The sequence below is a fragment of the Streptomyces sp. NPDC005863 genome, assembly GCF_042871345.1.
Lineage (GTDB): Bacteria > Actinomycetota > Actinomycetes > Streptomycetales > Streptomycetaceae > Streptomyces.
The window spans coordinates 616,328-731,670 of sequence record NZ_JBIAII010000001.1; the positions used below are offsets into that span (position 1 = coordinate 616,328).

General features: G+C 71.6%; 96 protein-coding genes, 2 tRNA genes and 1 riboswitch (2 of these 99 running past the window's edge). Of the genes, 45 read left to right on the top strand and 53 right to left on the bottom strand.

Annotated elements, in window-relative coordinates; genetic code table 11:
* The 3 genes from ACFYO9_RS02555 to ACFYO9_RS02565 all read right to left on the bottom strand — a co-directional run.
* Positions 1–298 carry the beginning of a GNAT family N-acetyltransferase gene (locus tag ACFYO9_RS02555; RefSeq protein WP_358778403.1) on the bottom strand. The gene continues 344 nt to the left of window position 1, outside the view, so 298 of the gene's 642 nt are visible here — the first part of the coding sequence; its start codon is at positions 296–298; its stop codon lies off the left edge, out of view.
* A gap of 412 nt (positions 299–710) precedes the next feature.
* Entirely contained in the window at positions 711–1,847 is a 1,137-nt protein-coding gene (locus tag ACFYO9_RS02560; protein WP_358778402.1) for a family 2 encapsulin nanocompartment cargo protein polyprenyl transferase, read from the bottom strand.
* Positions 1,848–1,949: 102 nt separating this feature from the next.
* A complete protein-coding gene (locus tag ACFYO9_RS02565; protein ID WP_358778401.1) occupies positions 1,950–3,356 on the bottom strand; it encodes a family 2B encapsulin nanocompartment shell protein in 1,407 nt (468 codons plus the stop codon).
* Positions 3,357–3,539: 183 nt separating this feature from the next.
* Here ACFYO9_RS02565 and ACFYO9_RS02570 point away from each other — a divergent pair, with 183 nt between their 5' ends.
* The 4 genes from ACFYO9_RS02570 to ACFYO9_RS02585 all read left to right on the top strand — a co-directional run bounded on the left by ACFYO9_RS02570 (position 3,540) and on the right by ACFYO9_RS02585 (position 8,284).
* Positions 3,540–6,146, top strand: coding sequence for a DUF2156 domain-containing protein (locus tag ACFYO9_RS02570; protein WP_358778400.1), 2,607 nt, complete (start codon positions 3,540–3,542; stop codon positions 6,144–6,146).
* A 146-nt stretch (positions 6,147–6,292) separates the two neighbouring features.
* Complete coding sequence (locus ACFYO9_RS02575; protein ID WP_358711628.1) at positions 6,293–6,529, top strand: hypothetical protein; 237 nt, start codon at positions 6,293–6,295, stop codon at positions 6,527–6,529.
* A 139-nt stretch (positions 6,530–6,668) separates the two neighbouring features.
* A complete protein-coding gene (locus tag ACFYO9_RS02580; RefSeq protein ID WP_355802938.1) occupies positions 6,669–7,259 on the top strand; it encodes an N-acetylmuramoyl-L-alanine amidase in 591 nt (196 codons plus the stop codon).
* A 74-nt stretch (positions 7,260–7,333) separates the two neighbouring features.
* Positions 7,334–8,284: a pyridoxal-phosphate dependent enzyme gene (locus tag ACFYO9_RS02585; protein ID WP_358778399.1), complete on the top strand. Its 951-nt coding sequence runs from the start codon at positions 7,334–7,336 to the stop codon at positions 8,282–8,284.
* A 24-nt stretch (positions 8,285–8,308) separates the two neighbouring features.
* On the opposite strand, the gene ACFYO9_RS02590 is transcribed toward ACFYO9_RS02585, so the two are convergent.
* Entirely contained in the window at positions 8,309–9,907 is a 1,599-nt protein-coding gene (locus tag ACFYO9_RS02590) for a Na+/H+ antiporter (protein WP_358778398.1), read from the bottom strand.
* Positions 9,908–9,953: 46 nt separating this feature from the next.
* Here ACFYO9_RS02590 and ACFYO9_RS02595 point away from each other — a divergent pair, with 46 nt between their 5' ends.
* The 3 genes from ACFYO9_RS02595 to ACFYO9_RS02605 all read left to right on the top strand — a co-directional run bounded on the left by ACFYO9_RS02595 (position 9,954) and on the right by ACFYO9_RS02605 (position 11,902).
* Positions 9,954–10,214: a UBP-type zinc finger domain-containing protein gene (locus tag ACFYO9_RS02595; protein ID WP_355802944.1), complete on the top strand. Its 261-nt coding sequence runs from the start codon at positions 9,954–9,956 to the stop codon at positions 10,212–10,214.
* A 246-nt stretch (positions 10,215–10,460) separates the two neighbouring features.
* The gene (locus ACFYO9_RS02600; protein ID WP_030780840.1) at positions 10,461–10,874 is read left to right on the top strand and encodes an anti-sigma regulatory factor; all 414 of its coding nucleotides are present in this window, start codon (positions 10,461–10,463) and stop codon (positions 10,872–10,874) included.
* Positions 10,763–11,902: an RNA polymerase sigma factor SigF gene (locus ACFYO9_RS02605; RefSeq protein WP_388666000.1), complete on the top strand. Its 1,140-nt coding sequence runs from the start codon at positions 10,763–10,765 to the stop codon at positions 11,900–11,902. The genes ACFYO9_RS02600 and ACFYO9_RS02605 overlap by 112 nt, the downstream gene beginning before the upstream one ends.
* Positions 11,903–11,955: 53 nt before the next feature.
* On the opposite strand, the gene ACFYO9_RS02610 is transcribed toward ACFYO9_RS02605, so the two are convergent.
* On the bottom strand, positions 11,956–12,414 hold the full coding sequence (locus ACFYO9_RS02610) for a hypothetical protein (protein WP_358778397.1): 459 nt from the start codon (positions 12,412–12,414) through the stop codon (positions 11,956–11,958).
* 80 nt (positions 12,415–12,494) lie between these two features.
* Here ACFYO9_RS02610 and ACFYO9_RS02615 point away from each other — a divergent pair, with 80 nt between their 5' ends.
* Together ACFYO9_RS02615 and ACFYO9_RS02620 are read left to right on the top strand one after the other, a co-directional pair.
* Complete coding sequence (locus ACFYO9_RS02615; protein ID WP_358711618.1) at positions 12,495–13,463, top strand: diacylglycerol kinase family protein; 969 nt, start codon at positions 12,495–12,497, stop codon at positions 13,461–13,463.
* Between the two features lie 317 nt (positions 13,464–13,780).
* A complete protein-coding gene (locus ACFYO9_RS02620) occupies positions 13,781–14,038 on the top strand; it encodes a WhiB family transcriptional regulator (RefSeq protein ID WP_016639615.1) in 258 nt (85 codons plus the stop codon).
* Positions 14,039–14,264: 226 nt separating this feature from the next.
* Here the strand turns inward: ACFYO9_RS02620 and ACFYO9_RS02625 are convergent, their stop codons facing one another.
* Positions 14,265–15,731: a PAS domain-containing sensor histidine kinase gene (locus ACFYO9_RS02625; RefSeq protein WP_355804146.1), complete on the bottom strand. Its 1,467-nt coding sequence runs from the start codon at positions 15,729–15,731 to the stop codon at positions 14,265–14,267.
* 376 nt (positions 15,732–16,107) lie between these two features.
* The gene (locus tag ACFYO9_RS02630) at positions 16,108–16,743 is read right to left on the bottom strand and encodes a TetR/AcrR family transcriptional regulator (protein WP_358778396.1); all 636 of its coding nucleotides are present in this window, start codon (positions 16,741–16,743) and stop codon (positions 16,108–16,110) included.
* A gap of 92 nt (positions 16,744–16,835) precedes the next feature.
* Here ACFYO9_RS02630 and ACFYO9_RS02635 point away from each other — a divergent pair, with 92 nt between their 5' ends.
* Both ACFYO9_RS02635 and nagB read left to right on the top strand, forming a co-directional pair.
* Positions 16,836–17,594: an SDR family oxidoreductase gene (locus ACFYO9_RS02635; RefSeq protein WP_358778395.1), complete on the top strand. Its 759-nt coding sequence runs from the start codon at positions 16,836–16,838 to the stop codon at positions 17,592–17,594.
* A gap of 430 nt (positions 17,595–18,024) precedes the next feature.
* Positions 18,025–18,810: a glucosamine-6-phosphate deaminase gene (gene nagB / locus ACFYO9_RS02640; protein WP_358711614.1), complete on the top strand. Its 786-nt coding sequence runs from the start codon at positions 18,025–18,027 to the stop codon at positions 18,808–18,810.
* A gap of 154 nt (positions 18,811–18,964) precedes the next feature.
* Here the strand turns inward: nagB and ACFYO9_RS02645 are convergent, their stop codons facing one another.
* The 4 genes from ACFYO9_RS02645 to ACFYO9_RS02660 form a co-directional block, all read right to left on the bottom strand.
* On the bottom strand, positions 18,965–20,488 hold the full coding sequence (locus ACFYO9_RS02645; protein ID WP_355802958.1) for a glycoside hydrolase family 3 protein: 1,524 nt from the start codon (positions 20,486–20,488) through the stop codon (positions 18,965–18,967).
* 8 nt (positions 20,489–20,496) lie between these two features.
* On the bottom strand, positions 20,497–21,327 hold the full coding sequence (locus ACFYO9_RS02650) for a carbohydrate ABC transporter permease (protein WP_355802960.1): 831 nt from the start codon (positions 21,325–21,327) through the stop codon (positions 20,497–20,499).
* Positions 21,324–22,313, bottom strand: coding sequence for a sugar ABC transporter permease (locus tag ACFYO9_RS02655; RefSeq protein ID WP_355802962.1), 990 nt, complete (start codon positions 22,311–22,313; stop codon positions 21,324–21,326). Before ACFYO9_RS02655 ends, ACFYO9_RS02650 begins: the two co-directional genes overlap by 4 nt.
* Positions 22,314–22,472: 159 nt before the next feature.
* Entirely contained in the window at positions 22,473–23,747 is a 1,275-nt protein-coding gene (locus tag ACFYO9_RS02660; RefSeq protein ID WP_355802964.1) for an extracellular solute-binding protein, read from the bottom strand.
* Between the two features lie 325 nt (positions 23,748–24,072).
* On the opposite strand from ACFYO9_RS02660, the gene ACFYO9_RS02665 reads away from it, so the two are divergent.
* The 8 genes from ACFYO9_RS02665 to ACFYO9_RS02700 all read left to right on the top strand — a co-directional run bounded on the left by ACFYO9_RS02665 (position 24,073) and on the right by ACFYO9_RS02700 (position 33,688).
* Entirely contained in the window at positions 24,073–24,855 is a 783-nt protein-coding gene (locus ACFYO9_RS02665) for a GntR family transcriptional regulator (protein WP_355804148.1), read from the top strand.
* A gap of 111 nt (positions 24,856–24,966) precedes the next feature.
* Entirely contained in the window at positions 24,967–27,108 is a 2,142-nt protein-coding gene (locus ACFYO9_RS02670; RefSeq protein WP_355802966.1) for a carbon starvation CstA family protein, read from the top strand.
* Positions 27,105–27,302, top strand: a complete 198-nt coding sequence (locus tag ACFYO9_RS02675) for a YbdD/YjiX family protein (protein ID WP_355802968.1) — start codon at positions 27,105–27,107, stop codon at positions 27,300–27,302. The genes ACFYO9_RS02670 and ACFYO9_RS02675 overlap by 4 nt, the downstream gene beginning before the upstream one ends.
* Before the next feature lie 121 nt (positions 27,303–27,423).
* The gene (locus tag ACFYO9_RS02680; protein WP_358778394.1) at positions 27,424–27,693 is read left to right on the top strand and encodes a DUF3311 domain-containing protein; all 270 of its coding nucleotides are present in this window, start codon (positions 27,424–27,426) and stop codon (positions 27,691–27,693) included.
* Positions 27,694–27,767: 74 nt separating this feature from the next.
* Positions 27,768–29,327 carry a monocarboxylate uptake permease MctP gene (gene mctP, locus ACFYO9_RS02685; RefSeq protein ID WP_358778413.1) on the top strand — a complete coding sequence of 520 codons (1,560 nt, stop codon included), beginning with the start codon at positions 27,768–27,770 and terminating at the stop codon, positions 29,325–29,327.
* A gap of 101 nt (positions 29,328–29,428) precedes the next feature.
* Positions 29,429–29,926, top strand: coding sequence for a GNAT family N-acetyltransferase (locus tag ACFYO9_RS02690; protein ID WP_358778393.1), 498 nt, complete (start codon positions 29,429–29,431; stop codon positions 29,924–29,926).
* A gap of 49 nt (positions 29,927–29,975) precedes the next feature.
* Positions 29,976–30,112: riboswitch (cobalamin riboswitch) on the top strand.
* A 130-nt stretch (positions 30,113–30,242) separates the two neighbouring features.
* Positions 30,243–32,669: a ribonucleoside-diphosphate reductase subunit alpha gene (locus ACFYO9_RS02695; RefSeq protein ID WP_358778392.1), complete on the top strand. Its 2,427-nt coding sequence runs from the start codon at positions 30,243–30,245 to the stop codon at positions 32,667–32,669.
* Positions 32,669–33,688 carry a ribonucleotide-diphosphate reductase subunit beta gene (locus ACFYO9_RS02700; protein WP_355802976.1) on the top strand — a complete coding sequence of 340 codons (1,020 nt, stop codon included), beginning with the start codon at positions 32,669–32,671 and terminating at the stop codon, positions 33,686–33,688. Before ACFYO9_RS02695 ends, ACFYO9_RS02700 begins: the two co-directional genes overlap by 1 nt.
* 67 nt (positions 33,689–33,755) lie before the next feature.
* On the opposite strand, the gene ACFYO9_RS02705 is transcribed toward ACFYO9_RS02700, so the two are convergent.
* The 10 genes from ACFYO9_RS02705 to ACFYO9_RS02750 form a co-directional block, all read right to left on the bottom strand.
* Positions 33,756–35,132 (bottom strand): cytochrome P450, encoded by a 1,377-nt coding sequence (locus ACFYO9_RS02705; protein ID WP_358711604.1) that lies wholly within the window; start codon positions 35,130–35,132, stop codon positions 33,756–33,758.
* Entirely contained in the window at positions 35,129–36,253 is a 1,125-nt protein-coding gene (gene cyc1, locus ACFYO9_RS02710; protein WP_388665922.1) for an epi-isozizaene synthase, read from the bottom strand. The genes ACFYO9_RS02705 and cyc1 overlap by 4 nt, the downstream gene beginning before the upstream one ends.
* A gap of 302 nt (positions 36,254–36,555) precedes the next feature.
* Positions 36,556–37,212: a peptide deformylase gene (def, locus tag ACFYO9_RS02715; RefSeq protein ID WP_355802981.1), complete on the bottom strand. Its 657-nt coding sequence runs from the start codon at positions 37,210–37,212 to the stop codon at positions 36,556–36,558.
* 62 nt (positions 37,213–37,274) lie between these two features.
* Positions 37,275–38,255 carry a hypothetical protein gene (locus ACFYO9_RS02720; RefSeq protein WP_358711599.1) on the bottom strand — a complete coding sequence of 327 codons (981 nt, stop codon included), beginning with the start codon at positions 38,253–38,255 and terminating at the stop codon, positions 37,275–37,277.
* 195 nt (positions 38,256–38,450) lie between these two features.
* Entirely contained in the window at positions 38,451–39,701 is a 1,251-nt protein-coding gene (locus ACFYO9_RS02725; RefSeq protein ID WP_358711597.1) for an HD domain-containing protein, read from the bottom strand.
* Positions 39,698–41,131 (bottom strand): HD-GYP domain-containing protein, encoded by a 1,434-nt coding sequence (locus tag ACFYO9_RS02730; protein ID WP_358778391.1) that lies wholly within the window; start codon positions 41,129–41,131, stop codon positions 39,698–39,700. The genes ACFYO9_RS02725 and ACFYO9_RS02730 overlap by 4 nt, the downstream gene beginning before the upstream one ends.
* A gap of 163 nt (positions 41,132–41,294) precedes the next feature.
* The gene (rsrA, locus tag ACFYO9_RS02735) at positions 41,295–41,603 is read right to left on the bottom strand and encodes a mycothiol system anti-sigma-R factor (RefSeq protein ID WP_355802989.1); all 309 of its coding nucleotides are present in this window, start codon (positions 41,601–41,603) and stop codon (positions 41,295–41,297) included.
* Positions 41,600–42,274, bottom strand: a complete 675-nt coding sequence (gene sigR / locus ACFYO9_RS02740; protein WP_355802991.1) for an RNA polymerase sigma factor SigR — start codon at positions 42,272–42,274, stop codon at positions 41,600–41,602. The genes rsrA and sigR overlap by 4 nt, the downstream gene beginning before the upstream one ends.
* Positions 42,275–42,505: 231 nt before the next feature.
* Positions 42,506–43,165, bottom strand: a complete 660-nt coding sequence (locus ACFYO9_RS02745) for an alpha/beta family hydrolase (protein ID WP_358778390.1) — start codon at positions 43,163–43,165, stop codon at positions 42,506–42,508.
* A gap of 1 nt (position 43,166) precedes the next feature.
* Entirely contained in the window at positions 43,167–43,994 is an 828-nt protein-coding gene (locus ACFYO9_RS02750; protein WP_355802995.1) for an SOS response-associated peptidase, read from the bottom strand.
* Positions 43,995–44,043: 49 nt separating this feature from the next.
* Between ACFYO9_RS02750 and ACFYO9_RS02755 the strand changes: the two genes are divergently transcribed.
* The 4 genes from ACFYO9_RS02755 (at position 44,044) to ACFYO9_RS02770 (ending at position 47,608) form a co-directional block, all read left to right on the top strand.
* The gene (locus ACFYO9_RS02755; protein WP_358778389.1) at positions 44,044–44,766 is read left to right on the top strand and encodes a M50 family metallopeptidase; all 723 of its coding nucleotides are present in this window, start codon (positions 44,044–44,046) and stop codon (positions 44,764–44,766) included.
* Positions 44,767–44,798: 32 nt separating this feature from the next.
* Positions 44,799–46,145: a 3-phosphoshikimate 1-carboxyvinyltransferase gene (gene aroA / locus ACFYO9_RS02760; protein WP_358778388.1), complete on the top strand. Its 1,347-nt coding sequence runs from the start codon at positions 44,799–44,801 to the stop codon at positions 46,143–46,145.
* Positions 46,146–46,162: 17 nt separating this feature from the next.
* The gene (rsgA, locus tag ACFYO9_RS02765) at positions 46,163–47,173 is read left to right on the top strand and encodes a ribosome small subunit-dependent GTPase A (RefSeq protein WP_358778387.1); all 1,011 of its coding nucleotides are present in this window, start codon (positions 46,163–46,165) and stop codon (positions 47,171–47,173) included.
* A 111-nt stretch (positions 47,174–47,284) separates the two neighbouring features.
* The gene (locus tag ACFYO9_RS02770; protein WP_355803005.1) at positions 47,285–47,608 is read left to right on the top strand and encodes a multidrug efflux SMR transporter; all 324 of its coding nucleotides are present in this window, start codon (positions 47,285–47,287) and stop codon (positions 47,606–47,608) included.
* Between the two features lie 21 nt (positions 47,609–47,629).
* Here ACFYO9_RS02770 and ACFYO9_RS02775 read toward each other — a convergent pair whose 3' ends face one another.
* Positions 47,630–48,235 carry a TetR/AcrR family transcriptional regulator gene (locus ACFYO9_RS02775; protein WP_358778386.1) on the bottom strand — a complete coding sequence of 202 codons (606 nt, stop codon included), beginning with the start codon at positions 48,233–48,235 and terminating at the stop codon, positions 47,630–47,632.
* A gap of 142 nt (positions 48,236–48,377) precedes the next feature.
* Here ACFYO9_RS02775 and hisN point away from each other — a divergent pair, with 142 nt between their 5' ends.
* Complete coding sequence (hisN, locus tag ACFYO9_RS02780) at positions 48,378–49,178, top strand: histidinol-phosphatase (protein ID WP_355803009.1); 801 nt, start codon at positions 48,378–48,380, stop codon at positions 49,176–49,178.
* Between the two features lie 238 nt (positions 49,179–49,416).
* Positions 49,417–49,815, top strand: a complete 399-nt coding sequence (locus ACFYO9_RS02785; protein WP_358778385.1) for a CBS domain-containing protein — start codon at positions 49,417–49,419, stop codon at positions 49,813–49,815.
* A 74-nt stretch (positions 49,816–49,889) separates the two neighbouring features.
* Here ACFYO9_RS02785 and ACFYO9_RS02790 read toward each other — a convergent pair whose 3' ends face one another.
* Positions 49,890–51,341, bottom strand: a complete 1,452-nt coding sequence (locus ACFYO9_RS02790; protein ID WP_358778384.1) for a catalase — start codon at positions 51,339–51,341, stop codon at positions 49,890–49,892.
* A gap of 143 nt (positions 51,342–51,484) precedes the next feature.
* On the opposite strand from ACFYO9_RS02790, the gene ACFYO9_RS02795 reads away from it, so the two are divergent.
* The 4 genes from ACFYO9_RS02795 to ACFYO9_RS02810 all read left to right on the top strand — a co-directional run bounded on the left by ACFYO9_RS02795 (position 51,485) and on the right by ACFYO9_RS02810 (position 54,932).
* Entirely contained in the window at positions 51,485–51,901 is a 417-nt protein-coding gene (locus ACFYO9_RS02795) for a Fur family transcriptional regulator (RefSeq protein WP_355803015.1), read from the top strand.
* A gap of 171 nt (positions 51,902–52,072) precedes the next feature.
* Positions 52,073–52,858, top strand: a complete 786-nt coding sequence (locus tag ACFYO9_RS02800; protein WP_358778383.1) for an ABC transporter ATP-binding protein — start codon at positions 52,073–52,075, stop codon at positions 52,856–52,858.
* Complete coding sequence (locus ACFYO9_RS02805; RefSeq protein ID WP_358778382.1) at positions 52,855–53,751, top strand: ABC transporter permease; 897 nt, start codon at positions 52,855–52,857, stop codon at positions 53,749–53,751. Before ACFYO9_RS02800 ends, ACFYO9_RS02805 begins: the two co-directional genes overlap by 4 nt.
* A 38-nt stretch (positions 53,752–53,789) precedes the next feature.
* On the top strand, positions 53,790–54,932 hold the full coding sequence (locus ACFYO9_RS02810; RefSeq protein ID WP_358778381.1) for an ABC transporter substrate-binding protein: 1,143 nt from the start codon (positions 53,790–53,792) through the stop codon (positions 54,930–54,932).
* Between the two features lie 62 nt (positions 54,933–54,994).
* Here the strand turns inward: ACFYO9_RS02810 and ACFYO9_RS02815 are convergent.
* The 4 genes from ACFYO9_RS02815 to ACFYO9_RS02830 all read right to left on the bottom strand — a co-directional run bounded on the left by ACFYO9_RS02815 (position 54,995) and on the right by ACFYO9_RS02830 (position 60,357).
* Positions 54,995–55,068: transfer RNA gene (locus ACFYO9_RS02815), tRNA-Met, on the bottom strand.
* A 122-nt stretch (positions 55,069–55,190) separates the two neighbouring features.
* The gene (locus tag ACFYO9_RS02820; protein WP_358778380.1) at positions 55,191–57,011 is read right to left on the bottom strand and encodes a sel1 repeat family protein; all 1,821 of its coding nucleotides are present in this window, start codon (positions 57,009–57,011) and stop codon (positions 55,191–55,193) included.
* Between the two features lie 243 nt (positions 57,012–57,254).
* Positions 57,255–57,328, bottom strand: a tRNA-Met gene (locus ACFYO9_RS02825).
* A gap of 50 nt (positions 57,329–57,378) precedes the next feature.
* Positions 57,379–60,357, bottom strand: a complete 2,979-nt coding sequence (locus tag ACFYO9_RS02830; protein WP_358778412.1) for a UPF0182 family protein — start codon at positions 60,355–60,357, stop codon at positions 57,379–57,381.
* A gap of 147 nt (positions 60,358–60,504) precedes the next feature.
* Between ACFYO9_RS02830 and ACFYO9_RS02835 the strand changes: the two genes are divergently transcribed.
* Positions 60,505–61,044, top strand: a complete 540-nt coding sequence (locus ACFYO9_RS02835) for a PPA1309 family protein (protein WP_355803024.1) — start codon at positions 60,505–60,507, stop codon at positions 61,042–61,044.
* A gap of 148 nt (positions 61,045–61,192) precedes the next feature.
* Here ACFYO9_RS02835 and ACFYO9_RS02840 read toward each other — a convergent pair whose 3' ends face one another.
* The 4 genes from ACFYO9_RS02840 to ACFYO9_RS02855 all read right to left on the bottom strand — a co-directional run bounded on the left by ACFYO9_RS02840 (position 61,193) and on the right by ACFYO9_RS02855 (position 64,690).
* A complete protein-coding gene (locus ACFYO9_RS02840) occupies positions 61,193–62,284 on the bottom strand; it encodes a PDZ domain-containing protein (protein ID WP_355803026.1) in 1,092 nt (363 codons plus the stop codon).
* 137 nt (positions 62,285–62,421) lie between these two features.
* Positions 62,422–62,769, bottom strand: coding sequence for a hypothetical protein (locus tag ACFYO9_RS02845; protein WP_358778414.1), 348 nt, complete (start codon positions 62,767–62,769; stop codon positions 62,422–62,424).
* 173 nt (positions 62,770–62,942) lie between these two features.
* Positions 62,943–63,407 (bottom strand): molybdenum cofactor biosynthesis protein MoaE, encoded by a 465-nt coding sequence (locus ACFYO9_RS02850; protein ID WP_358711571.1) that lies wholly within the window; start codon positions 63,405–63,407, stop codon positions 62,943–62,945.
* Positions 63,408–63,577: 170 nt separating this feature from the next.
* Positions 63,578–64,690 carry an SDR family oxidoreductase gene (locus ACFYO9_RS02855; RefSeq protein WP_355803030.1) on the bottom strand — a complete coding sequence of 371 codons (1,113 nt, stop codon included), beginning with the start codon at positions 64,688–64,690 and terminating at the stop codon, positions 63,578–63,580.
* A gap of 191 nt (positions 64,691–64,881) precedes the next feature.
* Here ACFYO9_RS02855 and ACFYO9_RS02860 point away from each other — a divergent pair, with 191 nt between their 5' ends.
* Both ACFYO9_RS02860 and ACFYO9_RS02865 read left to right on the top strand, forming a co-directional pair.
* Positions 64,882–66,357, top strand: a complete 1,476-nt coding sequence (locus ACFYO9_RS02860) for a zinc-dependent metalloprotease (RefSeq protein WP_358778379.1) — start codon at positions 64,882–64,884, stop codon at positions 66,355–66,357.
* Entirely contained in the window at positions 66,354–66,878 is a 525-nt protein-coding gene (locus ACFYO9_RS02865; RefSeq protein ID WP_358778378.1) for an NUDIX hydrolase, read from the top strand. The genes ACFYO9_RS02860 and ACFYO9_RS02865 overlap by 4 nt, the downstream gene beginning before the upstream one ends.
* Positions 66,879–66,979: 101 nt before the next feature.
* Here the strand turns inward: ACFYO9_RS02865 and ACFYO9_RS02870 are convergent, their stop codons facing one another.
* From ACFYO9_RS02870 to ACFYO9_RS02885, 4 genes are all read right to left on the bottom strand, one after another.
* A complete protein-coding gene (locus tag ACFYO9_RS02870; RefSeq protein ID WP_358778377.1) occupies positions 66,980–67,735 on the bottom strand; it encodes an AIM24 family protein in 756 nt (251 codons plus the stop codon).
* A gap of 16 nt (positions 67,736–67,751) precedes the next feature.
* Positions 67,752–68,432, bottom strand: a complete 681-nt coding sequence (locus ACFYO9_RS02875) for an AIM24 family protein (protein ID WP_355803038.1) — start codon at positions 68,430–68,432, stop codon at positions 67,752–67,754.
* A gap of 11 nt (positions 68,433–68,443) precedes the next feature.
* Positions 68,444–70,120, bottom strand: coding sequence for a TerD family protein (locus ACFYO9_RS02880; RefSeq protein WP_358778376.1), 1,677 nt, complete (start codon positions 70,118–70,120; stop codon positions 68,444–68,446).
* Positions 70,121–70,235: 115 nt separating this feature from the next.
* On the bottom strand, positions 70,236–70,859 hold the full coding sequence (locus tag ACFYO9_RS02885; protein WP_358778375.1) for a M48 family metallopeptidase: 624 nt from the start codon (positions 70,857–70,859) through the stop codon (positions 70,236–70,238).
* 211 nt (positions 70,860–71,070) lie between these two features.
* Here ACFYO9_RS02885 and ACFYO9_RS02890 point away from each other — a divergent pair, with 211 nt between their 5' ends.
* Both ACFYO9_RS02890 and ACFYO9_RS02895 read left to right on the top strand, forming a co-directional pair.
* Positions 71,071–72,204 carry a ThiF family adenylyltransferase gene (locus ACFYO9_RS02890; protein WP_358778374.1) on the top strand — a complete coding sequence of 378 codons (1,134 nt, stop codon included), beginning with the start codon at positions 71,071–71,073 and terminating at the stop codon, positions 72,202–72,204.
* Between the two features lie 41 nt (positions 72,205–72,245).
* The gene (locus ACFYO9_RS02895) at positions 72,246–73,673 is read left to right on the top strand and encodes an AarF/ABC1/UbiB kinase family protein (protein WP_358778373.1); all 1,428 of its coding nucleotides are present in this window, start codon (positions 72,246–72,248) and stop codon (positions 73,671–73,673) included.
* A 15-nt stretch (positions 73,674–73,688) separates the two neighbouring features.
* Here ACFYO9_RS02895 and ACFYO9_RS02900 read toward each other — a convergent pair whose 3' ends face one another.
* The 5 genes from ACFYO9_RS02900 to ACFYO9_RS02920 form a co-directional block, all read right to left on the bottom strand.
* Positions 73,689–73,880, bottom strand: coding sequence for a hypothetical protein (locus ACFYO9_RS02900; RefSeq protein WP_355803048.1), 192 nt, complete (start codon positions 73,878–73,880; stop codon positions 73,689–73,691).
* Positions 73,881–74,046: 166 nt separating this feature from the next.
* Complete coding sequence (locus ACFYO9_RS02905; RefSeq protein ID WP_358779020.1) at positions 74,047–74,370, bottom strand: hypothetical protein; 324 nt, start codon at positions 74,368–74,370, stop codon at positions 74,047–74,049.
* A complete protein-coding gene (locus ACFYO9_RS02910; protein WP_055565619.1) occupies positions 74,367–74,735 on the bottom strand; it encodes a WhiB family transcriptional regulator in 369 nt (122 codons plus the stop codon). The genes ACFYO9_RS02905 and ACFYO9_RS02910 overlap by 4 nt, the downstream gene beginning before the upstream one ends.
* 171 nt (positions 74,736–74,906) lie before the next feature.
* The gene (locus ACFYO9_RS02915; protein WP_355803052.1) at positions 74,907–75,248 is read right to left on the bottom strand and encodes a hypothetical protein; all 342 of its coding nucleotides are present in this window, start codon (positions 75,246–75,248) and stop codon (positions 74,907–74,909) included.
* Between the two features lie 163 nt (positions 75,249–75,411).
* Positions 75,412–77,703, bottom strand: a complete 2,292-nt coding sequence (locus ACFYO9_RS02920) for an ATP-dependent DNA helicase UvrD2 (RefSeq protein WP_388666003.1) — start codon at positions 77,701–77,703, stop codon at positions 75,412–75,414.
* Between the two features lie 69 nt (positions 77,704–77,772).
* On the opposite strand from ACFYO9_RS02920, the gene ACFYO9_RS02925 reads away from it, so the two are divergent.
* Complete coding sequence (locus ACFYO9_RS02925) at positions 77,773–78,015, top strand: mycoredoxin (protein ID WP_358779022.1); 243 nt, start codon at positions 77,773–77,775, stop codon at positions 78,013–78,015.
* A 33-nt stretch (positions 78,016–78,048) separates the two neighbouring features.
* On the opposite strand, the gene nudC is transcribed toward ACFYO9_RS02925, so the two are convergent.
* The 6 genes from nudC to ACFYO9_RS02955 form a co-directional block, all read right to left on the bottom strand.
* On the bottom strand, positions 78,049–78,996 hold the full coding sequence (nudC, locus tag ACFYO9_RS02930) for an NAD(+) diphosphatase (protein WP_358779023.1): 948 nt from the start codon (positions 78,994–78,996) through the stop codon (positions 78,049–78,051).
* An 87-nt stretch (positions 78,997–79,083) separates the two neighbouring features.
* On the bottom strand, positions 79,084–80,487 hold the full coding sequence (locus tag ACFYO9_RS02935) for a dipeptidase (RefSeq protein ID WP_358779024.1): 1,404 nt from the start codon (positions 80,485–80,487) through the stop codon (positions 79,084–79,086).
* Between the two features lie 10 nt (positions 80,488–80,497).
* Complete coding sequence (locus ACFYO9_RS02940) at positions 80,498–84,271, bottom strand: UvrD-helicase domain-containing protein (RefSeq protein WP_358779025.1); 3,774 nt, start codon at positions 84,269–84,271, stop codon at positions 80,498–80,500.
* Positions 84,272–84,354: 83 nt separating this feature from the next.
* Positions 84,355–85,056 (bottom strand): hypothetical protein, encoded by a 702-nt coding sequence (locus ACFYO9_RS02945; RefSeq protein WP_358779026.1) that lies wholly within the window; start codon positions 85,054–85,056, stop codon positions 84,355–84,357.
* Positions 85,057–85,192: 136 nt separating this feature from the next.
* Positions 85,193–88,699 carry an ATP-dependent DNA helicase gene (locus ACFYO9_RS02950; protein WP_358779027.1) on the bottom strand — a complete coding sequence of 1,169 codons (3,507 nt, stop codon included), beginning with the start codon at positions 88,697–88,699 and terminating at the stop codon, positions 85,193–85,195.
* 188 nt (positions 88,700–88,887) lie between these two features.
* The gene (locus ACFYO9_RS02955) at positions 88,888–89,310 is read right to left on the bottom strand and encodes an MGMT family protein (RefSeq protein WP_358779038.1); all 423 of its coding nucleotides are present in this window, start codon (positions 89,308–89,310) and stop codon (positions 88,888–88,890) included.
* Positions 89,311–89,474: 164 nt separating this feature from the next.
* Here ACFYO9_RS02955 and ACFYO9_RS02960 point away from each other — a divergent pair, with 164 nt between their 5' ends.
* Positions 89,475–92,261: a lysylphosphatidylglycerol synthase domain-containing protein gene (locus ACFYO9_RS02960; protein WP_358779028.1), complete on the top strand. Its 2,787-nt coding sequence runs from the start codon at positions 89,475–89,477 to the stop codon at positions 92,259–92,261.
* Between the two features lie 37 nt (positions 92,262–92,298).
* Here the strand turns inward: ACFYO9_RS02960 and ACFYO9_RS02965 are convergent, their stop codons facing one another.
* A complete protein-coding gene (locus tag ACFYO9_RS02965; protein ID WP_358779029.1) occupies positions 92,299–93,066 on the bottom strand; it encodes a YwiC-like family protein in 768 nt (255 codons plus the stop codon).
* Positions 93,067–93,257: 191 nt separating this feature from the next.
* On the opposite strand from ACFYO9_RS02965, the gene ACFYO9_RS02970 reads away from it, so the two are divergent.
* The 9 genes from ACFYO9_RS02970 (at position 93,258) to ACFYO9_RS03010 (ending at position 107,131) form a co-directional block, all read left to right on the top strand.
* Complete coding sequence (locus ACFYO9_RS02970) at positions 93,258–96,959, top strand: nitrate reductase subunit alpha (protein WP_388665925.1); 3,702 nt, start codon at positions 93,258–93,260, stop codon at positions 96,957–96,959.
* A 2-nt stretch (positions 96,960–96,961) separates the two neighbouring features.
* Complete coding sequence (gene narH, locus ACFYO9_RS02975; RefSeq protein WP_358779031.1) at positions 96,962–98,494, top strand: nitrate reductase subunit beta; 1,533 nt, start codon at positions 96,962–96,964, stop codon at positions 98,492–98,494.
* Complete coding sequence (gene narJ, locus ACFYO9_RS02980; RefSeq protein ID WP_358779032.1) at positions 98,491–99,144, top strand: nitrate reductase molybdenum cofactor assembly chaperone; 654 nt, start codon at positions 98,491–98,493, stop codon at positions 99,142–99,144. Before narH ends, narJ begins: the two co-directional genes overlap by 4 nt.
* On the top strand, positions 99,144–99,866 hold the full coding sequence (gene narI, locus ACFYO9_RS02985; protein ID WP_358779039.1) for a respiratory nitrate reductase subunit gamma: 723 nt from the start codon (positions 99,144–99,146) through the stop codon (positions 99,864–99,866). Before narJ ends, narI begins: the two co-directional genes overlap by 1 nt.
* Positions 99,863–101,071, top strand: coding sequence for a TIGR04053 family radical SAM/SPASM domain-containing protein (locus ACFYO9_RS02990; RefSeq protein WP_358779033.1), 1,209 nt, complete (start codon positions 99,863–99,865; stop codon positions 101,069–101,071). The genes narI and ACFYO9_RS02990 overlap by 4 nt, the downstream gene beginning before the upstream one ends.
* Complete coding sequence (gene hemG / locus ACFYO9_RS02995) at positions 101,068–102,513, top strand: protoporphyrinogen oxidase (protein ID WP_358779034.1); 1,446 nt, start codon at positions 101,068–101,070, stop codon at positions 102,511–102,513. The genes ACFYO9_RS02990 and hemG overlap by 4 nt, the downstream gene beginning before the upstream one ends.
* A gap of 90 nt (positions 102,514–102,603) precedes the next feature.
* Complete coding sequence (locus ACFYO9_RS03000) at positions 102,604–103,827, top strand: phospholipase D-like domain-containing protein (protein ID WP_355803080.1); 1,224 nt, start codon at positions 102,604–102,606, stop codon at positions 103,825–103,827.
* Between the two features lie 112 nt (positions 103,828–103,939).
* Complete coding sequence (locus tag ACFYO9_RS03005; protein ID WP_355803082.1) at positions 103,940–105,487, top strand: alpha/beta hydrolase; 1,548 nt, start codon at positions 103,940–103,942, stop codon at positions 105,485–105,487.
* 81 nt (positions 105,488–105,568) lie between these two features.
* Positions 105,569–107,131, top strand: a complete 1,563-nt coding sequence (locus tag ACFYO9_RS03010; RefSeq protein WP_358779035.1) for an alpha/beta hydrolase — start codon at positions 105,569–105,571, stop codon at positions 107,129–107,131.
* A 103-nt stretch (positions 107,132–107,234) separates the two neighbouring features.
* On the opposite strand, the gene moeZ is transcribed toward ACFYO9_RS03010, so the two are convergent.
* The 6 genes from moeZ to ACFYO9_RS03040 all read right to left on the bottom strand — a co-directional run.
* The gene (gene moeZ / locus ACFYO9_RS03015; RefSeq protein WP_355803086.1) at positions 107,235–108,413 is read right to left on the bottom strand and encodes an adenylyltransferase/sulfurtransferase MoeZ; all 1,179 of its coding nucleotides are present in this window, start codon (positions 108,411–108,413) and stop codon (positions 107,235–107,237) included.
* Between the two features lie 63 nt (positions 108,414–108,476).
* The gene (locus ACFYO9_RS03020) at positions 108,477–109,226 is read right to left on the bottom strand and encodes a spherulation-specific family 4 protein (protein ID WP_355803088.1); all 750 of its coding nucleotides are present in this window, start codon (positions 109,224–109,226) and stop codon (positions 108,477–108,479) included.
* Positions 109,214–110,170, bottom strand: coding sequence for an NAD-dependent epimerase/dehydratase family protein (locus ACFYO9_RS03025; RefSeq protein WP_355803089.1), 957 nt, complete (start codon positions 110,168–110,170; stop codon positions 109,214–109,216). Before ACFYO9_RS03025 ends, ACFYO9_RS03020 begins: the two co-directional genes overlap by 13 nt.
* Before the next feature lie 144 nt (positions 110,171–110,314).
* Positions 110,315–111,649, bottom strand: coding sequence for a hypothetical protein (locus ACFYO9_RS03030; RefSeq protein ID WP_358779036.1), 1,335 nt, complete (start codon positions 111,647–111,649; stop codon positions 110,315–110,317).
* Positions 111,646–113,532, bottom strand: a complete 1,887-nt coding sequence (locus tag ACFYO9_RS03035; RefSeq protein ID WP_358779037.1) for a DUF3492 domain-containing protein — start codon at positions 113,530–113,532, stop codon at positions 111,646–111,648. Before ACFYO9_RS03035 ends, ACFYO9_RS03030 begins: the two co-directional genes overlap by 4 nt.
* Before the next feature lie 254 nt (positions 113,533–113,786).
* Positions 113,787–115,343, bottom strand: partial view of an ABC transporter ATP-binding protein gene (locus tag ACFYO9_RS03040; protein WP_358777663.1) — the 3' portion only. The gene runs 66 nt beyond the window's last position; only the last 1,557 of its 1,623 coding nucleotides appear in the window; its start codon lies off the right edge, out of view; its stop codon occupies positions 113,787–113,789.

A 115,343-nucleotide genomic window follows, 5' to 3' on the forward strand; every position in this document is an offset into this window, starting at 1 on the left:
CGCCCTCCCCCGCGCCATGCGCCTCATGAGCCCCCGCCCCCTGCGACTCCGCCTCGGTCATCCCCGCGGGCACGGACCACCACATCGCCACGGCCGCCCCGTCCTCGGTGACATCGACGAACCCCTCGCTGAGCGCGATGTCGAAGAACGCCCGCATCAGCCCACCGTGCATCCGTCGCCGGCGCCCCTCCTCCGGAAAGACCCAACTGCTCACGGGGTCGTCCATGAACGCCACATCCAGCAACCGGACCACGTCCTCGCGGTCGCCCTCCCCGGCCCTCCGGATCGCCACACCCACAGCCCGCCCCTTACCGCTCACCGCCTCCGACGACGCGCACCCCTTCCTTCAAGCCCCGGAGACACAACTCCTGGCCTCGACACGTCGGTTGCAGCGTAAGTGATCGCGAACCGAGCGGGCAGGCCCCGGCCCCCCGACCGGTGCCCCCCCTCTCACCCCTCCGCCTCTCTCACCCACAGTTCGCCCCCCCCGGTCACTTCCCCGGCTCCCTCATTCCTCCGGCTCACCCGGCGCCCTCCCCCCTCAAGTCCCTCCAGCCCCTCGCCCACCCACTCTCCGCCCCCGCTCCTCTCCCTCCCTTCAGCCCGCAACCTCACCCCCTCAGCGGGACCACCCCGCAGAGCGCCACCCCCTCACCCCGCGCCCCTCACCCCCAAAGCAACCCCCACCCCCAACCCACCCGACCGCCCCCTCAGTGCGTACGTCGCGTCACGAACTCCGCCAGCGCCAGCAGGCCTCCCGCCGATTCCGGGTCCGGGACCGCCCGGGCGAGCTGGTCCACCGCCCGGGACATCCGGTCGGCCGCATGCACCTGCGCCCAGTCCCGGCCGCCCGCGTTCTCCACGGCTCGGGCCACCCGCGCCGCGTCCTGCAGGGCGTCGGCGCCCGCTCCCTCGCCCCCGGCCCTCTCACCCCGCGACGTGCCGGGCAGCCGTCCGTACAGCTCGGCGAGTTCCGCCGCGGCCGGCGTGCCCGACGCCAAAGCCGCGACGACCGGCAGGGACTTCTTGCGGGCCGCCAGGTCGGCGCCCGCGGGCTTGCCGGTCTGGCCGGGATCGCCCCAGATCCCGATGACGTCGTCGATGAGCTGGAAGGCGAGGCCCGCCTCCCGGCCGAACCCGTCCAGCGCCTCGGTCTCGTCCCGACCCGCCCCCGCATACACCGACCCCAGCGCACAGGCGCAGCCGAGGAGTGCCCCTGTCTTGGCCTCCGCCATGGCGAGGCACTCCTCCAATGTGACCTCATCCGGGCTGCGGTCCTCCAACGCGCAGTCCGCGAGCTGCCCCGCGCAGAGCTCCACGACACAGGCGGTGAGGCGGGCGGCCGCCTCCGAGGCCCCCGGGTGGGGATCCTCGGCGAGCAGCTGCTGGGCCAGTGCCTGCAGGGCGTCGCCGGCCAGGATCGCTCCGGCCTCGCCGAACACGGTCCAGACGGTGGGCCGGTGCCTGCGTGTGGTGTCCCCGTCCATCACGTCGTCGTGCAGGAGGGTGAAGTTGTGGGTCAACTCCACGGCCGCCGCGGCCCGTACGGCCATGGCCGGGTCTCCGCCGAGCGCCCGTACCGCGGTGAGCACGAGCGCCGGCCGGATGGCCTTGCCCGCGTTACCCGCGGCCGGTGTGCCGTCCGCGTGCTCCCACCCGAAGTGGTAGAGCGCGATCCGGCGCAACGATCCGGGCAGCGAGTCGATCGCCCTGCGCAGCTCGGGATCGACGTACCGGCGCGCTGCCGCAAGGATCTCGACAGCCTCGTGCTGCTCACCGGGTCCGAGCAGCGGGGCCCGCTCCGTCGCGTCCACTGTTCCCGCCGTGTCCGTCGTCGTGTCCGTCATGGACTCACCCCGTGAAGGATGCGGACGGTGGCGGTTCCTCGGGCTGCGGGCGCGTACGGGTGGGGTGTACCCCGTGCCGCGCCCCGAGACACGGGTGCCGGCTCACCTCCAGCGGCCGATCTCTACGTTCTCCAGCACGCCGAGCGCGTCGGGCACGAGCACCGCCGCGGAGTAGTAGGTGGAGACCAGGTACGAGATGATCGCCTGCTCGCTGATGCCCATGAACCGCACGGACAGGCTGGGCTCGATCTCGTCCGGGATGCCGGTCTGGCGCAGGCCGATGACACCCTGCTCCTCCTCCCCGGTACGCATGCAGATGATGGATGTCGTGCGGGCCTCGGTGACCGGGATCTTGTTGCACGGGAAGATCGGCACACCGCGCCACGTGGGGATCCTGTTGCCGCCCATGTCGATGGTCTCGGGGACGAGCCCCCGCTTGTTGAGCTCGCGTCCGAACGCGGCGATGGCGCGCGGGTGGGCGAGGAAGAGCTTGGATCCGCGCCGACGGCTGAGCAGTTCGTCCATGTCGTCCGGGCTGGGGACGCCGTCGTGGGGCTGGATCCGCTGGTCGTACTCGCAGTTGTTGAGGAGACCGAACTCGCGGTGGTTGATCAGTTCGTGCTCCTGGCGCTCCTTGAGCGCCTCGACGGTCAGCCGCAACTGCTGCTCGGTCTGGTTCATCGGCTGGTTGTAGAGGTCGGCCACGCGCGTGTGGATGCGCAGCACGGTCTGGGCCACGCTCAGTTCGTACTCACGCGGGGACGATTCGTAGTCCACGAAGGTGCCCGGCAGGACGGCCTCGCCGACATGGCCGGCCGACAGGTCGATGGGTGCTTCGCCGAACTTGTTGGTGCGCTGGGCCGGGATGGACCGCAGCCGCTGGAGGTGGTCGCGCAGCGAGTCGCTGCGCTCCGCGATCTGTTCGAGGTCCTGTCGGGGCAGGGCGAGGACCGTGCACGGGGTGACCGCGCGGGCGGTGTACTCCCAGATGGTCTCGGGGTCGATGAGCGCCTGTTCGCCGAAGTAGGAGCCGTCGGCGAGCGTCTCGAGCACCGTGTCGTCGCCGTACGGGCCGGCGCCGATCTTCTCGACGCGGCCGTGCGCGAGCAGGTACACCTCGTCGGCCGGGCTGCCGAAGGAGGTCAGCACCTCTCCCGCGGCGAACTCCCGCTGCTGGCAGCGCTGCGCCAGCTCCCCCAGCACCTCGTGGTCGCCGAAGTCCCGCAGCACCGGGAGCTCTCCGAGCTCGGCCGGGACGACCTGCACGCGGTCCCCCGTCTTCACGAAGGTCACCCGGCCGTCGCCCACCGAGTAGCTCAACCTGCGGTTCACCCGGTACGTACCGCCCTGCACCTGGACCCAAGGGAGCATCCGCAGCAGCCAGCGGGAGCTGATCTCCTGCATCTGTGGCGCGGATTTGGTGGTCGTGGCCAGATTCCGCGCGGCGGACGTGCCGAGGCTCTGCTGCGGCTTCTCCGACTCTGTACGGACTTCTTCGCCTACCGACATTGGCTTTGCCCTCCCGGATCCCAGCGGTGATCTGCTTCCCCCACACTTCCAGCACGGAGCGTGGTCGCGCCATTACACAAAAGAGCGGGAATGGATCACCTCCGGACGGGGCAGTAGGCGCGTTTCCACTCGTTCGGCGCAACCCGGGGTGTGCCGGGTGTGGCAGCCTGGTGGGCTCGGGAGATGACCACCCCCGAGGCCGCCGATGCCGGTGCGCGAGAGCCGGAGCCGTCGACTCCGCTCGCGCCGCCGGGCGAGCGCGGCCCGGTGCGCTGGCTGCACGCGGTCGGCAGAGCGTTCGAACCGGTTCGCCGGGCGCCGGTGACCGTGTTCGTCGTGGTGGCGCTGTGGGCCGTGGGCGCCCTCACCGGGAGCCTCGGCTCCGGCCCCTCCACGACGCTCTTGGACGACATCGGCGTGGGGGTGCCGGCCCTCGCCGACGGCCGGTGGTGGACGCCCCTCACCTCGATCCTGTGGTGTCCGGGCATCGGCAACTACATCGGCTCCACCCTGCTGTTGCTGCTCCTCGGCTCCGCCGCCGAGCAGCGCATGGGGTCCGCACGCACCGCCCTCGTCCTGTTCCTCGGACAGGTGCTCGGCTCGCTGCTCGGCACCGGCGTGGTCAAGCTGGGCGCGCTGGGCGGCGACGACTGGCTGCGCGACCTCTCGGGCCAGTTGACGGCGACGCCCGGGATCGGCGCCTGCGCCCTCGGTGCCTTTCTCAGCTTCCGGCTCGACGCTCTGTGGCGGCGCAGGCTGCAGCTGTGCCTGATCGTGTTCCCGCTGATGCTGGCGCTGTACGTCGGTCACCTCCAAGGCGTCCTGCGGCTCGGCGGCGTCGTCGTGGGCCTCGGGCTCGGCGCCTTCGCGCACCGGCACACGCATCGTCTGCGGATGCCACACGCCTCGCACTCCGAGGGCCGGGTCCTGGTGGCGCTCGTGGTGGCCGCCTCCGCCATCGGTCCCCTCGTCGCGACGCTCTACAAGGACTCCTTCGGCCCCTTCAACGTCCTCGATCTGTACGTGTCCGGGGGACCGAGCCCGCAGGACGTCGCGGATGCCTGTGTCCGGCCGGACAGCGCGGGCTGCGCCCGCATCCGCGCCCAGGACCGCTTCTACGGCTCTCCCGCGATGCTCATGGGCGTCGCCATCCCGCTGCTGCTGTTCGTGCTCGCCGACGGACTGCGCCGCGGACTGCGGCCTGCGTGGCGGATCACGGTGGCCGCACAGCTGGTGTGGCTGGGCCTCATGGCCTTCCTGCTGAGTGACATCGCCTCGCATCCGGACCAGTACGTCCTTGAGGGCAGCGACCTGTCCGACCAGAAGGCGGCCATGATCCAGTCGGTCGCCGAACAGATGCTGCTGCCGCTGCTCGTGCTGGTGCTGCTGTTCCTCGCCCGCCGTCTCTTCGACCAGCGCCTGTCGCGCACCACTGTGACCTGGCTCGCGGGGACCGTCGGCGGCACGCTGCTGCTGGCCTGTGCCGCGTACGTGGGCATCGGTTACGCCGTGCGCGACCAGTTCACGCCCGACGCGAGGTTCTGGAAGTTGGTCGCGGGGCTCCCCACCCAGTTCCTGCCGCCCAGCTACGAACCGTTCTTCTTCCGCGGCCAGGCCCCCATCCCGGTCGGCGGCACCGCGCTGTCCCTGTACGAGTACTGCGGGATGCTGTTCTGGGTGGTCGGCCTGGTCACCCTCTTCGTGGCGCTCCGGCGGCCCCTGATGCGCGCCGACGCCGACGCGGCCGCCCGCGCGCGTGCCCTGCTCGCCGCGCACGGCGGCTCCACGCTCTCGTATCTGACGACGTGGCCCGGCAACCACTACTGGTTCTCGGCGGACGGCCGGGCCGCGGTCGCCTACCGCGTGCACTCCACGGTCGCGCTCACCACAGGTGACCCCTTCGGGGAGCCGTCCGCGCGCGGGGAGGCGATCGACGGATTCGCCGCCTACTGCGACCGGCGCGGCTGGACCCCCTGCTTCTACAGCGTGACCGCCGACGCCAAGGCCCGTACGGACGCCCTGGGCTGGAGCTCGGTACAGGTCGCCGAGGACACCGTCGTACCGCTGCCGGAGCTGGCCTTCACCGGCAAGAAGTGGCAGGACGTCCGCACGGCCCTGAACAAGGCCAAGAAGGAGGGCATCACCGCGGAGTGGCACACCTTCCCGCAGGCGCCCATCGCGCTCACGGACCAGATCCGCTCGATCTCCGAGGAGTGGGTCGCGGACAAGGGCCTCCCGGAGATGGGCTTCACGCTCGGCGGACTCGACGAACTGGACGACCCCCATGTGCGATGTCTCCTGGCGGTCGACGGGGACCGCACGGTGCACGGCATCACGAGCTGGATGCCCGTCTACGGAGACTCCGGCGCGGCCGCGGACAGCGCGCCCGTCGCGCCGGTGGGCTGGACCCTGGACTTCATGCGGCGCCGCTCCGACGGGTTCCGCGGCTCGATGGAGTTCCTGATCGCGTCCGCCGCGCTCGGCTTCAAGGAGGAGGGCGCGCAGTTCCTCAGCCTCTCCGGAGCGCCGTTCGCCCGCTCCGACACCGCCGAACCGCCCGCCGCGCTGCAGCGCCTGCTGGACTACGCGGGCCGCACCCTGGAACCGGTCTACGGATTCCGCTCGCTGCTCAATTTCAAGGCCAAGTTCCAGCCCCAGTACCGGCCCATGTACATGTGCTACCCGGACCCGGCGGCCCTGCCCAGCATCACCCGGGCGATCGGCAAGGCCTACCTGCCGCACATGAAGCCCGCCCAGGGGGTGCGCCTGATGCGCAGACTCACCACCTAGGGCAGCGTGGGCAGCGCGCCCGTGGCACGGTGGCCGGACGGGGCGCCGCGAAATGCCCGGGAACTCCCGGATCTGTACAACCGTTCCATCCCATGCGGGGGTATCCGTACCGCCCGCACCCTCGGCACCAACGGCAGGAGAGAGCAATGGCAGGCTTCCTGGATCGCGCCAAAGAGCAGGCCCAGCGGGGCCTCAACCAGGGCAAGCAGAAGATCGACGAGGTGCAGGAGAAGCGCGCCGGCGACGCCCTCCTGAAAAAGCTCGGCGCCGCCTACTACGCGGAGCGCCGGGGCACCGGAACCGCGCAGGCCACCCAGCAGGCGCTGCAGGCCGTGGAGGCCCACGTCGCGGCGAACGGCGACGGTTTTCTGCACGGCGCCTGACCGGATCGGCTCGCACGGTGCCCGAACAGGCCTCGGATTGCTGCCGAACAGCTGGTGACGGCACCGGAGTTCCGGTACAAGCAGGGCGTACGAGGCGGTCCGCGACCGGCGGCCGTCGCGCCTTGCAGAGGAGTCGGTCATGTCCCCACCCATGTCCGCGAGCACATTCCTGAACGCCCTGCGGGACGAAGGCGTGACCGTCGTCGAGGTCGGCGACTGGGAGCATCACAACCGCAACCACAAAGGCCCCTGGGGCCCCGTCAACGGCGTGATGATCCACCACACCGTGACGTCGGGCAGCGAAGAGACGGTCGAGCTCTGCCGCGACGGCTCCGAGGCCCTCCCGGGGCCGCTCTGCCACGGCGTCATCACCAAGGACGGCCGGGTCCATCTGGTCGGTTACGGCCGCGCCAACCACGCGGGCCTCGGCGACGACGACGTGCTCCGCGCGGTCGTCGCCGAGAAGCGGCTGCCGCCGGACAACGAGGCGAACACCGACGGCAACCGCCACTTCTACGGCTTCGAGTGCGAGAACCTCGGCGACGGCGACGATCCGTGGCCGGACGAGCAGCTGGACGCCATCGAGAGAGTCTCGGCCGCGGTCTGCCGCGTCCACGGCTGGACCGAGCGCTCCGTGATCGGCCACCTGGAGTGGCAGCCGGGCAAGATCGACCCGCGCGGGTTCACGATGGACTGGATGCGCGACCGCATCGGGGAGCGCCTCAAGTAGGCCCGGGAGGCGCCGGAAAGCCGCCGGCGCAAGGCTTCGCTGCCGGGTGGCACGGCCCGGGAGACAATGGCGGGGTGTGCCCCACCCCGCCCGTCGGCCTGCGCCCCCGGCTGCCGTCCCCGCTGCAGCCCATAGCGGACGACCGCTTCGCCCGCCGCGGCGTACGTCTGCTGCTCAAGCGGGACGACCTGATCCACCCCGACCTGCCGGGCAACAAGTACCGCAAGCTGGTCCTGAACCTGCGGGCGGCGGCCGACGCCGGCCACGACACCCTCGTCACCTTCGGCGGCGCCTACTCCAACCATCTGCGCGCCACCGCCGCCGCGGGCCGTCTCCTCGGATTCGCCACGATCGGCGTCGTCCGCGGCGACGAACTCGCCGACCGCCCCCTGAACCCGTCCCTGACGCGCTGCGTCGCCGACGGGATGCGGCTGCACTTCGTCGACCGGGCCACCTACCGGCGCAAGAGCGATCCGGAGACCCTCGCGGCGCTCCTGCGCGCGGCGGACGCCGGGGCCGCGTACGTGATCCCTGAAGGCGGCAGCAACGCCCTTGCGGTACGGGGCTGTACGGCCCTCGGCGAGGAGTTGCGGGAGCACACCGACGTGGCGGCCGTGGCGTGCGGCACCGGTGGCACCCTCGCGGGTCTGGCCGCCGGCCTCGGCCCCGACCGGCAGGCGCTCGGCATACCCGTCCTCAAGGGCGGCTTCCTGGGCGCCGACACGGCGGCCCTGCAGCGCCTCGCGTTCGGCGAGCCCACCGCCAACTGGCGTCTGGACGAGCGCTTCCACTGCGGCGGCTACGCCCGTACCCCGCCCGAACTCATCGCCTTCGCCGAGGACTTCGAGGACCGGCACGGCCGCGCGAACGGCCTCTCCGTAGAGCGTCTCTACGTCGCCAAACTCCTGTACGCCCTGACGGCCCTCTCCGAAGAGGGCGCCTTCCGCCCCGGTACCCGCCTCACCGCCGTCATCACCGGCGCGCGCGAGGACGCCGCGGAAACCACCGACACGGGCCGTATCTAACCGGCTCGGTCCTCGATCTTCCGCTCAGTCCTCGATCTCCCGGTGGGCGGCCGCCTCCTCCAGGTCCAGCTTGCGCAGCAGCGTCCGCATCATCTCGTCGTCGATGCGCCGCTCGTCCCGCATCCTCACGAACACCTCGCGCTCGGCGGCGATCGCCTCGCGCGCGAGGCGGCGGTAGGTGTCGTCCGCCGACTCCCCCGTCACCGGGTTGGGTTGACCGAGTCGCTCCCACACGGAATTGCGGCGCCGCTCCAGAACCGTGCTCAGACGGTCCTGGAGGGGCTGTGGCAGGCGATTGCGCTCGTCCTGCATGAGTTCCCCCAGCCGCTCCTCCGCGGCCTGTGAGGCAGCGTTCTGCGCCTGCGCCTCGGCGAGTGTCTCCGCCTGCGCGTCGCGGCCGGGCAGTTTCAGGACGCGGATCAGCCACGGCAGCGAGAGCCCCTGCACGACGAGCGTGCCGATCACCGTGGTGAACGTCAGAAACAGGACAAGATTGCGTGCCGGGAAGGGCTCGCCGTCGTCCATGACGAGCGGGATCGAGAAGGCGATGGCGAGCGAGACCACGCCGCGCATCCCCGCCCAGCTGACGATCAGCGGACGCCGCCAGTCCAGGTCGCTCTCGCGCTCCCTGATGCGGGCCGATACGCCGCGCGGCAGATACGTCGCCGGATACGACCACACGAACCGCGCGGCCACCACGAAGACGAAGACCCCGAGCGCGTACCAGATCGCCTGGCCCACGCTGTACTCGCCGAGCCCCTTGAGGACGACGGGCAGTTGCAGCCCGATGAGCGCGAAGACCGCCGACTCCAGGATGAACGCGACGACCTTCCACACCGCGGCCTCCTGGAGCCGCGTCTCGAAGTCGACCTGCCAGGAGCGGTGCCCCAGGTAGAGGGCGACCACGACGACGGCGAGCACTCCGGAGGCGCCGACCTGTTCCGCGGCCGCGTAGGCGACGAAGGGGATGAGCAGCGACAGCGTGTTCTGCAGCATCGCCTCCTTCAGGTGGGTGCGCAGCCAGTGGATCGGCACCATGAGGAGCAGCCCGACCCCGACCCCGCCGACGGCGGCCATCAGGAACTCCCGGACGCCGCCCGACCAGCTCGCGCCCTCGCCGACCGCCGCCGCGAGGGCGACCTTGTAGGCGGTGATCGCGGTCGCGTCGTTCACCAGGGACTCGCCCTGCAGGATCGTGGTGATCCGCGAGGGAAGCCCCACTCTGCGCGCGATGGCGGTAGCGGCGACCGCGTCGGGCGGCGCGATGACGGCGCCGAGGACGAGCGCGGCGGTCAGCGGCAGGTCGGGGATGAGCAGGTACGTGAGCCAGCCGACGGCGAGCGTGGCGAACAGGACGTAGCCGACCGAGAGCAGCGCGACGGGTCTGAGGTTGGCGCGCAGGTCCAGGTAGGAGCTCTCCAGGGCGGCCGTGTGCAGCAGCGGGGGCAGGATCAGCGGCAGCACGATGTGCGGGTCGAGGTGGTACTCGGGCACTCCGGGGACGTACGAGGCGATGAGCCCGACCCCGACCAGGAGCAGCGGCGCCGGCACGGGGGTCCTGCGTGCGGCCCCCGCCACCACGGCGCTCGCCGCGATCAGTGCCACCAGGGGCAGTACATCCATCGGCAGACCCCTCCGCCCTCCGCGTTCCCGTCGTAACCTGGCAATCATGAACGAGTGCCCGCACGTCGCCGCGCTGCCGCACCCCGAGGTGTCCCCGCTGAGCGAAACGTGCCTCGAGTGCCAGGCGGCCGGCAGCCATCCCGTGCAGTTGCGGCTGTGTCTGGAGTGCGGGCATGTGGGCTGCTGTGATTCCTCGCCCTTCCAGCACGCGACGGCGCACTTCAAGGAGACCTCACACCCAGTGATGAGGACCTTCGAGCCGGGAGAGAGCTGGCGTTGGTGCTTCGTGGACGGTTCGATCGTCTGACGCCTGGGTACGTCAACCCGGCGCCCGTTCTTTCCAATTGGGCCTGCGCGACCCCTAGCCACTGTCCGTACTCATAGGCTTACTATGAGTGACAGCATCGGGCGGGGTCCCCGGGACACGGATCTGGGGAGCGCGGTAGCGTCACCGCTGAAAGACGTGGCGCGTTACCCGTGTGACGCAGTCCGGACCACCGCAGGACAGCGGTCCGGGAGCCCCGAAAGTGCTTGTACCACCTTGGAGGTGAGGGTGTCCCAGATCGCAGGCGAGCCCGGGAATCAGGACTTCGTGGAGGTCCGCCTTCCGGCTGCGGGTGCCTACCTGTCTGTGCTGCGGACGGCGACGGCCGGCCTCGCGGCGCGCTTGGACTTCACACTCGACGAGATCGAGGACCTCCGCATCGCGGTCGACGAGGCCTGCGCGATCCTGCTCCAGCAGGCCGTGCCGGGCTCCGTGCTCAGCTGCGTCTTCCGACTCGTCGACGACTCGTTGGAGGTGACGGTCTCGGCACCCACGACCGACGGCCGGGCCCCGGAGCGGGACACCTTCGCCTGGACGGTGCTTTCGGCCCTCGCGGGCCAGGTCGACTCCACCGTCGCCGAGGACAACACCGTCTCGATCAGCCTCTACAAGAAGCGCGGCGCGGGACCCGGGCCGGCGTGAGGAACGGGGACGGGCAGGTGCGGGACGAAGAGCGCGGCACACAGAGTCTGCCCGCCGGCGGCAGGGAGGGGACGCGCCGTATGACCACCGGAATCCCCGAGCAGCAGGCCAAACCGCACCCCCAGGAGCCGGAGCATTCGGCTCCGCCGAGGGTGGCCGATGTGTCGGAGCAGGCAGAGCCGACCGCCAAGGACGAGCCCAAGCAGCTCTCCGGCCGGGGCGGCGCGCGACGGGTGGGAAACATGAGCGAGCACGGGCACGGTCGGCACGATCCGCAGGACCGCAGCGGCGCACGCGCGATGTTCGTCGAGTTGCGCTCCCTGCCGGACGGCAGTCGGGAGTACGCGGAGCTGCGCAATCAGCTGGTCCGCATGCACCTGCCGCTCGTCGAGCACCTGGCCCGCCGCTTCCGCAACCGCGGCGAGCCGCTCGACGACCTCACCCAGGTCGCCACCATCGGCCTGATCAAGTCCGTGGACCGCTTCGACCCGGAGCGCGGCGTGGAGTTCTCCACGTACGCGACGCCGACGGTCGTCGGCGAGATCAAGCGGCACTTCCGCGACAAGGGGTGGGCGGTCCGCGTCCCGCGGCGCCTTCAGGAGCTGCGGCTCTCGCTGACGACGGCGACCGCCGAGCTGTCCCAGCTGCACGGCCGCTCCCCCACGGTGCATGAGCTGGCGGAGAAGCTGGCCATCTCCGAAGAGGAGGTCCTGGAGGGCCTTGAGTCGGCGAACGCGTACTCCACACTCTCCTTGGACGTCCCGGACACGGACGACGAGTCGCCGGCCGTCGCGGACACCCTGGGCGCCGAGGACGAGGCCCTGGAGGGCGTCGAGTACCGCGAGTCGCTCAAGCCGCTCCTGGAGGACCTGCCCCCGCGCGAGAAGCGCATCCTGCTGCTGCGCTTCTTCGGCAACATGACGCAGTCGCAGATCGCGCAGGAGGTCGGCATCTCCCAGATGCACGTCTCCCGCCTGCTGGCACGCACCCTCGCGCAGCTGCGGGAGAAGCTGCTCGTCGAGGAGTAGTCAGCAGTAGTCACTCACCGTAATGGGAGTGTGGTCGCTCTCCGTAGTCGGCGTTACTTCTGGTCCTGGACGTTGCCGGGGCCCTGGATCCCGAGGGCTTCGGTCGTCGCAGGATGGATCAGAAGCACCAGCGAGGCGACGGCCGCGAGGGCGAGGACGATACCGGCGGGGATCGCCGCACTGTCGGCCTGCAGCAGCTGCCAGGCCACCGGAAGCGCCATGATCTGGGTGATGATCGCGGGCCCGCGGCTCCAGCGCCGCAGCTTCATCAGCCCGCGCGCGGCGAGCAGCGGAAGCAGCGCGAGGACGATCAGCGTGACGCCGCCCGTCTCGGCCTGCTTCGGATCGTCGGGCGATCCCGCAAGACCCATCGCAAGCATGTACACACCCCCCACGAGGAGCGCGAGGCCCTCCAGCGCCACCAGGGCCGCGGCGGCGGTCACCCGCGTGGGCCGCGGGCCCGGCGCGGGCGCCTCGGGGGTTTCGGGGGTGGTTTTCCGCTCAGTACTCACCCTTGCAGGGTAGCTCCGGGCACCCCCGCCCCGGCACCTCGGTCTAGGCCGGGTAAAGACCGCTAGGTAGTCTGCTGCGCATGCGTGCACTCCTCGTGGTCAACCCGGCGGCAACCACCACCAGTGCGCGTACGCGTGATGTGCTGGTCCACGCCCTCGCGAGCGAGATGAAGCTGGACGCGGTCACCACCGAGTACCGCGGGCACGCCAGAGACCTCGGCCGGCAGGCCGCGGACAGCAAGGACATCGAGCTGATCGTCGCCCTCGGCGGCGACGGCACGGTCAACGAGGTCGTCAACGGCCTGCTGCACGACGGGCCCGATCCCGAGCGCCTCCCGCGCCTGGCCGTCGTCCCCGGCGGTTCCACCAACGTCTTCGCGCGCGCTCTCGGACTGCCGAACGATGCCGTGGAGGCCACCGGCGCCCTCCTGGACGCCCTGCGCGAGGGGAGCGAGCGCACGGTCGGCCTCGGCATCGCGGGCGGCACGCCGGGCACGGAGGACGAGGCGGTGCCCTCGCGCTGGTTCACGTTCTGTGCGGGGCTCGGCTTCGACGGCGGCGTGGTGGGCAGAGTCGAACAGCAGCGCGAGCTCGGCCGGCGCTCGACGCATGCCCTCTATGTGCGCCAGGTCCTCCGCCAGTTCCTGGACGAGCCGCACCGCAGGCACGGAATGATCACCCTGGAGCGGCCCGGCGAGGACCCGGTGAGCGACCTGGTGATGTCGATAGTGTGCAACACCTCTCCCTACTCCTACCTGGGCAATCGCCCGTTGTACGCGTCCCCGCAGGCCTCCTTCGACACGGGCCTGGACGTGCTGGGCCTGAAGAAGCTCTCGACGGCCGCGGTGGCCCGTTACGGCACCCAGCTCCTGACGTCGACGCCGGACCGCGGACCGCACGGTAAGCACGCGGTTACGCTCCACGACCTCACGGACTTCACCTTGCATTCGAAGGTGCCCCTGCCCCTTCAGATGGACGGCGACCACTTGGGGCTACGGACGAGCGTGACGTTCACAGGCGTACGCCGTGCACTGCGTGTGATTGTGTGAGTAGAAGGGCCTAAAGTCCTTTCACTCGAACGTTTAGGCCAGGGTCCACCCCATGGAAGTACGGCTGTGACCCAGTCGACACTGAGGAATCAAAAAAAACTTTCCTGAAGGGGTTGTATCCGCCGCCGAGGTTTGCGAATCTCTACATGGCGATCAGGACGGCCCGCAACAACGGCCCCACAGAGAGCCAGAACCCCTCCTCCATCACAAGGTCCACACCAGGCGACTGGGCGTCGGCCCTTCCCGTGCGGGGGGATTCGTGAAAGCGTTCACATTCACAAGCAACCTGAATGTAATACCAAGGAGAGGTAGCAGCCATGGACTGGCGTCACAACGCCGTTTGCCGCGAGGAAGACCCCGAGCTCTTCTTCCCCATCGGCAACACCGGTCCTGCGCTGCTGCAGATCGAGGAAGCCAAGGCCGTCTGCCGCCGCTGCCCCGTCATGGAGCAGTGCCTGCAGTGGGCGCTCGAGTCCGGCCAGGACTCCGGCGTCTGGGGTGGCCTCAGCGAGGACGAGCGCCGCGCAATGAAGCGCCGCGCCGCTCGCAACCGTGCACGCCAGGCCAGCGCCTGACGCCCACACCCCTTACGAGCCTGAGCTTGGCGGCGCGTACAGCGCGTACGCAACTCCCGCCCCCGAGCCGCAGCCGCGCAGTACCCCCGATGCGCATCGCAACGTGAGCAGTGAGCCCCGGACCCATCGGTCCGGGGCTCACTGCTGTGTGCGTCGAACTGCCGTGTGCGTCGAGGTGTACGGCCGGACGTTTGCCGCCGCTACCAGCCGATGCCGACCGCCGGCGCTACTTGTCGGCGCGGACCGGAATGTCGAGGATCACCTGGGTGCCGCGCTCCGGGGCGCGGACCATGTCGAAGGTGCCGCCCAACTCGCCCTCGACCAGCGTGCGGACGATCTGCAGACCGAGGTTGCCGGAGCGGTGCGGGTCGAATTCCTCGGGCAGCCCGATGCCGTCGTCCTGAACGGTGATCAGCAGCCGCGCTTCCTTGCTCGTCCCGCCGCGCACGGCGGAAACCTCGACCGAGCCGGTGTCCCCCTCGCGGAAACCGTGCTCCAGAGCGTTCTGCAGGATTTCCGTGAGCACCATCGACAACGGTGTCGCGACCTCCGCGTCGAGAATTCCGAAGCGCCCGGTGCGCCGGCCCACGACCTTCCCGGGCGAGATCTCGGCGACCATCGCGAGCACCCGGTCGGCGATTTCGTCGAACTCCACACGCTCGTCCAGGTTCTGGGAAAGCGTTTCGTGGACGATGGCGATGGAACCCACCCGGCGCACCGCCTCCTCCAGGGCTTCGCGGCCCGTGGCGGAGTCGATGCGGCGCGCCTGCAGCCGCAGCAGCGCGGCGACCGTCTGGAGGTTGTTCTTCACCCGGTGGTGAATCTCCCGGATGGTCGCGTCCTTGGTGATCAACTCCCGCTCCCGGCGACGGAGTTCGGTGACGTCGCGCAGCAGGACGAGGGAGCCGATGCGGGGGCCCTTTGGCTTGAGTGGGATCGCGCGCAGCTGGATCACTCCGTCGCCGCCCTCGATCTCGAACTCGCGCGGCGCCCAGCCGCTCGCCAGCTTGGCAAGGGCCTCGTCCACCGGGCCGCGGGACGGGGCGAGTTCGGCGGTCGCCGTGCCCAGGTGGTGGCCGACGAGGTCGGAGGCGAGGCCGAGCCGGTGGTACGCGGAGAGGGCGTTCGGCGACGCGTACTGCACGATGCCGTCGGCGTCCAGACGCAACAGACCGTCGCCCACGCGCGGGGAGGCGTCCATGTCGACCTGCTGCCCCGGGAACGGGAACGAGCCGGCGGCGATCATCTGTGCGAGGTCGGACGCCGACTGAAGGTAGGTCAGCTCCAGGCGGGACGGGGTGCGCACCGTCAGCAGGTTGGTGTTGCGCGCGATGACGCCCAGGACGCGTCCTTCCCGGCGTACCGGAATGGACTCGACGCGCACCGGCACCTCCTCGCGCCACTCCGGGTCGCCCTCGCGCACGATGCGGCCCTCGTCCAGGGCGGCGTCGAGGAGGGGGCGGCGGCCGCGCGGGACGAGGTGGCCGACCATGTCGTCCTGGTAGGAGGTGGGGCCGGTGTTGGGCCGCATCTGCGCCACGGAGACATAGCGGGTTCCGTCGCGCGTGGGGACCCAGAGCACCAGGTCGGCGAAGGAGAGGTCGGAGAGCAGCTGCCACTCCGAGACCAGCAGGTGCAGCCACTCGAGGTCGGAGTCACCGAGGGCGGTGTGCTGGCGTACGAGGTCGTTCATGGAGGGCACGTGTGCGAGCGTACCTTTCGCGTCCGGTGGGCCCGCTCCGTGGAGTTTCCGGCGGGATGGCGCCGGATGTGCGTGGAGGGCTCCGGCGATCCCGACGAGCCGCGGCGCCAGGGCGGGACCCTCAACCCACCCACGGCACCGCAGCCCTTCAGGTGCATCGGCCGTCAGAATGTGCGGTACTGAGCGGCCGATCGGGAGGATCCGACGCGGTCAGGGCAGAGAGCGCCGGTTCCTCGATCCGCTCTCCTGTGCGGGAAGAGCGGAGGCTTTACCCACGCATTGTGGACTAGACCATTCTCCCATGTCTATGCGTCGACAGATGTTTGTTGTTGTCACTTTCTCCCACTCGCGCACCGGGCGCCAGGCCTCATTCCCGGTCGGTTCGCCCCGCGGACTCCCCCGCGGACCGCGACCGCGGCCACGCCCGCATGGCAAGGTCGGCCACCGCCTCCAGATCGTCCCTGGTGGCGCCGTCCCGCGCCTGCTGTGACATCCCCTGGAAGACGGCTCCCGTATAGCGGGCGAGGGCCTCGGGATCGATGCCGTCGGGCAGCTCCCCCGCGGCGACGGCCGCACGGATGCGGGACTCGATGTCCGCGAGATTGGCGTTGCGCCGCTCGCGCAGGGCCTCCTCCACCTCCGGTGTCGTGCAGTTGATGGCCGCCGAGATGACCAGGCACCCGCGGGGGTGGTCGGGGGCGGTGAACTCGGCCGCGGCCTCGCGCAGCATCCGTGACACCGCGCCGCGCACCGTTGGCTCCTCGTCGAAGGCGCGGCCGCCGAAGGCGCCGTGGGTGTGGTCGTACCGCACGACGACCTCATCGAAGAGACGCCGCTTGTCGCCGAAGGCGGCGTAGAGGCTGGGCGCCCCGATCCCCATGGCGCGCGTCAGGTCGGAGACCGACGTCCCCTCGTACCCGTGTTCCCAGAAGGCGTGGAGCGCCTGCTCCAGCGCCGTTTCGCGGTCGAAGGAGCGGGGACGGCCGCGCTGTTTCGTCGCCATGGGGTGAATTGTATAGCGGGCACTAGTAAATGGAGTGAGGGTCGGGTACGGTTCTTTTTGTAGCGACCGCTAGAGAAAGAGGGGGGCCTGACATGGGCGCATCGACGGGCAGGCTTGCGGGGAAGACGGCGCTGGTCACGGGCGGGAGCCGCGGCATCGGCCGGGGCATCGCGGAGCGGCTCGGGCGGGACGGGGCGCGGGTGGCCGTGCACTATGGCAGCAACGAGGTGGCGGCGAAGGAGACGGTCGCCACGATCGAGGCGGCGGGCGGCTCCGCCTTCGCGATCGGCGCGGAACTGGGGGTGCCCGGTGACGCCGAGGCGCTCTGGGCGGAGTTCGACCGGCACACGGACGGCCTGGACATCCTGGTCAACAACGCCGGCATCGGGCTCTACGGCCATGTGGGAGAGGTGCGGGAGGCGGACTTCGACCGGGCGTTCGCGGTCAACTCCAAGGCACTCTTCTTCGTCACGCAGCACGGGCTCGGCCGACTGCGGGACGGCGGCCGGATCATCAACATCTCCTCCGGCGTCACGCGGATCGCGTTCCCGATCACCATCGCGTACTCGATGACGAAGGGTGCGGTGAATGTCCTGACCCACACGCTGGCGCAGGAGCTGGGCCCGCGCGGGATCACGGTCAACGCGGTCGCGCCGGGGATCATCCAGACGGACATGATGGACGGGCTCCCCGCCGAGCAGCAGGCGGACATGGCGGCGTACTCGGCCTTCGACCGCATAGGCCAGCCCGCGGACGTGGCGGACATCGTGGCCTTCGTCGCCTCGGACGACGCGCGCTGGATCACGGGGCAGTACATCGACGCTACGGGCGGGTCGGTGCTGGGGGTGTGAAGCGGGCGGGTCGGTGCTGGGGGTGTGAAGCGGGCGGGTCGGTGCTGGGGGTGTGAGGGCGAGTGGGTCGGTGCGGGGGGTGTGAGGGCGAGTGGGTCGGCACTCGGGGCCCGACGAGGGGCAGCTGACCCCTGCACCGACGGACGCGACGGAGGCAGAGAGGGGTGACCCGGTCCGGTCCACGTGAGCGGAGGTGATGGGGAGACCCGAGGGGCCAGGTTCGCTCGACGGGCGGAGGCCGCCGTGAGGGCCGAGCATGGACTGGAGGCTGAGCACGGACTGGAGGATTCGACTGTTCTGGCGGCACAGCTCTGCTAGATTGGTCTATACCACCAACTGCGTCTGAGTGCCCCTGAGTCTCGCGCGACGTCCCCTCAGAGGCCCGGACACCAATCCCCACAGTCCCCCTCTCCAGATCGGCAGGCCCAGCGTGGAAGTTGTCATCGTCCCGGACGCCAAGGCAGGCGGCGAGCTCATCGCGGAGGCCATGGCCGCCCTGGTGCGCCGTAAGCCTGACGCCCTGCTCGGTGTCGCCACCGGATCCACCCCGCTGCCCATCTACCAGGCGCTGGCCGCCAAGGTCGCGTCCGGCGCCGTGGACGCCTCGCGTGCGCGCATCTGTCAGCTCGACGAGTACGTGGGGCTGCCGGCCGGGCACCCGGAGTCGTACCGTTCCGTGGTGCTGCGGGAGGTCGTCGAGCCGCTCGGGCTGAGCGAGGACGCGTTCATGGGCCCGAACGGCAGCGCCAAGGACGTGCAGTCGGCGTGCGTGGCGTACGACAAGGCGCTGGCCGAGGCCGGCGGCGTGGACCTGCAGTTGCTGGGGATCGGGACCGACGGGCACATCGGCTTCAACGAGCCGTGTTCCTCGCTCGCTTCGCGTACGCGCATCAAGACGCTGACGGAGCAGACCCGGGTGGACAACGCGCGCTTCTTCGACGGGGACATCGAGCAGGTGCCCCACCACGTGATCACCCAGGGGATCGGGACGATTCTGGAGGCGCGGCACCTGGTGCTGCTCGCCACGGGTGAGGGCAAGGCGGACGCGGTGGCCGCGACCGTGGAGGGTCCGGTCGCCTCGGTCGTGCCCGCCTCGGCGCTGCAGCTGCACCCGCACGCCACGGTCGTCGTGGACGAAGCGGCCGCGTCCAAGCTGAAGCTCGCGGACTACTTCCGGCACACGTACGTGAACAAGCCAGACTGGCAGGGACTTTAGGGGTACTCGGCGCTTTAGGGGCTAGCTCCTCGCACCAGAAGTCAGGAATGCCGGAAGGGGCGCCCCCGTTGAGGGGCCGCCCCTTCCGGCGTTTCCGGGCCGACGTTCCCGAGCCCGGCCCGGCGGAACCGTTACCAGTGCGCCGGCGTGCGGCTCACGCGCCCGTGATCGCCTCCGCCGCGGCCTCGCCGCAGACCCGGGCCGCGCCGCGGGTGGCGATGTGGATCGCGCCGACCGGGGCGGACTGGGGGACGCCCATCTCGACCACGACCGTGTCCGGGCGGGCCGTGACGAGGGTGGTCAGGGCGTCGGCCATCCAGCCGTGCCGGTGGGCGTCGCGGACGACGGCGACGATGCGCCGCTCCCCCGCCGCCGCCAGGGCCTCGGCGCCCGCGCCGTCACCGGAGAAGGTGCCGGAGGCCGTGCCGGGGAAGCGGGCCGTCAGCTCGGCGGTGACGCCCCACGGGGTCTCGTCGCCGACCGCGATGTTCGGCAGCGGCGAGAAGGTGGCGACGTAGGGGGCCTCGGAGACCGGGGCCGCGTAGGTCTCGCCGCGGGTGACCGTCAGGGCGCGGCGGGCCGCGACCAGGCCGATCCCGGTGTCGGGCATGCCCCCCGGCACGCCCGCCGCGAGACCGGCCCCGGCCGCTCCCCGGCCCGCCGACGCCGTGGCCCAGCCGGCCAGGGCGCGTACGCGGTCGGCGGCTTCGGCGAGCCGTTCCTCGGGCAGCTCGCCGGAGCGGACCGCCGCGATGAAGGCGTCCCGCAGCCGCAGTACGGTGCCCTCGTCCGAGGGGCCGCCGCCGGTGCAGATGGCGTCGGCGCCCGCGGCGATGGCGAGGACGCAGCCGCGCTCGAAGCCGTAGGTGCCGGCGATCGCCTGCATGTCCATGCCGTCGGTGACGATGAGTCCCTGGTAGCCGAACTCCTCGCGGAGCAGGCCGGTGAGGATGCGGCGGGAGAGGGTGCCGGGGTGGTCCGGGTCCAGGGCCGGGGCCAGCACATGGGCGCTCATCACCGCCCGGGTGCCCGCGGCGATGGCGGCGCGGAACGGCGCGAGGTCACGGGAGTTGAGGACGTCCCGGTCGACGTCGATGACCGGCACCGAGTGGTGCGAGTCGATCGCCGTGTCGCCGTGGCCGGGGAAGTGCTTGGCGGAGGTGGCGACGCCGGCGGACTGCATGCCCTCGACGTAGGCGGCGGTGTGCCGGGCGACGAGTTCGGGGTCCGAGCCGAAGGAGCGTACGCCGATGACCGGGTTGTCGGGGTTGGCGTTGACGTCGGCCGAGGGCGCCCAGTTGAAGTTGATGCCGCAGGCGGCCAGACGGTGGCCCAGGTCGGCGGCGACCTCGCGGGTCAGGGCGGGGTCGTCGACGGCGCCGAGCGCGTGGTTGCCCGGGTAGGAGGAGCCGGTGCGCACCTCCAGGCGGGTGACGTCGCCGCTCTCCTCGTCGATGGCGATCAGCAGGTCGTCGCGTTCGGCGCGCAGCTGCGCGGTGAGGGCGGCCACCTGTTCGGCGCTGTGGACGTTGCGGCCGAACAGGCTGACGGAGGCGAGGCCTTCGCCGATCCGGTGGCGTACCCAGTCCGGTACGGCGGCGGTGCCGTCGAAGCCGGGCTGCAGGACGGCCAGGGCGTTGCGGGTGAGGGTGTCACCGGCGTGCGTGAGTGTCGTCATGTGCGGAGCTATCCCTTCACTGCGCCGTCGGTCAGGCCGGCCACGGCCTTGCGCTGCAGGAAGACGAAGAGGACGAGGATCGGGACGGCGAAGAGGGAGGCGGCCGCCATGGTGGCGCCCCAGTCGTCGCCGAAGGCGGTCTGGAAGCTGGACAGCCAGATCGGCAGGGTCTTGGCGTCCGCTTCCTTGTTGAGCACGAGAGCCAGCGGGAACTCGTTCCAGGCGGTGATGAAGCCGAAGAGCGAGGTCGACATCAGGCCCGGCGCGAGCAGCGGCAGGATCACCCGGCGGAAGGCCTGCATACGGGTGCAGCCGTCGACCATGGCGGACTCCTCCAGCTCCTTGGGCACGGCGGCGACGAAGCCGCGGAGCGTGAGGAGGGTGAAGGGCAGGATCATCACCATGTAGAAGAGGGTCAGCGGGATCAGGCTGTTCAGCATGTCCGCGTCGCGCACGATGATGTAGATCGCGATGACCATGACTTCCCACGGCGCCATCTGCGCAAGCATGAAGCCGATGATGAAGCCGCGCCGCCCCTTGAAGCGCATCCGGGCGAGGGCGAACGCCGCGGTCACGCCGATGATGAGGGAGAAGACGACCGCGAGGATCGTCACGGTGAGCGAGTTGCCGACCATGGTCCAGAAGTGGTCGGCGTCGATCGCCTTCTTGAAGTGCTCCAGCGTGGCGTCGGTCGGGAACCAGACCGGGTCCTCGGCGATGATGTCGCCGGTCGGCTTGAAGGCCGTGGCGAACATCCAGTACACGGGGAAGACGCAGAAGACGAAGATGACGACGGCGGCCAGGTTGGGCCAGAGCCGGCCCATCAGCGAGCGCTTCACAGCTCGTCCTCCTCTTGCTTGAGCACGATCCGCAGGTAGAACGAGGTGATGGCCAGCAGGATGACGATGGTGAGCAGGGCGATCGCGGCACCCATGCCGAAGTGCTGGTTGCCCATGCCCTCGATGTAGGCGTAGACGGGGAGGATCTCGGTGAGCCGGTCGGGGCCTCCCTCGTTGATCGTGAAGACCTGGACGAACGCCTTGAAGACCCAGATGATCTCCAGGAACGTCGTGGCGTAGAGGAAGGGCCGCAGATACGGCAGCGTGACCTGGGTGAACTGCTTCCAGGCGCCCGCGCCGTCCAGCGCGGCGGCCTCGTACAGCTCCTTGGGGATGGTGGTCGTGGCGGCGTACAGGTTGATCGCCACGAAGGGGATGGACATCCACACGATGAGGAGCAGGACGACGAAGAAGGTCGAGGCCTGCGTGGCCAGCCAGTCGTGGTCGGCCATCGAATCGAAGCCGATCTTGGCGAACACCCAGTTGACGACGCCGAAGCGCTGCGCGAACAGCCACTGGTAGACCGTGCTGGCCGCGACGACGGGCATCGCCCAGGCGAGTACGAGGCCGAGCAGCAGGAACGTGCGCATCTTCCGGCCGAGGCGCGCGAGCAGCAGTCCCACCAGCGTGCCGAGGACCATGATCAGCACGACGTTGACGGCGGTGAAGGCGACCGAGCGGCCGGTGACCCGCCAGAAGTCCTCGCCGGTGAGGACGTCCTTGTAGTTGTCGAATCCGTTCCACTCGGTCAAGTGCAGGATGAACTGCCGCATGTTGAGGTTCTGGAACGACAGCATCCCGTTGTTGACCAACGGCCAGCCGAGCAGCAGCAGGGTGACGATGATCGCGGGGGCAAGGAGCAGATAGGGCGTCAGCCCGGCGAGACGCCGGGGCTCCTTGCGCGGGGCACCTGGATGCGGCCCGCCTGCCGGTGTCTGCACCTCCGTCGGGCCGGAGGGCGGCCGTTCGGTCTTCTGCACGGTCATGCTCGCCATCTCTTTCGTGGGCAACGCGGAGCGCTGGGGCAACGCGGAGCGCTGGGGCAGCGCGGAAAACGCAGGGAGCTCACAGAGCTCACAGAGCGCATGGATGCGCCGGGGGCAGCGGGGTCGTGTCACCCGCCGCCCCCGGCAGGGCACGCGTTCCTACTGCTTCTGCGCCAGGCGCTTGTTGAGCTCGCCCTCGACCTGCTTGGCCGCGTCGGCAGGCGACTTACCGTTGAGCACCGCGGTCATGTAGTTCTTGATCGGGTTCGGCGGGTTCTCGACCGCGCCCCACTCCGGGATCAGCGGGGTGGTGCCGCCGCCTGCGGTGGCGGGGGCCGCGGCCTCGGCGGCCGGGTTGCCCTTGAGGTTGGACTCCAGCGCCTTCTTGTTCGGGATCGTGCCGCCTTCCTTGGCGAACTGACCCTCGAACTTGTCGGACAGCGCGATCTTCAGGAACTCCTTGGCGAGCTCCTGCTTCTTGCTGGTCGCGGCGATGGCGAGGTTGGAGCCGCCGAGGAAGACACCCTCGGGCTTGTCGGCCGTCTCACCGGGGATCGTGAAGAAGCCGATGTCCTTCTCGATCTTCTTGTTGGCCTTGATCGCGGTCGCGGCCTCCCAGCTCATGCCGATGAAGGCGCCGGTCTTGCCCTTGGCGAAGACCTCGGCCTGCTGCGGGGTGGCCTCGTCCTTGTTCTTGGGGGCCTTGGAGAGGTCCGCGAACTGCTTGTACGTCTTCATGGCCTTGGTGACCTTGGGGTCGCTCAGGTTGGAGACGTACTTGTCGCCGTCCTTCTTGACCAGCTCGGCGCCCTCACCGATGGTCAGGCCGACGAAGTGGTACCAGTTCTGGCCGGGCAGGTAGATCGGCTCGGCGTCGGTCTTGGAGCCGATCTGCTTGAGGTCCTTGAGGAACTCGGCGCGGGTCTTGGGAAGCTCCTTGATGCCGGCGTCGGCCCAGACCTTCTTGTTGTAGACCACGACGCGGTTGAGGACGAACCACGGGGCGGCGTACTGCTTGCCGTCGATGACCGAGGCCTTGTTCATCGACTCGGTCCAGTCGGCGCCGATGGACTCCTTGAGGTCACCGAGCTCGGCGAGGCCACCGGTCTTGGCGTACGCGGCGGTCTGGGTGTTGCCGATCTCGAAGACGTCCGGCGGGTTCTCCTCGGAGAGGGCGGTGGTCAGCTTCTGCTGGATGCCGTTCCACTGCTGGACCTCGAACTTGAGCTTCGCGCCGGTCTTCTTCTCGAAGGCGGCGGTGACGTCCTTCTGCCACTGGTCGGGCGTCGATCCGTCCATCGCCCAGAGCGTCAGGGTCTCCCCCTTGAAGCTGTCGGCTCCCCCGGCCTTCTTGTCGTCGTCGTCACTGCCGCACGCCGCGACCGAGACCAACATGCCCGCGACACCGATGGCCGCTATGAGCTTGCGCTTCACGTCACCCTCCTCAAGGGATGCCAGTCAACCCCCCACCCGCAGCGACCGAATGGACCGAGATCTGCCCGTGGGACTGGAACCTGGTCTTTAATGGTGTAGACCAGTACGGGGAGCTTGGCCTAGACCTTTAGGGGTGTCAAGGGTGTATAAGAAGGGCAGTCGCGTCCGTTATCGGACCGACACCTGAGCAGGCGGAGTCTTCCCTCAAGCTCTCGACTTCGCTCACCCAGGGGGCGCCCCCATGGCCCGGTACGTGCCACGATGTGAGCCGCGACAGACGGAGGAGCCGGTGACGGCAGCAGCACAGGAGCCGGGAAGGCAGATCATGGGCAGCGAGGCGGGCAGTTCCGGCACCGGGGCCGACGTGCCCACGGAGGCCCCCACCGTCGGCCGCACCGCGCGCGTGCCCAAGTACTACCGCCTGAAGCGGCACTTGCTGGACATGACGGAGACGCTGCCGCCCGGCACCCCCGTCCCCCCGGAGCGCACCCTCGCCGCCGAGTTCGACACCTCCCGCACGACGGTGCGCCAGGCGCTGCAGGAGCTGGTCGTCGAGGGGCGCCTTGAGCGGATCCAGGGCAAGGGCACGTTCGTGGCCAAGCCCAAGGTGTCGCAGGCCCTCCAACTCACCTCATACACCGAGGACATGCGGGCCCAGGGCCTTGAGCCGACCTCGCAGCTCCTGGACATCGGCTACATCACCGCGGACGACACCCTCGCCGGGCTGCTCGACATCAGCGCGGGCGGCCGCGTCCTGCGCATCGAGCGGCTCCGGCTCGCCAACGGCGAGGCGATGGCCATCGAGACCACCCACCTCTCGGCAAAGCGCTTCCCCGCCCTGCGCCGCTCCCTGGTCAAGTACACCTCGCTCTACACCGCGCTCGCCGAGGTGTACGACGTGCACCTCGCGGAGGCCGAGGAGACCATCGAGACCTCGCTCGCCACCCCCCGCGAGGCCGGCCTGCTCGGCACCGACGTGGGCCTGCCGATGCTGCTGCTCTCCCGCCACTCGCTGGACGGGAACGGCAGGCCGGTGGAGTGGGTGCGCTCGGTCTACCGCGGCGACCGCTACAAGTTCGTCGCGCGCCTCAAGCGCCCCACGGACTGACGCCCGCGCACCGCGCCCCCAGGGGGTCTGGCGCGCATCACCGCGCTGCTCTACGTTCCTCCCGTCATCGCACGATGAACGTCATCGCAAGATGAACGGGAGGACGACCCGGTGCGCACCGCGAATCCCCGATCCATCGTCATCTGGTCCCTCGTCGCGCTGATCGGCGCGGCGGGCTGGACCGTCCTGGCCCTCGCTCGCGACGAGGAGGTGTCGGCCGCCTGGATGGTCGCGGCGGCCGTCGGCTCGTACGCGGTCGCGTACCGCTTCTACTCGAAGTTCATCGCGTACAAGGTGCTCAAGGTCGACGAGCGGCGGGCCACGCCCGCCGAGCGGCTCGACAACGGCATCGACTTCCACCCGACCGACCGCCGGGTGCTGCTCGGCCACCACTTCGCGGCGATCGCGGGCGCGGGCCCGCTGGTCGGGCCGGTGCTCGCCGCCCAGATGGGATATCTGCCCGGCACCATCTGGATCATCGCCGGCGTGATCTTCGCGGGCGCCGTGCAGGACATGGTCGTGCTGTTCTTCTCGACGCGGCGCGACGGCAAGTCGCTCGGGCAGATGGCGCGCGAGGAGATCGGCCCGTTCGGCGGGGCCGCCGCGCTGCTCGCCACCTTCGCCATCATGATCATCCTGCTCGGGGTGCTCGCGCTGGTCGTCGTCAACGCGCTCGCCGAGTCGCCGTGGGGCACCTTCTCCATCGCGATGACGGTTCCGATCGCCCTGTTGATGGGCTTCTACCTGCGGGTCCTGCGGCCCGGCCGGGTCAGCGAGGTCTCCCTGATCGGTGTCGCGCTGCTGCTGCTCGCGTTGGTCGGCGGGCGCTGGGTCGCGGAGTCCTCCCTCGCGGACACCTTCACGCTGGCCCCGTCGACGCTGGTGATCTGGCTGGTGGCGTACGGCTTCATCGCCTCGATCCTGCCGGTGTGGATGCTGCTCGCGCCGCGCGACTACCTCTCCACCTTCATGAAGATCGGCACGATCGTGCTGCTCGCCGTGGGCGTCGTGGTCACGCTGCCCACGCTGAAGATGGACCCGGTGACCGACTTCGCCTCACGCGGCGACGGTCCGGTCTTCGCGGGCTCGCTCTTCCCCTTCGTCTTCATCACCATCGCCTGCGGGGCGCTGTCCGGCTTCCACGCGCTGATCTCCTCGGGCACCACGCCGAAAATGATCCAGAAGGAGACGCAGGTCCGGATGGTCGGGTACGGCTCCATGCTGATGGAGTCGGCCGTCGCCGTGATGGCGCTCGTCGCCGCCTCGATCATCGACCCCGGCCTGTACTTCGCGATGAACGCGCCGGCCGGTGTGGTCGGCGACACCGTCCAAGAGGCGTCGAAGGCCGTCGCGGGGTTCGGGTACACCATCTCGCCGGCCGATCTGGCGCAGGCCGCCCGGCAGGTCGAGGAGTCCTCGCTCCTGTCGCGGACCGGCGGCGCGCCCACCCTCGCGGTCGGCGTCTCGGAGATCTTCTCGAAGGTCACCGGCGGCTCGCTGCGGGCCTTCTGGTACCACTTCGCGATCATGTTCGAGGCACTCTTCATCCTGACCGCGCTGGACGCCGGGACCCGCGTGGGCCGCTTCATGCTCCAGGACATGCTGGGCAACCTCTACAAACCCTTCAGAAACATGAGCTGGAAGCCGGGTCTGCTGCTGACCAGCGCCGCCGTCACCGGCCTGTGGGGATACTTCCTGTGGGTCGGCGTGCACGAGCCGCTCGGCGGGATCAACCAGCTCTTCCCGATCTTCGGCATCGCCAACCAGCTGCTCGCCGCCGTCGCCCTCGCGCTCTGCACCACGCTGCTGGTCAAGTCCGGCCGCCTCAAGTGGGCCTGGATCACCGCGGTTCCGCTCGCCTGGGACGCGACGGTCACGCTCACCGCGAGCTGGCAGAAGGTGTTCTCCGACGATCCGCGCGTCGGCTTCTTCCAGCAGCGCGCCGACTACCGGGACGCCATCGACGACGGGAAGATCCTGCCGCCCGCCAAGACCATGGACGACATGCACACCGTCGTCACCAACTCCACGGTGGACGGCGTCCTTTCGGCGGTGCTCGCGCTGCTCGTCGTCGTCGTGATCGTGGACGCCGCACGCGTCTGCGTCCGGCACGTCCGCGCCCCCGAGGCCTCCCGGCTCACGGAAGCCCCGTACGTGGAATCGCGGTTGACCGCCCCGGCCGGACTCTTCGCGACCCGCGAGGAGAAAGAGGAGGAACGGCGCGAGCGGGACCGCGAGGGTGTGACGCCGTGACCTGGCTGCTGCGCGGAGTGCGCTGGATGCGCTGGTACGTCAGGGAGTTGACGGACGAGAGCGCCTACGAGCGGTACGTGGCTCATATCCGCAGGGACCATCCGGACGCAACCGTCCCCAGCCGACGCGCATTCGAGCGGATGCGGACGGACCAGCAGGAGTCGGACCCCCGGCAGGGGTTCCGCTGCTGCTGAGCAGGGACATCGCACGGAGGGTGACCCGTCCGTTATCCGGACGGGGGTTCCATACCGCGAGACTGTGGCTTAGATTTCCCGCACGTTAAGCATGGGATAAGTGAGGGAACGGAGCCGCGACATGTCAGATGCGCCGGAAGTGAACAGACCGGTCGTCACACCGGTCCGCGTGGTCATCGCCGTCTGCCTTGTCGCGCCCTTCGTGGCGATGCTGTGGGTGAGCTCCTACGCCAAGATCGACCCGGCCCTGATCGGCATCCCGTTCTTCTACTGGTACCAGATGCTGTGGGTGCTCATCTCCACGGTGCTGACGATGACCGCGTACAAGCTGTGGCAGCGTGACCAGCGCTCCCGCAAGGCCGCGCAGGCCCAGGGGGGTGCCGGAAAGTGACCACACTCGCATCGGGCGGCGTGAACGGCGTCGCCCTCGGGGTCTTCATCTTCTTCTTCGTCGCGGTCACGGCGATGGGCTTCCTGGCCGCGCGCTGGCGCAGGGCCGAGACGCAGTCCCTGGACGAATGGGGCCTGGGCGGCCGGTCGTTCGGCACCTGGGTCACCTGGTTCCTGCTCGGCGGCGACCTGTACACCGCGTACACCTTCGTGGCCGTCCCGGCGGCGATCTACGCGGCGGGCGCGGCGGGCTTCTTCGCCGTCCCGTACACGATCCTCGTCTACCCGCTGATCTTCACCTTCCTGCCGCGCCTGTGGTCGGTCTCGCACAAGCACGGCTACGTGACCACCTCGGACTTCGTGCGCGGGCGGTTCGGCTCCAAGGGTCTCTCGCTGGCCGTCGCGGTCACCGGCATCCTCGCCACGATGCCGTACATCGCGCTCCAACTGGTCGGCATCCAGGCCGTTCTCGACGTCATGGGCATCGGTGGCGGCCCGGACACCAACTGGTTCGTCAAGGACCTGCCGCTGCTGATCGCGTTCGCGGTGCTCGCCGCGTACACGTACTCCTCGGGGCTGCGCGCGCCCGCGCTGATCGCGTTCGTGAAGGACGGGCTGATCTACCTCGTCATCACCGTCGCGATCATCTACATCCCGATCAAGCTCGGCGGCTTCGACGACATCTTCGCCAAGGCCGGCGACGCCTTCGGGGTGGTCAACGAGGGCACGGGCAAACCGCGCGGCGCCCTCGCGCCGCCCGAGGCCGGCCAGTGGACGTACGCGACGCTGGCGCTCGGCTCGGCGCTCGCGCTCTTCATGTACCCGCACTCGATCACGGCGACGCTCTCCTCCAAGAACCGCAACGTCATCCGCCGCAACACCACGATCCTGCCGCTCTATTCGCTGATGCTGGGCCTGCTCGCGCTGCTCGGCTTCATGGCGATCGCGGCCGGGGTCAAGGTCGACAACGGTCAGCTGGCCATCCCGCAGCTCTTCGAGGACATGTTCCCCGACTGGTTCACCGGCGTCGCCTTCGCCGCGATCGGCATCGGCGCGCTCGTGCCCGCCGCGATCATGTCCATCGCGGCCGCGAACCTCTTCACCCGCAACATCTACAAGGACTTCATCAAGCCCGACGCGACGCCCGAGCAGGAGACCAAGGTCTCCAAGCTGGTCTCGCTCCTGGTGAAGGTGGGCGCCCTCATCTTCGTCCTCGGCATGGACAAGACCGTGGCGATCAACTTCCAGCTGCTCGGCGGCATCTGGATCCTGCAGACCATGCCCGCGCTGGTCGGCGGCCTGTTCACCCGGTGGTTCCACCGCTGGGCGCTGCTCGCGGGATGGGCGGTCGGCATGGTCTACGGCACGCTGGCCGCGTACGGCGTCGCCTCGCCCACGCAGAAGCACTTCGGCGGCTCGTCCGACACGATCCCCGGCATCGGCGAGATCGGCTACATCGGCCTCACCGCCTTCGTCCTGAACGTGGTGGTCACCGTGGTCCTCACCTTCGTCCTGAAGGCGCTGAAGGCCCCCGAGGGCGTCGACGAGACGTCTCCGGAGGACTACACGGCGGACGCGGGCGACCCCGGCGTCGTGGAGGAACTGCCCCCGGCCACCGCGGGCGCCGGCCACTGACCCCGCTCCCGCGGGGCTGAGTCCGCTCCCGCACCGCCGACGCACGAGGGCCGCCGGAAAACCGGCGGCCCTTTGTCGTGCGCTGTTGCACACTGCGCCCCATGGACATCACGATCAGAGCGGCACACCCCGAGGAGTACGCGGCGCTGGGCGACCTCACCGCGCAGGCCTATCTCGACGACGGACACCTGGACTACGGCGCGGAGGACCACTACCTGCCCGTGCTGCGGGACGTGGCGGGGCGCGCGGCGCACGCCGAGATCCTGGTGGCCGTGGCGGACGACGGCGCGCTGCTCGGCGGGGTCACCTTCGTGCCGTCCGGCGGCGCGCTGGCCGACATCGCGCGGGGCGACGAGACGGAGATCCGCATGCTGGCGGTCTCGCCCGCGGCGCGCGGCCGCGGGGTCGGCGAACTGCTCGTCCGCGCATGCCTGCAGCGGTCCAGGGAGGCGGGCAGGCGCCGGCTCGTGCTGTCCTCCTCGCCCTCCATGCGGACCGCACACCGGCTCTACGAACGCCTCGGCTTCGTGCGGACCCCGGAGCGCGACTGGTGCCCGCTGCCCGACCTCCCGCTGCTCACCTACGCGTTGACACTCTAGGCCCCACCCTCCGCGATCCGACACAAGATGTGGGCCTGCTTCCGCGAGCCGACACAAGATGTATGCTCGTGCTCGCTGTCGCCGCAGGGGAATCCGGTGCAAGTCCGGAACTGTCCCGCAACGGTGGACGTGTACGCCTTTGTCGTACGCGGAGTCCGAAGACCTGCCGGCAGCGCACCCGTGCCGTCCGGCCCGGGTGCCGACCGTCCGGGCCTCGTGGAATGGGCCGGTGGACGCGGTACGCCGCCCTGTCCGGGTGCGCCCGTGTGTGCCGTCCCCTCGCGCAGGCCCAGAGCCGAGCGAGGGAGAGCTCCACGTGACCATCGCGCCTGCCGAACCTGCGTCAGCGCGGGCACCGCGACCCAGTGCCAGCACCGACAGCACCGACAGCACCGAGGGTGCCGACGCGCCGGGGACCGCGCTGCTGCGCACCCTGACCGACCTCACCGCCGACCTCCCCGACGCCGACCCCGGCCGGGTCGCCGCCGCCGCGCTGCGCGGCCGCTCGGCCAGGGCCGACGAGGCGGAGCTGCGCACGCTCGCGACCGAGGCGGCCGCGGGGCTCATCTCCGAGGACCCGGCGTACTCCAAGCTCGCCGCCCGGCTGCTCTCCCTCTCCGTCGCCGCCGAGGCCGCCACGCAGGGCGTGCGCTCCTTCACCGAGTCGATCGCGGTCGGCCACCGCGAGGGCCTGATCGCCGACCGCACCGCCGACTTCGTCGCCGCGCACGCCGCCCGGCTCGACGCGCTCGTGGACACCGCGCTCGCCGACGGCGCCGACTTCCGCTTCGGCTACTTCGGCCTGCGCACGCTGCATAGCCGCTATCTGCTGCGCCACCCCCTCACCCGGCAGGTCATCGAGACGCCGCAGCACTTCATGCTGCGCGTGGCGAGCGGCCTGGCCGAGGACGGCAGCGTCCGCGCGCTCGACGAGGTCGCCGCGCTGTACCGCCTGATGAGCCGCCTGGACTACCTGCCGTCCTCGCCGACGCTCTTCAACTCCGGCACCCGCCACCCGCAGATGTCCTCCTGCTACCTCCTCGACTCCCCGCTGGACGAGCTGGACTCGATCTACGACCGCTACCACCAGGTCGCCCGGCTCTCCAAGCACGCGGGTGGCATCGGCCTCTCGTACTCCCGGATCCGCTCCCGCGGTTCGCTGATCCGCGGCACCAACGGGCACTCCAACGGCATCGTGCCGTTCCTGAAGACGCTGGACGCCTCGGTCGCCGCGGTCAACCAGGGCGGGCGGCGCAAGGGCGCGGCCGCGGTCTACCTGGAGACCTGGCACTCCGACATCGAGGAGTTCCTGGAGCTGCGCGACAACACCGGTGAGGACGCGCGCCGCACGCACAACCTCAACCTCGCGCACTGGATCCCGGACGAGTTCATGCGCCGGGTCGCCGCCGACCTGCCGTGGTCGCTCTTCTCGCCGTCCGACGTGCCGGGCCTCGTCGACCTGTGGGGCGACGACTTCGACGCCGCGTACCGCGCGGCGGAGGCCGCGGGCCTGGCCAAGAAGACCATCCCGGCCCGTGAGCTGTACGGCCGCATGATGCGCACCCTCGCGCAGACCGGCAACGGCTGGATGACGTTCAAGGACGCCGCCAACCGCACCGCCAACCAGACCGCCGAGCCCGGCCACACCGTGCACTCCTCGAACCTGTGCACGGAGATCCTGGAGGTCACGGACGACGGCGAGACGGCGGTCTGCAACCTCGGCTCGGTCAACCTCGGCGCGTTCGTGGAGAACGGCGACATCGACTGGGAGCGCCTCGACGCGACCGTCCGCACGGCCGTCACCTTCCTGGACCGCGTCGTCGACATCAACTTCTACCCGACCGAGCAGGCCGGCCGCTCCAACGCCAAGTGGCGCCCGGTGGGCCTCGGCGCGATGGGTCTGCAGGACGTCTTCTTCCAGCTGCGGCTGCCCTTCGACTCCCCCGAGGCGCGCGCCCTCTCCACCCGCATCGCCGAGCGCATCATGCTCGCCGCGTACGAGGCCTCCGCCGACCTCGCCGAGCGGAGCGGCCCGCTGCCCGCCTGGGAGAAGACCCGCACCGCACGCGGCATCCTGCACCCCGACCACTACGACGTGGAGCTGACCTGGCCGGAGCGGTGGGCGGCGCTGCGGGAACGTATCGCCGCGACCGGCATGCGCAACTCGCTGCTGCTCGCCATCGCGCCGACCGCGACCATCGCGTCCATCGCCGGCGTGTACGAGTGCATCGAGCCGCAGGTCTCCAACCTCTTCAAGCGCGAGACGCTCTCGGGTGAGTTCCTCCAGGTCAACGCCTATCTGGTGGAGGAGCTGAAGCGGCTGGGCGTCTGGGACGCGCAGACCCGCGAGGCGCTGCGCGAGGCCAGCGGCTCGGTGCAGGGCTTCAGCTGGATCCCGGCGGACGTCCGCGCGCTGTACCGCACCGCGTGGGAGCTGCCGCAGCGCGGCCTGATCGACATGGCCGCCGCGCGCACCCCGTTCCTGGACCAGGCGCAGTCGCTCAACCTGTTCCTGGAGACGCCGACCATCGGCAAGCTCTCCTCGATGTACGCGTACGCCTGGCAGCAGGGCCTGAAGACCACGTACTACCTGCGCTCGCGCCCCGCCACCCGCATCGCGCGCGCGGCCGGCGGCTCGAACACGGCCGCCACCGCCCCCGCCCCCGTCCCCGCGCAGGCGACCCCCGAAGACGCCGTCGCCTGCTCCCTGGAAAACCCCGAGTCCTGCGAGGCCTGCCAGTAATGAGCACCACCAACTCAGAGAAGAACCTGCTCGACCCGGGCTTCGAGCTGACCCTGCGCCCCATGCGCTACCCGGACTTCTACGAGCGCTACCGGGACGCGATCAAGAACACCTGGACCGTCGAGGAGGTCGACCTCCACTCCGACGTCGCCGACCTCGCCAAGCTCTCGCCCGGCGAGCAGCACATGATCGGCCGGCTGGTCGCGTTCTTCGCGACCGGCGACTCGATCGTCTCCAACAACCTCGTGCTGACCCTCTACAAGCACATCAACTCCCCCGAGGCGCGGCTGTACTTGAGCCGTCAGCTCTTCGAGGAGGCCGTGCACGTCCAGTTCTATCTGACGCTGCTCGACACCTATCTGCCCGACCCGGAGGACCGTGCGGCGGCCTTCGACGCGGTCGAGGAGATCCCCTCCATCCGTGAGAAGGCCGAGTTCTGCTTCCGCTGGATGGACTCGGTGGAGAAGCTGGACCGCCTGGAGAGCAAGGCCGACCGGCGCCGCTTCCTGCTGAACCTGATCTGCTTCGCGGCGTGCATCGAGGGGCTCTTCTTCTACGGCGCCTTCGCCTACGTGTACTGGTTCCGCAGCCGCGGCCTGCTGCACGGCCTGGCCACCGGCACCAACTGGGTGTTCCGCGACGAGACGATGCACATGAGCTTCGCCTTCGACGTGGTCGACACGGTCCGCAAGGAGGAGCCCGAGCTCTTCGACGACGCGCTGCGGCAGCAGGTCACGGACATGCTCAAGGAGGCCGTCGAGGCCGAGCTGCAGTTCGCCCGTGACCTGTGCGGCGACGGTCTGCCCGGCATGAACACCGACTCGATGCGCGAGTACCTGCAGTGCGTGGCCGACCAGCGGCTGCAACGCCTCGGCTTCGCGCCGGTCTACGGCTCGGAGAACCCCTTCTCCTTCATGGAGCTGCAGGGCGTCCAGGAGCTGACCAACTTCTTCGAGCGGCGGCCCTCCGCGTACCAGGTCGCGGTCGAGGGGTCGGTCTCCTTCGACGACGAGTTCTAGCTCTGGCGCACGGCGGCCTCCCTGTGCCCGTCCCGTCGGCTTCGGCGGGGCGGGCACACGGCCGCGGTCAGCGCGGGGTGGCCCGCAGGACGAGCCGCTTGGGGTGCAGGGTGATGCCGACGCGGGTGCCGGTGTCGGTCTCCCCCACCGGTTCGAGGCGCCACTTCGGGGCCACCGTCCCGAGGATCAGGGCGAGTTCGGCCAGGCTGAAGTGGTCGCCGGGGCACTTCCTGTTGCCGACACTGAACGGCATCATCGCGAACTCCGGTACGGCGGCGGCGCGTTCTGGATTCCACCGGTCCGGGTCGAACTCAAGGTTCCGCTCGAAGGAACGCGGGTCGCGCTGCATCGCGTAGACGCTGTAGACGATGTCCGCGTCCGCCGGAATCGAATAGCCGCCCAGTTCGGTTTCGGCCACCGACCGGCGCGTGAATATCCAGGCGGCCGGCCGTATGCGCATCGCCTCGGTGACGACATTGCGGGTGTGCGGCAGGGCCGCCAGATCGGCGAATGTGATCGCGCGATCGGGGGCCACGGAATTTACCTCTTCAACCAACCGCCTTTCCTGCTCCGGGTGTTCGGTGAGCAGATGGAAGGTCCACGCCAACGTCGACGCCACATTCTCCGCACCCGCCACGACGAGCGACACCACGTTGTCGTGGATCTCCTGGTCGGCTATGAGCGCCCCGGATTCGTCCCTGGCCCGCAGCAATTCGGCGAGCAGGTCGTCCGGGGCGCCGGGCCCGGCCGCGCGACGCTCCGCGATGATCTCGTCGACCAGCGCGTGCAGATCGGCGAGCGCCCGCTCGAAGCGGCGGTTGGCGGGGGTCGGGACGCGGTAGAGGGGCCCCACCGACAGCACCATCCGGCGGTAGAGCCCCTCGAACACCGTGTGCAGCGAGTCCGCGATGCGGTCCGCCTTCTCCCCTATGGAGTCGACCTCCAGGAGCGAGCGCGAGACGATGCGCACGGCGGTGCGGAACATCTCCGCGCCCACGTCGACGGTGGCGCCCGGCTGCCAGCGGGCGGCCGTGGCGCGCGCCTCCTCCTCCATCACCTTGGCGTAGTCGGCGATCCGCTCGGGCCGGAACGAGGGCTGCATCATGCGCCGCTGGCGCCGGTGCAGCTTGCCGTTGCTGGTCGCCACGCCCTTGCCGAGGAGCACCTCCAGGGTGTCCCAGAGCGGGCCCCCGACGATGTAGTCGGGGTTCTTCAGGAGGGCGCCCACGAGCTCCGGATCGCAGACCGCGTACGCCGTGCGGGGTCCCAGCCTGATCCGTACGAGATCCCCGTGGTCGCGCAGCGCGGCGAGGAAGCCGAGGGGGTCGCGCACCAGGTTCCAGGCGTGGCCGAGCAGCGGCACACCGCCCCGGACGAGGGGTGGCGTGCGCAGCGGATCAGGACCGGAAGTGGCCGACGCAGGTATTGCGGACTCGATGCTCATTCCTCACCCACCAGTTCGTTTTCCGCCACGGCTTCTTCCGTCACATAGGGCGGTACGGACCTGTCGTCCCAGCTGTCCACCCGATAGCGGCCCGATTCGTGATGGAACCAGTACACGGACGAGAACCAGTTCCGCATATTGAAGACACAGGATTGCACCGCGTCCGAGAGTTCCCTGCCGTGCTGACTTCCGTCCGCCAATTCATCGGCGAGCAGAAGAACATCCCGTTCCGCCTCGATGAATTCCGTGACGCACCGGCTGACGCGCCGGTGCACTTCCCGCACCGCCTCTTCGAGCGTCATTCCCTCGTGGTGGATGAGGCTGATTCCGAGATTGTGCAGCTCGTCGCCCGCGAGTTCTTTCGGGAGCGAACACAGGTCGTTGTACCAGGCCGAGAAATCCTGGGTCGCGAGCGCCGCACGCCGGTACGCGGGGTGCCCCCGCACGGCCGACGGCAGCTCGAACCGTGCGGTGGGTTCGAGGAGGTCGATCCACGACCAGTGCGCGAAGGTGAGGCGGCGCAGCTCCACGTACGCCTCGACGGTGGGCACGGTGCCGCTGCGCCGGTTCCTGAACTCCTGGTCGTACGCCTCGATCACCGGGTGGAAGTGGCGGGCGAACCGGGCGTTCCAGCTGGGGCCGAGGAAGGAGTACAGGCGACGGACGCAGTCCGCGAACCCCGCGACCAACGGGTCCTTGTGGTGCAGGTACTGCCGGGGGTCGTTCAGGGCGCCGTGCAGGCCCCGGCAGAGCCGCCGCCACTGTGCCGCCCTGCCGTGCACCGAGTCCCGGTCGTGCCGGTCGTCCCACGCGAAGAACCAGCTGCTGAGGTCGGCTATCGCGGTGAGCAACGCGTCCGGCGCGCCGATGTAGTAGCCGGCGACCAGGTCGGTGTAGCACAGGCTGTCCGCGTACCGTTCGACCTTGTCGGCGGGCATGAGGCGCATTTCGCGCAGCCAGGTCCGCGACTTCTCCTGAAGCTTTGGCCAATACGGATGCAGACGGCGAGGGAACGTCGCTTCGATCACCGGAACGGCCAGTGCCGGAGGGACGGTGACCACCGGTGTGCCTGGCCGTGTGTGTGGTGGTGTCTGAGAAGTGCTTCCGGAATATGCAGGCACGAACATTCCCCTTTCAGCCGCCTGAGGACACGCGCCCCTTCCGCTGTACCGGGCGCGCGCCGTTGCGTATCCCCGCGCTTTCCATTCAGCACCACAACTGACCGTTCAGGGAACAGATTTGCGCCATTCACTACCCCCCGGTGCCGAGAACCTCCCCGTACGTGACTGAATATGGGCCACAGACAGCCTGTTCTGCTCGCACAGGCGATCGGTTCACGCCAACGGCCCCTGGTCAGGGGGTAGTTCCCGACCAGGGGCCGCTCGTGTCACGCGGTTCCCACGCCTCTCAGGCGTCGCGTGCGTCAGTCATTGGCCACCACGGGGTAGCGCGGAGTGCCTTCTTCCATCTGCCGCAGCGCGTCCTTGCGCTCCCGCTTGGAGAGGCGGTCGATGTAGAGGTATCCGTACAGGTGGTCCGTCTCGTGCTGCAGGCAGCGCGCGAAGTACCCGGTGCCGCGCACCTTGATGGGGTTGCCCTTCTCGTCCTGGCCCGTGACCTCGGCGTAGTCCGGGCGGGCCAGCGGGGCGTAGGCGGTCGGGACGGAGAGGCAGCCCTCGCCCGAGTCGTCCAGGCGGCGCTTGTCGGCGGGCAGCTCCTGGAGGACCGGGTTGCAGACCACACCGACGTGGCGCACGCCGTCGTCGTCCATGCAGTCGTAGACGAAGACCTTCAGGTCGACGCCGACCTGGTTGGCGGCCACGCCCACTCCGGTGGCGACGCGCTGGCTCACGAACATGTCGTCGATCAGCTTGGCGAGATCGTCGTCGAAGGCCGTGACGTCCTTGCACTCCTTGTGCAGCACAGGATTGCCGACCACGGTGATCGGCCGGTACGTGCCGCGCTCGCGGTAGGCCGTCTCCCGCTCCTCGCAGTTCTCGGTGTCGATGACGAAGCCCTCGTCGTCGACGGGGAGCACCCCGCCCCCGCCGATGGCCTGCTGCTCAGTGTCCTGCGCCATGTCCGCCGTACGCCTTCCGTGAAACCCTCGAGAGTTGTGCCGGTACAGACTACGGCGAACGCTCAGCAGACCTCTTCGAGATCCCGCCAGTCCCGGGAATCCGGGCTGTCCGCGACCCAGCCGTCCAGCAGCCCGCGCACCAGGGCGGCGGGCGCCGCGAGGCCGCACTCGCGCTCCGGCACCCAGAGCGCGCCCGGACTGCGGTGGCCGAGCGGCCCCGGATGGCCCGGCTCGCTGTGGTCGTGCGGGTCCAGATGCTCGCCGTCGCCCTCGTCGCTCGGCATCCGCGACTCCGAGCACATCCGGCAGAGCAGCCGCACCGAGGACGACCAGTCCTCGGCGGCGAAGCCCGCGTCGGCCGCGAGCTGCTCCAGGGCGTCCCGGTCCTCCTCGGTGGCCGCTTCCAGGAGGACCACCCAGGTCGGCACGGGGGAGGGCGCCCACAGCTCGATCTCGTCGAAGACGGGGTAGGAGTGCCCGGCCGCCGTCGTCCGCTCGCCGTGCGGGACGCCGTCGTGCAGCACGACCTCGCCCCAGCGGCGCCCGGAGGAGGGCAGCGGGATGGAGAGGACCTCCATTCGGGCCGGGTCGAGCCGCCGGCCCCACACCACTTCCGCCTCGCCCTCCGGGGAGAGCCGCACGGCCGCGCTGCCCAGCTCCATGCCGGTCGGCTCGCCGGAGGCGGCCACCCCGCCGGGGACCTTGAGGCCGTACGCCTGCCAGGCGCGGCGGGCCAGCGGCCAGTCCTGCAGGGCGGTCGCCGCGATGCCGACGTTCCACCAGTCGGGGGCGCCCGCGGACCGGTCCAGGAGCGCCACGGCGCGCAGCCCCGCGGCCCGCGCCTGTTCCCAGTCGTGCCGGAATTTGTGCAGCAGCGCCAGGTTGAACCAGGACTCGGACAGCCAGGGTTCGAGATCCGCCGCGCGCGTGAGCAGCGCCCCCGCGTCCTCGTACCGGCCGTCGCCGATCAGCGTGAACGCGCGGTCGGTCGCCTGCCGCCATGAGGCGGAGGGCCGGTGCCGTCCCTTGCCGAAGATCCTCACGATGTCCGCCTGATTCCCGCCTGCCACGTCTTGCGTCGGTCACTTGTCGATGGGCGCCGCCCGGGGTCCTGATCCCCGCGCACCCTCTTCTTCGCATCCAACCACGTACGGTCGGACGGCCGCTCATTACCCATGGGTTACCCAGCCGGGCACCAGGTAAGGCCCGTCCGTGGGCCTCCCCGTCCCGCCCGGACCCTACGGGCCACCTCCCCTGTCCCTGGACAGCACCCTGGCCAGCGACTCCACGACCTCCGGCTGGTAGTCGTGGCCGGTGGCCAGGCGCAGCCGCTCCAGGGCCTGGAGCGGCCCGTCGAGTGCTCCCGAGGGTCCTTCTCCCCGCGCCATCTCGTCGTACGCGTTCGCGGTCCGCACAATACGTGCGGTGAGGGGCTGTTCGCGGTACGGATCCGCCTGGCGCTCCACGACGACGGCGACGGCGGCGTCCACCCCGGTCTGGCGGACCACGGCGCCGCCGAGCAGGGCTATCCGGCGCTGTTCCGCCTCGGGCAGCACCGCGGTGGCGCCGGCCGGGACGGGGTCGACGAGGGAGAGCTGGCCGATGTCGTGCATCAGGGCCGCGTGCTCCAGGACGGCGAGGTCCGCCGCGCAGAGCCCGAGGTCACGGCCCACGGCCCGGCTGAGCCCCGCCACCCGGTGGGCGTGACCCTGCGGGGTGTATCCGGCGATCTCGGTGGCCCTGGCCAGCGAGGCGATGGTCTGCCGGTAGGTGGCCCGCACCGCGGCGTACCGCCGGAAGGAGAGCTGGGTGAGCAGCAGCGGGAGGCTGAAGACGGGCAGCGCCCAGAGCCCCGCGACGGCCACCGCGAGCGCCATGACGGCGCCCGTCGCGCAGACGGCGGAGCTGATGCCGAGCGTGGCCCGCAGCTCCTCGCGCAGCAGCGGCCCGAACGGCCACCGGGTGCGGGCGTGCGCGGTGGCGGCGGCGAGGACGGCGTCGCAGAGCGCGGTGAGGACAAGGAGCGCGACGATGCCGAGCGCGTAGTACGGACCGTGCCCCACCAGCTTCTCCAACTGCCCGGAGTTGTAGAGGGGTTGGAAGCAGGCGGCGGCGAAGCCGACGGTCAGCACCCGGCGGACCAGCTGATCGAGGGTGGGGCCGCGGCCGAGCGCCACATGCGGCACCGCGCCCACCAGGGCCGCCGCGACGACCACCGCGACCACCTGCAGCACCCCGTGGTGCGTGGCCTGCCCGGAGTTCTCGCCGAGCAGCGCGTACGCCAGCGCCCCGGCGGCGCCGAGCGGCGCGGACTCCCGGCTGCGGCCGCTGCCCCACCGGGCCAGCTCACCGAGCGTGATCAGCACCCCGAAGGCGAGGGCGACCCGGCCCTCGGTGATGCCGTGCCAGAGGGTCCGGGAGAGGGCGGCGAGGGCGAGCAGCGCGGCCAGCCAGGTGAGGGTCGCGGGCAGCCGGGACGCGGTCTTCACCGGGCCGCCGGACGGGAGACCGCGGGGGCGGGCGGGGTGGATGTGACGGCGGTGTCGGCTGTGTCGGCTGTGTCAGCCGTGACGCCGGGGCCGGAAGGGACGCCGGGGCCGGAAGGCACGTTTCCGCTCTGCTCGGGCACGCCCCCGGCGGCCTCCGGGACGTCCGCGGTGACCTCGGGGTGCCAGCCGTACCGTGCCAGGGCCCGGGCGAGGGCGGCCACCATCTCGGGGTCGAACTGCGCGCCGGCGCATCGCCGGAGTTCGGCCACGGCGGCCTCGACGGGCCGGGCCCGCCGGTAGGACCGCGTGGAGGTCATCGCGTCGAAGGCGTCGGCCACCGCCACGAGCCGCGCGCACTGCGGGATCTGCGTGCCCGTGAGGCCGTACGGGTATCCGCTGCCGTCGATGCGCTCGTGGTGGTGCAGGATCGCCGCCCGCGCCTCGCCGAGGAAGCCGATGCCGCGCACCATCTCGTGGCCGTACTCGGGGTGCAGCTCGATGACGCGCCGCTCCTGTGCGGTCAGCGGCCCGTCCTTGCGCAACAGCCGGGTGGGAACGCCGAGTTTGCCGACGTCGTGCAGGATCCCGGCGAACCGAAGGACCTCGACGCGCTCGTCGTCCAGGCCCAGCTCGCGTGCGATCAGGACGGAGGCGCGGCCCACCCGCTCGCTGTGGCCCCGGGTGTACTTGTCCTTGATGTCGACGGCCTGGACGAGGGCCCGGATGGTCGCCTGGTGGGCGGCGCGCTCGCGGTGGTACTGCGCGAAGGCCCAGCAGGAGACGCCCATCGGGAGCAGCACGAGCAGGGCGGCCGCCGGGCCGTACGGACTGGCCCAGAGCACGGCCATCATCAGGCCGGCGAGTCCGTGCACGGTGACGGGGGCCAGGGAGCGCGCGAAGAGTCCGCGCCAGGCGGCCCGTACCGGCACCCGCTCGGCGGTCACGAGGATCCCGCCGTCGAGGGCGGCGAGGACGGCGGAGAAGGCGAGGACGGCGGCCCCCGCGGGCCCGAGGACGTACGGGAAGTCGGGGGCGGCACCGGCCGCGGGGCCGCCCAGCGCCGCGTACACCCACGCGGAGACCCAGGCGGCCACGGTGAGCCGGGCGGCGCGCCAGAGCCGGCGAAGGCGGCGGGGGTGCCGGTCCACGCGGGCGCAGAGCGCGCCCGGCAGGGCGACGAGGGCGGCGGCCGACGGGGGCAGCAGGAACACCGCGGCGAGCAGCACGGGGAAGAAGGTGCCGAGGCCGCGCGGCACGCGACGGCCGACGGCCGTGCAGCGGGTGATCTGCTCGCAGCCGGCGAAGAGCACGGCGAGGAGGAGGACGGCGGGCCACGGGGGGCGGGCGCCGGGCGCGGGTACGGCGCAGGCGCCGCCGGTCAGGGCGACGCACAGGATGTAGACGCGGGCCCGCGCCGGCACCGACCGCATGGAGCTCTCCTCCCCGTTCCAGGTCGGAGACTAGAACGGGGGCCTCCCTGCCAGCGCCCGGCTGCCGTTAATTAGCACGTACGAGTGACGGGAGGTGAGAGCGGGGCACAGCGGTCCGCCGGGCCGGGGCCCGGCGGTCAACTGCTGTGCGAAAGCGGGGCGTTCAGGCCTCGGACGCGGTCACGTCGTGCGTGACGTCCTGGTCGGGCACGGCCTGTCCGGAGCGGATCAGGTCGATGCGGCCCATCACCTTGGCCCGCAGGTCGACGGGTACGTCGTCGGAACCGCAGCAGCGCTTGACCAGCTTCTTGACCGCCTGCTCGAGGCCGTACTTCTCCAGGCACGGAGAGCACTCCTCGAAGTGCGTCTCGAACTTGGTGCAGTCGCTGTCCGGCATCTCGTGGTCGAGGAACTCGTAGAGATGGTCCAGGACTTCACTGCAGTCAGTCTCGTGCGGCTCTCCGCAGCTCATGAGCCCGAGCCTTTCGTTCCGTTCGACTCCCCGGCACCCGCAGGGACGAGCCCGCGCTCACGGGCGTAGTCCTCCAGCATGCCGCGCAGCTGGCGGCGGCCCCGGTGCAGTCGGGACATCACCGTACCGATGGGTGTCCCCATAATGTCCGCGATCTCCTTGTACGCAAAGCCCTCGACATCGGCGAGATAGACGGCGATGCGGAATTCCTCGGGGATCGCCTGCAGCGCCCGCTTCACGTCCGAGTCGGGCAGGTGGTCCAGCGCCTGCGACTCGGCGGAGCGCAGACCGGTGGACATGTGCGACTCGGCGCGCGCCAGCTGCCAGTCCTCGATCTCCTCGGCGGCGCTGCGCTGGGGCTCGCGCTGCTTCTTGCGGTACGAGTTGATGAACGTGTTGGTGAGGATGCGGTACAGCCAGGCCTTGAGGTTGGTGCCCTCGCGGAACTGGTGGAACGACGCGTACGCCTTCGCGTACGTCTCCTGCACCAGGTCCTCCGCGTCCGCCGGGTTGCGCGTCATGCGCAGCGCCGCCGAGTACATCTGGTCGAGGAACGTCAGCGCGTCCCGCTCGAAGCGGGCTGAACGCTCCGCGGCCGTCTCCGCACTCTCTCGGGGCTGCTCCGCCTGACCGTGCTCGGTCCCTGCGTCGGTCCCAGTGACCGGACCCACCTCCTCCAACGACGTGGCGGGACCGAGAGCAGTCCCACTCGAATCGGAGGATAGACGACGACCCGCTCCCCGCGCCGCCCGAATAGATGCGGTTTTGGGTGCGCTCAGCACCGTCCACTCCAGGTCAGCGGCGCTGGAGCGGTTCGGGCAGATGGTCGAACCCATGCGGCGGACTCCCTCTTGTACGAACGGCTGTCGACGGTGTTCACCGTCTGTCCGCCACAACAGAGGTCACCCGTCCAACATTCCCGTCCAGCGCGTCACGGCGTCCGTGATGCGCTTCACCGCCTCGTCCTGCCCGCCCTCCGCCCGCTTGGGCACGGCGAACCCGTGATCGCCGTGCGGGATCTCCACGAGCTCGTACGCCCCTTCGGGGAACTCCGCGGGTTTCCCGAAGGGGTCGTTGCCGCCCTGCACGACGAGGGTGGGCACGCCGGCGCCGAGCAGTTCGTCGGCGCGGGACTTCTCGGGCTTGCCCGGGGGGTGCAGCGGGAAGCTCAGGGCGAGCACGGCGGCGGCGCCCAGTTCGGTCGCGGTGCGGCAGGCCACGCGGGCGCCGGCGCTGCGGCCGCCGGAGATCACCGGGAGGCCCTGCTTCTGCAACGCGGGCCAGATGCCGCGCCAGCCGGTGTCGAGCGTCCTGGGGGCGGGCGCCAGCTTCTTGCCTGCCACCCGCCAGGGCTGCTCCACGAGGGCGACGGTCACGCCGTGCGCGGGCAGGGCGGCGGCGACGGCCCGGAGGTCGCGGGCCTCGATGCCGCCGCCGGCGCCGTGGCTGACGGCCAGCACGAGGCGGGCGGTGTTCGCGGGGGCCGGGTGCCAGGTGATCCGGGCCACGCCCGCATCGGTCTCGATGGTCTCGACGGTCTCGACGGTCTCGCTCTTGGTCACGTCAGAAGAGTGTGCCCTCTTCGGGCCCGTCGAGCTCCTTGAGCAGCTCCGGGCCGTTGTTGCGGACGTTGCTGACGGCGGTGGAGACCGGGTAGGCGCGCATCAGTCCGTGCGGCGGGGGCTCCAGGAGGGTGCGCAGCTCCTCGACGTCGGTGCGGGCCGGGTCGAGCCAGGCGTCCCAGCGGTCCGGGGTCAGCATCAGCGGCATGCGCGGGTGGATGTCGGCGAGCGCGCGCGGGCCCTCCTCGGGGGCGACGGCCAGCGGCGCGGTCTCCGCCTCCGTGGTGATCACCGTGCACGTCACCCACCAGGCGAGGGGGTGTTCGTCGGGCAGCGTCTTGTCCCGCCAGAACTCGTAGAGCCCGGCCATGGCGAAGACCGAGCCGTCGGCGGGCGTCACGAAGTAGGGCTGCTTGCGCGGCCGCTTCTTCTTGCCCTCGACCTCCAGCTGCCGCTCGTCGGGCGCGGTGACCCACTCGTAATAGCCGTCGGCGGGCAGCAGGCAGCGGCGGGAGGCGAAGGCGCGGCGGTAGGACGGCTTCTCGTGCACGGTCTCCGCGCGCGCGTTGATCATCCGGGCCGCGCCCTCGGGCGTCTTGGACCAGGACGGGACCAGGCCCCACTTCAGGGTGCGCAGCTGACGAACCGGACGCGGGTCGTCGGCGTCCTTCAGGGGGCGGTCGAGGACCGCGTAGACCTCTTTCGTGGGCGCCACGTTGAAGTCCGGGGCGAACTCCTCCCCGGGCTCCTCGTACGTCTCGATCTTCTCGATCTCAAAGGTCGCCGCGAGATCCTCGGGCCTACGACTCGATGCATACCGTCCGCACATACGTGCCAGACTGCCAGACCGCGCACGACCAGAGGGAGCCGTTCCGCTGATGGAAAGCACCGCCAACGCCAGCCTGACCGACCTCTGGGACCGTGTCTTCGGTACGCAGCCCGCGCCCGAGCAGTGGCTCGTCATAGCCGCCGGCGTCGTCGCCCTCGCCGTCGTCGTCCCGCACAGCATCTGGCGCCTCGCCCGCAACGCCATCACCATCGCGCACGAGGGCGGCCACGGCCTGGTCGCACTGCTCACCGGGCGGCGCCTGGACGGCATCCGGCTGCACTCCGACACCTCGGGCCTGACCGTCTCGCGCGGCAAGCCGTCTGGGATCGGCATGATCCTGACCGCCGCCGCGGGCTACACCGCGCCGCCGCTGCTCGGCCTCGGCGGTGCGTGGCTGCTCGCCTCCGGGCGCATCACGGCGTTCCTGTGGATCGCGACGGCGCTGCTCCTCGTGATGCTGGTGATGATCCGCAACGCGTACGGCGCCCTGACGGTGATCCTCACCGGCGGCACCTTCCTGCTCGTCTCCTGGCTGGCCGACACCGACGTGCAGGCGGCCTTCGCGTACGCGGTGGTGTGGTTCCTGCTCCTCGGCGGCGTACGTCCCGCCTTCGAGCTGCAGTCCAAGCGCAGGCGCGGCGGCGCGGGCGACTCGGACGCGGACCAGTTGTCGCGCCTGACGCATGTGCCCGCGGGGCTGTGGCTCTTCCTCTTCCACGCCGTGTCGCTGTGTTCGCTGATGGGCGGGGCCCGGTGGCTCCTCGACGTCTGAGCGGGGCCCCGGCCAGCCACTAAAGTGAGGGCATGACCGAAACCCCGGCGCACACCGCCCTCTGGCCCGCCCCGCACGCAAGCGGAGCCGTCACCGCGACGGTCCACGTCCCCGGTTCGAAATCGGTCACCAACCGGGCGTTGGTCCTTGCCGCGCTGGCCGCCGAGCCCGGCTGGCTGCGCCGCCCGCTGCGCTCCCGCGACACCCTGCTGATGGCGGGCGCGCTGCGCGCGATGGGCGTCGGCATCGAGGAGACGGTCTCCTCCAGCTCCCCCGTCGCCGGCGGCGCGGGCGCCACCGGAGAGGCGTGGCGGGTGATCCCCTCGGGGCTGCACGGCCCGGCCACGGTCGACGTCGGCAACGCCGGCACGGTCATGCGCTTCCTGCCCCCGGTGGCCGCCCTCGCCGACGGCCCCATCCGCTTCGACGGCGATCCCCGTTCGTACGAGCGCCCCCTGCACGGCGTGATCGACGCGCTGCGCGTGCTCGGCGCCCGCATCGACGACACGGAGGGCAGCCGCGGCGCGCTCCCCCTGATCGTGCACGGCGGCGGCGCCCTGGAGGGCGGCCGGGTCGAGATCGACGCCTCGTCGTCCTCCCAGTTCGTGAGCGCCCTCCTGCTGAGCGGCCCGCGCTTCAACCAGGGCGTGGAGGTACGGCACGTGGGCGGCGCCCTGCCGTCCATGCCGCACATCCGGATGACCGTCGACATGCTGCGCGCCGTCGGCGCCCAGGTGGACACCCCGGAGGCGGGCGGCGAGCCGAACGTGTGGCGGGTGACCCCCGGCGCGCTGCTCGGCCGCGACCTGACCATCGAGCCCGACCTGTCGAACGCCCAGCCGTTCCTCGCCGCGGCCCTGGTCACCGGCGGCACGGTGACGATCCCGGACTGGCCGGCCCGCACCACGCAGCCGGGTGACGCGCTGCGCGAGATCTTCACCGAGATGGGCGGTTCCTGCGAACTGACCGAGCGGGGCCTGGTGTTCACCGGCTCCGGCTCGGTGCACGGCATCGACGTGGACCTGAGCGAGGTCGGCGAGCTCACCCCCGGCATCGCGGCGGTCGCGGCCCTCGCCGACTCGCCCTCGACGCTGCGCGGCGTCGCGCACCTGCGGCTGCACGAGACGGACCGGCTCGCCGCGCTCACCAAGGAGATCAACGAACTGGGCGGCGACGTCACCGAGACCGCCGACGGCCTGCACATCCGGCCGCGCACGCTGCACGGCGGCGTCTTCAGCACCTACGACGACCACCGCATGGCGACCGCGGGCGCGATCATCGGCCTCGCGGTGGAGGGCGTACGGATCGAGAACGTCGCGACGACGGCGAAGACCCTCCCGGACTTCCCCGACCTCTGGACCGGGATGCTCGGGAACTGACGGGCGGATCGAGAACCATGCGCCGCTACGGCAAGAACCCCGACGAGGACGACATCCGCGTCCGCCCCAACCGCAAGGGCAACCGCCCCCGTACCCACATCCGGCCCAAGCACGAGGACGCGGCCGAGGGCATGGTCCTCACCGTCGACCGGGGCCGGCTCACCGTCCTGGTGGACGACCGGATCGTGATGGCCATGAAGGCCCGCGAGCTCGGCCGCAAGGCCGCCGTGGTGGGCGACCGGGTCGCGGTCGTCGGGGACCTGACCGGGAAGAAGGACACGCTCGCGCGGATCGTGCGGATCGCGCAGCGCACGTCGGTGCTGCGGCGCACCGCCGACGACGACGACCCGTACGAGCGGGTGGTCGTCGCCAACGCCGACCAGCTCGCCATCGTCACGGCGCTGGCCGACCCCGAGCCCCGGCCGCGGCTGATCGACCGGTGCGTCGTGGCGGCGTACGACGGCGGTCTGGAGCCGGTGCTGGTGCTGACCAAGTCGGACCTGGCGCCGGCCGACAAGATCCTGGAGACATACGCCACCCTCGACATCCCCTATGTGGTCACCAGCCGCGAGGAGTTCACCGACGGGGCGGAGCTCGCGCGGGTCCACGAGCTGCTCGACGGCAAGGTCACGGCGTTCGTGGGGCACTCGGGGGTCGGCAAGACGACGCTCGTCAACGCGCTCGTCCCCGAGGAGCGGCGGCGTACGACCGGGCACGTCAACGCGGTCACGGGGCGCGGCAGACACACCACCACCTCCGCGCTCGCGCTGCCCCTGGAGGGCTCGGACGGCTGGGTGATCGACACGCCGGGCGTGCGGTCGTTCGGGCTCAACCACGTCGATCCCTCGCGCGTCATCCTCGCCTTCCCGGATCTGGAGCCGGGGACGGCGGAGTGCCCGCGCGGCTGCAGCCACGACGAGAAGGACTGTGCGCTCGACGCCTGGGTGGCCGACGGGCACGCGGATCCGGCGCGGCTGTACTCGCTGCGCAGGCTGCTTGAGGTCCGGGAGCGGCGCGACGGCGACTGACCTCCCCGTTGTTTGCGCCGCGACGGCAAAGGTAAATGCATAATCGCACCAAGCCGGATTCAAGCCAGACGAATCGGCCGCGGATCGTGGACGAGCACGGGAGGCAGGGACATGGCGTGGCTGCTGGTCATCGTGGCCGGGGTTCTGGAGACCGGCTTCGCGGTCTGTCTGAAGCTGTCCCACGGATTCACCCGGCTCTGGCCGACGATCGCGTTCGCCTCCTTCGCGCTCGGCAGCTTCGGCCTGCTGACCCTCGCGCTGCGCAAGCTGGACGTGGGGCCCGCGTACGCGGTGTGGACGGGCATCGGGGCGGCCGGCACGGCGATCTACGGCATGATCTTCCTGGGCGACCTGGTCTCCACGCTCAAGATCGTCTCGATCTCGTTCGTCATCATCGGCGTGATCGGCCTGCAGCTGTCGGGCTCCGCGCACTGAGCGGCCGGCCGGCGCCGGGATCTATCTGACGCCCACCCAGCGCCCGATGGCCCCGCGCACCAGTTCCGCGGGGTCGTCGTCGTTCCCGGCGGGCGCGACGACGTACGACAGGGCGAGGCGGACGGCGCTCTCGCAGGCGAGGGCGAGCTCGGGGTCCCTGGCCCGGCCGCGGCCGCCGAGCGCGAGCACCGCGCGGTCCCGTACCAGCGCGAGCAGTTCCGCGGCGGAGGGCACCCCGGCGTCCGCGCGGCGCTGTGCCGGCACCGGCGAGATGGAGCCCGCGACGCGGCTCGGCGGGGGGAGCCGCTCACCCCAGCAGTCGGTGAGCGCGGCCCGTACCAGCGGATTGGCACGGGCGGCGCGCACGCTCCACGCGGCCACGGCGGCGAGCCGGTCGGCGGGGTCGCGCTCCTCGGCCAGCGCCCGCTCCACGCCGTGCAGATAGCCGTCCGTCTCGCGCCGCAGCAGCGCGCGGGCCAGGCCGTCCTTGCTGCCGAACTCGTTGTAGAGGGTCTGCCGGGAGACCCCGGCGGTCGCCGCGACGTCGACCATGCGCACGCCGGGCCACGGTCGCCGCGCGAGCGCCGTGTACGCCGCGTCCAGTAAGGATTCCCGTGCTGCAGGCATCGTCGCCTCCCCGGGCCCAGAGGGCTCCCGTGCCAGAGTTGACGGGCTCGGCGGCGCTGTCAATAGCTCCGGCGCGCGCAAGGGCGAGCACCCGCCACCCGGCGCTGTGGATCGCGCCGAACGAGATCGATACTGTTCACCCATGCCCGACTACCACGATGATCTGCGTCTCGCCCACGTCCTCGCGGACACCGCCGACGCCGCGACCATGGACCGGTTCAAGGCCCTCGACCTCAAGGTCGAGACCAAGCCGGACATGACGCCGGTGAGCGAGGCCGACAAGGCCGCCGAGGAGCTGATCCGTGGCAACCTCCAACGGGCCAGGCCGCGCGACGCGATCCTCGGCGAGGAGTACGGCGTCGAGGGCACCGGGCCGCGCCGCTGGGTGATCGACCCGATCGACGGCACCAAGAACTACGTGCGCGGCGTGCCCGTCTGGGCCACCCTGATCTCCCTGATGGAGGCGGGTGAGGGCGGCTACCAGCCGGTGGTCGGCGTCGTCTCGGCGCCCGCGCTCGGCCGTCGCTGGTGGGCGGCGAAGGGCGGCGGCGCCTACACGGGGCGCAGCCTGACCTCGGCGACCCGCCTCCAGGTCTCCAAGGTCAACCGCATCCAGGACGCCTCCTTCGCGTACTCCTCGCTCACCGGCTGGGAGGAGAAGGGGGCGCTCGACGGGTTCCTGGACCTGAGCCGCGCGGTGTGGCGCACGCGCGCGTACGGCGACTTCTGGCCGTACATGATGGTCGCCGAGGGCTCGGTCGACATCTGCGCGGAGCCGGAGCTCTCGCTCTGGGACATGGCGGCGACCGCGATCGTGGTGACGGAGGCGGGCGGCCGCTTCACCGGCCTGGACGGCAGGCCCGGCCCGCACAGCGGCAACGCGGCGGCCTCGAACGGCCTGCTTCACGACGAGCTGCTCGGGTACGTCAACCAGCGTTACTGAGGCGCGGGTACGTCGACCAACCCCCTGACGGGCCGTCCGGCCCCCTCCGCGGGGCGCGAGTTCGTCTCCACGCGCCCCGAACTGACCGCACGCGCCCCCTTGCTGGCCTCCGGCCGGGCTGCGACTCTATGAGTCCCCCCACTTGTGAACTTGTGAATCCGTTCTCACAGGCCGGTAGCGGAGGCAATCCTTCGCCCTCCGGGAGACCGCGGTTTCACCAAGGAGGTGGCTCACGCCCATGCTCGTCCGCGACGCCATGACCTCGATGGTCCTCACCATCGGCCCCGCCCACACACTCCGCCAGGCGGCCCGGCTGATGTCGGCGCGCCGCGTCGGCGCCGCAGTCGTCCTCGACCCCGACACCTGCGGAGTCGGCATCCTGACCGAACGCGACATCCTCGTCTCGCTGGGCCTCGACCAGGACCCGGACAAGGAGACCGCCGGCACCCACACCACGACGGACGTCGTCTTCGCCTGCCCCTCGTGGACCCTGGAGGACGCCGCGGACGCCATGTCGCACGGCGGCTTCCGGCACCTGATCGTGATGGACGGCAACGAACCGACCGGAATCGTCTCGGTCCGCGACATCATCCGCTGCTGGGCCCCGGTGCGGCGCGCCGCGACCGCGGTGGGCTGACCGCCGCTGAACACGGCGACGGGCCGGACCCCCGAAGGGATCCGGCCCGTCGCTCATCCACGACAAGTGGCAGGTCAGCCGCGCAGGGCCTGGACCGCGACCTCCAGCCGCTTGCCGAAGTCACCGTCGGCCTGACGGAAGTTGTCGATCGCGCGCTCGGCGATCTCCTCGCGCGAGACCTTGGAGATGAAGCCCGCCAGGTTGCCGATCAGGCGGTCCTTCTCGTCCTCGGTCATCAGGCGGTAGAGGTTGCCCGCCTGCACGAAGTCGTTGTCCTCGGCGTGCCGGACGGCCGGGTGGTTGCCGGTGGCGCCGGTGAGCGGGACGGGCTGCCACAGCGGCCGGTCCGTCTGGTGCGGGCCGCCGAAGCTGTTCGGCTCGTAGTTCTTCGCGCCCTTGTGGCGGCCGTCGTACAGGAAGCCGTCACGCGAGTTGGTGCGCGCCTCGGTGGCGTGCGGGCGGTTCACCGGCAGGTGGTCGGCGTTGATGCCGACGCGGTAGCGGTGGGCGTCGCCGTACGCGAAGAGGCGGCCCTGGAGCATCTTGTCGGGGGACGGGCCGATGCCCGGCACGAAGTGCGCGGGGCTGAAGATGGCCTGCTCGACCTCGGCGAAGATGTTCTCCGGGTTGCGGTTGAGCTCCAGCTTGCCGATCTCGATCGGCGGGTAGTCCGCGTGCGGCCACACCTTGGTGAGGTCGAACGGGTTGAAGCGGTACTCCGCCGCCTCGGCCGCCGGCATGATCTGCACCTGCACGGTCCAGGACGGGTACTCGCCGCGCTCGATGGCCTCGCGCAGGTCGCGCTGGTGGGAGTCGGGGTCCTCACCGGCGAGCTTGTCGGCCTCGGCCTGGGTGAGGTTCTGGATGCCCTGGTCGGTCTTGAAGTGGTACTTGACCCAGAAGACCTCGCCGGCCTCGTTGTTCCACTGGAAGGTGTGCGAGCCGAAGCCGTCCATGTGGCGGTACGAGGCGGGGATGCCGCGGTCGCCGAAGAGCCAGGTCACCTGGTGGGTGCTCTCCGGGCTGAGGCCCCAGAAGTCCCAGACGTTGTCCGCCTCGGTCGAGCCCGTGTAGGGGTCGCGCTTCTGGGTGTGGATGAAGTCGGGGAACTTGATGGCGTCCCTGATGAAGAACACCGGGGTGTTGTTGCCGACGAGGTCGTAGTTGCCCTCTTCGGTGTAGAACTTCAGCGCCCAGCCGCGCGGGTCACGCACCGCGTCGGCCGCGCCGAGGTTGCCGGCCACGGTGGAGAAGCGCAGGAACGTCTCGGTCTGCTTGCCGACCTCGGAGAGGAACTTCGCGCGGGTCCACTGCGAGACGTCCCGGGTCAGCGTGAAGGTGCCGTACGCGCCGGCGCCCCGTGCGTGCACGATCCGCTCCGGGATCCGCTCGCGGTTGAAGTGGGCGAGCTTCTCCAGCAGCAGCTGGTCCTGGACCAGAACGGGACCGTCGACGCCCGCGGTCTCGCTGTTCTGGTTGTCGGCGACCGGAGCCCCGGCCTCCGTGGTGAGCGGTCCCTGCGTCACGTGCGCCTCCTGCGTCATTCCTGCAAGTCCTGTCCTTGGACGTTGTTCGTACTCGATCCTACGATAGACTTTGTCTAAGTCAAGCGACGATCCAAAGTCACACCTGTTCGGAACTGACTCCCTCGCCTGTTAGGCTGGCCCTCATGAGTGACCTGTTGGAACGACTGCGCGGACGTGGCTGGCGCATGACCGCACAGCGGCGCGTCGTGGCCGAGGTCCTCGACGGGGACCACGTCCACCTCACCGCGGACGAGGTGCACGCCCGCGCCGCGGACAAGCTGCCCGAGATCTCCCGGGCCACCGTCTACAACACCCTGGGCGAGCTGGTGAGCCTCGGCGAGATCCTCGAGGTCTCGACCGACCGCCGCGCCAAGCGGTACGACCCGAACGCCCACCGCCCCCACCAGCACCTGGTCTGCGCCCGCTGCGGCGCCATCCGCGACGTGCACCCCACGGGCAACCCGCTGGCGACCCTCCCCGACTCGGAGCGCTTCGGCTTCACGGTCGAGGACGTGGAGGTCACCTACCGCGGCGTCTGCCCGAACTGCGCGGCGGCGTAAGCACTTCCTCGTACGTCACGAAGGGGCCCGGCACCGCTCTCGGCGCCGGGCCCCTTCGGCGTGCCCCCGGCCCCGGCGGATCTCGGCCACGGCGCACCCCTTCCAAGATCTGACGCACCGTCATATTCTCTGCGGCGCCCGCCGTCCGCCTGCCCTCCGCAAGGAGAAGCCGTGGAAGCTCCGCACCCGCCCCACCCCAAACTCCGCGCCCGCGCGTTGACCAGAACCTTCGGCCGAGCCACCGGGGCGGTGCACGCCCTCGGCCCCGTCGACCTGGACGTCGCCCCCGGCGAGTTCACCTGCGTCGTCGGCCCCTCGGGCTGCGGCAAGTCGACCCTGCTGAAGATCGCCGCGGGGCTGCTGCGCCCCAGCGCCGGTGAGCTGACCATCCGTACCACCGCACGGCGGCCGGTCGCGATGATCTTCCAGGACTACGGCATCTACGACTGGAAGACCGTCCAGGCCAACGTCCGGTTCGGCCTCGACATCCAGCGCGTCCCGCGCCGCGAGGCCGACGCGCGGGCCACCGAGTGGCTGGCCCGCATGGGTCTCGCGGAGTTCGCCGGCGCCTACCCCGCCACCCTCTCCGGCGGCATGCGGCAGCGCGTGGCCATCGCCCGCGCGCTGGCCGTGGAGCCCGAGATCCTGCTGATGGACGAGCCGTTCGCGGCCCTCGACGCCCAGCTGCGCGTCATCCTCCAGGATGAGCTGCTCGCCCTCACCCAGACCACCCGCACCACGACCCTGTTCATCACGCACAGCCTCGAAGAGGCGATCGTGCTCGGCGACCGGGTCCTGGTGATGTCGGCCAGGCCCGGCCGCGTCATCGCCGAGCGTCGCCCGCCCTTCCCGCGCCCCCGCAGCGGAGACGTCCGCGCGAGCTCCGAATTCACCGCGCTGAAGAGCGAGCTGTGGGACCTGCTGCGGGACGAGGTCGGCACCGAGGCCGCGGCATGACCACCGCCACCGGCAAGAGCCCGGCCCCGCGCCCCGGCACGAACCCGCCCGCGCAGGAAGAGGTGCTGGTCAGGAGGCCGGGACCGCAGGAGCTGCACCCGGTGCGCACCCATCGCCGCCGCCGCGCCCTTGAGCTGTCGCTCGCCGTCGGCGTGCCCGTCGCCCTGATCCTGCTGTGGCAGCTCGCCGCCGTGAGCGGCTGGATCGACGACCGCGTCTATCCGGCGCCGCAGACGATCCTCGAGGACGGCTGGCACCGCGCGGCCGACGGCGACCTGTGGCCGGACGTGTGGGCCACCCTGAAGCGGGTGCTCGCGGGGTACGCGATCGGCACGGTCGCCGGATACGCGCTCGGCCTCCTGATGGGCTCGCTCTCCGTCGTGCGCGCCGCCCTGGAACCCACTCTCGACGCCCTGTACGTCGTCCCGAAGCTGGCGCTGCTGCCCGTCTTCCTGAACATGTTCGGCCTCGGCGAGGGCCCGCAGATCGCGCTCGTCGCCGCCACGGTCTTCTTCTTCGTCTGGATATCGACGATGGCGGCGGTCCTCACCGTACCCTCCGGCCACCGCGACGCAGGACAGGTCTTCGGCGCCTCGCCCTGGCAGATGTTCCGCCACGTCCTGCTGCCCGCCTCGCTGCCCGCCGTCCTGGTCGGCGCGCGGATCGCGGCGGGCGTCGCGGTCCTGGTCATCGTCGCCTCGGAGCAGATCGCCGCGGCGGACGGCCTCGGCCACCTGATCTTCGACTCGCGCGCGCTCTTCCAGAACGACGTGATGTTCGTCGGCATCGTCTGTGTCGCGGTGCTCGGCGTCGTCTTCTCCGAACTGGTGCGGATCGCGGGCCGGTTGCTCACCCCGTGGGCCCCGCGCGACCGCGGCCGCGGCCAGTCATGACCCGAACCGATGTACGGAGCCGAGTACTCGGAGGCACCATGCGCATCCGCACCACCGTCCGCACCACCGCACTCCCCCTGCTCATGGCGGGCGCCCTGCTCGCCGCCGGCTGCGCCAAGGAGGACGACGAGGCGCCGCCCTCCCCCGGCAAACCCCGCACGGTCACCTCCGTCTCCGGCTGCGGAAAGGGCAGTTGGACCGACCCCGCCGACCTGACGCCCGACCGCGCCCCGGCCCGCTGCGCCCCGCGCACCCCCGCCCCCAGACCGCTCGCCAAGGAGCGCAGCCTGACCATCGCGACCGGCACCCTGAGCGCCGAGTACGTCGCACCGCTCCAGATGGCGCTGGAGAAGGGGGAGTTCAAGAAGGAGGGCCTGAACGTCGACCTCAAGGTGCTGCCCACCCCCGACGCTCTGCCGCTCCTCGCCAAGGGCGACATCGACGCCCAGTGGGCGGCCCCCGAGGCCGCCGTGATGAACGGCATCACCAGCGGGTTCGACATCAAGTGGACGGCCGGCAACTTCTCCCCGGGCCCCCACTCCAAGAGCGGCCTCTGGGTACGCCTGAAGAAGGACGAGACGGCCGCCCACATCCCGATGGCCGGCCGCACGCTCGGCACGATGATCGGCAAGGGATCCGTCATCGCGTACCCCATGAACCGCGCCCTGAAGCAGCACGGCGGCGGCCTCGACGAGATCACGTTCCAGCAGCTGGGCTCGGCGGACGTGCTCACCGCGCTGCGGAACGGCGGCACCGACGCGGCCTGGCTGCTCGACCCGGTCTGGCGCAAGGTCGACGGCGACAAGAAGTACGCGTTCCTGGGCGGCCAGCCCCGCGGTGAGCCGCTCGGCGGCCTCCTCTTCGGCCCGAACCTGCTGAAGAAGGACCCGGACGCCGGCGTCGCGCTGCTGCGCGCGTACATCCGGACGGTGAACACCTACTTCGCCGGCGACTACAAGGCCGACCAGGCCTTCGCACAGGAGCTCGCCGAGCTGCTCAAGACGGACGAGGACGTGCTGCGCTCCACGCCGTCGCTGCGCATGGACTGGGAGATCCGCGCGGGCACGACGGACCGGCTGCAGGACGCGTACCGCGCGGCGGGCGTCTCGGAGGGCGCCAAGGTCCCGGAGAGCAAGGCGGTGGACCGCGCGCTGTACGAGGAGGCGGTCGGGCACAGATGAGCGGTCGGGCACAAATGAATCGAGGGCCGGAAGCTTGTCGGCTTCCGGCCCTCGACCGTCAGTAGCGGGGACAGGATTTGAACCTGCGACCTCTGGGTTATGAGCCCAGCGAGCTACCGAGCTGCTCCACCCCGCGTCGGTGAACACAACACTACGTCAGGGCTTCGACCAGCGCAAATCTGTTCCCCGAAGCCCCGGAAGCCCCGAAGCCCCGAAGACCCGAAGACCCGGGGCGGGGCGGCCGCGGTGCGCCCGCAGCTACGCGGAGAGCTCCTGCCGCAGCGCCTCCCGCAGCCGCCCGGCCCGCTCGGAGACCTCCGCGGGCCCGAGCTCCACCGCCCGCGAGGCCCACCGCTGCCCCTGCGCCAGCTGCCCGCGCCGGGCGTAGAGCAGGGCGAGCCGGAGCGCGGCCCGTCCGTGGCCCGCGTCGGCGGCCCGGGTCCACCACAGCGCCGCCTCGGGCTCGCTGCCCTCGCGGGCCAGGAGCAGGCCGAGGTTGAACGCGCCGTTGCGGCTGCCGGCCTCCGCGGCCTTGCGGTACCAGCGCGCGGCCTCGACCACGTCGCCCCGGCCCGACGCCAGCATGCCGACCCGGACCTGGGCCCGCCGGTGCCCGAGCTCGGCGGCCCGCTCGTACCACTCCTCGCACTCGGACTTCTCCGCCGCGGGCTCGCCGAGCGCGGGCGGGGCCTCCGCCGGGCGCCGCGCGTCGAGCACCGTGCCGAGCCGGTACGCCGCCTCGGCGCTGCCGCCGCCCGCCGCGCACCGCAGATACCGCTCGGCCTCCTGGTCGTCGCCGGCGCGCAGCCGCGCGGTGCCGACCTGGAGCGCGGCGTCGGTGTGCCCGGCCGAGGCGGCGCGCTCGTACCACCGCAGGGCGTTGGGCTCGTCGCCGCGGCTCGCGTACAGGATCCCGAGGTTGAACGCCGCGTCGACGCTGCCGGCCTCCGCGGCCTTGGAGAACCACGGCTCGGCCCCGGCCGCGTCGCCGCCCTGGAGCAGCAGCACGGCGAGCGCGTTGGCGGCCTCGCGGTGGCCCGCGTAGGCGGCGCGGCGGTACCACTGGTCGGCCTGTGCGGTGCGGTCCTGCTCGGCGCAGAGCAGGCCGAGGTTGTACGCGCCGTTCACGTCGCCCGCGTCCATCGCGGCGCGGTACCAGCGCTCGGCGGTCTGGGTCTCGCCCCGCTCGGCGTGCAGCGCGCCGAGCGCGTTCGCGGCGTTCCCGTCGCCGTCCTGGGCCGCCTTGAGCCACCACACGGCGGCGCTCTCCTCATCGCCCGCGTCCCGCAGCAGGAAGCCGAGCGCGCAGGCCGCGCGGGCCTCCCCGTCCTTGGCGGAGTTGAGGTACCAGCGGCCGGCCTCCTTGAGCTCGCCGCGCTGCTCCAGGATCGCGCCGAGGTGCAGCGCGGCCCTGCGGTGACCGCGGGCGGCCGCCTGGCGGTACCACTGTTCGGCCTCGTCGGCGGGCGTGCGCGCGGTGTCGTCGGCGTGGTCCGCGCGCGCGGGGCGCTCGCCGCGCTCCGCGGTGGCGCGCCGGTCGAGCGCGCGGGCCAGGCGGTAGGCGGCCTCGCGGTGGCCGCGCTCGGCGGCGACGCGCAACCAGCGCTCGGCGCCGACGTCCCCGCGGTGCTCCAGGAGGTCGGCGAGCGCGTACGCCCCCAGGGTGTGGCCGTCCTCGGCGGACTGGCGCAGCCAGTACTCGGCGGCGGGCTCGTCGCCGCGCTCGCGGTGGTGGCGGCCGAGCGCGTGCGCGGCCGCGGCGGAGCCTGCGACGGCGGCGACCCGCCACCATCCGGCCGCCTCGTCGGCGTAACCGCGCTGGTGGAGCAGGACGCCGAGGTTGTTGGCCGCGGCGCGGTCGCCCTCGGCGGTCGCGGCGCGCAGCAAGGACTCGGCCCCGTCGAGATCACCGCGGCGCAACAGAAGGCTTCCGAGGACGCTCATCGCGTCCACGTCGCCGGCCTCGGCGGCCAGCCGATGGCGCATCTCCTCGGCGGCCGCCCCGGGATCCTCCCGGTCGGCCGACTGCACAAACCGCCCTCTCTCCAACAGAGTTGCCTTGTCCCCCATAACGTCCATCGTCGCACCACCTGCAACCTGGGTACACCTGGTATACCGCAGCCAGTGAGGTCACTTCAGCGTTTTGTCGACATGCCCACAGAGAGATAAGTCAAACACAGATCCCCCAACTCTCCCCCGACCACGCGCCGTTCGCACGAGATGGCATAGGACACCCGCACACGACCGGCACCGGCCCCCGCACGGGTCCCCCACACACGACGAAGGCCCGGATCCGTAAGGATCCGGGCCTTCACCTTGCAGTAGCGGGGACAGGATTTGAACCTGCGACCTCTGGGTTATGAGCCCAGCGAGCTACCGAGCTGCTCCACCCCGCGCCGTTGTGTACAAACCGTACCACGGCGCGAGGGGGCCGCCCGACCGGCCGCTAGCCGGTGCTGTCCGCCGCCTTGTCGCCGTCCTTGTCGCCGTCCTTGGCGGAGGATTTGTCGGCGCCCTTGTCGGAGGCCTTGGCGCCGTTCTTGCCGGTGTCCTTCTCGGCGTCACCGGCCTTCTTGTCGCCGGCCTTGGCGGAGGCCTTCTCGGCCCGCTCCAGCGCCTCCTGGAGCCGCTCCTGCGCCTCGCCGTACGCCTTCCAGTCGCCCTTCTTCATGGCCGTCTCGCCGTCCTCGAACGCCTCCTGCGCGTCGTCGAGCGCGGCCTGGACCGTCGGGTCGCTGGTCTTCGGCGGCTTGGTCGGCTCGTCCTCGCCCGGTGGCTTGGTGGACCCGTCGGCGTTGAAGACCGCGTTGAGGCCCTCGCCGAGGGTGTCCGAGAACGCCGTCTCCGTGCCGTACGACACGGCCACCTTCTTCAGGAGCGGATACGCCGACTTGCGTCCTTGTACGTAGACGGGCTCGACGTACAAGAAGCCGTCGTCCAGCGGCACGGTCAGCAGATTGCCGTAGAGGACGTCGGAGTCGGCGCCCTTCATGTCCCGGACGAAGTTGCCGACCTCCGTCATGGAGTTCAGCTTGTTCTGGACCTGTTCGGGTCCGTCGACGTCGCCCTGGACTCTGAGCAGCTGCATCTTGCCGTAGTTCTTGCTTCTGGCGTCGGCGTCGACCGTCATGAACGCCCGTAGGTTGGGCCGCTCGCTGGGCGTGAACGTCGTCGTCAGGGAGAACTGCTGCTGCGTCTGGCCCGGCGACTTCAGGGACAGGTAGTACGGCGGGACCGCGCTGTCGTCCTTCTTCGTCGGATCGTTCGGCACCTGCCAGGCGTCACTCGCGTTGTAGAACTGGCCCGGGTCCGTGACGTGGTACTTCGTCAGGAGCTCGCGCTGGACCTTGAACATGTCCTGCGGGTAGCGCAGGTGGTCCATCAGCTTCGGCGGGATCTCGCTCTTGTCCTTGACGGTGCCCGGGAACGCCTTCTTCCAGGTCTTCAGGACCGGGTCCTTGTCGTCCCAGGTGTAGAGCTTGACGTCACCGGTGTACGCGTCGACGGTCGCCTTCACCGAGTTCCGGATGTAGTTGACCTGGTTCTGCTGGGCGATCACCGTGCGCTGGCTGTCCGCCTGCGACAGGGAGTCGGCCGTGGTGTCGCCGAGCGTCGTCCGCGAGGCGTACGGATAGCCGTTGCTGGTGGTGTAGGCGTCGACCACCCACTGGATGCGGCCGTCCACCACCGTCGGATAGACGTCGCCGTCGATGGTCAGCCAGGGCGCCACCGCCTCGACGCGCTCCTTGGGCGTGCGGTTGTACAGGATCCGCGAACCGTCGCCGATGGCGCCGGAGTAGAGGATCTGCGGCTCTCCGAAGGAGACCGCGTACGCCGCGCGGTTGATCGGGTTGGAGAGGTTGACCCCGCTCTTGCCCTGGTAGCTGTAGGTCTTCTGACCGCCGCCGTTCTCCTCGTAGTCGAGCTCCTTCTGGGGCCCGCCGACGATCGAGTACTGGCTGGTCTTCTCGCCGTAGTAGATCCGCTGCTCGTACTCACCGAGGGTGCCGCTGGTGGGCAGGCCGGACTCGGTGAACGCCGGGGCGCCCTTGGATCCCGGCTTCGTCTCGGTGCCCTTGGCGGCGACCATGCCGTAACCGTGGGTGTAGGCGAAGTGGTCGTTGATCCAGTTGCGCTTGTCGAGCTTGTTCACGTCGATCTCGCGCAGGCCGACGATGGTGTCCTGGCCGTTGTAGCGGTCCACGTCCAGCGTCCGCGGGAACTGGTAGTAGCTGCGCTCCTGCTCCAGCTGCTGGAAGGTGGGCGAGACGATGTTCGGGTCGTTCAGCCGGTAGTTGGCCGCCGTGTCCGCGTTGTCGCGCTTCTTCTTGGGGTCCTCGTCGACCTTGCCCGCGCCCTTGTACTCCTGGGGCTTCACGCCGTTGATGCCGTAGGCGTTCCGGGTGGCCTCGATGTTCTTCTCGATGTACGGGGCTTCCTTGGCCTGCTCGTTCGGCTGGACCTGGAACTTCTGGACGATCGCGGGGTAGAGCCCGCCGATGAGGATCGCCGAGAGCACCATCAGGCCGAAGCCGATGACGGGCAGCTGCCAGGTGCGCCGCCAGAGCGTCGCGAAGAAGAGGATGGCGCAGATGACGGCGATGCAGAACAGGATCGTCTTCGCCGGCAGGTACGCGTTCGCGTCCACGTAGCGAAGGCCGGTCCAGTTGCCCGTCGCCTTGAAGTCACTGGACTTCACCGCGAGGCCGTACCGGTCGAGCCAGTACGCGACGGCCTTCAGCGACACGAAGACACCGAGCAGCACCGAGAGGTGGCCGGTGGCCGCGCCGGTCGCGCGCGCGCCGGGGCTGGTGATGCGCAGCCCGCCGTACAGGTAGTGCGTCAGGGCGGCGGCGACCAGGGAGAGCACCGTGGCCGCGAAGCCGAAGCCGAGCAGGAAGCGGTACCAGGGAAGGTCGAACGCGAAGAACGACACGTCCATGTGGAACTGGGGGTCCTTCTGGCCGAAGGACACGCCGTTGACCCACAGGAGCCAGGTGCGCCACTGCCCCGCCGCGGACGCACCCGCGATCAGCCCCACCAGAGCGGTGATCCCGATGAGGAGCCACTTCTTGTACGGGGCGATGCCCATGCGGTACCGGTCGAGGCTCTGCTGCTCCATCGACATGGCGCTCAGCGGCGGGCGCAGCCGGTGCGCCAGCCAGATGTTCACGCCGACCGCGGCCGCCATGAGGAGGCCGAAGACGAAGAACAGGCCGATCTTGGTCCACAGGGTCGTCGTGAAGACCGATGAGTAGTTGACCGAGCGGTACCAGAGCCAGTCCGTCCAGAAGCCCGAGAACATGACGAAGGCCATCGCCAGGACGGCGAGGACCCCCAGTGTCATGAGCAGGGTCCGGACACGCCGGGAGGGTCGGCCCACTCTGATCCGTGGCCCCGTCGGGCCTCCGCCGCGGTCCGGCATCTGGAAAGCCAAGGTGCGCACCTCGAAGTTCGCTGTTGATTCGTGTTGGTCCGTCAGGCCCCCGAGATCGCGGACCCACACCTATGCAACTTACCTACGCTTTACTCGGTTCCCGTTTCTCGGGACTAACGAGGCAGGATTGTGACCATGTCCAACACTCCCATGGCAGCGAGCCCCCTCACACGGGCGGTACTCGAGATCGACGAGTACGTATCCGGCCTCGGCTGGGACCGGCCCGCCCGCCTCTTCGCGCTGGTCGACACGGCGCGTCTGCGCACCCAGGAACCCGGCCTCGCCTCCCAGCTCGGCCTCGACGACGGCGTGGAGCACGCCGGTCTCACCCCCATCGAGCAGGAGGAGATCCCCGCCGACAAGCCGCTGGACGAGTTCCTCGGCACCATCGCCTGGCCGGACGCGGTGGCCGGCTGCGCGCTCACGGTGGAGCGGCTGATGCTGCCGCCGTCCGCCGAGACGTCCGTCCCTGAGGGCCTCAGCGAGGCGCAGCTCGCGAAGTGGGTGGCCGAGCATCCGGACCGCCAGGAGGTCCGGATGACCGTCGCGGTGCTCCGCGACGGCGCGCGCGAGTCCGCGCTGCGGCTGCGCGAGAAGGACTCGCCGACCGAGGTCCTCACGGGTTCGGCGCTGGTGCCGGGTCTCGCGGAGGCGCTGGCGGCGACGTTCGCCTAGGTACTCGCCCAGCCGTACGTCGCGGCGGGTCTTGTTCGTTCTGTACGCGGGTGGGGTACTCCCACCCGCGTACAGCTGTCCGCGCGGGTCGTCCGTGCGGATCTCTGCCCGGGTGCCCGGGTGCCCGGGTGCCCGGGTGCCAGGAAGCCTAGGAAGCGGTGCACTTCGGCAGGTCGGCGGTGTCGTCCTCGCGGATCTTCTTCAGGGACTTCACCGCGTCGGCGATGGTGTTCACCTTGACGAGCTTCAGCCCGTCGGGCACGTCCTTCGCGGCGGCCGCGCAGTTGTCCTTCGGGGTGAGGAAGTACTCCGCGCCCTTGTTGCGCGCGCCGACGGTCTTCATCTCGATGCCGCCGATCGGGCCGACCTTGCCGTCGTCCTCGATGGTGCCGGTGCCGGCCACGAAGTTGCCGCCGGTGAGGTCGTCCGGGGTCAGCTTGTCGACGATGCCGAGGGCGAACATCAGTCCGGCGCTGGGACCGCCCACGTCCGCCAGCTTGATGTCGATGGTGAACGGGAAGGTGTGGTCGGTGCCCGCCTTGATGCCGACGACCGCGCGGTCGGAGCCGCGCTGCGCCGCCTTCGTCGTGATCTTGACGTCCTGGGTCTTCGTGGCTTCCTTGCCGGCCTTCTCGGCCGCGGCCGCCTCCTTGACGGGGACGACGCTGAAGGTGACGGGCTCGCCGGGCTTGTGCCGGGTGACGAGCTTCGCGACGTCCTCCATGGCCTTGACGGGCTTGCCGTCGACCTTCCTGATGACGTCGCCCGCGTGCAGCTTGCCCTCGGCCGGGTCACCCTTGAAGACCGTGGAGACGATGACCTGGGACTTCACCGGGAGCTTGAGCTCCCTGAGGGCCGCGACCTTGGCGCTCTCCTGGGACTGGCTGAACTCCTCGGCGTTCTCCTGGGAGGACTGCTGCTCGGTCTTGCCGTCCGGGTAGAGCGTCTCGTGCGGCACCACGATGCTGTCGTGCGCCAGCCAGCCGTACACGGCCTCCGCGAGGTTCATGTTGTAGTCGGCGCTGGTGACCCTGACCGTCGTCATGTTGAGGTTGCCGGTCGTGGGGTACGTCTTGTGCCCGGAGATCTGCAGAACCGGTTCGCCGTCGTGATCGCCGAGGGTGTTCACCGTGGGGCCGGGGGACATCTCGGAGTACGGCACTTTGATGAGCACTCCGGCGCAGAGCAGCGCGATCAGCATCAGGGTGGAGGCGAGCATCGTCGCGGTGCGGCGTGGCATGGAACGACAGTACGGGACCTGCCTGTGGGAGCACCCCCGGGGCCGGTCCGTACGGGGCTGCGCGGCGGCGCCGGAGAGTCGGGGCGCTGCTGCGTCCCGCTCTGCGTTCCGCTCTATGTTCCGCTCTACGTTCCGCTCTACGTTCCGGTGTGCGACTTCTCCCTGATGGCGTGGGACTCATCGGCCGCGGCGGTCGCGGCTGCGGCGGTGTCGGTGTTCGTGGGGGTGTGCGGTTCGTCGACGCCCGCGCGCGGGACGTCGACGACGTCCTGGGGTGCGGCGGCCTCGTGGTTTGCCGCGGCCTCTTGGGGCCGCTCGGGCACCCCTCGGGTCTTCTCCATCGCCTCGCGGAACGCGGCGTAGCCGTTGAGCTCGGAGGTGTCGCCCGTACGTCCGGACTTCCGGTTGCGCGCGGCCCAGCTGCCCCACAGCCCCGCCCCGACGGCTGCCAGGAGCGGAATCAGCAACCAGGCAAGTGATGCCATGTCGACCTCCCGACCCCATGATCCACCGCAACTGACTGATCAGCAGATTAACCATCTGCAGGGTCAACGCTTACGGCAGGGGTCGAGTTACGCAACCGGAGCCACTCGGACCAAATGGGTCACCCCGGCCTCGGCAGAGGCCCGCCGTCCCGGCCGTCACTCCCCCGCGCGTGTCAACAGGCGCCGACCCACTCTTCCTTGCCGTCGGAGAAGCGCTGGTGCTTCCAGATCGGCACCTCGTGCTTGAGGTCGTCGATCAGCTGGCGGCAGGCGTCGAAGGCCTCCGCGCGGTGCGGGCAGGAGACGGCCACGACCACCGCGAGATCGCCGACGGCGAGGTCACCGATCCGGTGGACGGCGGCCAAGGCGCGCACCGGGTACTGGGCGACGACCTTCTCGGCCACCCGGCGCATCTCGGCCTCGGCGCTGGGGTGGGTCGAGTAGCCCAGCTCGTCGACGTCCGCACCGCTGTCGTGGTTGCGCACGGTGCCCACGAAGAGCGCGGTGCCGCCCGCCGCGTCGTCGCCGACGGCCCGGAAGACCTCGTCCAGGGAGAGCGGGGTGTCGCGGATCGCGAGCAGCCGGATCGGGTCCTGCGCGGCCTGCTCGCCGGGGTGGTCCATCGTGGTGCGTGCCATGCGGCCATGGTGCCGCACGCCACCGTCATCACGGAATAGACCTTTCGCCCGGCACGCGCGCGTGTCGCGTTGGAGCTCCCTACAGGGGCCCGATCACGACAGGGCCCCCGTCACGACCGGGGCTGGATCACGCGGCCGGAGCGGACCGGCCACGCCGACGCGGCCGCCGGTCAGATCCTCCGGCGGGCCTTGCGCGCCCTGCGGACGACGGCCGCCGCTCCCAGCAGCGCCACCGTCGCACCCGCCGCACCTGCGGCCGTGGCGTCCTTGCGGCCCAGCCGCCGGCCGGCCACGGTGCGCCGCCCGGAGACCTCGTCGAGCAGCTCGGAGAGGACCTCCTCGTTGGTCCACTGCGGGCGCCACCCGGCGTCGTGCAACCGGCTGACACTGACCACCCAGGGGTACATCGTGTACGCGAGGTCGCCGGCCGGGGACGGGGTGAGGCCGATGCGGTGCAGCCGCGCGGCGGCGCCCAGGGCGACCGTCGAGGGCAGCTCCATGCGCCGGATCCCGCTGAGCTCCTCGACCTCCTCCTGCTCCAGCCAGCCGTCACAGCCGACGGCCAGCTCGCCGTCGACCTTCTCCAGGACGGCGTACTCCAGGGCGCTGCACAGGTCCTCGACGTGGCAGAACTGCCAGGCGGGCCGGGAACCCGCCACGACGAGGAGCCGGGGCGACTCGAAGTAGCGGGTCAGGGCCGTGTCCGTGCCACCGACCAGGGTCGCGGGCCGCACGACGGTGACGTTGAGACCGGGGTGCGCGCGGGGCGCCCGGCGGGCGAGGCGCTCGACCTCCAGGAGGTCGCCGACGCCGGTGGCCTCGGCGGTGGCGCGCAGTTCGGCGTCTTCGGAGAGGGGCAGTTCGTTGTCGGACAGCGCCCCGTAGACCATGGCCGAGGTGCACAGCACGACCCGGTGGACGCCCGCGGCGGCAGCAGCGGTCAGGACGGTCTGGGTGCCGCGCACGTTGTAGGCGGTGCGGGCGGCGCCGTCGGTCTCCAGGTCGAGGTCGAGCGCCAGGTGCACCACGACGTCCGCGCCGCGCAGCTTCTCGGCGATGGCCGGGTCCCGGACGTCCAGGATGTGCCACTGCGCCTGCGTGCAGTCGCCGCGGCGCTCGTCGATGGCGATGACCTGCTTGATCTCCTCCGAGGCCGCGAGGCGCTCGGTCAGCAGCGCGCCCACTCCGGAGGCCGCGCCGGTCACGGCGACGACGGGCCCTCGGACGGGCGCCGGGGTTGACGGGTTTCGCGCTGCGCGAACCTGTGGATCTGGGGAACTCACCGGGCGTCTCCAGCGGTTGTCTTCAGTACGTACGCGAATGACGCGTACGTACCAGGTGGCATCCATCCTGCCGCAGGCCACCAGTCGGCGAAGCACCGAGGCCCGATCCCGTCATGGTGTCTACGCTGGGTGGTGTTGTAGGGCAGCCGCCGCCGGCACATTACCGGCGGCCTGACGAGCCGAGGAATCCCGTGAGTGACACCCCATTCGGATTCGGCCTTCCGCCGGAGGAGCCGGAAGACGGCGACGAGGGCAAGAAGAAGGAATCCCCTGGAGAGGGCAGGAGCGGGGGGCAAGGCGCGGGCGGTCCCGCGAACCCGTTCGGTTTCGGGGGGTTCCCGGGGGCGGGCGGCGCCGGCGGCGGTGACAATCCGTTCGCCGCGATGTTCGGCTCGATGAACCCGAACGACCTGGGTGCCGCGTTCCAGCAGCTCGGCCAGATGCTCTCGTACGAGGGCGGCCCGGTGAACTGGGACATGGCCAAGGACATCGCCCGCCAGACCGTCTCCCAGGGCACGGCGGACGGCACCAAGGACGCCAGCGTCGGCCCCGCCGAGCGCTCCGCCGTCGAGGAGGCCGTGCGCCTGGCCGACCTGTGGCTGGACGACGCCACCTCGCTGCCGTCCGGGTCCGGCACGACCGTGGCGTGGAGCCGTGCCGAGTGGGTCGAGGCGACCCTGCCGGTCTGGAAGGAGCTCGTCGACCCCGTCGCCGAGCGTGTCGGCCTGGCCATGGGCGACGTGCTGCCCGAGGAGATGCAGGCCATGGCGGGCCCGCTGATCGGCATGATGCGCTCCATGGGCGGCGCCATGTTCGGCCAGCAGATCGGCCAGGCCGTGGGCGTGCTCGCGGGCGAGGTCGTCGGCTCGACCGACATCGGCCTGCCGCTCGGTCCGTCCGGCAAGGCCGCGCTGCTCCCGGTGAACATCGAGTCCTTCGGCAAGGACCTCGGCGTCGACAAGGACGAGGTGCGGCTCTACCTCGCGCTGCGCGAGGCCGCCCACCAGCGGCTCTTCGCCCACGTGCCGTGGCTGCGCTCGCACCTCTTCGGAGCGGTCGAGGGGTACGCGCGCGGGATCAAGGTCGACACGGCCAAGCTGGAGGACGTGGTCGGCCAGCTCGACCCGCAGAACCCCGAGCAGTTGCAGGAAGCGCTCCAGCAGGGCATGTTCCAGCCGGAGGACACCCCCGCCCAGAAGGCCGCTCTGGCCCGCCTGGAGACGGCTCTCGCGCTCGTCGAGGGCTGGGTGGACGCGGTGGTGCACGCCGCCGCCAAGCCGCGCCTGTCGTCCGCCGACGCCCTCCGGGAGACGCTGCGCCGCCGCCGCGCGACGGGCGGCCCCGCCGAGCAGACGTTCGCCACCCTGATCGGCCTGGAGCTGCGTCCGCGCCGCCTGCGGGACGCCTCGCGCCTGTGGGCCTCGCTCACCGACGCGCGCGGTGTCGACGGCCGCGACGGGCTGTGGGAGCACCCGGACATGCTGCCGACCGCCTCGGACCTGGACGACCCGGACGGCTTCGTCCACCGCGAGCAGATGGACTTCTCCGAGCTGGACAAGATGCTCGGCGAGGCGGCGGGCGGCGGTGCCGCGAAGCCGGACCTCACCAAGGACGAGGCCGACGAGACCGACGAGTCCGACGAGGACAAGGGCGAAGACGGCAAGTGAGTCTGTACGACGACACGGTCCTCGCGCTCAAGGGGTACGAGGACCAGCCCGAGCTGCGCCAGGCCTACCTGGACCACTTGGCAGCGCATGGTGACGACGGCATGTGGAAGTCCTGCACGGACGGCCATGTGACGGCGAGCGCGCTGGTGGTGGACCCGTCACGCGGACGCGTCCTGCTGACCCTCCACAAGAAGCTGCGGATGTGGCTCCAGATGGGCGGTCACTGCGAGCCGGGCGACGCGACGCTCGCCGCGGCGGCGCTGCGCGAGGCCACGGAGGAGTCCGGCGTGCCCGGCTTGACGCTGCTCGCGGGCGGCCCCGTCCGCCTGGACCGGCACCCGATCCCGGGCCCGTGCACGCAGCACCTGGACGTGCAGTACGCCGCCCTCGCCCCGGCCGACGCCATCGAGGCGATCAGCGACGAGTCGCTGGACCTGCGCTGGTTCGCCTACGACGAGGTGGCGACGGTGGCGGACGAGTCGGTGGTACGGCTCGTGGCGGCGACGAGGGCACGCCTCTAGCGGGGGGCGCCCCTGAAAGGGGCGCGGGGAACTGCGCGACCAGCCATAGCCGGCCCGCAGTTCCCCGCGACCTGTCCGCTGCTTCACCGAAGCGTGAGCGCTCAGCTCCAGACGTTGCCCTGGTTCGCCCCCCGGGCGCCCTGCTGGCCCATCCCGAACTGCGCCTGGGCGCCCCGCCCGATGACCGCGTGCTGCGGCGGCAGCATCTCGCTGGGCTGGACGAGGGCGTAACCCTGTCCCATGAAGCTGAGCTCCCAGCCCTCGCCGGTGTTGCCGCGGCGCCGCCAGACGCCCGAGGAGTGGGTCTGGGCCTGCATCTGGACGCGCAGGCCGTTGGACCAGGCGACGATCGCGTCGGCGTCGGCGTTGACGTACTGCTCCGGCGTGACCTGCAGCATCAGCGGCTGGCCCGACGTCATCAGGGCGACCTTGCCGCGCCCGGTAATGTTGAGCTGGTACTTGCCGGAGCCGGAGATGCCGTACTGGCTGTCCACGGCGATGACCTGGTGGGTCAGCGACGAGTCCATCGCGAGGACGTAGCTGCTGTCCACGGTCAGGCCGTCCTGCTCGATGTCCACCACGTGGATGTACTGCGCGAGGTTGGCCAGGTAGACCGTGCCCTGACCGTGGCAGCGCATCAGGTCGAGGCCCTCACCGGTGTACGCGCGGGCGCGCTGGTTGCCCCGGCTCTGGTACTCGGCGTCGAACTCCATCAGCCCCTGGTAGGCGACCATCGCGCCCTTGCGGGCCAGGACGTCGTCGTGGCCCTCCAGGGCGACCCGCAGCATCTGCGGGTTCTGGACGGAGTAACGCTCCTGCGTCTGCTGTTCGGCGTGCGCGAAAAGTGGGCTCTGCATGGTGTGTTGCTCCCCCTCAGCCCCGTGCTCGGAGGCGGTCGGTGCTGTCCTCACTGGGCTGTACGACGACGATGCCTTGTCCGGAGAAACCCATCTGGTAGGCCTCGCCACTGCCGCGCCCGATGAGAGAGCCGGCCTTGAAGCTGCGCTTGCCCTTCACCTTGAGGTTCGGGGACCAGGCGATCAGGGCGTCCGGGTCGACGTACGTCTCGTCCTCGCCGCTGCCGCAGTCGACGACGATCGGGGTGCCGCGGGAGGTCAGCGCGACCCAGCCCTGGCCGGAGATCTTGATGTTCCACAGGCCCTGTCCGGCGAACTTGGCCATGCCCTTGACCCGCTCGACGCCCCACTGGAGGGACGCGTCGAAGGCGAGCAGGTTGGTGCCGTTCACCGAGAGGGAGTCGCCCGCCAGATTGATGACGACGACGTCCGCCCCGTAGTCGGCCAGGTAGAGCAGGCCGTCTCCGGAGCACTTCATCAGGGGCGCGCCCTCACCGGTCATCCACTCGCGCGCGACCTGACGGACGGCGGGCGGATTCGGCTGGTACTGCACGACCCCTTCGTAGGCGACCATCGAGCCCACGCGCGCGAGAAGGTCGTTGCCGGTCTGCATGGCCACCTTGACCATGTGGTGGCCGTGGTTCTCCATGCGGGTGGCGACGGGTGCGGGAGCAAAGCCCGCGAGCTGCTGATTCATGACGGGCTCCCTCAGACCTCGTACGGCTGGACGACGATGAAATTGCCGGGCGCGCCACGGAACTGGAGATTCACGCTCTCCCCCGTGGAGCCCGCGTAGGCGTTGCTGCGCAGCCGTACCTGACTGGAGACGATCGCCTGTGCGGCGGCCGACCAGGCGACGACGGCGTGGCAGTCGGCGAACGTCGTCGGCGTGACGGGCAGCACCACGGGCACGCCGTGGGTCTTCACGATGACCGTGCCGGTGCCCTGGAACTGCATGACGAACAGCGCGCCGCCGGGGATGCCGTGGCCCTCGATCCTGCGCACCTCGTGCTGCAGGGACTCGTCGAACGCGAGGACGTTCTCCGCGGAGACGCAGATCGCGTCGCCCTGGAGCTCGATGGGGTGCAGGTGGGTGGCCTCCTCGGCGAGGAAGACCTGGCCGCGCCCTGAGCAGCGCATCAGCTGCATCTCCTGGCCGGTGGCGTTGCCCACGATGCGGCCGGCGAAGCCCGCTCCCTTGTAGCTGAACTCGACCTTGCCCTGGTAGAGCACCATGCTGCCCTGGCGGGCGAGGATCGGCTGGTCGGCGACGCCGAGGTCGACGCGGACCAGCTTCTCATTCTGCTGCGTCCAGCGCTGGCCGGTGGGGGCCTCGCGGTACTTCTGGAGGGCCGCGGCCACCCCGGCGCCCTGGGGAGCCGCCGCTTGGCCCGCGGCGGGCTGACCCGGGAACTGGCCCTGCGGGGGCTGCTGGCCGTATCCGGGCGGCAGCGGGGCCTGGGGCTGCTGGCCGTACCCCGGAGGCAGCGACGCGGTCTGGCCGGGCGCCTGCTGGCCGGGCATCTGGCCGAACTGCGGCTGCTGGGGCTGGTGTTGCGGCTGCTGCTGGGGCGGCTGGCCGTACGGCGCGGGCGGCGGCGGAGGCGGCACGGTGCCGCCCGGCGGCTGGTGCAGCGGCGCCACGACGGTCTGCGCGGCGTGCACCGACGGGTTGGCAGGAGCGGGCGCGGAGGGCGGAGTGAAGCCCCGCGGGGGCGCGAAGTTCTGCGCGGGCGCCGGGGCCGGGGGCTGGGGCGCCGGGGCGCCGGCCGGGGCGCCGAACGAGGGCGGGGCCGCGGCCTGCGCGGGCGGCGCGAAGGACGGCGAGGCTCCCTGCTGCGGGGCGGCGGGCTCCTCCTCGGCGACCTCGCCGCCGAAGTTCTTCAGGAGCGCGTCGAGACCGCCGTCGAAGCCCTGACCGATCGCGGCGAACCGCCAGACGTCCTTCAGGTAGAAGTCGCCCAGCATGACGGCGCGCTCGGTGGAGAACTCCGCACCGGTGAAGGCGTACCGCGCGACTTCCTCACCGCCCGCGACGATGCGGACGTACCCGGAGGCGACCTGCGACATCTGGCCCGCGCCGTCGATCGTCGCCGTGAACGACAGCCGCTGGATCTGCTGCGGGATGCGGTCGAGCGTGACCCGGAAGGACTCGGTGTCGCCGGCCTGCGCCCCCAGGAGCTGGATCGACTCCTCCGGCGACTTCGGCTGGTTGAAGAAGATGAAGTAACGGTCGTCCGAGAGCCGTTCGCCCGCGTCCAGGCCGAAGCAGCTGATGTCGAAGGTCAGCCCGGGGGCGGCAATCTGTACGCCGACGTACAGATCGGTGCCCGCAGTGAGATCACTGATCTTGGCCTTGTGGCCGCGTTGGAATTCCCTGGCCATACGTCGACCGTCCCCCATCCCGAATGTGAATACGTCGCGTCAGGCTAACCGCAAAGACCGACAGCGAGCCAAGCCGGTACAGACCCGCTACACAACTGCGGGATCCGGCGGACGTTCACTCCTCGCGCGCAGCGGGCAAATGGGGCAACCGGCTGGCCGACACCACCCCTTCGAGGTACCCCCTGGCCCGCTCGGTGCGGGGGTAGGCCTCCAAGAGCCGCCAGAAGCGCGGGCCGTGCCCCGGGACGAGGAGGTGGGCGAGTTCGTGGACGAGGACGTAGTCCACGACATACTCGGGCATGCCCTGCAGGCGGTGCGAAAGCCGGATGCTGCCCTCGGCCGGGGTGCAGGAGCCCCACCGGGTGTTCTGGTTCGTGACCCAGCGGACCGAGGCCGGCCGGGCGCGGCCGCCGAAGTACTGGTCGGACAGCTGCCCGGCGCGCTCGACGAGCTCCGTGTCACCGAGGAGCCGCTTGCTCTCCTGCGCCGCGAGCTTGTCGAGCATCACGGTGACCCAGCGCTGCTCCTCCGCCTCGGACATGCGGGCGGGGATGAGGACGACGGTGCGATCGCCCTCCCGGTACGCGGAGACCGTTCTGCGGCGGCGGGCGCTCCGTCTGACCTCGACCGCGCTGGTCTTCGCGCCGGACGGTGCCGGGCTGGTCGTGCTGCGCTGTGGAGTTCCGGCGCGACGCGCTGAGGTCTCCCCAGCGACGCGAGAGGACGGGTCGGCGGGCACGCCCCGACGTTACCCGCTGGGCATGGGGGAAGTCCCGCCTCCGGGACGGTTCGGCGCCGTTCCGCACCCCGCGCGCCGGATTAGTACGACGAATACTCCCCGCCTGTGGACAACGCGCGGCAGGCATCGGGCGGGGCGGGCATTCTGGCATTCGATCGACGCGGCGGACGGGACCGCGCCGACCGGCCGACGGGGGACGACCATGCGACTGATGCATCCGATCGTGAAGCCCGCGCTGCGGCGCGGCTGGCGGGACCTGAGCACCGTGCAGTTCGGGGTGGCACCGGCGCACGCCCTGGTGCTCGGCCCGATGGACACGGCGACGAGCAGCTTCCTGACCCTGCTCGACGGCACCCGCGGGCTGCCCCTGCTGCGCGAGGAGGCGCGGCGGATGGGGCTGCCCGACGGTCACGTGGACCGACTGCTCGGCGAGCTGACCCGCGCCGGTCTGCTGGACGACTCGACGGGCGGCGGGCCCGCGGCCGACGCCCTGCGCGAGCGGGGCGGGGCCATGGACCGGCTGCGGGCCGACCTGGCCTCGCTGTCGCTCCAGTCGCCCGAGCCGGGCGGTGCCGTCGCGAGAATGGCGGCGCGCCGGTCCATGCGGGTCCGGGTCCGGGGCGCCGGCCGGGTGGGCGCCGCGGTGGCCTCGGTGCTCGCGGCCGCGGGCATCGGCCGGGTCGATGTGGTGGACGGCGGCCAGGTGCAGCCGTGGGACGTCGCACCGGGCGGCCTCCCCGCCGAGTCCGTCGGGGAGCGCAGGGACGTGGCCGCGCGCCAGGTCGTGCGGCAGGCGGCGCCAGGCAGACCCGACCGCAGGCCTGCCGAGCCGGAGGGCGCCGCGGGCCTGTCGCTCGTGATCATCGCCCCGCGGGACGGGCTCGACGCGTACGCCCCCGCTCCCGCCGCGGCCGAGGAACTCATCGCCTCGGGCACACCCCATCTGTACGCGGGGGTGATCGAAGGCACGGGAGTGGTGGGCCCCCTCGTCCTGCCGGGGACGACGGCGTGCGCCGAGTGTCTCTTCCGGCAGCGCGCGGACCACGATCCCACCTGGCCCCGGATGCTGGCCCAGTGGCGCTCGGGGACGACGCGGCAGGTGGCCGCGTGCGACGTGGCCCTGTCGACGTCGGTCGCCGGGTTGACGGCGGGGCACGCGCTGGCCTTTCTGGACGGGGAGCCCTCCGCCTGCGCGGGTGCACGATGGAAGGCGGCCGTCCCCGGATTCGAGTGGCGCTCGAGCCCGATTTGGCCGCATCCATCATGCTCTTGTGGGGCCGGCGCGTCCGTTAAGGGGGATCGGCCCACCGCTGACGAGAAGCCGCACGCAACAATGGCCGGGTAACCGCCTGCGAGGGCGCGGCTGTCTGGGACTTGGAGGGGCGCATGTCTGATCTTCCCCGGAAGGCGGTCACCCGTACCGCCAAACTGGCCGCGCTGCCACTCGGCTTCGCGGGGCGTGCGACCTGGGGGCTCGGCAAGCGGATCGGCGGCAAGTCCGCGGAGATCGTCGGACGCGAGCTGCAACAGCGCACCGCCGAGCAGCTGTTCAAGGTGCTCGGCGAGCTGAAGGGCGGCGCCATGAAGTTCGGGCAGGCGCTGTCCGTCTTCGAGTCCGCGCTGCCGGAGGAGATCGCCGGACCGTACCGCGCGGCGCTGACGAAGCTGCAGGAAGCGGCACCGCCGATGCCGACCAGCACCGTGCACACCGTGCTCGAGGAGCGGCTCGGTGCGCAGTGGCGGGAGTACTTCCTGGAGTTCGACGACAAGCCGGCCGCCGCGGCCTCCATCGGTCAGGTGCACCGCGCCGTCTGGTCGGACGGCCGCGAGGTCGCGGTCAAGGTGCAGTACCCGGGGGCGGGCGAGGCACTGCTGTCCGACCTCAACCAGCTCGGACGGTTCGCCCGGCTGCTCGGGCCGCTGATCCCGGGAATGGACATCAAGCCGCTCATCACCGAGCTGCGCGACCGCGTCTCGGAAGAGCTCGACTACGAGCTGGAGGCGCAGGCCCAGCAGGCGCACGCCGAGGAGTTCGCGGACGACCCGCATGTGGTGGTGCCCCAGGTGGTCCACCAGAGCGATCAGGTCCTGGTCACCGAGTGGATGGACGGTACGCCGCTGTCGAAGGTGATCTCGGAGGGCACCCAGGAGGAGCGTGACCAGGCGGGTCAGCTGCTGGCCCACTTCCTCTTCTCCGGCCCGGCGCGCACCGGGTTGCTGCACGCCGACCCGCACCCGGGCAACTTCCGTCTGCTGCCCGACGAGAAGGACGGTCACCGCCTCGGGGTGCTCGACTTCGGCACGGTGGACCGGCTGCCCGACGGGCTGCCCCCGACCATCGGGACCTCCCTGCGGATGACGCTGGAGGGCGAGGCCGACGCCGTCTACGAAATGTTGCGGGAGGAAGGCTTCGTCAAGGAGTCCGTCGACCTGGAGCCGCAGGCGGTGCTCGACTATCTGCTGCCGATCATCGAGCCCATGGCCGTCGACGAGTACACCTTCACCCGCGCCTGGATGCGCAAGCACGCCGCGCGACTGGCCGACGTCCGCTCCCCCGCCTATCAGTTGGGCCGGTATCTGAACCTGCCCCCGGCGTATCTCCTGATACACCGGGTGACGGTGAGCACCATTGGAGTGCTGTGCCAGCTGAACGCGACGGTGCGGATGCGCGACGAGCTGGAGGAGTGGTTGCCCGGCTTCGTCGCGGAGGCCGAGGAGTGCGCGGAGACCGAGGAGTGCGCGGAGGCCGAGGAGCTCATGGAGGAAGAGGAGCTCGTGGAGGCTCGGAAAGGGTCGACCGCGGCGGAGGCCTGAGCCGCGCTGCGGCGCTCACCACCAGGAGGAGTCGAGGCGTCCTTCGATGGCTCTGATGTTGTCGCGGGAGCAGGCGTCGCAGAAGTAGTGACGGGCGCCGTTCTCCACGGAGCAGGTCCACGTCGGGGGCGTGCCTTCGGCGACCGCGCCGCAGCGGGAGCACACGAGGTTCTCCGTCCGAGCGGGCCGGGGGTTCTGCTGGTCCACCCGGCGACCCTATCGCCGTGCGCGCGCGTTCGGTGGACACAACGCACTGCGGGGGGCGGTCCGTACGGACCGCCCCCCGTGGGTTTCCTTCATCGTTCCGGGCCGCCTCGGCGGCTCCTCGGCGCGATGTCTTCGGTCGGCTCCGGGCCAACCGTTACCGCATCTGTTACTGCATGACCGCGATGGCGAGCGCGCGCCGGGCACGCAGCGAGGCGCGCTCCGCGCGACGCTGCATGCGGCGGGCCGCCATCAGGCGGTCGGCCGGGCGCTGGGCCTCGGCTTCGCGCAGGCGTTCGTGCATATGCGCACGAGCCATGGCTTCTGGGATGAGTTGCATCTCACGGGTCCTGTTCTGGCGCGGAAGATGCGCGCCGGTGGTGGTGAAGTCTGGTGTGGCGGAGCCGGCGGGCTCGCTGGTGGCTGCCTTCATCGGGGCCTGCTTCTTGGGGTCGTGCGTCAGGGGGCGGTCGATGGTTCCGGCGGTGCTCATGCGACGACCGGGTTCTTGCGCGGGCGGCCACGGGGCCGCTTGCGGGCCACGACAACGCCCTGGACGAACAGCTCGCCGCCCCAGACGCCCCACGGCTCACGCCGCTCCTTGGCGCCGGCGAGGCAGGCCTCCATCAACGGGCAGGTCCGGCAGAGGGACTTGGCGTACTCGACGTCGGCCGGGGACTCCGCGAAGAAGACCTCCGGGTCGTAGGCACGGCAGGGAACGGGTACGCCGAGGTTCTCGATGGCGTCGTCGAGCGCGGTGAGCGCAGTCAGGGGGGTCAAGGTCGGGTCCTCCGTGGGTGCGGGCGGGGGGAGCGTCTGTGAAGGCGGTACGGACGGGGCGTGCGCTTCGAGTTGCACGGTGGTGTTTTTCCTCGTCTGGTCGTGCCGGCCTGGGTCGGCCGGTTGGCGGCTGGTACCGGGTCTTGCTGCCGGCCCCTTCGCTCTGTTCTCCCTGTTCTGGGGAAAACAGAAGGGCCGCGGATCCCGGGTGGGGTTCCGCGGCCCTGAAGGCGCCTGTCTGATCGAGGATCAGACTGGATCACTCCAGGGTTCGAGCCCACGGAAGGCCCACATCATGTGGTGCTGCGTCGTCTGCTTCCGGAATCCGGCACCGGCTGCCGCAAAGGCATAGGCCTGAGCCTGTGCCTCCGCTACTGCTGCTTCCGGTGCCTTGGTCGGTCGCTCATTGCCCTCATTGGCCTCGCGGACGGGAAGACCGGCGAGAGGCAGGGAGGCGGACATCGGACGAGCGGCGGGAATGCCGCCGGACAGACCGGTGCCCTGGTTCGAGAAGCCGAGCAGGCAGGAAGCGACGACCGAGCGATCGGTCATTTTCGCGGTGCTGATGAAGCTCTCGTTGATGCTGATCACTGGAATTCGCCTCCTCTCGGCGTCTAGGGGATCGGCCGGAACCGATCCGCGGACTGTCAAGTACAGCACGGAAGGTGGGCTTCGGAGAAGCCCGCCGTTTCCGTGCTAAGAACCTATGGGTCTTCCTTGCGCATGCGCAAACTATTTTTTCGACGAGTTTGAATCATTCTCCATCGGCGCCCCTTACACACTCTTGACCTGCGCAGATGGCCAGGACGTCCGCCCCGAAGCGGTGAAACTTCCGGACGCCGACCCCGGGGATGCGGGCCAGCTCGCCCTCGTCCTCCGGCACCGCCTCCGCGATGGCGATCAAGGTCTTGTCGGTGAAGACGCAGTACGCGGGCTGTCCCAGCTCCCTCGCCTGGCCCGAGCGCCACTCGCGCAACCGCTCGTAGAGCCCCTCGTCCATTTCGGACGGGCAGTCCTCGCACCGCATGAGCTTCATCTCACCCGCGTCACTCAGGGTCCGGCCGCAGACCCGGCAGCGGGCAGGGGTGCGGGTCTTCCGCTGCCGTCGCCCCGCGGCGGGTCCCGTCCCGCCGCCCGCGCTGCCACGCTCCACACCGCCGGGACCGCCACCCGCGGCCCGGGCCCCTGAGCCCGCCCCGGAGCCCGGCCGCAGCCCGTCCAGGAAGCGGCTCGGGCGGCGGTTCGGACGGCCGCCCGGCGAGCGGGAGAGGGCCCAGGAGAGCGAGAGGTGGACGCGGGCGCGGGTCACGCCCACATAGAGGAGGCGGCGCTCCTCCTCGATCTGCTCGTCGGTCTTGGCGTAGGTGATCGGCATCATGCCCTCGGCGAGGCCGACGAGGAACACGGCGTCCCACTCCAGGCCCTTCGCCGCGTGCAGCGAGGCCAGCGTGACGCCCTCGACGGTGGGGGCGTGCTGGGCGCTCGCCCGCTCGTCCAGCTCGGCCACGAGGTCGGCGAGGGTCGCCTCCGGCCTGGCCCGCGCGAAGTCCTCGGCGAGCCGCACCAGCGCGGCCAGTGACTCCCAGCGGTCGCGGACCGCGCCGGAACCCGCGGGCGGCTCGGTCGTCCAGCCCTTGGTGGAGAGCACGGCGCGCACCTGGGAGGGCAAGTCGACCACGTCGTCCAGGAGTGCGTCGTTGCCGCCGAAGCGGGCCGCTCCGCGCAGGGCGGCGCCGGCCTCGCGCACCTCGGTGCGCTCGAAGAACCGCTCGGCGCCGCGCAGCTGATAGGGCACGCCCGCGTCGGCCAGCGCCTGTTCGTAGATCTCCGACTGCGAGTTCGTACGGAAGAGGACGGCGATCTCGCTGGCGGGGACGCCGTCGGCGAGCAGGGCGCGGATGCGGCGTGCGGCGCCTTCGGCCTCGGCGGGCTCGTCCACGTACTCCGTGTAGACCGGGTCCGTGCCGGCATCGCGCTGGGAGATCAGTTCCAGGCGGTGGTCGGCGGCGCGGCCGCGGGCCTGGGAGAGCAGGCCGTTGGCGAGGTGGACGACCTGGGGGGTGGAGCGGTAGTCCCTGACCAGCTTGACGACCGTCGCCCCCGGGTGGCGGGTGCGGAAGTTCAGCAGGTGGTCGGGGGTCGCGCCGGTGAAGGAGTAGATGGTCTGGCTGGCATCGCCGACGACGCACAGGCTGTCCCGCTCACCGAGCCACAGCTCCAGGAGGCGCTGCTGGAGGGGGCTCACGTCCTGGTACTCGTCCACCACGAAGTGCTGGTACTGGGCGCGGACCTGTTCGGCGATGTCGTGCCGGTCCTGGAGGATGCCGACGGCGAGCAGCAGCACGTCCTCGAAGTCGATGACGGCGCGGTCGCGCTTGAGGTCCTCGTACGCCCCGTAGAGCTGGGCGATCTCGGCGGGGTCGCGCGGGACGTCGCGGCCGGACTTGGCGGCGGCCGCGGCGTAGTCCGAAGGGACGGTCTGGGTGACCTTGGACCACTCGATCTCGCTGGTGAGGTCGCGCAGTTCGTTGCGATCGAGGCGGATGCGGCAGGCGGCGGCCGCGTCCGCGACGAGTTTGATCTTCCGGTCGACGATCCGGGGCAGTGGTCCACCGACCGCTTTCGGCCAGAAGAACTGGAGCTGGCGCAGGGCCGCGGAGTGGAAGGTGCGGGCCTGGACGCCCGAGGCGCCGAGCTGGCGGAGGCGGCCGCGCATCTCGCCCGCGGCGCGGTTGGTGAAGGTGACGGCGAGCACACTGGCCGGCTGGAGCATTCCGGCGCGCACCCCATAGGCGATCCGGTGAGTGATCGCCCGGGTCTTGCCGGTGCCCGCGCCTGCCAGGACACACACCGGCCCGTGCAGGGCGGTGGCGACCTCGCGCTGCTCCGGGTCGAGCCCGTCGAGCACCGCGTCCGGGGAGTCCGGGACCTGCGGGAAGAGGGTGGAGTGCGTTGCTGATGTCACCCCGCCATGCTGCCAGGTCCCGAGGGGCGGACGAGCCGGTTGTCCACAGGGGGGCGCTACCGGTCGTACTAATACGGGAATGGTGGCCCGGTCGCGTACGTTCGATCCATTGCGACCACGCACCCCGAGCGACGAAGGAGCACGACAGACATGCCGGGCACTGTGACGATGTACAGCACCACGTGGTGCGGCTACTGCCGCCGCCTCAAGGGCCAGATGGACCGCGAGGGCATCGGTTACACCGAGATCAACATCGAGCACGACCCGGAATCGGCGGCCTTCGTCGAGAAGGCGAACGGCGGAAACCAGACGGTTCCCACCGTTCTCTTCCCGGACGGCTCGACGCTCACGAACCCCTCGCTGGCCCAGGTCAAGCAGAAGCTGGACGCCTGAGGCACAGCGCCTGACCGGCGGTGCGGCGAGCGCTCAGCCGACCGACCCCGGCTTCGGCAAAGGCTTGCCGTACCAGAGTTCGATCAGTCGGGCCGCAATCGAGATGCCGTAGGGAGGCAGGACCTCTCCGGACTCGAATGCGGCCCGCAGGTTTTCGCGGGAGAACCAGCGGGCCTCGTGGATCTCCTCGCCGTCGACGTTGATCTCCGAGGACGTCGCGTCGGCCATGAAGCCCAGCATCAGGCTGGACGGGAAGGGCCAGGGCTGGCTCGCGACGTACTCGACGCCGCCGACCATGACGCCGGCCTCCTCGAACACCTCGCGGCGCACCGACTGCTCGATGGACTCCCCCGGCTCGACGAAGCCGGCGAGGGTGGAGAAGCGGCCCTCGGGCCAGTGGACCTGGCGGCCGAGGAGGATGCGGTCCTCGCTGTCCCTGACCGCCATGATCACGGCGGGGTCGGTGCGCGGGTAGTGCTCGGCGCCGCAGGCCTGGCAGCGGCGGATGTGCCCGGCCGCCGCGATGACGGTGCGCTCGCCGCAGCGTGAGCAGAAGCGGTGCAGGCGCTGCCAGTTCTCCAGGGCGACGGCGTGCACCATCAGGCCCGCGTCCCGGGGCGAGAGCAGGAGCCCCGCCTCGCGCAGCCCGGCGGGGCGCGCCGACTGGTCCATGCGGCCGGGCAGGGCGTCCTTCTGGAGCGCGAAGTAGCTGACGCCGTCGTCGTCCGTGCCCAGGAAGTAGCGGTGCTCCTCGGTGGGCGGCGCCTCGAAGGCCGGTGTCATCACCAGTTCGGTGCGGCCCTCGGGCGTCTCGTCGATGAGCACCTGGCCGCCGGAGACCACGAAGACCCGGGTCGTGGGGTGGCTCCAGGCCGCGGCGAGCCAGGCCTCGTCCATGCGGTGGTGGGCCGCGCGGTCGATGCCGCTCGGGGCGGTCAGTGAGAGGGGCCGGTCTGCGGTGCTGTCGGTCCAGGTGGTCACAGGTGCTTCCAACTCCCCCGATGGAATGGGTGGTTCAGCAGGGCGTGCGGCGGGACGTGTGCGGCCGGTGGGGTTCCGACGAGGGTGTCAGCGGGCATCGCGCCAGTGCTCCGCGAGGTCGCCCCACAGGTAGGCCGTCGTCTCGACGCCCTTGAGCAACAGGTCGATCTCGACCTTCTCGTTCGGCGCGTGCCATCCGTCGGACGGGACGGAGATGCCGAGGAAGAGCACGGGTGCGGCGAGGACGTCCTGGAGGTCGGCCGCAGGACCCGAGCCGCCCTCGCGCGTGAAGCGGATCTTCTGTTCGAACGCGCGGCCCATCGCGCGGACGACGGACTGCAGGGCGGGGTGGTCGAGCGGTGTCAGGCACGGGCGCGTGCCCGCGCTGAACGTGACCGTGTGGCGGATGCCCGCGGGGACGCGGTCGGCGGCCCACGCGCGTACGGCCTCCTCGACCCGGTCCGCGTCCTGGCCCGCGACCAGCCGGAAGGACAGCTTCACGAAGGCGGACGACGGGATGATCGTCTTGCTGCCCGCGCCCTGATAGCCGCCGCCGATGCCGTTGACCTCGGCGGTCGGGCGGGCCCAGACGCGCTCCAGGGTGGTGTGCCCGGCCTCGCCGTGGGCGCTGCGGGACTTGGCCGTACGCAGCCAGCGCTCCTCGTCGAAGGGCAGCTCGGCGAAGAGTTCGCGCTCGCGGTCGGTGAGCTCGGTGATGCCGTCGTAGAAGCCGGGGATCGCCACGCGCGCGTGGTCGTCGTGGAGGCCTGCGACGAGGCGGGCGGCCTCGGTGGCCGGGTTCGGCACGGCACCGCCGAAGGAGCCGGAGTGGATGTCCTGGTCGGGGCCGTGCAGTTCGATCTCGCACTCGGCGAGGCCGCGCATGCCCGTGCAGACGGTCGGGGTGTCCTCCGACCACATGCCGGTGTCCGAGACGATCACGGCGTCGGCCGCCAGGCGGTCCTTCTCGGCCTCGATGAGCGCGCGGAAGTGCGGCGAACCGGACTCCTCCTCGCCCTCGATCAGCAGCTTCAGGTTGACCGCGGGCGCGGTGCGGCCGGTGGCGGCGAGGTGGGCGCGGACGCCGAGCGTGTGGAAGAAGACCTGGCCCTTGTCGTCGGCCGCCCCGCGCGCGTGCAGCCGGTTTCCCTTGATGACGGGGTCGAACGGGTCGGTGTCCCAGCCGTCCTCGCGGGCCGCGGGCTGCACGTCGTGGTGGCCGTAGACGAGGACCGTGGGCGCCTGCGGATCGCCGGAGGACCACTCGGCGAAGACGGCGGGCGCCCCGGGCGTCTCCCAGATCTCCGCGACCGGGAACCCGGTCTCCTTGAGCTGGGCGGCGAGCCACTCGGCGCTGCTGCGTACGTCCCCGGCGTGGTCGGGCTGGGCCGACACGGACGGGATGCGCAGCCACTCGGCGAGATCGTCGAGGAAGGCGGCGCGGTGGTTCTCGATGTACGTGCGGACGGCGCTGTCCGGTGTCTCGCTCATGGTCACGAGCCTATCCGCCATCCGGGGAAGTCTCGTCCGGCGGCCCGTCCGCCGGGTCCCCGTCCGGAGCGCCGGTCGGCTCCTCCAGGAGGATGCGTTCCAGCCGGGCCCGGTCCGGGAGGTTCCGCGGGCGGGCAATCTCCCCGCTGCGGACGTAGAGGAAGGCCGCCTTCACCGACTCCAGGGGGACGCCCTGCTGCTCGGCCCAGGCGAGGCGGTAGACGGCGAGCTGGAGCGGGTCGGCGGTGCGGGTGCGGCTGGTCTTCCAGTCGACGATCTCGTACGTGGTGTCGGGACCGTCGCCTTCCTTGTAGACGGCGTCGATGCGGCCCCTGATGACGCGGCCCGCGACGACGAACTGGAAAGGGACCTCCACGCGGTACGGCGCGCGGTGGGCGTACTCGGTGCGTTCGAAGGCTTCCTTGAGGGCCTCCAGGTCGCGCTCGTCGGCGATCTCGGCCTCGTCCGGGCCGCCGCCCGGCAGCTCCTCCGGGGCGAGCATCGGCAGCGTGAGCTCTTCGAAGCGGGACTCGATCCAGGCGTGGAAGCGGGTGCCGCGGCGGGCCGCGGGCTGCGGCGGGCGCGGCATGGGCCGGGCCAGGTCCCGCGCGAAGCCCTCGGGGTCGGCGGCCAGGCGCATCAGCTCGGACGCGGTGAGCGAGGGCGGCACGGGGATGTCCCTGACGGCTTCACGGGCGCGCAGGAGCTCACCGGTGAGGGCGTCCAGGTCGCGGTCCCAGGAGGCGAGCGTGCGGGCTTCCTCCGGGGTGAGGCGGGGCGCGCGGCCCGGCTCCTCAGGGGCGGGGTTGGTCGCCGGGGCGCCGTCGGCGGGGTGGGGGCGGGCGTCGGGCGCGGGGGCGGGGTGCGGCACGCGCGCGTGGGTGCCCTCTCCGGAGGCCGGCGCGTGTGGGTGGCCTCCCTCGCCGGAGGCGGGCACGCGTGTGTGGTCGCCGTCGGCCGGGGCGTCGGGGTGCGTGGACTCGGCGCCCGGTGTGTCCGCGGGGTGCGGGACTGTCGGGCGCTGCGTCGCCAGGGACTCCCAGTCGGCCGGGTCGGCGTCGGGAAGGTCGAGGTCGACGGGGAGATCGGCGGGGAGGTCGGCGGCCTCTTCGTAGGGGGGCTCGTCGTAGGGGGGCTCGTCATCCTCCGGAGGGGGTGGCCATTCGGGGTCGTCGGCCGGTGGCACGTCGTCGTACGCCGACGGGTGGGCCTCCTCATGGGAGCGGGCGTACTCCGCGCTCCCCTCGCCGGTGGGGTCCGCCGCGCCCGCGCCCGTGAGCCGGTCCAGGTGGGCGAGGACGGTCCGCGCGGCGGCGCGGCGACGGGTCAGGGCGGCGTCGTCCAGCGGGAGCGGCCACGCCTGGTCGGCGCTCGCCTCCCGCAGGGCGGGGTTCTCCTCGTCCTCGGCCGGCTCGTCCGCCCAGGCCTCGATCTCGCCGTGGCCCGCCGCGCAGTGGTCGTGCAGGGCCATGAGGAAGTCCGAGGGGCCGCGCGGCTTCTTCTGGGCGGGCCCCCACCAGTGCCCCGACCCGAGGAGCAGGGAGCGGGGGCGGGTGAACGTCACGTAGCCGAGGCGGAGCTCCTCGGTGTGCTGGTGGTCCTTCATCGCCTCGTGGAAGGCCTTCATGCCCTTGGCGTCCCACGCGTCGACGTCGGGGAGCGTGGCCGCGTCGCCGCGCAGTTCGTGCGGGACGACCTTGGCCTGGGCGGTCCACTTCTCGCGGCCCTTGGTGCTCGGGAAGACGCCGTCGACCAGGCCGGGAACGGCGACGACGTCCCACTCCAGGCCCTTGGACTTGTGGGCGGTGAGCACCTTGACGGTGTTCTCGCCGCCCGGCAGGGCGTTGTCGAGGCCCTTCTCGTACTGGGCGGCGGTGCGCAGGAAGCCGAGGAAGGCGAGGAGGGTCGCGCCGTTGTCGTGGGCGGCGAAGGAGGCGGCGACGTCCAGGAAGTTCGAGAGGGTCTCCCGGCGGCGGGCCGCCAGGGCGCCGGGTGACGCGGAGAGCTCGACCTCCAGGCCGGTGACGGCGAGCACGCGGTGCAGCACGTCCATCAGCGGGTCGGCAAGCGACCTGCGCAGCTCGCGCAGTTCCGCGGCGAGGCGCGCGAAGCGCACCCGGGCGTCGGCCGAGAAGGGCAGCCCGTCGTGCCTTCCGGAGACGTCGTCGGGCTCCAGGGGCGACTCCAGGAAGGTGTCCAGGGCGTCCGCGAGCGATATCACCTCGGCCGGGTCGACCCCCTCGACGGCTTCGGCGAGGCGGCGGTCCGGGTCGTCCGGCGCGGCGTGCCCGGGCCGGACCAGGAGGCGGGCGCGGCGGCCGAGGAGGGCGAGGTCGCGGGCGCCGATGCGCCAGCGCGGGCCGCTCAGGAGCCGCACCAGGGAGGCGTTGGCCCCCGGGTCCTGGAGGACCTCGCAGACGGCGACGAGGTCGGCGACCTCCGGGAGGTGCAGGAGTCCGGAGAGGCCGACGACCTCCACGGGGATGTCGCGGGCGACGAGCGCGCGCTGGATCTCGGCGAAGTCCGTCGCCGTGCGGCACAGGACGGCGATCTCGCCGGGCGCCTTGCCGGTGCGCACCAGGTGGGCGATGGAGTCGCCGAGCCAGTCGATCTCCTCGGCGTGGGTGCGCAGCAGGGCACAGCGCACCACGCCGTCGCGCTCGGCGCCGGGTGCGGGCCGCAGGGCCTCCACGCCGGCGTGCAGGGCGCGCAGGGGCTCCGCGAGGCCGTTGGCGAGGTCCAGGAGGCGGCCGCCGCTGCGGCGGTTCTCGCTGAGCGCGTGGCGGGTGGCGGGGCGGCCGTCGGCGTACGCGAAGTGCTCGGGGAAGTCGTCGAGGTTGGCGACCGAGGCGCCGCGCCAGCCGTAGATGGCCTGGCAGGGGTCGCCGACGGCGGTCACCGGGTGGCCGGTGCCGCCTCCGAAGAGGCCGGACAGGAGGATGCGCTGGGCGACCGAGGTGTCCTGGTACTCGTCGAGGAGGACGACGCGGAACTCCTCGCGGAGGATCTCGCCGACCTCCGCGCGGGTGCGGGCCAGCGTCGCGGAGAGGGCGATCTGGTCGCCGAAGTCGAGGAGGTCGCGGGAGCGCTTGGCCGCGCGGTAGTGGCCGACGAGCTCGGTCAGTTCGAGCCGGGCCGCCGCGGTCTCGGGGACCTTGCGCAGGTCGGCGTTGGAGAGCTTGGCGCCCTCCAGGGCCGCCAGCAGCCCAGTGTCGTACGCGCGGAGCCGCTCGGGGGGCACGAGGTGTTCGGCGAGCTCGCCGTCGAGGGCGAGGAGGTCGCTGACGAGGTCGGGGAAGGACCGGGTGAGGGCGGGGTAGGGCCCGGGGGCCTCGCGCAGCACGCGGGCGGCGAGCTGGAAGCGGGTGGCGTCGGCGAGCAGCCGGGAGCTGGGCTCCAGGCCGATGCGCAGGCCGTGGTCGGTCAGGAGACGGCCCGCGAACGCGTGGTACGTGGAGATGACCGGCTCGCCCGGGGGGTTGTCCGGGTCGACCGCGTCGGGGTCGGTGACGCCCGCCCGGACGAGGGCCTGGCGCACGCGCTCGGCGAGCTCGCCCGCCGCCTTGTTGGTGAACGTCAGGCCGAGCACCTGCTCGGGGGCGACCTGGCCGGTGCCGACCAGCCACACCACGCGGGCCGCCATCACCGTCGTCTTGCCGGAGCCGGCTCCGGCCACGATCACCTGCGGGGCGGGCGGCGCGGTGATGCAGGCCGTCTGCTCCGGGGTGAACGGGATGCCGAGGAGCTCCTTGAGCTGCTCGGGATCGGTGAGGCGAGGTGACACGTCAGAGAGGCTAGCGGTGGCCACTGACAACCGGGGCGGACCCGGCTCCGGGTGGCCACCGCCCGCTCATGAGGAGCGTGGGATCAGGAGGCCGAACCCAGCTTCTTCGGGTCGACGACCTGGTCGGCCGGCGGCGCCTTGACCTCGACGGCCTTGCCGTAGTCCTTGAAGGTGACGGTGCCGGGGCCGTCCTTGCCCTTGTTGACGACCTTCAGGAAGTACGGCTTGCCCTCCATCGCCACGTAGAAGGTGGTGGTCTCGTCCTTCTTGGTGCGGGTCAGGACGGCGGCCTTCTGGCCGGCGACGTCGGTGTCGTCCTCGCGCTTCAGCTTCTTGAGGTTCTTGTTGCTGAACATGTCGTCCGGGTTGCAGATGGGCTTGCCGCTCCGGTTGGGCTGCTTCACCCAGCGGCCCTTGAGGAGTTCGGCCGTCGAGCCACCGCCCTTGGCCTCCCAGAACTTGTCGTCGCCCTTGGAGTACTGGAACTCCCCGACGGACAGGAACTCGGCCTTGCCCGACTTGGCCGAGCCCATCGTGCCCTTGCAGTCGCCGGACTTGGCGACGGCGAACTCGATGTCGCTCGTCTGCCCGCCCTGCTTCATCTGGCCGTTCATCGTGTAGGACCCGGCGTCCTTGGACGCCTTGGACGCCTTCTCGGCGATCTTGTCGGCGCTCATGCCGTCGAAGGGGTCCTTGTCGCCGCTGTCGCTGCCGCAGCCCGTCACGCCGATGACGGCGGCGGCGCAGACGACGGCCACTGCCAGGAGCTTCCGATTGGCTGCCATATACGCGCATCTCCTAGGAAAGGTGCGCCAACAGGCGGCGCACAGCATGTCTTTACGGTGACTTTAGATCGCCGGCGAGGGTGCTATGCCGCCAGGTGGCCGACGTGACAATTGCCACTGGTGTGCCCGGAGTCACTCACTCCACGACCTGGCGCCCCTCCGGGCGGGCGCTGCACGAGGCGCGGAAGGCGCAGTGGGTGCAGTGCTGGCCGGTGGTGGGCGTGAACCGTTCGTCGAGCACCTTGCCCGCGGCCGTCGCGAGGAGGTCGCCGATCCACTCCCCGGCGAGCGCCTCCTGGGCCTGCACCTTGGGGAGGGCTTCGCCGCCGTTCTTCTTGGCGGCGCCCTGGCGCAGCTGGACCAGTTCGGCGCCGCCCGGCTGGGGGCGTACGCCGTCGAAGAGGTCGTCGGCGGCGCCCTCGCGGACCGCCAGTTGGTAGACGGCCAGCTGCGGGTGGCGGGCCACCTCGGCGGAGGTCGGGGCCTGCTTGCCGGTCTTGAAGTCGACTACGTAGGCACGGCCTTCGGCGTCCCGCTCGACGCGGTCCATGGAGCCCCGTACCCGTACTTCGTAGGGACCGGCCTCCAGGGTCACGTCGAAGCCGTGCTCGCTGGCGACGGGGGTGCGGCTCGCGCGGTCCATCACGTGCCACTGGAGGAAGCGCTCCAGCGCCACGCGCGCGTGCTCCTTCTCCTGTGCCGACTTCCAGGGGGCGTCGAAGGCGAGCGCGTCCCACACCGAGTCGAGGCGCTCCATGAGGACGGCGAGGTCGGCGGGGGTGCGTCCGGAGGCGACCTCGTCGGCCAGGACGTGCACCACGTTGCCGAAGCCCTGGGCGGCGGTGGCCGGGGCGTCCGCCTTGACCTCGCGGCCCAGGAACCACTGCAGGGAGCAGGTGTTGGCGAGCTGGTCGAGGGCGCTCCCGGAGAGCACGACGGGCTTGTCGCGGTCCCGCAGGGGCACCTCGCTCGCCGTCGGTTCGTACATGCCCCACCAGCGGTAGGGGTGCGCGGCCGGTACGAGGGGGCGGCCGTCGGCGTCGCTGAGTGCGGCGAGCCGGGCCAGGCGCCGGGCCGCCGCCTCGCGCAGGGTGTCGCTCACGCGCGGGTCGACGGTGGTGGCGCGCAGTTCGGCGACGAGCGCGGCGACGGACAGGGGGCGGCGCGGGCGGCCCGTTATGTCCTTGGGTTCGACGCCGAGTTCGGTGAGGAAGCGGGACGGCTGGTCGCCGTCGTCGGCGGGCGCCTTCACCGCGGTCACGACGAGGCGCTCACGCGCGCGCGTGGCGGCCACGTAGAACAGCCGCCGCTCCTCGGCCAGGAGCGCCCCCGGGGTGAGGGGCTCAGCGAGTCCGTCGCGGCCGATGCGGTCGGCCTCCAGGAGGGAGCCGCGGCGGCGCAGATCGGGCCAGAGACCCTCCTGGACGCCCGCGACCACGACGAGCCGCCACTCCAGGCCCTTGGAACGGTGTGCGGTCATCAGGCGTACGGCGTCGGGGCGGGCCGCCCTGCGGGTGAGCGTGTCGGCGGCGATCTCCTGCGCCTCGGTCTCCTCCAGGAAGTTGAGCGCGCCGCGGCCGCCCGTGCGCTCCTCCGCGCGGGCCGCCGCGGCGAACAGCGCGCACACCGCGTCGAGGTCGCGGTCGGCGTTGCGGCCCGCCGCGCCGCCGCGCCGCGCGGTGCGCTCCAGGCGTCTGGGCCAGGGTGTGCCGTCCCAGAGCTCCCACAGCGCCTCCTCGGCCGTGCCGCCGCCCGCGAGGCGCTCACGGGCCTTGCGGAGCAGCGCGCCGAGCCGCTGGGCGCCGCGGGCGTACGTCGGGTCGTGCGCGACGAGGCGCTCCGGCTCGGCGAGGGCACGGGCGAGCAGCTCGTCGGAGGGCGGCGGCACGTGATTGCCCGCCGCACGCTCCTCCTCGCGCAGGGCGCGGCCGAGCCGCCGCAGATCGGCGGCGTCCATGCCGGCCAGCGGCGAGGTGAGCAGCGTGAGCGCGGTCTCGGTGTCGAGCCAGGTGGGGGCTGCGGATGCGGGGGGCCCGGGGTGCGGGGTAGCTGCCGTCGGGTGCGGCGTGGCTGGCGTCGGGTGCGGGGCGGCACCTTCCGTATCGTCAGCCGTACCGTCCGGAACCGCCCCTTCGGCGCCGTCTCCGGAGACTTCAGGGACGTCGACTCCGGGGACGTCACCTTCGGAGGCCTCACCGTCGACGGCGTCCCCCTGCGGCACATCCGCCTCCGCCTCCGCGGCCACCGCCGTCGCCACCACCCGCAGCGCCGTCAGCAGCGGCGTCACCGCCGGCTCGTGGCGCAGGGCGATGTCGTCGCCGTCGATCTCCAGGGGGACGCCCGCCGCGCTCAGGCTGCGGCGCACCGCGGGGATCGTGCGGGCGCCCGCGCGGACGAGCACGGCCATGTCACCCCACGGGACGCCGTCCTCCAGGTGCGCGCGGCGCAGGATGTCCGCGATGTTGTCGAGCTCCGTGCCGGCCGTCGGGTACGTGTACACCTCGACGCGGCCGCCCTCCCTGACCGGCGCCAGTTCCCGGTGGGCCCGCACCTTCTCCGCGGGCAGCCGGGTCAGCGGCATCCGGCGGGTCAGCAGCCGGGTGGCGCCGAGGAGCTCCGCGCCCGACCTGCGGGACGTCGTCAGGACCTCGACCGGCGCCCGTGTGCCGTCCGCGCGCGGGAAGTCGTACGGGAACTCCAGGATGCCGTTCACGTCGGCGCCACGGAACGTGTAGATCGACTGGTCGGGGTCGCCGAAGGCGACGAGCGTGCGGCCACCCCCGGCGAGCGCGTCCAGCAGCCGCACCTGCGCCGGGTCGGTGTCCTGGTACTCGTCCACGAAGACGGCGTCGTACTGCGCGCCGAGCGTTCGCGCGACCTCGGGGCGGCGGGCGAGCAGCACCGCGCGGTGCACCAGTTCCGCGTAGTCGAGGACCCCCTGGAGGTCGAGGACGTCCAGGTACTCGGCGAGGAAGGCCGCGGCCGCGCCCCAGTCGGGCCGTCCGCTGCGGCGCGCGAAGGCGTCCAGGGCGTTCGGTCCGAGGCCCAGCTCACGGCTGCGGGCGAGCACCGCGCGGACCTCGTCGGCGAAGCCGCGGGTGGTCAGGCAGGCGCGCAGCTCGTCGGGCCAGCGGATGTGCCCGTGGCCCTCCTGCGCGAGGTCGATCTGGCCCGCGAGCAGTTCACGTACCGCCACGTCCTGTTCGGGGCCGGACAGGAGCCGCAGCGGCTCCACGAACAGTTCGGCGTCCTGGTGGGCGCGGACCAGGGCGTAGCAGAAGGAGTGGAAGGTGGTGGCCTGCGGGGCGTGCGCCGCCCCGACGCGCAGCGCCATGCGGTCGCGCAGCTCCACCGCGGCCTTGCGGCTGAACGTCAGCACCAGGACGCGCGCCGGGTCCGCGCCCCGTGCGACGCGCTCGGCGACGGCCTCCACCAGCGTGGTCGTCTTGCCCGTGCCCGGTCCGGCAAGGACCAGCAGCGGCCCGCCCTCGTGGTCAACCACACGGCGCTGACCTGCGTCCAAGCGAGGGGGAGCCGACGGGGTCGGCGGCGTACGAACCAGTCGGTAGCCGTCCCTGGCCCCCTGTCGTACCGGTTGGTGCGACGGGTGCCGGATGTGCCGAGTGGAAGAAGGGGAACTCACGTGGGTCGCCGGTCCTGGTGGGTCTGCTGGTCGAAGAGCGGCTGCGCGACGGCCGCGGGGTGAACGGGATGCGTGACGTCGACGCTACGCCAGTGGGCGAGGAGGACGCGTGGCTTCCCCCGTACGGGCCACCGGTCCCCCGCCGGGCCGCCCGATGCCGGAAGCTGTCAGATGTGAGCCTCCGGAGCCTACGGGCGAGCGTCACCCGCGACGTCGCCCGCCGCGACGCCGCCCGCCGCGCCTCCCTCGGTGCTCGCCGCGTCCGCCCCCTCGCCGTCCCACCGCGCCCGCCGCATGTCGAGCTTCGGGACGTGGCCCTGGGCGGCGCGCGAGGCCTGCCGCAGGGGCGTGCCCTCCGCCCGGTAGCGCTCCAGGGCCCGCAGTTCGTGGCCCGGCAGCAGGACGCCGTCCGAGCGCACCACACGCCACCACGGAACGCCCCCTCCGTAGAGGGCCATCACGCGTCCGACCTGTCGCGGGCCGCCCTCCTCGAGCCACTCGGCGACGTCCCCGTACGTCATCACCCGACCCGGCGGGATCAGCTCCGCGACCTCGAGAACCCGCTCCGCGTACTCCGGCAGCGCCTGGCTTTCCTCGCTCATCCGGACCATCCTGCCGTACGCCACCGACAGGGTGACGGGCCCGGCACGGAGGGTGCCGCAGGCCCCGTGACACGGCACAAAGTGTCGTTTCGTGACCACTTCGCGTCCTTGCGTTGCCCCCTGCTGCCCCCCTCCGCGGGCCGGACATGCCACCATCGTGCGGGCGGTGACTGGTGATACGAGATCAAGAAGAGACGACGGAGCGGCAGGGCGTGCATCCCGATGACAAGGCGGGCACCTCTGCGTCCGAGTCACACCCGGACACCGGTGAGAACGCCCTGAAGACCGACAAGACCGAGAAGACACAGACCGACGGGCCCGAGACCACCGAGCCCGGCTGCGGCGACGAGGACGAGTCGCACACCGACCGCGTCGCACGCGACGAGCCGCTCCTCGCCGCGCGCGTACACCGTCCCTCCGACCTCATGCGGCTCCTCGTCGGCGTGCTCGCCATCGCGGTGCTGCTCGCCATCGCCGCGTTCGCCCACGGCACCACCTCCGGGCTCGAACAGGACATCGACAAGGGCACCGAGCAGGCCCCCGACCTGCTGATCAAGGTGGCGGGTCTGGTCGCCAGCATCGGCGTGCTGCTCGTCCCCGTGGCGTTCGCGATCGAACGGCTGATCAAACGGGACGGGCTGCGCATCGCCGACGGCGTGCTGGCCGCCGTCCTCGCGCACGGCGTGACGCTCGCCACCGACCTGTGGGTCGCCAAGGGCGCCCCCGACTCCATCCAGGACGCGCTGACCAAGCCCTCACCGGCGGACGTGCACGCCTTCACCGATCCGGTGCACGGCTACCTCGCCCCCGTCATCGCGTACATGACGGCCGTCGGGATGTCCCGCAGACCGCGCTGGCGCCTGGTGCTCTTCGTGGTGCTGCTACTGGACGCGTTCACCATGCTGGTGACCGGCTACACGACGCCGTTCTCGATCATCCTGACGGTGCTGATCGGCTGGGCGGTGGCGTACGGCACGCTCTACGCCGTCGGCTCGCCGAACGTACGACCGACCGGCCAGACGCTCCTCGCCGGCCTGCGGCACGTCGGCTTCCACCCCGTGAGCGCCGCCCGCGAGGAGTCCCCGGACAGCGAGCACGGTGACCGCGGGCGCCGCTATTTCGTCACCCTGGAGGACGGCCCGCCCCTGGACGTCACGGTCATCGACCGCGAGCAACAGGCGCAGGGCTTCTTCTACCGTGTCTGGCGCCGGCTCACCCTGCGGGGCATCACCCAGCGGCGCAGTCTGCAGTCGCTGCGGCAGGCGCTGGAGCAGGAGGCGCTCCTCGCGTACGCGGCCATCGCGGCCGGGGCGAACGCGCCGAAGCTGATCGCCACGTCCGAGCTCGGCCCCGACGCCGTGATCCTCGTCTACGAGCACACCGGCGGCCACACCCTGGACTCGCTGCCGGACGACGCCATCACCGGTGACCTGCTGCGCGACACCTGGCGTCAGGTGCAGGCCCTGCAGTCGCGGCGGATCGCGCACCGCAGGCTCGCGGGCGACGCCGTCCTGGTGGATCGTTCCGGCAACGTGATCCTCACCGATCTGCGCGGCGGCGAGATCGCCGCGGGCGACCTGGTGCTTCGCATGGACATCGCGCAGCTCCTGACCGCCCTCGGCCTGCGGGTGGGCGCCGAGCGCGCGGTGGCCGCCGCCGTCGAGATCCTCGGCCCGGACGCGGTGGCCGACTGTCTGCCGCTGCTCCAGCCCATCGCCCTCACCCGCACCACCCGCTCCACCCTGCGCAGGCTGGCCCGGGAACGCTCCCAGCGCGAGCGTGAGGCCGTCCTGGAGGCCTCCCGCAGGACCAAGCAGACCGCGCGCGCGGAGCTGCCCGAGGAGGAGCCCGCGCCGAAGCCGTCGCAGAAGCAGGAGAAGCAGGCGGCCAAGCAGGAGCGGCAGGCCGAGAAGCAGGCCATAGACGACGCCTTGGACCAGGCCCGCGAGGAGGACCTGCTCACCCAGATCCGCCACCAGGTGCTGCTCATCCGCCCGGCGGCGCCGGTCGAGCCGGCGCAGCTGGAGCGCATCAGGCCGCGCACGCTGATCAGTTTCATCGCCGGTGCCATCGGCGCGTACTTCCTGCTGTCGCAGCTCACCCACGTCGAGTTCGGCACGCTCTTCCAGGAGGCGGAGTGGGGCTGGGTGGCGGCCGCGGTGGGCTTCTCCGCGCTGAGCTACTTCGCCGCGGCGATGAGCCTGCTCGGCTTCGTGCCGGAGCGGGTGCCGTTCCTGCGGGCGGTGGCGGCGCAGGTCGCCGGGTCGTTCGTGAAGATCGTGGCGCCCGCGGCGGTCGGCGGCGTCGCGCTGAACACCCGCTTCCTGCAGCGCTCCGGGGTGCGCTCGGGGCTCGCGGTGGCGAGCGTCGGTGCCTCGCAGCTCTTCGGGCTCGGCTCGCACATCCTGCTGCTGCTGATCTTCGGCTATCTGACGGGGACGGAGAAGACACCCTCGTTCACGCCGTCCCGCACCGTCATCGCCGGTCTGCTGTCGGTCGCGGTGCTCGTCCTCGTGGTGACCGCGATCCCGTTCCTGCGCAAATTCGTCGTCACGCGCGTGCGGTCGCTTTTCGCCGGTGTCGTGCCGCGCATGCTGGACGTGCTGCAGCGCCCGCAGAAGCTGCTCACCGGCATCGGCGGGATGCTGCTCCTCACCCTGATGTTCGTGCTCTGCCTGGACGCCTCGGTACGGGCCTTCGGCAACGAGGAGATGACGTCGCTGAGCCTGGCGAGCGTCGCGGTCGTCTTCCTCGCGGGCAACGCGCTGGGCTCTGCGGCGCCGACACCGGGCGGTGTGGGCGCGGTCGAGGCGACGCTGACCTTCGGTCTGATCGCGGTGGGGGTGCCCAAGGACGTGGCGGCGCCCGCCGTGCTGCTCTTCCGGCTGCTCACGCTCTGGCTGCCGGTGCTACCCGGGTGGCTGTTCTTCAACCACCTGACGAGGAAGGGCCTGCTCTGATCCGACCCCGGCACGAGGGGCGCCTCCGAGGCCGCCGTCAGAACACCAGCAGGAGCGCCGCCAGGAGCAGCACGGCGCCCGTCACCTCCACCGCCCCGACCACCGGCACCTTCACGCCCCTGCCGGGCAGCAGCGCCGCGCGGACCAGGTAGCCGGCGAAGAGGAGCGCGAGCCACGGGTTCAGCGCGTACGCCGCGGGCACCGCGAGCACGTGGTACGTCACCGACGCCCGGTGGTACGCGCGTGAGTCACGCTCCCGGATCATCGTCTTCACGTACGGCACCGTGCCCGCGAAGAACAGCAGGCAGGCGAGGGCCGGGCGCCAGCCGTCCGCGAGGGACCCGCCGCCCAGCCGCAGTGTGACGAGGAGCATGCCGCAGGCGGGGACCACCGCCGCCAGGCCGTTGAGCAGGGCCCGCTCCTTGTTGCGCCACGCGTAGAGCGTGTTCACGGCCACGAAGGGCGCCGCGCAGCAGGCCGCGAACAGCAGCCAGGGGTACGCGAACAGGAGCGGCACCCCGCAGACCGCGCACCCCGCCGCCGACACCAGGGCGGGCCGCACATGGCGGCGCGGGGCGCGCGGGTTGCGGGAGAGGCAGCGCAGCCGGAGCCACTGCTGGACGTGGAAGGCGGTGACGTATCCCGTCAACCAGGCGACAAACAGCGGCAGATGGGCCCAGCGCGGTCCGGCGCCGGGACCGTCGCCGAGGAACACGCCCGCCGTGAACGGCACCGCGAGCATCGCCCACGCCCCGTGCTGGTTCGGCAGCCACGTGTGGAGTCCGCCCCGTCTCTTCCTGCCCATGCGTTCAGCCTCTCAGCACCTCGGCCCGCTGCCCGGTGCTTTCAGCCTCGCAGCATCAGGGCCCGAACAATTCCTGCTGTAAGTCACCCCTTGACGGGACCTTGGACCCCGGGATCCCAACCACCGCCAGGCTTAGGGTCGTTGTCGGCGGCACATATGGTGTGGCCTTTTCTTCGGGACGGCCGGGAGATATGACGTTGCAGCAGAGGAAAGACATCGCTGAGACGCTCGTGAAGGCCGGGAGTTTCTTCACCCGGACCGCGGAGACCTCCGCCGATCTGCACAGCGTGCGGCGCACCGGCGGCCGGGACGGGGAAGCCTTCTATCGCGACCGCTGGAGCCACGACAAGGTCGTGCATTCCACGCACGGCGTGAATTGCACCGGATCGTGCCGCTGGAAGGTGTACGTCAAGGACGGCATCATCACCTGGGAGACCCAGGCCACGGACTATCCCTCGGTGGGACCCGACCGTCCCGAATACGAACCCCGCGGATGCCCGCGCGGCGCTTCTTTCTCCTGGTACACGTATTCGCCGACGCGCGTGCGGTATCCGCATGTGCGCGGCGTGCTCCTTGAGATGTACCGGGAGGCGAAGGCGCGGCTGAAGGACCCCGTCCTCGCCTGGGCCGACATCCAGGGCGACCCCGGGCGCCGCCGCCGCTACCAGCGCGCCCGCGGCAAGGGCGGTCTGGTGCGGGCGAGCTGGGACGAGGCCGTCGAGATCGTCGCGGCGGCGCACGTCCACACCATCAAGGAGCACGGCCCCGACCGGGTCGCCGGATTCTCCCCCATTCCCGCGATGTCGATGGCGTCGCACGCGGCGGGCGCCCGTTTCCATTCCCTCATCGGCGCCCCGATGCTCTCCTTCTACGACTGGTACGCGGATCTTCCCGTCGCCTCCCCGCAGGTCTTCGGCGACCAGACCGACGTACCGGAGTCGGGCGACTGGTGGGACGCCGCCTATTTGATGATGTGGGGCTCCAATGTGCCGGTGACGCGGACGCCCGACGCGCACTGGATGACGGAGGCGCGGTACCGGGGGCAGAAAGTCGTCACCGTATCGCCGGATTTCGCGGACAACACGAAATTCGCCGACGAGTGGATGCATCCGCACCCCGGGACGGACGGCGCGCTCGCCCTCGCGATGGGGCACGTCATTCTCCGTGAGTTCTTCGTCGAACGGCAGACCCCGTTCTTCCTGGATTACGTGCGCCGCTACACGGACCTGCCGTTCCTTGTCACCCTCAACGAGACCGAGCACGGACTCGTCCCGCACAAGTTCCTCACCGCGGCCGACCTCGACGACGACCGGAAAGCGGCCGAGAACGCCCGCTGGAAGACCGTCCTGATCGACGACGCGACGGGCGAGCCGACCGTCCCGAACGGCACGCTCGGCCACCGCTGGGGCACCTCCGAGACCCCCGACTGGAACCTCGACCTCGGCGACACCGTGCCCCGGCTCACCCTGTACGGCGAGGACAGCGCGGAGATCGTGCTGCCCCGCTTCGAGGGCGGTCAGGGCGCTCAGGACGCCGCCGGGAGCGGGGGTGACAACGGTGTCGTACGCCGGGGCGTGCCCGTCCGGCGCCTCGGCGACCGGCTCGTCACCACCGTCTACGACCTGATGCTCGCCCAGTACGGCGTCCCGCGCGCGGGGCTGCCCGGCGAGTGGCCCGCCTCCTACGAAGACGCCTCCCAGCCGGGCACCCCGGCCTGGCAGGAGACCCTCACCTCCGTGCCGGCCGCGCAGGCCGCGCGTGTGGCGCGGGAGTTCGCGGGTACGGCCGAGGACTCCCAGGGGCGCTGCATGATCCTCATGGGCGCGGGGACCAACCACTGGTTCCACGCGGAGACCACCTACCGGGCCTTCCTCGCGCTGCTCACGCTCACCGGCTGCCAGGGGCGCAACGGCGGCGGCTGGGGCCACTACGTGGGCCAGGAGAAGTGCCGGCCGGTGACCGGCTGGGCGACGCTCGCGAGCGCGTCGGACTGGGGGCGCCCGCCGCGCCACATGATCGGCGCGGGCTGGTTCTACCTCCACACCGACCAGTGGCGCTACGACAGCCTGCCCGCCGAGGCCCTCGCCTCGCCGCTGGGCGAGGGCCGCTTCGACGGCATGTCGGGCGCCGACTGTCTGGCCGCCTCCGCGCGGATGGGCTGGATGCCCTCGTATCCGACCTTCGACCGCAACCCGCTGGACCTGGGGGCCGCCGACGACCCGGTGGCGAGCGCCGTCAAGGAGCTGGCGGAGGGCACGCTGGGCTTCGCCGGCGAGGACCCGGACGCGCCCGGCAACTGGCCGCGCGTGCTCAACGTATGGCGGGCCAATCTGCTCGGCTCGTCCTCCAAGGGCAACGAGTACTTCCTGAAGCATCTGCTCGGCACGCACTCCAACCTGCCCGACGACGGGCCGCGTTGTGTGCCGCGCGACGTGCGGTGGCGGCCGGAGGACGTCGAGGGGAAGCTCGATCTGCTGCTCTGCCTGGACTTCCGGATGACGTCCACGACGCTGCTCTCCGACGTCGTCCTGCCGGCCGCGACCTGGTACGAGAAGCACGACCTGTCCTCGACCGACATGCACCCCTTCCTGCACGCCTTCACGCCGGCCGTGGACCCGCCCTGGCAAGCGCGCACCGACTACGACGCGTTCCTGGCGCTCGCGCGCCGCTTCGGCGAGCTGGCGGGCGAGCACCTGGGCGTGCGCCGCGACCTCGTCGCCACCGCCCTGCAGCACGACACCCCGGGCGGCGAGATGGCCCAGCCCGGCGGCGTCGCGCTCGACTGGTCGAAGGGCGAGTGCGAGCCGGTACCGGGGCGCACGATGTACGACCTGACCGTCGTGGAGCGCGACTACGGGGCGGTCGGCGAGAAGTTCGCGGCGCTCGGCCCGCTGGTCGACCGGCTCGGGGTCACCACGAAGGCGGTCACGTTCGACGTCGCCGAGGAGATCGCGTACCTGAAGGCCAAGAACGGCACGGTGCGCGGCGGCACGGCCGACGGCAGGCCGCGCCTGGACACCGCCCAGCGGGCCTGTGAGGCGATCCTGTCGCTCTCCGGGACCTCCAACGGCCGGCTGGCCACCCAGGGCTTCGAGACGCTGGAGAAGCGCGTCGGGACCGAGCTGGCGCACCTGGCCGCGGAGGCCGAGGGGAAGCGGATCACGTTCGCGGGCACCCAGGCGCGGCCGGTGCCGGTCATCACCTCCCCGGAGTGGTCGGGCAGCGAGTCCGGCGGGCGCCGCTACACGGCGTTCACCGTCAACACCGAGCACCTCAAGCCCTGGCACACGCTCACCGGGCGCCAGCACTTCTTCCTCGACCACGACTGGATCCACGAGGTCGGCGAGGCACTGCCCGTCTACAAGCCGCCGCTGAACATGCACCGCCTCTACGGAGAGCCCGAGTTGGGCTCCCGGACGGGTGACGGCGGTGGCCGGGAGGTGGCCGTGCGCTTCCTGACCCCGCACAACAAGTGGGCGATCCACTCCCAGTACCAGGACAACCTCTACATGATGACGCTCGGTCGCGGCGGTCAGACGGTGTGGATGTCCCCGCAGGACGCGGAGGCCATCGGTGTGCGCGACAACGAGTGGATCGAGGCCGTGAACCGCAACGGCGTCGTCACGGCCCGCGCGATCGTCTCCCACAAGATGCCGCCGGGAACGGTCTACATGAACCACGCCCAGGAGCGGACCGTCGGCGTCCCGAAGACGGAGCGGACCGGACGGCGCGGCGGCATCCACAACTCGCTCACCCGGATCATGCTCAAGCCCACCCATCTCGTGGGCGGCTACGCGCAGTTGACCTGGGCCTTCAACTACCTGGGGCCGACCGGCAACCAGCGCGACGAGGTGACGGTCATCCGTCGCCGCTCGCAGGATGTGGAGTACTGATCATGCGCGTCATGGCCCAGATCGCCATGGTCATGAACCTCGACAAGTGCATCGGCTGCCACACGTGTTCGGTCACCTGCAAGCAGGCGTGGACGAACCGCAAGGGCACCGAGTACGTCTGGTTCAACAACGTCGAGACCCTCCCGGGACAGGGCTATCCGCGCCGCTGGGAGGACCAGGAGCGGTGGAAGGGCGGCTGGGAGCGGACCAGGTCCGGCCGGCTGCGGCTGCGGGCCGGAGGGCGCCTCAAGCGGCTCGGCCAGATCTTCGCCAACCCCGAGCTGCCGGAGCTCTCGGACTACTACCAGCCCTGGACGTACGAGTACAAGAACCTGACCGACGCCCCGGCGGGCGACGACATGCCGGTCGCGAGGCCGGTCTCGCAGGTGACGGGCGAGCCGATCGGCACCATCGAGTGGGGCCCCAACTGGGACGACAACCTCGGCGGCGCCCCGGAGCACGGGCCCCGGGACCCCCTCGTGGAGAAGATCCGCGACGAGGTCGGCGAGAGGATCCGCTTCGAGTTCGAGCAGAGCTTCATGTTCTATCTGCCGCGGGTCTGCGAGCACTGCCTCAACCCCGCGTGCGTCTCGTCGTGCCCGTCGGGGGCGATGTACAAGCGCGAGGAGGACGGCATCGTCCTCGTCGACCAGGACCAGTGCCGCGGCTGGCGGATGTGCGTCACCGGCTGCCCGTACAAGAAGGTCTACTTCAACCACGCCACCGGCAAGGCGGAGAAGTGCACGTTCTGCTTCCCGCGCGTGGAGGTGGGGATGCCGACCATCTGCTCGGAGACCTGTGTCGGGCGCATGCGCTACCTGGGGGTGATGCTGTACGACGCCGACAAGGTGACCGAGGCCGCCTCCGTGGCGGATGAACAGGACCTCTACCCGGCGCAGTTGGAGTGCTTCCTCGACCCGCACGATCCGGCGGTCGCGGCCGCCGCCCGCGCGTCCGGCATCACCGACGAGTGGCTCGACGCGGCCCGCCGCTCCCCCGTGTACGACCTGATCAGGACGTACCAGGTGGCGCTGCCGCTGCATCCGGAGTACCGCACGATGCCGATGGTCTGGTACGTGCCGCCGCTCTCCCCCGTCGTCGAGGCGGTGGCCGCCGCGGGCCGCGACGGGGAGGAGGCGGGCAACCTCTTCGGAGCGATCGACTCGCTGCGCATCCCCGTCGAGTATCTGGCCGAACTGCTCACCGCGGGCGACGCGTTCGCCGTCGACGCGGTGCTGCGCCGGATGGCGGCGATGCGGTCCTACATGCGGGCCGTCAACCTCGGCCAGACGCCGGACGAGGCCGTGGCGGGCGCCGTCGGGCTCACCGGCGAGGAGCTGCGGGACATGTTCCGGCTGCTCGCCGTCGCCAAGTACGAGGACCGGTACGTGATACCGACCGCCGCACGGGCCGACGCGGACGCCCTCGCCGGCACGCATCCCCTCGACGACGGCTGCCCGGTGGGCGATGCCGCACCCGCCGTCCCCGAAGAGCGCGTGCTGCTCAATCTCAGCCCCACCCGGAGGAGCGCATGAGCCCCGACGCCGTCGTCCGCCTCGTCGCCGGACGGCTCCTGCAGTACCCCGACGAGCGGCTCCACGCCGACCTGGACCGCCTCCACAAAGCGTGCGACCACCCCCTGCTGCGGGAATTCGTCGCCCACGCGCGCGTGCGCCGCCCCCTGGACCTCGCCGCGCACTACACGGACGTCTTCGACACCCGCAACCGCCGCTGTCTGTACCTGACCTGGTGGTCGGACGGCGACACCCGCAACCGCGGGCTCTCCCTCGTGCGCGTCAAGCACGTGTACCGGGAGCACGGCCTGGAGTTCGCCTCCGCGGAGCTGCCCGACTTCCTGCCGGTGATGCTGGAGTTCGCCGCCCGCGAGGAGGCCGCGGGCACCGCACTCCTGGAGGAGCACCGGGCCGGGCTCGAACTGCTGCGGCTCGCCGTCACCGACGCGGACACCCCGTACGCGCGCGTGCTCGAAGCGGTCTGCGGGACACTGCCCGGCCCCTCCCCGCGGACACGCGCCGAGGCCAAGGCGCTGGCCCGCAGCGGGCCGCCCCGCGAGAGCGTCGGCCTGGAACCCTTCGGGCCCGGCATGGAACCCCTCGGGCCCGGCGTGGAGCTCCCCTGGCCCACGCTGCCCGCCCGCCCCGGACGGGAAAGGACCCCGGCGTGATGGACCTCATCCTGTGGGGCGTCCTGCCCTATGTCGCCGTCACCCTCCTGATCGCGGGCCTCGCCTGGCGGGCCAGGTACGACCGGTTCGGCCTCACCACGCACTCCTCCCAGCTGCGGGAGTCGCGGTTGCTGCGCATCGGCTCGCCGCTGTTCCACTTCGGGATGGCGTTCGTCGTGCTCGGCCACGTGGTGGGGCTGCTGATCCCGGACGACTGGACCGCCGCGGTGGGCGTCAGCGACCACACGTACCACCTGCTCGCCGTCTCCACGGGCGCCGTCGCGGGCCTTGCGGCGGCCGGCGGGATCGGCGTCCTGGTGTACCGGCGGCTGACCGTGCCCGCCGTCCGCAAGGCCACCCTGCGCAGCGACCACCTGATGTACACGGTGCTGCTCGGCGCGCTGCTGCTCGGCCTGGTCGCGACCGTCCTCAACTCCTCCGGGGCGGTCGACTACAACTACCGCGAGGGCGTCTCCGTCTGGTTCCGCAGCCTGTTCACGCTCCGGCCCGACTACGCGCTGATGGGCGCCGCGCCCCTCGCCTTCAAGCTGCACGTCGCCTTCGGCTTCGCGCTGTTCGCGCTGATCCCCTTCTCGCGGCTCGCCCATATCGTCAGCGCGCCCTTCAAGTACCTCTTCAGGCCGTACGTGGTCTACCGCAGGCGCGACCCGGGGCAGCTCGCGAACCGGGAGCCGGAGCGGGGCTGGGAGCGCGTCTCGTGAGCCGGGTCGTCAGGCGCCCGCGGCACGACGTCGGCGAGCGCCCCTTCATCGTCATCTGGGAGGCCACGCGCGCGTGCCCGCTGGCCTGTGTGCACTGCAGGGCCGAGGCGCAGCCCGCGCGGGACCCCGGCGAGCTGGACGGCGCCGACGCCCGCCGTCTGATGGACCAGATCGCGGCCTTCGGGCGGCCGAGCCCGCTCTTCGTGATCACGGGCGGCGATCCCTTCCAGCGCCCCGACCTCACCGACCTCGTCGCGTACGGCACCTCCCGCGGGCTCCGCGTCGCCGTCTCCCCCTCGGGCACGCCGACGCTGGACCGGGCGAACCTCACGGCGGTGCGCGACGCGGGCGCCGTCGCCCTCTCGCTGAGCGTCGACGGCTCCACGGCCGCGCGGCACGACGCCTTCCGTGGCGTGGACGGCGTCTTCGAGTGGACCCTCGACGGCTGGCGGACCGCCCGTGAGCTCGGCCTGAAGGTGCAGATCAACACCACCGTCACACGCGACAGCCTGGAGGACCTCGCGGACATCGCCGCCCTGGTGCGGCGCGAGGGCGCGATGCTGTGGAGCGGCTTCGTGCTGGTGCCGACGGGCCGCGGCGAACAGCTCGCCGCGCTCACCCCCGCCGAGGTCGAGGACGTCCTGCACTTCCTGTACGACACGGGCGCCGTCATGGCCACCAAGACCACGGAGGGGCACCACTTCCGCCGCGTCATGCTCCAGCGGACCATCCTGGAGCGGCACGGCGGGACACCCGTGACAGGGCCCCTGTACGCGCGGCTCACGGCACGCGCGCGTGCGCTCGGTCTGCACGACGGGGAGCGGCGCGCGGTGCGCAGGCCGCCCATGGACGTCGGCTCCGGACGCGGCTTCGTCTTCGTCTCGCACACCGGAGAGGTCCATCCCAGCGGCTTCCTGCCGCTGTCGGCCGGAAACGTCAGACACCATCCGCTCATCGACATCTACCGGGGCTCCGCGCTCTTCACCACGCTGCGCGACCCGGCGCTGCTCGGCGGGGCGTGCGGCCGCTGCGAGTTCAACACCGTCTGCGGCGGCTCCCGTTCGCGCGCGTACGGGGCGACGGGGCGGGTCCTCGCCGCCGACCCCTGGTGTGCGTACGAGCCGGGGAGCTTCCCCCACCAGGACGAGCTGCGCGAGCTGCTCGCGCCGGGCACCCCGGCACCGAACGAAGGGAGCGCGGCATGACGCGTTCAGTGATCGTCGTCGGCGGCGGCATCAGCGGACTGACGGCGGCCCTGCGGCTGCGCGCCGACGCGGAGGTCACCGTCCTGGAGGGCGCCCCCGTCATCGGCGGCAAGCTCCGCACCGGCACCCTCGCGGGCGTCCCCGTCGACGAGGGCGCCGAGTCCCTGATGGCGCTGCGCCCCGAGGCCGTGCACCTCGCCGAGGACGTCGGCCTCGGCGACGACCTGTGCGACCCGGCCCCGGCACCCACCACCCTGTGGTCCCACGGCGCGCTGCGCCCGCTGCCGCCCGGTCACGTCATGGGCATCCCCACCGACCCCGACGCCCTGGCCGGCACCGGGCTGCTGTCGGACGAGGCGGCGGCCCGGCTGCGCCTGGACGAGACGCTGCCCGCGGAGCCGCAGGCCGACGACGTGTCCGTCGCCGAGTACCTCGGCGGGCGGCTGGGCCAGGAGGCCGTGGACCGGCTCGTGGAGCCGCTGCTCGGCGGGGTCTACGCGGGCCGCCCCGACCGGCTCTCGCTGCGGGCCGTGCTCCCGCGCGTGGCGGCGGTCGCCGAGCGAGGTGAGCCGCTGCTCGCCGCGCTGCGGGAGATGCGGACGCAGCCCGGGGCCGCCGCCCCGCGCGCGGGGAGCCCGAAGTCCGGGAGCCCGCGGCCCGTCCCCGTACGGAGCCTGCGCGGCGGCAACGGCCGGCTCCCGCACGCCGTGGCCGCGGCGAGCGGCGCCCGGATCCTGACCGGCACGCGCGCGCGTGAACTGCAGCGCACCCCCGCGGGACGGTGGCGGGTGCTCGCCGTGACCGGTGACGGCCCGCTCCTCCTTGAGGCGGACGCGGTGGTGCTCGCCGTGCCCGCGTACGAGGCCGCGGAGCTGCTGCGCCCGCACGCGCCGCTCGCGGACGCCGACCTGGGGGCGATCCAGCACGCCAGTACGGCCGTGGTGACCATGGCGTTCCCGCGCACGGAAGCCCTCGTCCGGGGGCAGGGGAGCGCCGGGCACGGGGACCCGCTGCCCGGGGGCAACGGCTTCCTGGTGCCGGCCGTCGACGGGCGCGCCCTCAAGGCCGCCACGTTCCTCAGCAACAAGTGGCGCTGGCAGGGCGAGGCCGCGCCCGACCTCTTCCTGCTGCGCACCTCGATCGGCCGGGTCGCCGAGGAGCACCGGCTCGCCCCGCCGGACCGCCATCTGATCCGCACCTCGGTCCGCGAGCTGCACGAGGCCCTCGGCCCCATCGGGGAGCCCGTCGCGGCCCGCGTCCGCCGATGGGAACGTGGCCTTCCGCAGTACGGGGTCGGCCATATCGAGCGCATCGCCCGGGTCCGCGAGGCGGTCGGCGGGCTGCCGGGGATCGCGCTGTGCGGGGCCGCGTACGACGGCGTGGGCGTCGCCGCGTGCGTGGCCACGGGGACGACGGCGGCCCGGCAGCTCGCGGAGGGCTGAGGACCGGTAGGGTCTGCTGGCTGCTCAGCCCGCGCCGGACCGGGCGCCGCGGCCCTCAGACATTCGCGTTGTGTGCCGGCCCGGAGAACCATGACCAGTACGCAGGAAACCGCCGGGCTGAGCGCGCCGATATCCGGTGCGGCGGAGGGACCCGACTGCGAGGCCCGTGTCGCACGCATACGGCGTCGCCTGGAGCGGCTGATCGGGATCGCGGCGACGGAGGGCAACGCGCTCACCCCCCTGCGCAACGGCGACGAGATCTTCGCGGCCATGCTCGCGGGGATCCGCCGTGCCGAGCACACCGTGGACATGATGACGTTCGTGTACTGGAAGGGCGACATCGCCCTGCAGTTCGCCGAGACGCTCGCCGAGCGGGCCCGTGCCGGGGTGCGGGTGCGGCTGCTCCTGGACGGGTTCGGCAGCCGGTTGATCGAGACCGAGCAGCTGGCCGCGATGGAGCAGGCGGGGGTGCAGGTGGCGTGGTTCCGCAAGCCGCTGTACCTCTCGCCGCTCAAGCAGAACCACCGCTGCCATCGCAAGGTCCTGGTCGTCGACGAGACGACCGCGTTCACCGGCGGGGTGGGCATCGCCGAGGAGTGGTGCGGGGACGCCCGCGACGAGAACGAGTGGCGCGACACGCACGTCGAGGTCCGCGGGCCCGCGGTGGACGGTCTCGCGGCGGCGTTCGCCCAGAACTGGGCCGAGTGCCACGACGAGCTCTTCGACGCCAGGGACCGGTTCATCGACCATCGTCCGCGGGGCGGCGCCATCGTGCAGGTCGTGCGGGGGTCGGCGAGCTTCGGCTGGCAGGACATGCAGACGCTGCTGCGGGTGATGCTGGAGTCGGCCGAGGAACGCTTCCGGCTGTCCACCGCCTACTTCTCCCCCGACGCGTACTTCGTCGAGCTCCTGTGTGCCGCCGCGCGGCGCGGTGTGGAGGTGGAGATCGTGCTGCCCGGTCCGCACACCGACAAGCGGGTGTGCCGGCTGGCGGGCCAGCACCACTACGAGGAACTCACCGCGTGCGGGGTGAAGATCTACCAGTACCAGCCGACGATGATGCACGCCAAGATCATCACCGTCGACGGTGTCGCCTCGCTGATCGGCTCCACCAACTTCAACCGCCGCTCCCTCGACCATGACGAGGAAGTCATGCTCGCCGTCCTGGACCAGGAGTTCACCGCCACCCTGGACGAGCACTTCGAGGCCGACACCGCGGTAAGCGAACTGATCCGGCGCGACCGGTGGCGCAGGCGCTCCGCCGTCCAGCGGGTCCGGGAGGTGGCCGTACAGCCCATCCGTCGCTTCCTGTGAGCCCGGCTGCCCGCCGCTGAGCGGGGCGCGACGCCCGATTTCCGTGGCCGGATCCTCACCCACACGGCCCGCGCCCCGAGCGCCCCGTCAGGGGCCCCCGCAGGATGGGGACATGCCCACACAGTCCCAGCCACGCGTCACCGCGCTGGCCGCCGCCGCCCTGCTCCTGTCCGCCACGCTCTCGGCGTGCGGCAGCAGCGACGCCAAGGACGAGGATCTGCCGACCCAGAAGCTGAGCTGGAAGGACTGCCCCGCGCCCGACGCCGCCGAGGGCGGTGGCGGCGCCCCGTCCCCGCTGCCGGGCGGCGCCGAGTGGCAGTGCGCCACCATGAAGGCCCCCCTCGACTGGTCGAAGCCCAAGGGCGACACCCTCGACATCGCGTTGATCAAGGCGGCCGCGAGCGGTGACAAGAAGAAGCGCATCGGCTCCCTCGTCTTCAACTTCGGCGGCCCCGGCGGCTCGGGCGTCACCACGCTGCCCGCCTTCGGCGAGGACTACGCCAAGCTGCGCACCCGCTACGACCTGGTGAGCTTCGACCCGCGCGGCGTCGGCGCCAGCGCGGGCATCCGCTGTGAGGACGACGAGCAGCTCGACACGTACTTCCAGCAGGACGCCACGCCCGACGACGACACCGAGAAGAAGAAGCTCGTCGAGAACGTGAAGTCGTTCAACGGCGGCTGCGAGAAGAACGCCGGCTCCACCCTCCCGCACGTGCGCACCACCGACGCGGCCCGCGACATGGACCTGATGCGCCAGGTCCTCGGCGACGACAAGCTGCACTACTTCGGGATCTCGTACGGCACCGAACTCGGCGGTGTCTACGCACACTTGTTCCCCAAGAGGGTGGGACGGGCCGTGTTCGACGCCGTCGTCGACCCCACCGAGAACGCCGAACAGGGCTCGCTCGGCCAGGCCGAGGGCTTCCAGCTGGCGCTCGACAACTTCGCGAAGGACTGCACGTCGCAGGCGGACGACTGCCCCGTCGGAGACACCGAGGCGCAGGTCAAGGAGAAGATCGCGAAGCTTCTGAAGGACCTGGACCGCAAGCCGATCCGCGGCCTGCCGCCGCGTGAACTGACGCAGACCGCCGCGACCAACGGCATCGCGCAGGCCCTGTACTCCAAGGACTTCTGGCCCTACCTCACCCAGGGCCTCGACGAGGCCTACGAGGGCGACGGCAAGATCCTCATGGCCCTCTCCGACTCCATGAACGGGCGCAACGAAGACGGTCAGTACAGCAACATCCAGTCGGCCAACGTCTCGATCAACTGCGCGGACGACAAGGCGCGTTACACCCCGCGGTACGTGGAGCAGAAGCTCCCCGAGTTCCGCAAGGCCTCGCCGCTGTTCGGCGACTACCTGGCGTGGGGCATGGTCAGCTGCACCGACTGGGCCGTCGACGGCCAGGCCGACCACCCCGACGTGAGCGCCGCGGGCGCGCCGCCCATCGTCGTCATCGGCAACACCGGCGACCCGGCCACCCCGTACGAAGGGGCGCGCAAGATGGCGCAGGCGCTCGGCAAGGGCGTCGGCGTCGAGATGACGTACAAGGGCCAGGGGCACGGCGCGTACGACAGCAAGAACGCCTGCGTGCGCGGCGCCGTCGACGGCTATCTGCTGGAGGGGACGGTCCCGAAGGCGGACACGGTCTGCTCCTGACGCCACGGTGGGCCCCGGGGCCGCTGTCGGTGGCCCCGCCTACTATGGCCTGACTGACTTTCCGAGGGGGGAAGCGCGTCCATGCAGCGTTTCGTACGGTCCACGGCTCTGGCCGCCGCAGCAGTGCTCGTGGCGGGTCTCGCCGCCGGCTGCGGCTCGTCCGACGACGACGGCGGGAGCGACGACAAGGGTCCCTCGTCGAGCGCTCCCCACCCGAAGCCCGACCCCTCCTCGACCCTGCCGGCCTCGCTGACCGGCCAGAAGCTGGACTGGAAGGGCTGCAAGGCGCCCGAGGGCGGCAGCGCGCCGGGCGCCCAGTGGCAGTGCTCGACCCTCAAGGTCCCGCTGGACTACGCGAAGCCGGACGGCGAGACGATCGGGATCGCCCTGATCCGCGCCAGGAGCACGGGCAAGGGCGACCGCATCGGCTCCCTCCTCTTCAACTTCGGCGGCCCGGGCGGCTCGGGCGTCTCCGGGCTGCCCTCCTTCGCCGACTCGTACACCAAGCTGCGCGAGCGGTACGACCTGGTCAGCTTCGACCCGCGCGGGGTCGCGGCGAGCGGGGGCGTGCGCTGCCGGGACGACGAGGCGACGCAGGCCGCCGAGAAGAAGGTCGACCTCACGCCGGACACCGCGGCCGAGGAGCGGGCGTACTTCGAGGACGCGGCGGACTTCGGCGCGGGCTGCGCGCGGGACGCGAAGAAGCTCATCGAGCACGTCTCGACGGTCGAGGCGGCCCGCGACATGGACGTCATGCGCCAGGTCCTCGGCGACGACAAGCTGCACTACTTCGGGATCTCCTACGGCACCGAACTGGGCGGGACGTACGCCCACTTGTTCCCCCGCCGCGTCGGCCGCCTCACGTTCGACGCGGTCGTCGACCCGAGCGCGGACTCGATCGGCCACGCGGAGAACCAGGCGAAGGGCTTCCAGCGCGCCCTCGACAACTACTTCCGCTCCCGCGGCCAGGACCCGAAGGCGGGCACGGCGAAGGTCGCGAAGCTCTTCCGGCGCCTGGACGCCGAGCCGATGCGCGCCTCGGGCGACCGCGAACTGACCGAGTCCCTGGCGAGCACCGGCATCCTGATCACGCTGTACAGCAAGCAGACCTGGCCCACGCTGACCCGCGCCCTGGAGGCGGCGGAGAAGGGCGACGGTTCGCCGCTGCTCCAGCTCGCCGACGCCTACAACGAACGCGACCCGTCCGGTCACTACAGCACCCAGAGCCACTCGCAGCGGGCCATCTCCTGCCGGGACGCGAAGGAGCGGACCACGCCGCAGGAGGCGAAGAAGCGGCTGAGCCGGTTCCGGGAGATCTCGCCGGTCTTCGGGGAGTTCCTCGGCTGGGACACGGCGGGCTGGTGCCACGAGTGGCCGGTCCCCGGGCTTTCCGACTCCCCCGAGGTGAGCGCGCCCGGTGCCGCCCCGATCCTCGTCGTCGGCAACACCGGCGACCCGGCCACCCCCTACGAGGGCGCCCGCAAGATGGCGGACGAGCTCGGCAAGGACGTCGGCGTCCACCTGACCTGGAAGGGCGAGGGCCACGGGGCGTACGGCAACGGCAGCGACTGCGTGGACGACACGATCAACACGTACCTGCTGGAGGGCACGCCCCCGAAGGACGGCAAGGTCTGTTCCTCGTGAGCCGTGTCAGCCCGTCCGGCGTTTGAGGACGAGCCCTCAAGGCGAAAAAGGGGGCCCGCACCACATTGGTGCGGGCCCCCTTGTGACCGTTCAGGCCCTACGCCTAGTACACCGGCTTGTCGGGCTCGATCTGGTGGACCCAGCCGATCACGCCGCCGCCCACGTGCACCGCGTCGGCGAAGCCCGCCGACTTCAGCACGGCCAGGACTTCCGCGGACCGGACACCCGTCTTGCAATGCAAGACGATCCTCTTGTCCTGCGGGAGGTCCTGGAGGGCGGTGCCCATGAGGAACTCGTTCTTCGGGATCAGCTTGGCGCCGGGGATCGAGACGATCTCGTACTCGTTCGGCTCGCGGACGTCGATGATCTCGATCTTCTCGTCGCCGTCGATCCACTCCTTGAGCTGCTTGGGAGTGATCGTCGAACCGGCCGCCGCCTCCTGGGCCTCCTCGGAGACGACGCCGCAGAAGGCCTCGTAGTCGATGAGCTCGGTGACGGTGGGGTTCTCGCCGCAGACCGCGCAGTCGGGGTCCTTGCGGACCTTGACCTGGCGGTACTGCATCTCCAGGGCGTCGTAGATCATCAGGCGGCCGACCAGCGGCTCACCGATGCCCGCGAGGAGCTTGATCGCCTCGTTGACCTGGATGGAGCCGATCGAGGCGCACAGCACGCCGAGCACGCCGCCCTCGGCGCAGGACGGGACCATGCCGGGGGGCGGGGGCTCCGGGTAGAGGCAGCGGTAGCACGGGCCGTGCTCGCTCCAGAAGACGGACGCCTGGCCGTCGAAGCGGTAGATGGATCCCCACACGTACGGCTTGTTGAGCAGCACGCACGCGTCGTTGACCAGGTAACGGGTGGCGAAGTTGTCCGTGCCGTCGACGATCAGGTCGTACTGGGCGAAGATGTCCATCACGTTGTCGGCCTCGAGCCGCTCTTCGTGCAGGATCACGTTCACGTACGGGTTGATGCCGAGGACCGAGTCCTTCGCGGACTCCGCCTTGGAGCGGCCGATGTCGGCCTGGCTGTGGATGATCTGGCGCTGCAGGTTGGACTCGTCGACCTCGTCGAACTCGACGATGCCGAGCGTGCCGACACCGGCCGCCGCCAGGTACATCAGGGCCGGGGACCCGAGGCCGCCGGCGCCGACGCACAGCACCTTGGCGTTCTTCAGCCGCTTCTGCCCGTCCATCCCGACGTCGGGGATGATCAGGTGGCGGGAGTACCTGCGGACCTCGTCGACGGTGAGCTCGGCGGCCGGCTCGACCAGGGGTGGCAGCGACACGGGGACTCCGTTGGTCGGTTGTGCGGAACGGTTGTTCTGCCTGTAACACTGCCACGCCCTTTTTCATTCCGAGATACCCGTCCCGACCCGCGAGACGATGTCGTCCCAGTAGCCGGGCAGCGACTCCCAGGGGTCGCCGTGGCCGCCCCCGTCCCCGCGGTCGGTGAAGTAGATCGTCGACGCGCCCTGCCAGCGGGCGATGCGCAGCGCCTCGTCGAGGTGGCCGTGCGGCATGCCGTGCACCAGGTGGCAGAAGCGCTCGGGCGGATAGTCGGCGGTCCACTCGGCCACCTGTGACCAGCGGTAGTCGCTCCACGCCCCGGCGAAGGTCACCAACTGGTCGCCCGACTCGGCGTATCCGGGGTACGGATGGGTGCCGTGGCCGAGCACGATGTGCGCGTCGTCGACGAGCGCGCGCAGCGTGGCCACCGTCCTGCGCACCTCCGGCAGCGCGGCCCGTTCGGTGGGGCAGCGGTCCAGGAGGAAGCCGTCGACCCGGTACCAGTCGTGGTAGCGGTGCGCGTCGGAGACCAGCTCCCCGAAGGAGCGGGCCCCGTACGTCGTGTCGAGGTGGCCGAGGACCCGGACGCCGGCGTTGCGCAGCCGGCCCGCCGCCTCCAGGCAGTGCGGGTCGGGCCGCTCGCCGGGACCGTTGGCGACATTCAGGACAACCCACTTCAAAGGGGTGCCGGGGCGGGTGAGTTCGGACCACTCGACGGGGGCGACGAGCGGGTGGGCGAAGCCGGGGACGCCGAAGCCGACGCGTACCTCGGTGCTCGCGGCGCCCGTCGTGGACCTTGTCAGATGCGGCATGCGGCCTCCATCCAGATGTCGGCGAGCGACTCCTCCAGGTTGATGCGGGGCCGCCAGCCGAGCCGGTCGCGCGCGGTGCGCACGTCGGCCTGCTGCCAGCTGCCGCAGCCGTCCGGGTAGGGGTACGCGGCGGCCGGAGCGCCGTGCCCGTCCTCGCCGCGCGGGTGGCCGATGGCCGCGCGCACGGGCACCTGGTCGAGCTCGTGCAGCGCGCCGCCGTACCCCGCGACGCGGGCCAGGACGGCGGCCGCGTCGCGCAGCCGCACCGCGCGTCCCGCGCCGATGTTGACGACGCCCTGGGCGGCGGAGAGCGAGGCGGCGTGCACGGCGCGCGCCACGTCGCGTACGTCGACGAAGTCGCGCTGCACTCCGAGCCCGCCGAGCTTGAGCTCGCCGTCCCCGGCCTGCATCGCGCGCCGCATGGCCTCGGCGAGCCGGCCGAGCGGCGATCCGGCGGGGGTGCCGGGTCCCGCGGGCGAGAAGACCCGCAGGACGACGGCGTCGAGACCCGAGCCGAGCACCAGTTCGGTGGCCGCCAGCTTGCTGACGCCGTACGGCCCGCCGGGGCGCGGCACCGCGTCCTCGGCGGTCGAGGAGCCCGGCTGGCTCGGCCCGTACTCGGCGCCGCAGCCGAGCTGCACGAGGCGCGCCCCGCAGCTGCTGCGGCGCAGCGCCTCGCAGATGGTGGCGACGGCGACGGTGTTGTGCCGGGTCAGTTCGCGGGCGCCGCCGCGGGTGGCGCCGGCGCAGTTGATGACGACGCCCGGGTGGACGGCGTCGAGGAAGCGGGTGAGCGCGCCGGGGCTTCCGCTGGCGAGGTCGAACCGTACGTCCGAGTCGTCGCCGCGGCCGAGGGCGGTGAGCTGCACGGCCGGGTCGGCGAGCAGCCGGTCGGCGACGAACCGGCCGAGGTATCCGTTGGCTCCGATCAGCAGCACCCTCATCGGGCGCCTCCGGGGGTGGCCGCTCGGCGGCGGAGACGGCTGCGGGTGGTCATCTGTCTTTCTCCTTCGGGATGGTGCCGTGGTGCACGGGGATGACGCCCGCGGTGTCGGCCCCGCGGGAGAGTGGTCGGGCCGCCTGCGGTGTCACGGCGCGTCACGGGGACCGGCGTGGGCCGAGGCGAGGGTCAGGGTCCTGGCCGCGTGGACCAGGAGGACGAGGGCGGCGGTGCCGCACGCGGCTGCCGGTACGACGCCGGGGCCCCAGGCGTCGACGGCGGCGGTGACGGGCACGGCCAGCGGGTCGCAGGTGGGCAGCCGGCCCGCGAACACCAGGGCGAGGGCGGTGGCTTCGCAGGCGCCGGCGGCGCCGAGGAGCAGGGCGGGGGCGCGCGTGAAGCCGTACGCGCCGAGGAGCCGGGCGAGCAGCAGGAGCGCGCCGAGGGCGGCGGCGCCGAGGAGTGCGGGTGGGCCGCCGGCGGGGTGGTCGGCGAGGCCCGCCCGGTCGGCGATCGGTGCGGCAAGGGCGTCGGAGGCGGCGAGCAGCGCCCCGAGCGCCGCCAGGAACAGCGCGACCACGCCGAGGAGCAACGGCCGTACGGAGGAGGCGAATTCGTCGAGGCCGCGGCTGGCGGTGACGCGGGCACCGGCCCGTACGGCGAAGAGGCGGGCGCACCAGGCGGCGGGCGCCACGGCGAGGGCGAGGCCGAGCGCGGGGGCGAGCGCGGGGTCCCAGAGGTCGCCGGGGCCGTCCGGGCCGCCCGCGACGACGCCGCGCAGCAGGCCGTCGCCGAGCAGGGCGTACGCGAGGAGCCAGCACGTCCACGCGCGGGTGGCGGGCACCGGGTGGCCGGTGGCGCGCAGCGGTCCGTACCGCAGGGCGACGTGCAGGGCCACGGCCACGGCGAGCGCGCCGGCCAGGCCGGCCACGAGCCGCGTGGTCCCCGCGGCGAGGGCCGTCCCGGCCACGCCCGCCGCGCACACGGCGCCCGGCAGCAGCGCGAAGAGGGCCCAGCCGGCGGGCACGCCGGGTATGTCGGTACGGACACCGCGGTGCGGGGGCGGGTCCGGGGGCGTGCCGTCGTCGACGCCGTCGCGGGGCACGCGCGCGTACATCTCCTCGGCCAGCGCGAACACGTCCCGGTGCCGGAAGCGAGCGGCCGCACGGTCGGTGAGGCCGTGGGCCTCCAGCCCCGCCGCGATCTCCAACGGGTCGACGGCACGCGCGCAGAGCGCTCGGTGGCGGTGCATGAGGGCCTTGACGGGGTCGCCTGCGCCGCGACGGCGGAGCTTGGGGCGGGCGTCTCCGGGGCGCGGGGGGCGGGGGTCTTCGGGGCGCGGGGGGTCGGAGTGCGGGGGGTCGGAGTGCGGGGGGTCGGCCCGGTCCGTGAGGAGTTCTTCGGAGCGTGCGTCCCAGCCGTCCGCACCGCGCGGGGCCCGGGGCGCGTCCACCGCGTCGGTGGTTCCCTCGGGTCGCTTCATGCCGCCGCCCCCTCTCTCCGCACCGACGCCTCTGCCGACGACACCTGTGTCGCCCGTGTCGCCCCTGTCGCCTCCGCCACCTCTGTCGGGGGCCCTTCCGGCGCCGCCCAGCTCGGTACGCCGGCGGCCTCCGTCCCCGGCTCCGGGGTGGTCGACGCGGGGCCCACCGCGACCGCCCACCGGCCGGGGAGGCACGCCTCCGCGGGGTGTGCGAACGGCACCGGTTCGCCCGTCGCGTCGACCGCGTCCCTGCGCACCGGGCAGTGCGAGACGATCTCCAGGTAAATGCTTCGAAATGCCGCCACGTTCTGCTCGACCGTGAAGAGTTCGAGCGCCCGCGCCCGCGCCGCCGCCCCCAGGCGCGCACGCCGTTCGGGGTCGCGCAGCAGCGCCACGCACGCCTCCGCGAGCGCCCGCGGATTGCGCGGCGGCACCACGAGCCCCGTGCCGCCGATGACCTCCACCACCGCGCCGACGTCCGTGGAGACGGTCGCGCGCCCGCAGAACATGGCCTCGACCAGGCTGATGGGAAAGCCCTCGACGACGCTGGAGAGGACGACGATGCCGCCGCAGGCGTACGCGTCGGCGAGTTCGGGCACGTCCGGGCCGCCGATCTCCTCGAAGGAGACGGGGTTGTCGCCGACGGCATGCGCGCCCGCCGCCTCGTCGGGGAAGAGCTGCGCGGCGAGGGCCCGGCAGTGCGCGAGATACGCCCGCGCCTCGGGCCCATCGGCCGGCGCCCCGACGATCCGCAGCCGCGCCCCCGGCACCTCCGCGCGGATCTCCGCGAAGGCGTGGAGCAGCGAGATCAGGTCCTTGGCGGGCTCGATGCGGCCGACCCACAGGAGGGTGTCGGGGTCGGCGGCGAACTCGTCGTAACCGCCCTCGCCGATCTCCGTGAAGCGGTCGGCGGCCATGCCGGGGTGGACCGTGCGCAGCTTGGCGCGGTCGGCTCCGCACCGTTCCTGCCAGCGCCGGGCGTGGGTGTTGCCGGGGGTGATGAGGGTGGCCCCGCGGTACACCTCGGCCGCGAGCAGCCCGTGGAAGGAGGCGAGGAGTGCCCGCGCCGGTGCGCTCAGGTCCATGTCGCCGGTGGCGAGGTGGTGGGCCCGCAGCTGTACGCCGTACTCGGTCACGAGCAGCGGGACCCCGGCGAAGTGCCCGGCCAGCAGCCCCGGCAGCGCCGCGGGTCCGCCGGAGGCGGCGTGGCAGAGGTCGACGGCGCCGAGGCCTTCGGCGTCGTACCAGTCCAGGGAGAGCGGCCGCAGCGCGCGCTCCATCAGACCGGCGGCGGTGAGCAGGTCGGGCACGCGCGCGGCGTGGGCGGGGCGCAGTGCGCCGGGGGCGCGGCAGGCGCGTTCCAGGGCGCGGACGGCGGACTCCGAGCGCAGCGCGCCCACCAGTCCGCCCTCGTCGCGGGCCAGTTCGGCGAGCCCGTACAGAGCGTTGCTGAAACGGTCCGCCACCGCGTCGCGCTCGTCCCCCGACCGACCGTCGTGGGAGCCGGCCGACGAGTCGTCGTGGGAGCCGTCCGCCTCACCCGAACGGGGACCGTCGGCCCCGGCCCCGCCACCCCGGCACACCACGTCGGCCAGCTCCCCGAAGCACTCGGCGAACCGGCGCCTGGCCCGCCGTCCGCGCCCGCCGCGGGGCCCCGCCGCACGCAGCGCCTCGTCGTCGGCGTTCCACAGCGGGGCGGTGCGCACCCGGCCGATCTGGGGCGGCAGTTCGACCCAGCCCTGGGCCTCCTGCTGCTCGCTGCGGCTGAGGGCGTAGACGTCGAACTCGTGCTGCCCGAGCCCCCGTACGAGCCGGTCGCACCAGAGTCTGGCCTCACCGCTCACATACGGATAGCCACCCTCCGTAAGCAGTCCGACGCGCACGAGCGCACCCCCGATCTCCCGTCTGGGGAGCCGCCGTTGGGCCGGCGGCTCGCAGCGGGACGAACGTATGCGGTCATGCGGGTGGTGCGACGGACGGTTGTCCGTCGCACCACCAAAAGGGGTGAACGGCAGTAACTTTCCCGCGCCGGTAGCGTTCTGTCGCGCTATGGCGGCCCGGGCGCCCGATTCCGCCACGGAGAGTCAGGCTGCGGCCAGCGGGTGCCGGGCGGCCGCTCATCCCCGTACGCCGCCGGTCAGACCCCCACCGGCTCCCTCCGCGCCTCCCTGCGCACCGCTCTGCGCACCGCCGCCGCCTCCGGGTCGAGCGCCGGGACGGCCGCGAGGAGCCGTTCGGTGTACGGGTCCCGGGGCGCCCCGTAGACCTCCGCCACGGTGCCCTGCTCGACGATCCGGCCCTGCCGCATCACGGCGACCCGGTCGCTGACCTGGCGTACCACCGCGAGATCGTGCGCGACGAAGACCAGCGCGAGTCCGAGCTCGCGCTGCAACTCGGCGAGGAGCGCGGTCACTTGGGCCTGTGTCGTCACGTCCAGGGCCGACACCGGTTCGTCGCAGACGATGATCCTGGGCTCGGCGGCGAGCGCCCGCGCGATGCCGACGCGCTGGCGCTGCCCGCCGCTGAACTCGTGCGGGTAGCGGTCGTAGTGCGCCGGTTCGAGCCCGACGCGCCCCAGGAGTTCGCGCACCCTCCCCCGTACGAAGGAGTCGTCCTCGCCCCGCGCGCGCAGCGGGTCCGCGATGGACTCGCCGATGGAGCGGCGCGGGTTGAGCGAGGAGACGGGGTCCTGGAACACCATCTGCACCCCGGGGACCACCCGGCCGCCGGGCTGCTCCACACCCCCGTGGCGGAGCACCCCCGCGGTCGGCTCCAGGAGGCCCACCAGCATCCGGCCGAGCGTGGTCTTGCCGCTGCCGCTCTCGCCCACGATGCCGAGGGTCTCCCCGCGGCGGACGGTGAGCGAGACGTCATCGACGGCGGTGACCGCACGCCGGCCGCGCCCGAACTCCCGTCGCAGACCGATGGCTTCGAGCACGACCTCGCCCACGTCACCGGCGGCCGGCACCAACGGCGAGTCCACCCGCGGGACGGCCTTCAGGAGCTCCTGCGTGTACGCCTCCCGGGGCGCCCCGAGGACCTCCCGTACCGCCCCGCGCTCCACCGCGCGACCGTCCCGCATGACCAGGACCTCGTCGACGCTCTCCGCGGCGACGCCCACGTCGTGGGTGACCAGGAGCAGCCCCATGCCGGTCTCGTGCCGCAGCGTGTGCAGCAGGTCGAGGATCTGGGCCTGCACGGTGACGTCGAGCGCGGTGGTCGGTTCGTCGGCGACGAGGAGCGCGGGCTCGCAGGCCAACGCCATGGCGGTGAGGGCGCGTTGGCGCATGCCGCCGCTGAACTCGTGCGGGCGCGACCGCGATCGGCGGGGGGCGTCGGGGATGCCGACCCGGTCGAGCACCGCCACGGCACGCGCGCGTGCCGCCCGCCGGGACGCCCCGGTGTGCACCCGGTACACCTCGGCGATCTGGTCGCCGACCGCGTAGTACGGGTCGAGGGAGGACAGCGGATCCTGGAAGACCATCGCCGCCTTCCCGCCGCGCAGCCGCCGGAGTTCGGGGTCGGACGCCGCCTGTACGTCGACGCCGTCGACCAGCACCGTTCCGCTGACGCGCGCGCCCGTGCCCCGGTGGAGTCCGAGGAGCGCGGACGCCACCGTGGACTTCCCCGATCCGGACTCGCCGACGAGGGCGAGCGCGCCGCCCTCCGCCAGGCTGAAGGACACCCCGTCGAC

Excerpts from the sequence above, each read along its gene's own strand:
- ACFYO9_RS02560 (WP_358778402.1), bottom strand. The coding sequence starts at position 1,847 with ATGACGGACACGACGACGGACACGGCGGGAACAGTGGACGCGACGGAG.
- ACFYO9_RS02565 (WP_358778401.1), bottom strand. The coding sequence starts at position 3,356 with ATGTCGGTAGGCGAAGAAGTCCGTACAGAGTCGGAGAAGCCGCAGCAG.
- ACFYO9_RS02570 (WP_358778400.1), top strand. The coding sequence starts at position 3,540 with ATGACCACCCCCGAGGCCGCCGATGCCGGTGCGCGAGAGCCGGAGCCG.
- ACFYO9_RS02575 (WP_358711628.1), top strand. The coding sequence starts at position 6,293 with ATGGCAGGCTTCCTGGATCGCGCCAAAGAGCAGGCCCAGCGGGGCCTC.
- ACFYO9_RS02580 (WP_355802938.1), top strand. The coding sequence starts at position 6,669 with ATGTCCCCACCCATGTCCGCGAGCACATTCCTGAACGCCCTGCGGGAC.
- ACFYO9_RS02590 (WP_358778398.1), bottom strand. The coding sequence starts at position 9,907 with ATGGATGTACTGCCCCTGGTGGCACTGATCGCGGCGAGCGCCGTGGTG.
- ACFYO9_RS02595 (WP_355802944.1), top strand. The coding sequence starts at position 9,954 with ATGAACGAGTGCCCGCACGTCGCCGCGCTGCCGCACCCCGAGGTGTCC.
- ACFYO9_RS02615 (WP_358711618.1), top strand. The coding sequence starts at position 12,495 with ATGCGTGCACTCCTCGTGGTCAACCCGGCGGCAACCACCACCAGTGCG.
- ACFYO9_RS02620 (WP_016639615.1), top strand. The coding sequence starts at position 13,781 with ATGGACTGGCGTCACAACGCCGTTTGCCGCGAGGAAGACCCCGAGCTC.
- ACFYO9_RS02625 (WP_355804146.1), bottom strand. The coding sequence starts at position 15,731 with ATGAACGACCTCGTACGCCAGCACACCGCCCTCGGTGACTCCGACCTC.
- ACFYO9_RS02630 (WP_358778396.1), bottom strand. The coding sequence starts at position 16,743 with ATGGCGACGAAACAGCGCGGCCGTCCCCGCTCCTTCGACCGCGAAACG.
- ACFYO9_RS02635 (WP_358778395.1), top strand. The coding sequence starts at position 16,836 with ATGGGCGCATCGACGGGCAGGCTTGCGGGGAAGACGGCGCTGGTCACG.
- ACFYO9_RS02645 (WP_355802958.1), bottom strand. The coding sequence starts at position 20,488 with ATGACGACACTCACGCACGCCGGTGACACCCTCACCCGCAACGCCCTG.
- ACFYO9_RS02655 (WP_355802962.1), bottom strand. The coding sequence starts at position 22,313 with ATGACCGTGCAGAAGACCGAACGGCCGCCCTCCGGCCCGACGGAGGTG.
- ACFYO9_RS02665 (WP_355804148.1), top strand. The coding sequence starts at position 24,073 with ATGGGCAGCGAGGCGGGCAGTTCCGGCACCGGGGCCGACGTGCCCACG.
- ACFYO9_RS02680 (WP_358778394.1), top strand. The coding sequence starts at position 27,424 with ATGTCAGATGCGCCGGAAGTGAACAGACCGGTCGTCACACCGGTCCGC.
- mctP (WP_358778413.1), top strand. The coding sequence starts at position 27,768 with ATGGGCTTCCTGGCCGCGCGCTGGCGCAGGGCCGAGACGCAGTCCCTG.
- ACFYO9_RS02690 (WP_358778393.1), top strand. The coding sequence starts at position 29,429 with ATGGACATCACGATCAGAGCGGCACACCCCGAGGAGTACGCGGCGCTG.
- ACFYO9_RS02700 (WP_355802976.1), top strand. The coding sequence starts at position 32,669 with ATGAGCACCACCAACTCAGAGAAGAACCTGCTCGACCCGGGCTTCGAG.
- ACFYO9_RS02705 (WP_358711604.1), bottom strand. The coding sequence starts at position 35,132 with ATGAGCATCGAGTCCGCAATACCTGCGTCGGCCACTTCCGGTCCTGAT.
- def (WP_355802981.1), bottom strand. The coding sequence starts at position 37,212 with ATGGCGCAGGACACTGAGCAGCAGGCCATCGGCGGGGGCGGGGTGCTC.
- ACFYO9_RS02730 (WP_358778391.1), bottom strand. The coding sequence starts at position 41,131 with ATGCGGTCGGTGCCGGCGCGGGCCCGCGTCTACATCCTGTGCGTCGCC.
- rsrA (WP_355802989.1), bottom strand. The coding sequence starts at position 41,603 with ATGAGCTGCGGAGAGCCGCACGAGACTGACTGCAGTGAAGTCCTGGAC.
- ACFYO9_RS02750 (WP_355802995.1), bottom strand. The coding sequence starts at position 43,994 with ATGTGCGGACGGTATGCATCGAGTCGTAGGCCCGAGGATCTCGCGGCG.
- ACFYO9_RS02755 (WP_358778389.1), top strand. The coding sequence starts at position 44,044 with ATGGAAAGCACCGCCAACGCCAGCCTGACCGACCTCTGGGACCGTGTC.
- aroA (WP_358778388.1), top strand. The coding sequence starts at position 44,799 with ATGACCGAAACCCCGGCGCACACCGCCCTCTGGCCCGCCCCGCACGCA.
- rsgA (WP_358778387.1), top strand. The coding sequence starts at position 46,163 with ATGCGCCGCTACGGCAAGAACCCCGACGAGGACGACATCCGCGTCCGC.
- ACFYO9_RS02770 (WP_355803005.1), top strand. The coding sequence starts at position 47,285 with ATGGCGTGGCTGCTGGTCATCGTGGCCGGGGTTCTGGAGACCGGCTTC.
- ACFYO9_RS02775 (WP_358778386.1), bottom strand. The coding sequence starts at position 48,235 with ATGCCTGCAGCACGGGAATCCTTACTGGACGCGGCGTACACGGCGCTC.
- hisN (WP_355803009.1), top strand. The coding sequence starts at position 48,378 with ATGCCCGACTACCACGATGATCTGCGTCTCGCCCACGTCCTCGCGGAC.
- ACFYO9_RS02785 (WP_358778385.1), top strand. The coding sequence starts at position 49,417 with ATGCTCGTCCGCGACGCCATGACCTCGATGGTCCTCACCATCGGCCCC.
- ACFYO9_RS02795 (WP_355803015.1), top strand. The coding sequence starts at position 51,485 with ATGAGTGACCTGTTGGAACGACTGCGCGGACGTGGCTGGCGCATGACC.
- ACFYO9_RS02805 (WP_358778382.1), top strand. The coding sequence starts at position 52,855 with ATGACCACCGCCACCGGCAAGAGCCCGGCCCCGCGCCCCGGCACGAAC.
- ACFYO9_RS02810 (WP_358778381.1), top strand. The coding sequence starts at position 53,790 with ATGCGCATCCGCACCACCGTCCGCACCACCGCACTCCCCCTGCTCATG.
- ACFYO9_RS02820 (WP_358778380.1), bottom strand. The coding sequence starts at position 57,011 with ATGGACGTTATGGGGGACAAGGCAACTCTGTTGGAGAGAGGGCGGTTT.
- ACFYO9_RS02830 (WP_358778412.1), bottom strand. The coding sequence starts at position 60,357 with ATGCCGGACCGCGGCGGAGGCCCGACGGGGCCACGGATCAGAGTGGGC.
- ACFYO9_RS02835 (WP_355803024.1), top strand. The coding sequence starts at position 60,505 with ATGTCCAACACTCCCATGGCAGCGAGCCCCCTCACACGGGCGGTACTC.
- ACFYO9_RS02840 (WP_355803026.1), bottom strand. The coding sequence starts at position 62,284 with ATGCCACGCCGCACCGCGACGATGCTCGCCTCCACCCTGATGCTGATC.
- ACFYO9_RS02845 (WP_358778414.1), bottom strand. The coding sequence starts at position 62,769 with ATGGCATCACTTGCCTGGTTGCTGATTCCGCTCCTGGCAGCCGTCGGG.
- ACFYO9_RS02850 (WP_358711571.1), bottom strand. The coding sequence starts at position 63,407 with ATGGCACGCACCACGATGGACCACCCCGGCGAGCAGGCCGCGCAGGAC.
- ACFYO9_RS02870 (WP_358778377.1), bottom strand. The coding sequence starts at position 67,735 with ATGCAGAGCCCACTTTTCGCGCACGCCGAACAGCAGACGCAGGAGCGT.
- ACFYO9_RS02875 (WP_355803038.1), bottom strand. The coding sequence starts at position 68,432 with ATGAATCAGCAGCTCGCGGGCTTTGCTCCCGCACCCGTCGCCACCCGC.
- ACFYO9_RS02880 (WP_358778376.1), bottom strand. The coding sequence starts at position 70,120 with ATGGCCAGGGAATTCCAACGCGGCCACAAGGCCAAGATCAGTGATCTC.
- ACFYO9_RS02890 (WP_358778374.1), top strand. The coding sequence starts at position 71,071 with ATGCATCCGATCGTGAAGCCCGCGCTGCGGCGCGGCTGGCGGGACCTG.
- ACFYO9_RS02895 (WP_358778373.1), top strand. The coding sequence starts at position 72,246 with ATGTCTGATCTTCCCCGGAAGGCGGTCACCCGTACCGCCAAACTGGCC.
- ACFYO9_RS02905 (WP_358779020.1), bottom strand. The coding sequence starts at position 74,370 with ATGAGCACCGCCGGAACCATCGACCGCCCCCTGACGCACGACCCCAAG.
- ACFYO9_RS02925 (WP_358779022.1), top strand. The coding sequence starts at position 77,773 with ATGCCGGGCACTGTGACGATGTACAGCACCACGTGGTGCGGCTACTGC.
- ACFYO9_RS02935 (WP_358779024.1), bottom strand. The coding sequence starts at position 80,487 with ATGAGCGAGACACCGGACAGCGCCGTCCGCACGTACATCGAGAACCAC.
- ACFYO9_RS02945 (WP_358779026.1), bottom strand. The coding sequence starts at position 85,056 with ATGGCAGCCAATCGGAAGCTCCTGGCAGTGGCCGTCGTCTGCGCCGCC.
- ACFYO9_RS02955 (WP_358779038.1), bottom strand. The coding sequence starts at position 89,310 with ATGGTCCGGATGAGCGAGGAAAGCCAGGCGCTGCCGGAGTACGCGGAG.
- ACFYO9_RS02965 (WP_358779029.1), bottom strand. The coding sequence starts at position 93,066 with ATGGGCAGGAAGAGACGGGGCGGACTCCACACGTGGCTGCCGAACCAG.
- ACFYO9_RS02970 (WP_388665925.1), top strand. The coding sequence starts at position 93,258 with ATGACGTTGCAGCAGAGGAAAGACATCGCTGAGACGCTCGTGAAGGCC.
- narH (WP_358779031.1), top strand. The coding sequence starts at position 96,962 with ATGCGCGTCATGGCCCAGATCGCCATGGTCATGAACCTCGACAAGTGC.
- narJ (WP_358779032.1), top strand. The coding sequence starts at position 98,491 with ATGAGCCCCGACGCCGTCGTCCGCCTCGTCGCCGGACGGCTCCTGCAG.
- narI (WP_358779039.1), top strand. The coding sequence starts at position 99,144 with ATGGACCTCATCCTGTGGGGCGTCCTGCCCTATGTCGCCGTCACCCTC.
- hemG (WP_358779034.1), top strand. The coding sequence starts at position 101,068 with ATGACGCGTTCAGTGATCGTCGTCGGCGGCGGCATCAGCGGACTGACG.
- ACFYO9_RS03000 (WP_355803080.1), top strand. The coding sequence starts at position 102,604 with ATGACCAGTACGCAGGAAACCGCCGGGCTGAGCGCGCCGATATCCGGT.
- ACFYO9_RS03005 (WP_355803082.1), top strand. The coding sequence starts at position 103,940 with ATGCCCACACAGTCCCAGCCACGCGTCACCGCGCTGGCCGCCGCCGCC.
- ACFYO9_RS03010 (WP_358779035.1), top strand. The coding sequence starts at position 105,569 with ATGCAGCGTTTCGTACGGTCCACGGCTCTGGCCGCCGCAGCAGTGCTC.
- ACFYO9_RS03020 (WP_355803088.1), bottom strand. The coding sequence starts at position 109,226 with ATGCCGCATCTGACAAGGTCCACGACGGGCGCCGCGAGCACCGAGGTA.
- ACFYO9_RS03025 (WP_355803089.1), bottom strand. The coding sequence starts at position 110,170 with ATGAGGGTGCTGCTGATCGGAGCCAACGGATACCTCGGCCGGTTCGTC.
- ACFYO9_RS03030 (WP_358779036.1), bottom strand. The coding sequence starts at position 111,649 with ATGAAGCGACCCGAGGGAACCACCGACGCGGTGGACGCGCCCCGGGCC.